Annotated in this window: 109 protein-coding genes and 1 pseudogene (1 of these 110 running past the window's edge); 86 read left to right on the top strand and 24 right to left on the bottom strand. The window is 72.1% G+C overall.

Features of this window, described 5'->3' with window-relative positions:
• The 4 genes from aspS to ACFY2A_RS03205 all read left to right on the top strand — a co-directional run.
• On the top strand, positions 1–1738 hold the 3' portion of the coding sequence (aspS, locus tag ACFY2A_RS03220) for an aspartate--tRNA ligase (RefSeq protein ID WP_387167762.1). The gene continues 86 nt to the left of window position 1, outside the view; the window shows 1738 of its 1824 coding nt (coding positions 87–1824); its start codon lies beyond the left edge, outside the window; its stop codon occupies positions 1736–1738.
• A gap of 128 nt (positions 1739–1866) precedes the next feature.
• Positions 1867–2691, top strand: a complete 825-nt coding sequence (locus ACFY2A_RS03215; RefSeq protein ID WP_387168537.1) for a sugar nucleotide-binding protein — start codon at positions 1867–1869, stop codon at positions 2689–2691.
• 192 nt (positions 2692–2883) lie between these two features.
• On the top strand, positions 2884–3480 hold the full coding sequence (locus ACFY2A_RS03210; protein ID WP_387167759.1) for a helix-turn-helix domain-containing protein: 597 nt from the start codon (positions 2884–2886) through the stop codon (positions 3478–3480).
• A complete protein-coding gene (locus ACFY2A_RS03205) occupies positions 3477–4850 on the top strand; it encodes an MFS transporter (protein WP_387167756.1) in 1374 nt (457 codons plus the stop codon). Before ACFY2A_RS03210 ends, ACFY2A_RS03205 begins: the two co-directional genes overlap by 4 nt.
• Here the strand turns inward: ACFY2A_RS03205 and ACFY2A_RS03200 are convergent.
• A complete protein-coding gene (locus tag ACFY2A_RS03200; RefSeq protein ID WP_387167753.1) occupies positions 4808–5542 on the bottom strand; it encodes a GNAT family N-acetyltransferase in 735 nt (244 codons plus the stop codon). The genes ACFY2A_RS03205 and ACFY2A_RS03200 overlap by 43 nt on opposite strands.
• 182 nt (positions 5543–5724) lie before the next feature.
• Between ACFY2A_RS03200 and ACFY2A_RS03195 the strand changes: the two genes are divergently transcribed.
• The 8 genes from ACFY2A_RS03195 to mltG all read left to right on the top strand — a co-directional run bounded on the left by ACFY2A_RS03195 (position 5725) and on the right by mltG (position 16113).
• Positions 5725–5934, top strand: a complete 210-nt coding sequence (locus ACFY2A_RS03195; RefSeq protein ID WP_093404409.1) for a hypothetical protein — start codon at positions 5725–5727, stop codon at positions 5932–5934.
• Positions 5935–6009: 75 nt separating this feature from the next.
• Positions 6010–7536: a replication-associated recombination protein A gene (locus ACFY2A_RS03190; RefSeq protein ID WP_387167750.1), complete on the top strand. Its 1527-nt coding sequence runs from the start codon at positions 6010–6012 to the stop codon at positions 7534–7536.
• A 2699-nt stretch (positions 7537–10235) separates the two neighbouring features.
• Positions 10236–10778 carry a hypothetical protein gene (locus ACFY2A_RS03185; RefSeq protein ID WP_387168534.1) on the top strand — a complete coding sequence of 181 codons (543 nt, stop codon included), beginning with the start codon at positions 10236–10238 and terminating at the stop codon, positions 10776–10778.
• 138 nt (positions 10779–10916) lie between these two features.
• Positions 10917–11378 (top strand): DUF948 domain-containing protein, encoded by a 462-nt coding sequence (locus tag ACFY2A_RS03180; RefSeq protein WP_099846515.1) that lies wholly within the window; start codon positions 10917–10919, stop codon positions 11376–11378.
• 26 nt (positions 11379–11404) lie between these two features.
• Positions 11405–11710 (top strand): hypothetical protein, encoded by a 306-nt coding sequence (locus tag ACFY2A_RS03175; RefSeq protein ID WP_093404399.1) that lies wholly within the window; start codon positions 11405–11407, stop codon positions 11708–11710.
• Positions 11707–14385 carry an alanine--tRNA ligase gene (alaS, locus tag ACFY2A_RS03170; RefSeq protein WP_387167746.1) on the top strand — a complete coding sequence of 893 codons (2679 nt, stop codon included), beginning with the start codon at positions 11707–11709 and terminating at the stop codon, positions 14383–14385. Before ACFY2A_RS03175 ends, alaS begins: the two co-directional genes overlap by 4 nt.
• Positions 14386–14458: 73 nt before the next feature.
• On the top strand, positions 14459–14920 hold the full coding sequence (ruvX, locus tag ACFY2A_RS03165) for a Holliday junction resolvase RuvX (protein ID WP_387167743.1): 462 nt from the start codon (positions 14459–14461) through the stop codon (positions 14918–14920).
• Positions 14917–16113, top strand: coding sequence for an endolytic transglycosylase MltG (gene mltG, locus ACFY2A_RS03160; protein WP_387167740.1), 1197 nt, complete (start codon positions 14917–14919; stop codon positions 16111–16113). The genes ruvX and mltG overlap by 4 nt, the downstream gene beginning before the upstream one ends.
• A gap of 75 nt (positions 16114–16188) precedes the next feature.
• Here the strand turns inward: mltG and ACFY2A_RS03155 are convergent, their stop codons facing one another.
• On the bottom strand, positions 16189–17454 hold the full coding sequence (locus tag ACFY2A_RS03155; protein WP_387167737.1) for an endo-1,4-beta-xylanase: 1266 nt from the start codon (positions 17452–17454) through the stop codon (positions 16189–16191).
• A gap of 135 nt (positions 17455–17589) precedes the next feature.
• Between ACFY2A_RS03155 and ACFY2A_RS03150 the strand changes: the two genes are divergently transcribed.
• Positions 17590–18411: a shikimate dehydrogenase gene (locus ACFY2A_RS03150; protein WP_387168532.1), complete on the top strand. Its 822-nt coding sequence runs from the start codon at positions 17590–17592 to the stop codon at positions 18409–18411.
• A gap of 204 nt (positions 18412–18615) precedes the next feature.
• Here the strand turns inward: ACFY2A_RS03150 and ACFY2A_RS03145 are convergent, their stop codons facing one another.
• Positions 18616–18786: a hypothetical protein gene (locus tag ACFY2A_RS03145; RefSeq protein WP_387167734.1), complete on the bottom strand. Its 171-nt coding sequence runs from the start codon at positions 18784–18786 to the stop codon at positions 18616–18618.
• Between the two features lie 627 nt (positions 18787–19413).
• On the opposite strand from ACFY2A_RS03145, the gene ACFY2A_RS03140 reads away from it, so the two are divergent.
• The 13 genes and pseudogenes from ACFY2A_RS03140 to ACFY2A_RS03080 all read left to right on the top strand — a co-directional run bounded on the left by ACFY2A_RS03140 (position 19414) and on the right by ACFY2A_RS03080 (position 34648).
• The gene (locus tag ACFY2A_RS03140; protein ID WP_387167731.1) at positions 19414–21126 is read left to right on the top strand and encodes a glycosyl hydrolase; all 1713 of its coding nucleotides are present in this window, start codon (positions 19414–19416) and stop codon (positions 21124–21126) included.
• Between the two features lie 214 nt (positions 21127–21340).
• Positions 21341–23296, top strand: coding sequence for a hypothetical protein (locus ACFY2A_RS03135; RefSeq protein WP_387168529.1), 1956 nt, complete (start codon positions 21341–21343; stop codon positions 23294–23296).
• A 92-nt stretch (positions 23297–23388) separates the two neighbouring features.
• Entirely contained in the window at positions 23389–23931 is a 543-nt protein-coding gene (locus tag ACFY2A_RS03130) for an acyltransferase (RefSeq protein ID WP_363918752.1), read from the top strand.
• On the top strand, positions 23924–25528 hold the full coding sequence (locus ACFY2A_RS03125; RefSeq protein WP_387167728.1) for a lipopolysaccharide biosynthesis protein: 1605 nt from the start codon (positions 23924–23926) through the stop codon (positions 25526–25528). Before ACFY2A_RS03130 ends, ACFY2A_RS03125 begins: the two co-directional genes overlap by 8 nt.
• A gap of 114 nt (positions 25529–25642) precedes the next feature.
• The gene (locus tag ACFY2A_RS03120) at positions 25643–26875 is read left to right on the top strand and encodes an O-antigen ligase family protein (protein WP_387168526.1); all 1233 of its coding nucleotides are present in this window, start codon (positions 25643–25645) and stop codon (positions 26873–26875) included.
• A pseudogene (locus ACFY2A_RS03115) lies at positions 26872–28461 on the top strand (lipopolysaccharide biosynthesis protein); the annotation flags it as partial. The gene ACFY2A_RS03120 and the pseudogene ACFY2A_RS03115, both read left to right, overlap by 4 nt.
• 136 nt (positions 28462–28597) lie before the next feature.
• On the top strand, positions 28598–29500 hold the full coding sequence (locus ACFY2A_RS03110) for a sulfotransferase domain-containing protein (RefSeq protein ID WP_387167725.1): 903 nt from the start codon (positions 28598–28600) through the stop codon (positions 29498–29500).
• Positions 29497–30747 carry a hypothetical protein gene (locus ACFY2A_RS03105; protein WP_387167722.1) on the top strand — a complete coding sequence of 417 codons (1251 nt, stop codon included), beginning with the start codon at positions 29497–29499 and terminating at the stop codon, positions 30745–30747. Before ACFY2A_RS03110 ends, ACFY2A_RS03105 begins: the two co-directional genes overlap by 4 nt.
• A 32-nt stretch (positions 30748–30779) precedes the next feature.
• The gene (locus tag ACFY2A_RS03100; protein ID WP_387167719.1) at positions 30780–31262 is read left to right on the top strand and encodes a UDP-N-acetylglucosamine--LPS N-acetylglucosamine transferase; all 483 of its coding nucleotides are present in this window, start codon (positions 30780–30782) and stop codon (positions 31260–31262) included.
• Positions 31263–31339: 77 nt separating this feature from the next.
• Positions 31340–31957 (top strand): glycosyltransferase, encoded by a 618-nt coding sequence (locus ACFY2A_RS03095; RefSeq protein WP_387168522.1) that lies wholly within the window; start codon positions 31340–31342, stop codon positions 31955–31957.
• Positions 31954–32874: a glycosyltransferase family 2 protein gene (locus ACFY2A_RS03090; protein WP_387167716.1), complete on the top strand. Its 921-nt coding sequence runs from the start codon at positions 31954–31956 to the stop codon at positions 32872–32874. The genes ACFY2A_RS03095 and ACFY2A_RS03090 overlap by 4 nt, the downstream gene beginning before the upstream one ends.
• 83 nt (positions 32875–32957) lie before the next feature.
• On the top strand, positions 32958–34136 hold the full coding sequence (gene aroC / locus ACFY2A_RS03085; RefSeq protein WP_387167713.1) for a chorismate synthase: 1179 nt from the start codon (positions 32958–32960) through the stop codon (positions 34134–34136).
• A complete protein-coding gene (locus ACFY2A_RS03080; RefSeq protein WP_363918738.1) occupies positions 34133–34648 on the top strand; it encodes a shikimate kinase in 516 nt (171 codons plus the stop codon). Before aroC ends, ACFY2A_RS03080 begins: the two co-directional genes overlap by 4 nt.
• A 48-nt stretch (positions 34649–34696) precedes the next feature.
• Here the strand turns inward: ACFY2A_RS03080 and ACFY2A_RS03075 are convergent, their stop codons facing one another.
• Positions 34697–35515 carry a cytochrome c oxidase assembly protein gene (locus ACFY2A_RS03075; protein WP_387167710.1) on the bottom strand — a complete coding sequence of 273 codons (819 nt, stop codon included), beginning with the start codon at positions 35513–35515 and terminating at the stop codon, positions 34697–34699.
• On the bottom strand, positions 35512–36060 hold the full coding sequence (locus tag ACFY2A_RS03070) for a DUF2243 domain-containing protein (RefSeq protein WP_387167707.1): 549 nt from the start codon (positions 36058–36060) through the stop codon (positions 35512–35514). Before ACFY2A_RS03070 ends, ACFY2A_RS03075 begins: the two co-directional genes overlap by 4 nt.
• A gap of 131 nt (positions 36061–36191) precedes the next feature.
• On the opposite strand from ACFY2A_RS03070, the gene aroB reads away from it, so the two are divergent.
• From aroB to nusB, 4 genes are all read left to right on the top strand, one after another.
• Positions 36192–37268: a 3-dehydroquinate synthase gene (aroB, locus tag ACFY2A_RS03065; protein WP_387167705.1), complete on the top strand. Its 1077-nt coding sequence runs from the start codon at positions 36192–36194 to the stop codon at positions 37266–37268.
• A 20-nt stretch (positions 37269–37288) separates the two neighbouring features.
• Positions 37289–37774: a type II 3-dehydroquinate dehydratase gene (gene aroQ, locus ACFY2A_RS03060; protein ID WP_387168519.1), complete on the top strand. Its 486-nt coding sequence runs from the start codon at positions 37289–37291 to the stop codon at positions 37772–37774.
• 432 nt (positions 37775–38206) lie between these two features.
• Positions 38207–38764 (top strand): elongation factor P, encoded by a 558-nt coding sequence (efp, locus tag ACFY2A_RS03055; protein ID WP_093404355.1) that lies wholly within the window; start codon positions 38207–38209, stop codon positions 38762–38764.
• A gap of 23 nt (positions 38765–38787) precedes the next feature.
• Positions 38788–39198, top strand: a complete 411-nt coding sequence (gene nusB / locus ACFY2A_RS03050; RefSeq protein ID WP_170863437.1) for a transcription antitermination factor NusB — start codon at positions 38788–38790, stop codon at positions 39196–39198.
• A gap of 96 nt (positions 39199–39294) precedes the next feature.
• Here nusB and ACFY2A_RS03045 read toward each other — a convergent pair whose 3' ends face one another.
• On the bottom strand, positions 39295–39783 hold the full coding sequence (locus ACFY2A_RS03045; protein ID WP_007458348.1) for a transcriptional regulator: 489 nt from the start codon (positions 39781–39783) through the stop codon (positions 39295–39297).
• Between the two features lie 315 nt (positions 39784–40098).
• On the opposite strand from ACFY2A_RS03045, the gene pyrR reads away from it, so the two are divergent.
• From pyrR to ACFY2A_RS02950, 19 genes are all read left to right on the top strand, one after another.
• Positions 40099–40683 carry a bifunctional pyr operon transcriptional regulator/uracil phosphoribosyltransferase PyrR gene (gene pyrR / locus ACFY2A_RS03040; protein ID WP_387167700.1) on the top strand — a complete coding sequence of 195 codons (585 nt, stop codon included), beginning with the start codon at positions 40099–40101 and terminating at the stop codon, positions 40681–40683.
• A 58-nt stretch (positions 40684–40741) separates the two neighbouring features.
• The gene (locus ACFY2A_RS03035; protein ID WP_363918728.1) at positions 40742–41668 is read left to right on the top strand and encodes an aspartate carbamoyltransferase catalytic subunit; all 927 of its coding nucleotides are present in this window, start codon (positions 40742–40744) and stop codon (positions 41666–41668) included.
• Positions 41665–42996 carry a dihydroorotase gene (locus ACFY2A_RS03030; RefSeq protein ID WP_387167696.1) on the top strand — a complete coding sequence of 444 codons (1332 nt, stop codon included), beginning with the start codon at positions 41665–41667 and terminating at the stop codon, positions 42994–42996. Before ACFY2A_RS03035 ends, ACFY2A_RS03030 begins: the two co-directional genes overlap by 4 nt.
• 55 nt (positions 42997–43051) lie before the next feature.
• The gene (carA, locus tag ACFY2A_RS03025; RefSeq protein WP_387167693.1) at positions 43052–44215 is read left to right on the top strand and encodes a glutamine-hydrolyzing carbamoyl-phosphate synthase small subunit; all 1164 of its coding nucleotides are present in this window, start codon (positions 43052–43054) and stop codon (positions 44213–44215) included.
• Positions 44208–47600, top strand: coding sequence for a carbamoyl-phosphate synthase large subunit (gene carB, locus ACFY2A_RS03020; RefSeq protein WP_387167690.1), 3393 nt, complete (start codon positions 44208–44210; stop codon positions 47598–47600). Before carA ends, carB begins: the two co-directional genes overlap by 8 nt.
• Positions 47601–47745: 145 nt before the next feature.
• Positions 47746–48771 (top strand): quinone-dependent dihydroorotate dehydrogenase, encoded by a 1026-nt coding sequence (locus ACFY2A_RS03015; RefSeq protein ID WP_387167686.1) that lies wholly within the window; start codon positions 47746–47748, stop codon positions 48769–48771.
• Between the two features lie 106 nt (positions 48772–48877).
• Positions 48878–50152 carry an adenosylmethionine--8-amino-7-oxononanoate transaminase gene (locus ACFY2A_RS03010; RefSeq protein ID WP_387167682.1) on the top strand — a complete coding sequence of 425 codons (1275 nt, stop codon included), beginning with the start codon at positions 48878–48880 and terminating at the stop codon, positions 50150–50152.
• Between the two features lie 147 nt (positions 50153–50299).
• Positions 50300–51136: an orotidine-5'-phosphate decarboxylase gene (gene pyrF, locus ACFY2A_RS03005; protein ID WP_387167679.1), complete on the top strand. Its 837-nt coding sequence runs from the start codon at positions 50300–50302 to the stop codon at positions 51134–51136.
• Positions 51137–51307: 171 nt separating this feature from the next.
• Positions 51308–51625 (top strand): integration host factor, actinobacterial type, encoded by a 318-nt coding sequence (mihF, locus tag ACFY2A_RS03000; RefSeq protein WP_007458370.1) that lies wholly within the window; start codon positions 51308–51310, stop codon positions 51623–51625.
• A 25-nt stretch (positions 51626–51650) separates the two neighbouring features.
• The gene (locus ACFY2A_RS02995) at positions 51651–52184 is read left to right on the top strand and encodes a guanylate kinase (protein WP_387167676.1); all 534 of its coding nucleotides are present in this window, start codon (positions 51651–51653) and stop codon (positions 52182–52184) included.
• 53 nt (positions 52185–52237) lie between these two features.
• A complete protein-coding gene (rpoZ, locus tag ACFY2A_RS02990) occupies positions 52238–52501 on the top strand; it encodes a DNA-directed RNA polymerase subunit omega (protein WP_007075826.1) in 264 nt (87 codons plus the stop codon).
• A 14-nt stretch (positions 52502–52515) separates the two neighbouring features.
• Positions 52516–53718: a bifunctional phosphopantothenoylcysteine decarboxylase/phosphopantothenate--cysteine ligase CoaBC gene (coaBC, locus tag ACFY2A_RS02985; protein WP_363918712.1), complete on the top strand. Its 1203-nt coding sequence runs from the start codon at positions 52516–52518 to the stop codon at positions 53716–53718.
• Positions 53719–53816: 98 nt separating this feature from the next.
• Positions 53817–55010: a methionine adenosyltransferase gene (metK, locus tag ACFY2A_RS02980; RefSeq protein WP_363918710.1), complete on the top strand. Its 1194-nt coding sequence runs from the start codon at positions 53817–53819 to the stop codon at positions 55008–55010.
• A 59-nt stretch (positions 55011–55069) separates the two neighbouring features.
• Positions 55070–57187 carry a primosomal protein N' gene (locus tag ACFY2A_RS02975; RefSeq protein WP_387167673.1) on the top strand — a complete coding sequence of 706 codons (2118 nt, stop codon included), beginning with the start codon at positions 55070–55072 and terminating at the stop codon, positions 57185–57187.
• A 289-nt stretch (positions 57188–57476) separates the two neighbouring features.
• Complete coding sequence (locus ACFY2A_RS02970; RefSeq protein ID WP_387167671.1) at positions 57477–58457, top strand: AAA family ATPase; 981 nt, start codon at positions 57477–57479, stop codon at positions 58455–58457.
• A 174-nt stretch (positions 58458–58631) separates the two neighbouring features.
• Positions 58632–59900, top strand: a complete 1269-nt coding sequence (locus ACFY2A_RS02965; RefSeq protein WP_387167668.1) for a cytochrome P450 — start codon at positions 58632–58634, stop codon at positions 59898–59900.
• Positions 59901–59943: 43 nt separating this feature from the next.
• Positions 59944–60504, top strand: a complete 561-nt coding sequence (gene def, locus ACFY2A_RS02960; RefSeq protein ID WP_363918702.1) for a peptide deformylase — start codon at positions 59944–59946, stop codon at positions 60502–60504.
• A 4-nt stretch (positions 60505–60508) separates the two neighbouring features.
• Entirely contained in the window at positions 60509–61435 is a 927-nt protein-coding gene (gene fmt / locus ACFY2A_RS02955; RefSeq protein WP_387167665.1) for a methionyl-tRNA formyltransferase, read from the top strand.
• On the top strand, positions 61390–62847 hold the full coding sequence (locus ACFY2A_RS02950) for an RsmB/NOP family class I SAM-dependent RNA methyltransferase (protein WP_387168515.1): 1458 nt from the start codon (positions 61390–61392) through the stop codon (positions 62845–62847). Before fmt ends, ACFY2A_RS02950 begins: the two co-directional genes overlap by 46 nt.
• Before the next feature lie 77 nt (positions 62848–62924).
• Here the strand turns inward: ACFY2A_RS02950 and ACFY2A_RS02945 are convergent, their stop codons facing one another.
• Both ACFY2A_RS02945 and ACFY2A_RS02940 read right to left on the bottom strand, forming a co-directional pair.
• The gene (locus tag ACFY2A_RS02945) at positions 62925–63182 is read right to left on the bottom strand and encodes a flavin reductase (protein WP_387167662.1); all 258 of its coding nucleotides are present in this window, start codon (positions 63180–63182) and stop codon (positions 62925–62927) included.
• The gene (locus ACFY2A_RS02940) at positions 63179–63478 is read right to left on the bottom strand and encodes a hypothetical protein (protein WP_387167659.1); all 300 of its coding nucleotides are present in this window, start codon (positions 63476–63478) and stop codon (positions 63179–63181) included. Before ACFY2A_RS02940 ends, ACFY2A_RS02945 begins: the two co-directional genes overlap by 4 nt.
• A 236-nt stretch (positions 63479–63714) precedes the next feature.
• Here ACFY2A_RS02940 and ACFY2A_RS02935 point away from each other — a divergent pair, with 236 nt between their 5' ends.
• Both ACFY2A_RS02935 and ACFY2A_RS02930 read left to right on the top strand, forming a co-directional pair.
• Positions 63715–64461, top strand: a complete 747-nt coding sequence (locus tag ACFY2A_RS02935) for a Scr1 family TA system antitoxin-like transcriptional regulator (protein WP_387167656.1) — start codon at positions 63715–63717, stop codon at positions 64459–64461.
• Positions 64449–64643 carry a DUF397 domain-containing protein gene (locus tag ACFY2A_RS02930; protein ID WP_387167653.1) on the top strand — a complete coding sequence of 65 codons (195 nt, stop codon included), beginning with the start codon at positions 64449–64451 and terminating at the stop codon, positions 64641–64643. The genes ACFY2A_RS02935 and ACFY2A_RS02930 overlap by 13 nt, the downstream gene beginning before the upstream one ends.
• A gap of 111 nt (positions 64644–64754) precedes the next feature.
• Here the strand turns inward: ACFY2A_RS02930 and ACFY2A_RS02925 are convergent, their stop codons facing one another.
• Both ACFY2A_RS02925 and ACFY2A_RS02920 read right to left on the bottom strand, forming a co-directional pair.
• Positions 64755–65639 carry a septum formation family protein gene (locus tag ACFY2A_RS02925; RefSeq protein WP_387167650.1) on the bottom strand — a complete coding sequence of 295 codons (885 nt, stop codon included), beginning with the start codon at positions 65637–65639 and terminating at the stop codon, positions 64755–64757.
• Positions 65640–65725: 86 nt separating this feature from the next.
• The gene (locus ACFY2A_RS02920; protein WP_363918678.1) at positions 65726–66613 is read right to left on the bottom strand and encodes a septum formation family protein; all 888 of its coding nucleotides are present in this window, start codon (positions 66611–66613) and stop codon (positions 65726–65728) included.
• A gap of 246 nt (positions 66614–66859) precedes the next feature.
• On the opposite strand from ACFY2A_RS02920, the gene rpe reads away from it, so the two are divergent.
• The 6 genes from rpe to ribH all read left to right on the top strand — a co-directional run bounded on the left by rpe (position 66860) and on the right by ribH (position 72356).
• Positions 66860–67540 carry a ribulose-phosphate 3-epimerase gene (gene rpe, locus ACFY2A_RS02915; protein ID WP_363918676.1) on the top strand — a complete coding sequence of 227 codons (681 nt, stop codon included), beginning with the start codon at positions 66860–66862 and terminating at the stop codon, positions 67538–67540.
• Positions 67521–68525 carry a response regulator gene (locus ACFY2A_RS02910; RefSeq protein WP_363918674.1) on the top strand — a complete coding sequence of 335 codons (1005 nt, stop codon included), beginning with the start codon at positions 67521–67523 and terminating at the stop codon, positions 68523–68525. The genes rpe and ACFY2A_RS02910 overlap by 20 nt, the downstream gene beginning before the upstream one ends.
• A 381-nt stretch (positions 68526–68906) precedes the next feature.
• Positions 68907–69968 (top strand): bifunctional diaminohydroxyphosphoribosylaminopyrimidine deaminase/5-amino-6-(5-phosphoribosylamino)uracil reductase RibD, encoded by a 1062-nt coding sequence (ribD, locus tag ACFY2A_RS02905; protein WP_387167646.1) that lies wholly within the window; start codon positions 68907–68909, stop codon positions 69966–69968.
• A 2-nt stretch (positions 69969–69970) separates the two neighbouring features.
• Positions 69971–70591, top strand: a complete 621-nt coding sequence (locus tag ACFY2A_RS02900; RefSeq protein ID WP_387167644.1) for a riboflavin synthase — start codon at positions 69971–69973, stop codon at positions 70589–70591.
• Positions 70588–71850: a bifunctional 3,4-dihydroxy-2-butanone-4-phosphate synthase/GTP cyclohydrolase II gene (locus ACFY2A_RS02895; protein WP_363918668.1), complete on the top strand. Its 1263-nt coding sequence runs from the start codon at positions 70588–70590 to the stop codon at positions 71848–71850. The genes ACFY2A_RS02900 and ACFY2A_RS02895 overlap by 4 nt, the downstream gene beginning before the upstream one ends.
• A gap of 5 nt (positions 71851–71855) precedes the next feature.
• Positions 71856–72356 carry a 6,7-dimethyl-8-ribityllumazine synthase gene (gene ribH / locus ACFY2A_RS02890; RefSeq protein WP_387167641.1) on the top strand — a complete coding sequence of 167 codons (501 nt, stop codon included), beginning with the start codon at positions 71856–71858 and terminating at the stop codon, positions 72354–72356.
• Here ribH and ACFY2A_RS02885 read toward each other — a convergent pair.
• Both ACFY2A_RS02885 and ACFY2A_RS02880 read right to left on the bottom strand, forming a co-directional pair.
• Positions 72346–72474 (bottom strand): hypothetical protein, encoded by a 129-nt coding sequence (locus tag ACFY2A_RS02885; protein WP_387167638.1) that lies wholly within the window; start codon positions 72472–72474, stop codon positions 72346–72348. The two genes, ribH and ACFY2A_RS02885, sit on opposite strands and share 11 nt — an antisense overlap.
• On the bottom strand, positions 72471–73331 hold the full coding sequence (locus tag ACFY2A_RS02880) for a transporter substrate-binding domain-containing protein (protein WP_387167635.1): 861 nt from the start codon (positions 73329–73331) through the stop codon (positions 72471–72473). Before ACFY2A_RS02880 ends, ACFY2A_RS02885 begins: the two co-directional genes overlap by 4 nt.
• Before the next feature lie 138 nt (positions 73332–73469).
• On the opposite strand from ACFY2A_RS02880, the gene ACFY2A_RS02875 reads away from it, so the two are divergent.
• From ACFY2A_RS02875 to argH, 20 genes are all read left to right on the top strand, one after another.
• A complete protein-coding gene (locus ACFY2A_RS02875) occupies positions 73470–73733 on the top strand; it encodes a phosphoribosyl-ATP diphosphatase (RefSeq protein ID WP_088947482.1) in 264 nt (87 codons plus the stop codon).
• A gap of 44 nt (positions 73734–73777) precedes the next feature.
• Positions 73778–74623, top strand: a complete 846-nt coding sequence (gene hisG / locus ACFY2A_RS02870) for an ATP phosphoribosyltransferase (protein WP_363918662.1) — start codon at positions 73778–73780, stop codon at positions 74621–74623.
• On the top strand, positions 74620–75684 hold the full coding sequence (locus ACFY2A_RS02865; RefSeq protein WP_387167632.1) for a DMT family transporter: 1065 nt from the start codon (positions 74620–74622) through the stop codon (positions 75682–75684). Before hisG ends, ACFY2A_RS02865 begins: the two co-directional genes overlap by 4 nt.
• On the top strand, positions 75681–76208 hold the full coding sequence (locus ACFY2A_RS02860; protein ID WP_363918658.1) for a PH domain-containing protein: 528 nt from the start codon (positions 75681–75683) through the stop codon (positions 76206–76208). Before ACFY2A_RS02865 ends, ACFY2A_RS02860 begins: the two co-directional genes overlap by 4 nt.
• Positions 76209–76536: 328 nt before the next feature.
• The gene (infC, locus tag ACFY2A_RS02855; RefSeq protein WP_363918656.1) at positions 76537–77181 is read left to right on the top strand and encodes a translation initiation factor IF-3; all 645 of its coding nucleotides are present in this window, start codon (positions 76537–76539) and stop codon (positions 77179–77181) included.
• A gap of 20 nt (positions 77182–77201) precedes the next feature.
• The gene (rpmI, locus tag ACFY2A_RS02850; RefSeq protein WP_093404274.1) at positions 77202–77396 is read left to right on the top strand and encodes a 50S ribosomal protein L35; all 195 of its coding nucleotides are present in this window, start codon (positions 77202–77204) and stop codon (positions 77394–77396) included.
• A 32-nt stretch (positions 77397–77428) separates the two neighbouring features.
• A complete protein-coding gene (gene rplT / locus ACFY2A_RS02845) occupies positions 77429–77821 on the top strand; it encodes a 50S ribosomal protein L20 (protein WP_093404272.1) in 393 nt (130 codons plus the stop codon).
• A 64-nt stretch (positions 77822–77885) separates the two neighbouring features.
• Positions 77886–78683 carry a TrmH family RNA methyltransferase gene (locus tag ACFY2A_RS02840; RefSeq protein ID WP_387168512.1) on the top strand — a complete coding sequence of 266 codons (798 nt, stop codon included), beginning with the start codon at positions 77886–77888 and terminating at the stop codon, positions 78681–78683.
• A 213-nt stretch (positions 78684–78896) separates the two neighbouring features.
• A complete protein-coding gene (pheS, locus tag ACFY2A_RS02835; protein WP_387167627.1) occupies positions 78897–79964 on the top strand; it encodes a phenylalanine--tRNA ligase subunit alpha in 1068 nt (355 codons plus the stop codon).
• Positions 79965–80000: 36 nt separating this feature from the next.
• Positions 80001–82577, top strand: coding sequence for a phenylalanine--tRNA ligase subunit beta (pheT, locus tag ACFY2A_RS02830; RefSeq protein ID WP_387167624.1), 2577 nt, complete (start codon positions 80001–80003; stop codon positions 82575–82577).
• A 250-nt stretch (positions 82578–82827) separates the two neighbouring features.
• A complete protein-coding gene (locus tag ACFY2A_RS02825) occupies positions 82828–84030 on the top strand; it encodes a nucleotide sugar dehydrogenase (RefSeq protein ID WP_387167621.1) in 1203 nt (400 codons plus the stop codon).
• Positions 84030–84809 carry a glycosyltransferase family 2 protein gene (locus ACFY2A_RS02820; RefSeq protein WP_363918645.1) on the top strand — a complete coding sequence of 260 codons (780 nt, stop codon included), beginning with the start codon at positions 84030–84032 and terminating at the stop codon, positions 84807–84809. Before ACFY2A_RS02825 ends, ACFY2A_RS02820 begins: the two co-directional genes overlap by 1 nt.
• Before the next feature lie 8 nt (positions 84810–84817).
• The gene (locus ACFY2A_RS02815) at positions 84818–85843 is read left to right on the top strand and encodes an NAD-dependent epimerase/dehydratase family protein (RefSeq protein WP_387167617.1); all 1026 of its coding nucleotides are present in this window, start codon (positions 84818–84820) and stop codon (positions 85841–85843) included.
• Between the two features lie 100 nt (positions 85844–85943).
• Entirely contained in the window at positions 85944–86945 is a 1002-nt protein-coding gene (gene argC, locus ACFY2A_RS02810) for an N-acetyl-gamma-glutamyl-phosphate reductase (RefSeq protein ID WP_387167614.1), read from the top strand.
• A complete protein-coding gene (argJ, locus tag ACFY2A_RS02805) occupies positions 86942–88108 on the top strand; it encodes a bifunctional glutamate N-acetyltransferase/amino-acid acetyltransferase ArgJ (protein ID WP_387167611.1) in 1167 nt (388 codons plus the stop codon). The genes argC and argJ overlap by 4 nt, the downstream gene beginning before the upstream one ends.
• 114 nt (positions 88109–88222) lie before the next feature.
• Positions 88223–89110, top strand: coding sequence for an acetylglutamate kinase (gene argB, locus ACFY2A_RS02800; RefSeq protein WP_363918636.1), 888 nt, complete (start codon positions 88223–88225; stop codon positions 89108–89110).
• A complete protein-coding gene (locus ACFY2A_RS02795; protein ID WP_387167608.1) occupies positions 89107–90432 on the top strand; it encodes an acetylornithine transaminase in 1326 nt (441 codons plus the stop codon). Before argB ends, ACFY2A_RS02795 begins: the two co-directional genes overlap by 4 nt.
• On the top strand, positions 90429–91358 hold the full coding sequence (gene argF / locus ACFY2A_RS02790) for an ornithine carbamoyltransferase (RefSeq protein ID WP_387167605.1): 930 nt from the start codon (positions 90429–90431) through the stop codon (positions 91356–91358). Before ACFY2A_RS02795 ends, argF begins: the two co-directional genes overlap by 4 nt.
• Complete coding sequence (locus ACFY2A_RS02785; RefSeq protein WP_363918630.1) at positions 91355–91870, top strand: arginine repressor; 516 nt, start codon at positions 91355–91357, stop codon at positions 91868–91870. Before argF ends, ACFY2A_RS02785 begins: the two co-directional genes overlap by 4 nt.
• Before the next feature lie 58 nt (positions 91871–91928).
• Positions 91929–93392 carry an argininosuccinate lyase gene (gene argH / locus ACFY2A_RS02780; protein ID WP_363919427.1) on the top strand — a complete coding sequence of 488 codons (1464 nt, stop codon included), beginning with the start codon at positions 91929–91931 and terminating at the stop codon, positions 93390–93392.
• A 120-nt stretch (positions 93393–93512) separates the two neighbouring features.
• Here argH and ACFY2A_RS02775 read toward each other — a convergent pair whose 3' ends face one another.
• Genes ACFY2A_RS02775 through ACFY2A_RS02765 form a run of 3 tightly spaced genes read right to left on the bottom strand, consistent with a single transcriptional unit; the run spans position 93513 to position 95733 of the window.
• Positions 93513–94235 (bottom strand): hypothetical protein, encoded by a 723-nt coding sequence (locus tag ACFY2A_RS02775; RefSeq protein ID WP_387167601.1) that lies wholly within the window; start codon positions 94233–94235, stop codon positions 93513–93515.
• Positions 94232–95017 (bottom strand): hypothetical protein, encoded by a 786-nt coding sequence (locus ACFY2A_RS02770; protein WP_387167597.1) that lies wholly within the window; start codon positions 95015–95017, stop codon positions 94232–94234. Before ACFY2A_RS02770 ends, ACFY2A_RS02775 begins: the two co-directional genes overlap by 4 nt.
• Positions 95014–95733, bottom strand: a complete 720-nt coding sequence (locus tag ACFY2A_RS02765; RefSeq protein ID WP_387167594.1) for an ABC transporter ATP-binding protein — start codon at positions 95731–95733, stop codon at positions 95014–95016. The genes ACFY2A_RS02770 and ACFY2A_RS02765 overlap by 4 nt, the downstream gene beginning before the upstream one ends.
• 125 nt (positions 95734–95858) lie before the next feature.
• Between ACFY2A_RS02765 and ACFY2A_RS02760 the strand changes: the two genes are divergently transcribed.
• The 5 genes from ACFY2A_RS02760 to ACFY2A_RS02740 all read left to right on the top strand — a co-directional run bounded on the left by ACFY2A_RS02760 (position 95859) and on the right by ACFY2A_RS02740 (position 100037).
• Positions 95859–96710: a sensor histidine kinase gene (locus ACFY2A_RS02760; RefSeq protein ID WP_387167591.1), complete on the top strand. Its 852-nt coding sequence runs from the start codon at positions 95859–95861 to the stop codon at positions 96708–96710.
• 5 nt (positions 96711–96715) lie between these two features.
• Positions 96716–97408, top strand: coding sequence for a response regulator (locus tag ACFY2A_RS02755; RefSeq protein ID WP_387167588.1), 693 nt, complete (start codon positions 96716–96718; stop codon positions 97406–97408).
• Between the two features lie 96 nt (positions 97409–97504).
• Positions 97505–98110 (top strand): DNA-3-methyladenine glycosylase, encoded by a 606-nt coding sequence (locus tag ACFY2A_RS02750; RefSeq protein ID WP_387167585.1) that lies wholly within the window; start codon positions 97505–97507, stop codon positions 98108–98110.
• 167 nt (positions 98111–98277) lie between these two features.
• On the top strand, positions 98278–99417 hold the full coding sequence (locus tag ACFY2A_RS02745; RefSeq protein WP_363918616.1) for an LLM class flavin-dependent oxidoreductase: 1140 nt from the start codon (positions 98278–98280) through the stop codon (positions 99415–99417).
• Positions 99414–100037 carry an FMN reductase gene (locus ACFY2A_RS02740; protein WP_363918614.1) on the top strand — a complete coding sequence of 208 codons (624 nt, stop codon included), beginning with the start codon at positions 99414–99416 and terminating at the stop codon, positions 100035–100037. Before ACFY2A_RS02745 ends, ACFY2A_RS02740 begins: the two co-directional genes overlap by 4 nt.
• Positions 100038–100085: 48 nt before the next feature.
• On the opposite strand, the gene ACFY2A_RS02735 is transcribed toward ACFY2A_RS02740, so the two are convergent.
• The 5 genes from ACFY2A_RS02735 to ppdK form a co-directional block, all read right to left on the bottom strand.
• A complete protein-coding gene (locus ACFY2A_RS02735; RefSeq protein WP_387167582.1) occupies positions 100086–100931 on the bottom strand; it encodes a universal stress protein in 846 nt (281 codons plus the stop codon).
• Positions 100932–100997: 66 nt separating this feature from the next.
• On the bottom strand, positions 100998–101894 hold the full coding sequence (locus ACFY2A_RS02730; protein WP_387167579.1) for a universal stress protein: 897 nt from the start codon (positions 101892–101894) through the stop codon (positions 100998–101000).
• 34 nt (positions 101895–101928) lie between these two features.
• Positions 101929–104562 (bottom strand): cation-translocating P-type ATPase, encoded by a 2634-nt coding sequence (locus ACFY2A_RS02725; protein ID WP_387167576.1) that lies wholly within the window; start codon positions 104560–104562, stop codon positions 101929–101931.
• Between the two features lie 245 nt (positions 104563–104807).
• Positions 104808–105248 carry a hypothetical protein gene (locus ACFY2A_RS02720; protein WP_387167573.1) on the bottom strand — a complete coding sequence of 147 codons (441 nt, stop codon included), beginning with the start codon at positions 105246–105248 and terminating at the stop codon, positions 104808–104810.
• Between the two features lie 12 nt (positions 105249–105260).
• The gene (gene ppdK, locus ACFY2A_RS02715; RefSeq protein WP_387167570.1) at positions 105261–107921 is read right to left on the bottom strand and encodes a pyruvate, phosphate dikinase; all 2661 of its coding nucleotides are present in this window, start codon (positions 107919–107921) and stop codon (positions 105261–105263) included.
• Between the two features lie 129 nt (positions 107922–108050).
• Between ppdK and ACFY2A_RS02710 the strand changes: the two genes are divergently transcribed.
• The 3 genes from ACFY2A_RS02710 to ACFY2A_RS02700 all read left to right on the top strand — a co-directional run bounded on the left by ACFY2A_RS02710 (position 108051) and on the right by ACFY2A_RS02700 (position 110792).
• Positions 108051–108530, top strand: coding sequence for a GNAT family N-acetyltransferase (locus ACFY2A_RS02710; RefSeq protein WP_387167568.1), 480 nt, complete (start codon positions 108051–108053; stop codon positions 108528–108530).
• A 70-nt stretch (positions 108531–108600) separates the two neighbouring features.
• Positions 108601–109236: a hypothetical protein gene (locus ACFY2A_RS02705; RefSeq protein WP_363918600.1), complete on the top strand. Its 636-nt coding sequence runs from the start codon at positions 108601–108603 to the stop codon at positions 109234–109236.
• A 158-nt stretch (positions 109237–109394) separates the two neighbouring features.
• Complete coding sequence (locus tag ACFY2A_RS02700) at positions 109395–110792, top strand: hemolysin family protein (RefSeq protein WP_387167565.1); 1398 nt, start codon at positions 109395–109397, stop codon at positions 110790–110792.
• Positions 110793–110864: 72 nt separating this feature from the next.
• Here the strand turns inward: ACFY2A_RS02700 and ACFY2A_RS02695 are convergent, their stop codons facing one another.
• The 4 genes from ACFY2A_RS02695 to ACFY2A_RS02680 form a co-directional block, all read right to left on the bottom strand.
• The gene (locus ACFY2A_RS02695; protein ID WP_387167562.1) at positions 110865–111179 is read right to left on the bottom strand and encodes a PRC-barrel domain-containing protein; all 315 of its coding nucleotides are present in this window, start codon (positions 111177–111179) and stop codon (positions 110865–110867) included.
• Positions 111166–111546: a hypothetical protein gene (locus tag ACFY2A_RS02690; protein WP_363918594.1), complete on the bottom strand. Its 381-nt coding sequence runs from the start codon at positions 111544–111546 to the stop codon at positions 111166–111168. The genes ACFY2A_RS02695 and ACFY2A_RS02690 overlap by 14 nt, the downstream gene beginning before the upstream one ends.
• On the bottom strand, positions 111543–112769 hold the full coding sequence (locus ACFY2A_RS02685) for an NRAMP family divalent metal transporter (protein WP_387167558.1): 1227 nt from the start codon (positions 112767–112769) through the stop codon (positions 111543–111545). Before ACFY2A_RS02685 ends, ACFY2A_RS02690 begins: the two co-directional genes overlap by 4 nt.
• A gap of 161 nt (positions 112770–112930) precedes the next feature.
• Entirely contained in the window at positions 112931–113311 is a 381-nt protein-coding gene (locus ACFY2A_RS02680; protein ID WP_363919425.1) for a PaaI family thioesterase, read from the bottom strand.
• A gap of 107 nt (positions 113312–113418) precedes the next feature.
• Between ACFY2A_RS02680 and tyrS the strand changes: the two genes are divergently transcribed.
• Positions 113419–114711 (top strand): tyrosine--tRNA ligase, encoded by a 1293-nt coding sequence (tyrS, locus tag ACFY2A_RS02675; RefSeq protein ID WP_387167555.1) that lies wholly within the window; start codon positions 113419–113421, stop codon positions 114709–114711.
• Positions 114712–115343: the final 632 nt, after the last annotated feature.

Genomic DNA, 115343 nt, shown 5'->3' with positions numbered 1-115343 from the left:
CGACCACGGCGGTGTCATCTTCGTCGACCTGCGGGACGGCTCGGGCGTGGTGCAGGTGGTCCTCCGCGAGGAGGACGCGCACGCGCTGCGCAACGAGTACTGCGTCAAGGTCGTCGGTGAGGTCACCCGGCGGCCCGAGGGCAACGAGAACCCGGAGCTGCCCACCGGCGAGATCGAGGTGACGGCGGCCGAGCTGGAGGTGCTCTCCGAGGCCGCGCCGCTGCCGCTGCCGGTTGACGACCAGGTGGTGGCCGGGGACGACGTCCGGCTCAAGTACCGCTACCTCGACCTGCGGCGCGGCGGCCCGGCGCGAGCCATGCGGCTGCGGTCACGCGCCAACCAGCTGGCCCGTACGGTGTTGCACGAGCGCGACTTCCTGGAGATCGAGACGCCGACGCTGACCCGGTCCACGCCGGAGGGCGCCCGCGACTTCCTGGTGCCGGTGCGCCTCCAGCCGGGCAGCTGGTACGCGCTGCCGCAGTCGCCGCAGCTGTTCAAGCAGTTGCTGATGGTCGGCGGGATGGAGCGTTACTACCAGATCGCCCGCTGCTACCGCGACGAGGACTTCCGGGCCGACCGGCAGCCGGAGTTCACCCAGCTCGACATCGAAATGTCCTTCGTCACCGAGGACGACGTGATCGACCTCGGTGAGGCGATCGTCGCCGCGCTCTGGTCGGAGTTGGCCGACCACGAGATTCCCCGGCCCATCCCGCGCATCACCTGGCACGACGCCATGGCGCGGTACGGCTCGGACAAGCCCGACCTGCGGTACGGCGTCGAGCTGACCGAGTTGACCGACTACCTGCGCGGCACCCAGTTCCGGGTCTTCGCCACCGCGATCGACGCGGGCGGCTACGTCGGTGCGGTGGTCATGCCCGGCGGTGCCGGCCAGAGCCGTAAGGAACTGGACGGCTGGCAGGACTGGGCCAAGGCGCGTGGCGCCAAGGGACTGGCCTACGTGGTGCTCGACGCCGAGACCGGCGAGGCACGCGGGCCGGTGGCGAAGAACCTGTCGGCCGAGCACCTGGCCGGGCTGGCCGACGCGGTCGGTGCCAAGCCGGGCGACGCGATTTTCTTCGCCGCCAGCGGGGAGACCCGCGAGGCGCAGGAGCTGCTCGGCGCGGCCCGGATCGAGATCGCCAAGCGGGCAGGTCTGGTCGACGAGAGCGCCTGGGCGTTCTGCTGGGTGGTCGACGCGCCGATGTTCGAACGGACGTCGGCCGAGAATGGCGCGGCGGGGGGATGGACGGCTGTGCACCACCCGTTCACCTCGCCGAACTCCGACTGGGTCGACCGGTTCGAGGAGGCGCCGGACCGGGCCCTGGCGTACGCGTACGACATCGTCTGCAACGGCAACGAGATCGGTGGCGGCTCGATCCGTATCCACCGGCGCGACGTGCAGCAGCGGGTGTTCGACCTGCTCGGCATCACTCCCGAGGAGGCGCAGGACAAGTTCGGCTTCCTGCTGGAGGCGTTCAGCTACGGCCCGCCCCCGCACGGTGGCATCGCCTTCGGTTGGGACCGGGTCTGCATGCTGCTCGCCGGGGCCGACTCGATCCGTGAGGTGATCGCCTTCCCCAAGACCCGGGGCGGCTTCGACCCCCTCACCGGCGCCCCCACCCCCATCACCGCCCAGCAGCGCACCGAGGCCGGCATCGACGCCAAGCCCAAGCCCCAGCAGCCGCCGTCTCACCAGGGCACCGCCGGCCCCGCCGCCCCCGTAGCCGACCCCACCTGACCCACCCACCGCTCCCCACGGGCCGGGCCCGAGTCCTCGTCGATCATGAACTTGTTGTCCCGTGAACCGACGTGGCGTGACAACAAGTTCATGATCAACGGTGTGGGTGGCGAGTGCGGGAGGCGACGGTGCGGGCGCTGGTGGTGGGTGGGAGTGGGTTTTTGGGGCGGGAGGTTTGTCGGCAGGGGGTTGGCGCGGGGTGGTCGGTTGTCGGGACGTACCACTCGGGTGAGATCGGGGTGCCGGGCGTCGAGGTGCGTCGACTGGACGTGACCGATCGGGCCGCGGTGCGCGCCCTGGTCGCGCAGGTGCGCCCCGACGCCGTGGTCAGCACCCCCTACCGGTACGGCGACTGGGCGGTCACCGCTGACGGGGCGGCGCACGTGGCGCACGCCGCCGCGCGGGCGGGTGCCCGGCTGGTGCACATCTCCAGCGACGCGTTGCACGCCGGGCGACCCGAGGCGTACGCCGACGACGATCCGCCCACTCCGATTTTCCCGTACGGGGCGGCGAAGGCGGCTGCGGAGACGGCGGTGCGGGCGATCGACCCGGGTGCGGTGCTGGTGCGCACCTCGCTGATCCTGGGCGAGGGGAGCAAACAGGTTCAGCTCTGCCGGGATGCGCTGGCTGGTCGGGCGACCCTGTTCACCGATGAGCTGCGCTGCCCGATCGACGTCGGTGATCTCGCCGCCGCCGTTTTGGAACTGGTGGGCTCCGATGTCGCCGGCCCGCTCAACGTGGCGGGCCCGGACGCGGTCAGCCGGGCGGGGCTGGGCCTGCTGGTGGCCCGCCGGGAAGGCATCGACCCGGCCGGCCTGAAGACCACCACCGGAGCCGGTGCCGGTGTGGCGCGCCCCACCGAGGTACGCCTCGACTGCTCCCGAGCCGTGGGCCTGCTCCGCACCCGGCTGCGCGGCGTCTCGGAACTGCTCGCCGCCATCGCCGGTCGATGAGCACACCGTCGTCCGGCCGCCCATGGCACAGCCGGGCGCGGAGGTAACCGCTCCTCGGCCGCTCGAAGGAGAAGGCTCAGCTCAGAAGGGCAAAGTCAACCCACCCCGCACGCCGACCCACCCCCACCGGCACGCTGACGGCAGAGTGCACAACTATTGTGCACAATAGTTGTGCACAGATATTGTGCATCCATGACCGATGGAGAGCGTCGCCCGCCGCCGCGACAGGTCCGGGTCGATCACCGGCAGGTGCGGGTGCTGGCGCATCCGCTGCGGGCCCGGCTGCTCGGCGCGCTGCGGGTCAAGGGGCCGGCCACAGCCACCACCCTCGCCGGACTGCTCGACAGCAACACCGGCGCGACCAGCTATCACCTGCGCCAGTTGGCCGAGGTCGGGCTGGTCGTCGAGGAACCCGGCCGGGGCACCGGGCGACAGCGTTGGTGGCGGGCCGCCCATGACGTGACCAACTGGGAGAACACCGACTTCGACGACGACCCCGACGCCCGGGCCGCGATGGAGTGGATCCAGGCCGAGCAGGTCCGCCTCTTCGTCGAGCACACCCAACGATGGTTCGCCGTCCGCGACGAGTGGTCACCCGAGTGGCGGGACGCCTTCGGCATGAGCGACGCCTTCCTGACGGTTCCGGCGGCCCGGTTGACCGAACTTCAGAAGGAGCTGTGGCGCACCCTGGAGCGCTACCGGGCCGAGGCTGATCCGGATGAGCCCGGTGCCGAGCAGGTGCAGATCTTCCTCGCCACCTTCCCGCTGCTGCTCGGGAGGAAGCCGTGAGCGAACTGTCCGTACGCCAGATCCGGCGTCGTTTCCTGATCCTGCACGGTCTGCGCTGGCTACCGACCGGCCTGCTGATCCCGGTGGTGATCCTGCTGATGCAGGAGCGCGGCCTGACCCTGACCCAGATCGGTCTGGCCGCTGCCGCCCAGGGGGTGGTGGTGCTCGCCCTGGAGTTGCCGACCGGTGGGTTCGCCGACGCGCTGGGCCGCAAGCCGGTGCTGGTGGCGGCCGGTTCGGTCAGCCTCGTCTCACTGGGTCTGCTGGTGGTGGCGGACTCGTTCGCCCTGCTGGCCATCGTCTGGGCGTTGCAGGGCGTGTTCCGTGCCCTGGACAGTGGCCCGCTGGAGTCCTGGTACGTGGACAGCACCCTGGCCGTCGACCCGGATGCCGCGTACGAGAAGGGGCTCGGTCACGGTGGCACCGTGCTCGGCCTGAGCATCGCGGCCGGTGCCCTGCTCAGCGGCGGACTGGTCGCTCTCGGTCCGCTGGGCCCGGTCAGTGCCCTGACCACGCCGGTGCTGGCCGCCCTCGGTCTGCAAGGGGTTTCGCTGCTGGCGTTGCTGACCCTGCTGGTGGAACGGCGACCGGCGAGCGGGCCCGGTGCGGTGCGGGCCTCGGTCCGGGCCGCGCCACGCATGGTCGGCGAGGCGTTCGGCCTGCTGCGCCGTTCCCGGGTGCTGCTCGCCCTGGTCGCGGTCGAGCTGTTCTGGGGCTTCGGGATGGTCACCTTCGAGAGCCTGCTGCCGATCCGGCTGGCCGAGGTGGTCGGCGACGCCGACCGGGCCGCCGCCCTGCTCGGCCCGGCGAGCACCGTGGCCTGGCTTGCCTCCGCGGCCGGCGCGGCGCTCACCCCGCTGCTCATCCGCTGGCTCGGTGCCGCACCCGGTGCCGCGCTGCTGCGGATCGTGCAGGGCGTCACCGTGGTCGCGATGGCCCTGCTCGCCGGACCGGTCGGCGTGCTGATCGCCTTCTTCGCCTGCCATGCCGTGCACGGCGCATCGAACCCACTGCACATGGGACTGCTGCACCGGCAGGTCGATGGCCCGTACCGAACCAGTGTGATCTCGGTGAATTCGATGGTGGCCCTGCCGGCCGGTGCGCTCGGCGGCGTGCTGCTCGGCTTCATCGGCGACCGGGCCGGGGTGAGCACGGCGATGCTTGTCGGTGCGGTCGCGCTGGCGGTCGCCGCCCCGCTGTATCTGCCCGCCTGGCGGGCGGGCCGGGTCGCCGGCCAGCCGAGGCCGGCCGCTGACCGGGCCGGAAGGATCGCGGACGAACCGGCCGCCGACCGGGCAGGAAGGACCGCCGACGGCCGGACCGACGATCAGGCGAAGCGGACCGAGGTGAGCGGGAACGTGTCGGCGTAGCCGAGTCGCCGATAGAGCCGGATCGCCGGCACGTTGCTCGGGTAGACGCCCAGCGCCACCATGCCGTACCGGGCCAGCAGGGCCCGCGTCATCCCGGTGGTGATCGCAGCACCGAGACCGCGCCCCCGATGCTGCGGCGCCACCGCCAGCCCGGCGAGGAAACCGACCTCGCCCCGGGTCCGGTCGGCGCCGCAGGCGACCAGCCGGTCACCGTCGCGGATGCCGTACCAGCCGCGCACCTGCGGACTGCCCGGGCGGGCGGTACTTGTCGGAAACGCCTCGTCGATCAGCGCCGTCAGCGCCGGGTGGTCTGCCTCGGTCAGTCGTACCACCCGCTCCTCGCCGGGCTGAGTCGGCGGCGCGCTTGTCGTCCAGAGGAAATCCCAGTCCTCGTGCCCGGCCACAGCCGGCCCGATCGGCGCGGGGTCCGCGCGGGGCAGATGAATCCACCGCCCAGCACCGACTGCCCCCGCTGCGGCCAGCGAGTTGACCAGGTCGATTGCCGTCTCCGAAGCGCCGATCACGCCACCGATCGGCCCCTGCTCGACCGCGAGCAGCCAGCACACGGTCCCGGCACGTCGCCATCCACGCGCCGGTTCGTGACACGGCAGCGAGTGCCGGACGAATGGATGGTGACCGGTCGCGGCCAGGACGGCATCCCGCCCGTCGAGGATCTCGTCGGCGACGATCATGCCGCCAGCGTAGGTGGTCGTGCCGGGCCGCAACCCGGGCCCGGTCCGCTCCGGGCGGGCTGTGCGGGCACGCGAGCCCGGTGCGGCGGTGGTGGTAACCGCGATCCACCGTGGAGATTGGCGAGCCGACCGATCGGGTACATCCCGCGCCGACCTACTGGAACCCCCACCGGAGGAACGTCATGCTCGCCATCGCCGCAGCCGTCGTCTTCGGCTTCGCTCTGTTGCTCGACCTGCTGGACACCAAACTCGGCGCACCGGACCTGTTCAACTGGAACACCCTGGTGCTGATCGGTCTGCTGCTGCTCTCGCTCTACCTGGCCGGCGTCGGCCGAGGGCCGGGTGGCGGCGGTGGTCGTTGGTACCGGGGTCGCCGCCCGGGCCGCGGCTGACCGGAAACGATCACCCCTGGCTCGGCCGGCGGCGCGATTCCGGCGTTGTCGGCCGAGCCCGGTACTGTTCTCGTGATGGAGTCCGACGCCCTCTTCACCCTCGGTGAACCCGCCACAGCGCCCGGTGCGCAGACGGGTTCCGGCGGTGTCGGTGGCTTCACCCCGGCCGGGCCGGACGCGCCGCTGCCGGTCCGGATGCGCCCGGCCAGTCTGGACGAGTTGGTCGGCCAGGAACACCTGCTCACCCCCGGTGCGCCGCTGCGGCAACTGGTCGCCGGCAACGCGCCGATGTCGGTCATCCTCTGGGGGCCGCCGGGCAGCGGCAAGACCACGATCGCCCACCTGGTCGCCGCCGCCACGGACCGGCGGTTCGTCGCCATGTCCGCGCTGACCGCCGGGGTGAAGGACGTCCGGGCCGTGATCGACACGGCCCGACGGCAGCGGCGCTCGGGTGGCCCGCCGACGGTGCTCTTCATCGACGAGGTGCACCGGTTCAGCAAGACCCAGCAGGACTCGCTGCTCGCCGCGGTGGAGGACCGGACGGTCACGTTGCTGGCGGCCACCACCGAGAACCCGTACTTCTCGGTCATCTCCCCGCTGCTCTCGCGGTGCGTGTTGCTCACCCTCCGGCCCCTCGACGACGTAGCGGTACGCGGGCTGCTGCACCGCGCGCTTGTCGACGAGCGCGGGCTGGCCGGGGCGCTCACCCTCGCAGCCGAGGCGGAGGAGCACCTGGTCCGGTTGGCCGGCGGGGACGTCCGCAAGGCGCTCACGGCGCTGGAGGCGGCGGCCGCCTCGACGACCGCGCTGGGCAACGACCAGATCGACCTGGCCACCGCCGAACGCGCGGTGGACACCGCGGCCGTCCGCTACGACCGGGCGGGGGACGCCCACTACGACGTGACAAGCGCCTTCATCAAGAGCATGCGCGGTTCCGACGTGGACGCGGCGCTGCACTGGCTGGCCCGGATGCTGGTCGCCGGGGAGGATGCCAGGTTCATCGCGCGGCGGTTGGTCATCTTCGCCAGCGAGGACGTCGGCATGGCCGACCCGGCGGCGCTCGGTGTGGCGACCGCCGCGGCCCACGCGGTGGAGTACGTCGGCCTGCCCGAGGCGCAGCTCAATCTCGCCCAGGCCGTGATCCACCTGGCGACCGCGCCCAAGTCGAACTCGGCGACCACCGCCATCGGGGCGGCGATCGCCGACGTGCGCTCCGGCCGGGGCGGGCCGGTGCCCCGGGGCCTGCGGGACGCCCACTACTCCGGTGCCCGGGGTCTCGGGCACGGCATCGGCTACCGCTACCCGCACGACGACCAGCGGGGCGTGGTCACCCAGCAGTACGTGCCCGACGACCTGGTCGGCACCGACTACTACCGGCCGAGCCAGCACGGCGCGGAGCGATCGGTGGCCGGCCGGCTGCCGTTGCTGCGCCGGATCGTCCGCGGGCTGTCCACCCCTGCCCGCACGGACGAGCCGGCACCGGGCGGTCGGCCGGCCCGGCCGACGTCGTCCGGGGGGGACGATGGCGACGGTCGTACGGCCACGGCAGCCCAAGTGGCCGAAGAGGTCGGCGCGAGCGCCGACGGGAGGGGTCAACAGTGAAATCGTCGGACCGACCGGAGGAGAGCCCGGACGCGCGGCGCGGCAAGAGTCGCCGCTGGGGTCGGGGCAGATCCGAGGCCACCCCGGAGGAAGCGGGGGGCGGCGAGGATTTCGGCTGGATCGACGACCTGCGTTCGGCCAAGCAGCAGCGCGCCGAGCTGGGCCCCGACGGGACCGCCGTCGAGCCGCACGCTGGGCGCAGCGGGCCGGAGCGCCCTGGCCAGCAGCCGCCCTTGCGGTCCGGCCCCGCGCCGGTCAACCACCCGGGGCCGGACGGGCCGGTACCACCACCACCCGGCCGCGGCCCGGCCGAACCTCCACGAGCGCGTCCGGTCGACGGCCCCTGGCCGGGTAACCCTGCCCGGCCGCCCGCCGGCCCGCCCCCCGGACGGCTCCCGGCCGCCCCGCCGTTCGCCACCCCACCGCCGCCCGCCGCCCGTCACGAGCCCGACGCACCGAACACCCCGCCCGCTGGTTGGCCACGGCAGCCCGGAGCCGCCGGGCCACCCGCCCGGCGGCCACATCCCGGTGAGGCGGTTCCGGGCGACGGTCCCAGACCGGTTCCGGAGGCCGGCCCGGTCTCCGGCGTACCGACCTCTCCGGGTCGACCGCCCGGACCGGTGTCGGGTGTGCCCGCAGCACAGGTGTCGGGCCCGCCCGGGCAGCGGCGCCTGCCCGGCGTCCGGCCGAACGCCGCACCGGCCGGCCCTCGCCGCCTGCCCTCGACCGAGCCCACCCAGGCCCCGCCGGAGGCGGTCACCGGCCCGCTTCCGCCGGGCCGTGCCGATCCCAGCCGCGTCCACGACGGACGGGCCGGGCGTTTCGCCGGGCCGGGCCGTCCCCGGGTGGCCGACGCTCCGGTAGGACCACCGGCACCCGGTGCGCCGGACCCGACGCCACCGCGCGGCGGCCGACGTCTCCCACCCGACCAGGTCGCCGACCCGGCCGGCCTGCGGGGTCCCGAGCGGCCTGGACCGGACACCACCCCCGGCTCGGCGGCGCCGGGCATGACGCCCACCGCCGGTCGGCCGGGCGGCGCTCCGGCCGGCGGTCGGCGTGCGGGCCGTCGACGGGCCGCCGAGCCGGCGGAGGAGCGGCCGGTGGTGCCGCTGTCCGGCAACGCGCCACCGATCCCCGGTGTGCCGTCCGGCCAACCGGCTGCTGGGCCCGCGCACACCACACCCGTTCGCCGTGGCGAGTCGGGCGCACCGACCGGCGCCGACCGGGACCGTCGAATCGCACCCGGCCCGGTCGGGCCGGAGGGAGCCGCCGACGCGGCGTCGGGTCGTCGGACGCCACCCGAGCCGCAGCCGCCGTTCGGTCACCGCCCTGCCGACGGGCCGGCCGAGTCACTGCGGGGACGCCGCCCGGCCGACGCGGACGACAGTCCCACCCGGGGCCAGCGCACGGCGGACGACAATCCGACCCGGGGCCGGTGCGCCGCGGCCGAGGAGCCGTCCGGACGGCACGCGGTAGCGGGTGCCGGCACCGAGACGCCACCCGGCGGTGGGCGGCCGGTCGAGGGCCGACCTGGCCGGCCGGAACGGCCGTCCGACTGGCTCCGGCAGGCCGGGCGACCGCACCACACCGACCCGGCGTTGCCCACGATCAGCAAGCGACCCAGCGCACCGTCCGGCCGCGTGATCGGCACGCCCTCCGGCGGTACGCCGACGGTCGGCGATCGCCGTGGCACGGACGTCGGCGGCCCGCCCGGTCGGCCGAACGCCGGCGCCGCGCCGGCCGATGGACGCGGGGTCGAGTCGAGACCGGAACGTCCGGGGGCCGGGCCCGCCCGCCGCGCCGACGGGCCACCGGCCGGGCGTGGCCGCCCCATTCCGCCGGCCGGCCCTGCCCCCGATGGACCTGAGCCAACCGGTCGGGCCGGCACCCTGCCCCGGATCGGTGCGACCGGCCCGGTCGCCCGGACCGACGGCCCGCCCCGTGGTGCGGCGCGTCCGGACGGCCCGCCTGAGCTTCCCCCGCGTGGTGCGGCGCGACCCGACGGGCCACCTGGAGTTCTGCCGCGTGGTGCGGCCCGACCGGACGGACCGCCGGTAGGCCCGCCGCGTGGTGCGGCGCGGCCCGGTGGCGGGCCGGGAGTTCCGCCGCGTGGTGCGGCCCGACCCGAAGGTCCGCCCGTGGGACCGCCGCGTGGTGCGGCCCGGCCCGACGCGACGGCCGGTCGCCCGGGCGTCCCGCCGCCGGGCCCCGCCCGTGGCGCGGTCCGGCCCGACGCCGGCCCGCACCGGCCCGACGCCGGCGCCGTCGGCGGTGGCCCCGCTGACCCCGTCCGGGGTGTCGGCGCGGGTCCGACCGGTTCGCCGGTCGCGGCTCGAGCCGGTGCCCCGGTGCGACCGGAGGACCGGCTCGCCGGCCGGGCCACGCCACCGCACCGGCACCCGGCGCGCCCCGAACCCTCCGGGGTGCCACCGGTGCCCCCCGGGCGGGGTGGTGAGGCTCCGGCGGTGGCCCGCGCCGCGGCTGCCGTGGCACCGGTCGATCCGGCCGGGCATCCCGGCGCGGAGCCGATGGTCCGACGTGCCGAGGTGCCGGAGGTCGCCGACGTCGACCGGCCCGAGGGCGGCCAGGCGGGCGACGGTGAGCCGCGCCGGTCGGCGCCAGGCTCGCCGCGGCTGCGCGCCGCCGTCCTGGTGCTGGCCAGTGTCATCCTGCTCGGTGTTCTCCCCGCGTTCTTCGGGATGCAGACCATGAACCGGGATCCGGTCTTCGCCTCGCTGGACGAACTGGAGGTGCCGTCCTGGGCCTCGGTCGAACCGGTCGATGACGTCAGCGGCAGCCAGTGGTGCCTGCTCGACTGCCGGTTGCGGGAACGCACGGCCACCTCTGATCGGTCAACGCACGAGACGGCTCAGGCGTACGAGGCTGCGCTTACCCGTGACGGTTGGCAGCGGTGGACGCCCAACTACTGCCCGGAGCAGGAGGAGAAGGGCAGCTACACCTGCTGGCGACGGGACGAACTCACGCTCGACCTCTGGGTACGGGATCGGACCTGCGTGCCGCCACCGGTGGACGGTGAACCCGCGGTGGTGCCGGCTCCCGACCCGTCCACCGCGGCGCAGGAGTGCCCCGGTTCGTTGGTGTCGGTGAAGGTGCGTAACGCGATCGACGACGAGCGGACGCGGCCACAGCCGAGCACCGATCCCTCGCTGACCGGTGAGGATCCCTTCCCGACAGTGACCGACGACCCGTTGAGTGACCTGACGCCGTCACCACCGTCCTGAGCCGATCGTCATCACGGACGGTAGGGTCAGGTGCTGGTGGTGACCGGTTGTCGGCCGGGCACTCGACGTTGACGTGGGCGAGACGGTCGTGCGGCTCGGGGCGCTGCGCCCCGACGGCACAGTTTGAGGAGGACTGGCGTGGGCTTTTTGGAGGTCGCGGCGCTGATCGCGGCGATCGCGTTCGCGATGCTGGTGCTGATCCTGACGCTGCCCATCCTGCGGTTGCGGCACACCGTGGACGCCACCACCCGTATGATCAACGACCTCAACGACCGGACGGGGCCCCTGCTCGGTGACGTCAACACCACGGTACGCAACGTCAACGTGACGTTGGAGCAGGTCCAGACCTCGCTCGACGGGGTGAACCTCCAACTGGCCAAGGTCGACACCATGACCAGCCACGCGCAGAACATCAGCGCCAACGTCGCCAACCTGGTCACCGTGGTCTCCGCAGCCGCGGCAAACCCGCTGGTCAAGGTGGCCGCCTTCGGGTACGGCGTGCGCAAGGCCGCCGCCACCCGCCGGCACGCCGAGACCGAACGTGAGGTGCGGGACACCATCAAGGCTCAGCGACGCGCCGCCCGGCGCGGGAACCGCTGACCCCGACGGCACCCGGAGGTACGAGCATGAGGCGCCTTTTCTGGCTGGGTATCGGGCTGGCCGTCGGTGTGGTGGTGGTGCGCAAGGCGACCCGCGCCGCGCACGCGTACACCCCGGCCGGCATCGCCGACAACCTCTCGCAATCCGCTGGCGGACTGGTCGAGGAACTGCGTAGCTTCGTGGCGGACGTACGCGCCGGGATGGCCGAGCGGGAGCACGAGATCCACGAGGCGTTCGCCCAGGGCGAGGCGTTCGACGACCAGTTCGCCGAGCTGCGGGAGGACCCGCGTGTCGGCGACCGAGAGATCTTTCCGGAGGAACACCAGCGATGAAGACGGCGGAGATCAAGCGGCGGTATCTCGCCCACTTCGAGGCGAACGGTCATACCGTGGTGCCGTCCGCTCCGCTGCCCGCCATCAGCGACCCGAACCTGCTGTTCGTCAACGCCGGCATGGTGCAGTTCGTCCCCTACTTCCTGGGCCAGCAGACGCCGCCGTACCGGCGCGCGGTGAGTGTGCAGAAGTGCATCCGTACGCCGGACATCGACGAGGTCGGCAAGACCAGCCGGCACGGCACGTTCTTCCAGATGAACGGGAACTTCTCCTTCGGCGACTACTTCAAGGACGGGGCGATCCCGCTCGCCTGGGACCTGGCCACGAAGTCGGTCGAGGCCGGTGGGTTCGGGCTGGATCCGGAGCGGATCTGGGCGACGGTGTACCTCGACGACGACGAGGCGTACGACATCTGGCGCCGTACCGGGGTGCCCGATGAGCGCATCGTGCGTCGGGGCAAGAAGGACAACTTCTGGTCCATGGGCATTCCCGGTCCGTGCGGCCCGTGTTCCGAGCTGTACTACGACCGGGGTCCGGCCTACGGCGCCGAGGGCGGTCCGGAGGTCGACGAGGACCGGTACCTGGAGTTCTGGAACCTCGTGTTCATGCAGTTCGAGCGGGGTCCGGGCACCGACAAGGAGAACTTCCCGATCCTGGGTGACCTGCCGGCGAAGAACATCGACACCGGCATGGGCCTGGAGCGGATGGCCTCGCTTCTCCAGGGTGTCGACAACCTCTACGAGATCGACGAGGTCCGCCCGATCCTGGACCGGGCGGCCGAGCTGACCGGCAAGCGGTACGGCGCGCACTCGGGTCACGCCGCCAACCAGTCACACCCGGACGACGTGCGGCTGCGGGTGATCGCCGACCACGTGCGTACCGCGTTGATGCTCATCGGTGACGGGGTGACCCCGTCCAACGAGGGCCGGGGCTACGTGCTGCGGCGGATCATGCGCCGGGCGATCCGGTCGGTGCGGCTGCTCGGCTGGCAGGAGCGGGCCCTGCCGGAGCTGCTGCCGGTGGCGCGGGACTCCATGGCCCCGTCGTACCCGGAGTTGGCGGCGGACTTCGACCGGATCTCGGCGTACGCGTACGCCGAGGAGGACGCGTTCCTGGCCACGTTGCGGGCCGGGACGACGATCCTGGACACCGCGATCACCGAGACGAAGTCGGCGGGCCGGCCGGCGCTCTCCGGAGACAAGGCGTTCCAGCTGCACGACACCTACGGCTTCCCGATCGACCTGACCCTGGAGATCGCCGCCGAGCAGGGGCTCACCGTCGACCAGGAGGGCTTCCGTCGGCTGATGGCCGACCAGCGGGCCCGCGCCAAGGCCGACGCGCAGGCGCGCAAGACCGGGCACACCGACCTGTCGGCGTACCGGTCGGTGCTCGACGCCGGTGGGCCGGTCACCTTCACCGGCTACACGGAGGTGGCCCGCGAGTCGACGGTCCGGGCGGTGCTCGGCACCGAGGGTCCGCGCGCGGCGGCCGTCGAGGGCGACACCATCGAGCTGGTGCTCGACACCACCCCGTTCTACGCCGAGGGCGGTGGTCAACAGCCCGACCTCGGCATGATCACGGTGGGCGGCGGCCAGGTCGAGGTCCTCGACGTGCAGCAGCCGGTGCCGGGGCTGATCGTGCACCGGGCCCGGGTGCTGCGGGGCGAGGTGCGTGCCGGGGAGACCGGCTACGCGGAGATCGACACCAGCCGGCGGCGGGCGATCTCCCGGTCGCACACCGCCACCCACCTGGTGCACCAGACCATGCGCAACTTCCTCGGCGAGTCCGCCACCCAGGCCGGTTCACTGAACGCCCCGGGCCGACTGCGCTTCGACTTCAACACCGCCACCGGGGTGGCGCCGAGCGTGCTGCGCGACGTGGAGCAGCAGGTCAACGAGGTGCTCCTGGCCGACCTGGAGGTGCACGCGTTCGTCACCTCGCTGGAGGAGGCGCGGCGCATCGGTGCCATGGCGCTCTTCGGCGAGAAGTACGGCGAGCACGTCCGGGTGGTCGAGGTCGGTGACTACGCCCGCGAGCTGTGCGGCGGTACCCATGTGGCCCGCTCCGGCCAGCTCGGTCTGGTCAAGATCCTCTCCGAATCGTCAATCGGTTCCGGCGTACGTCGGGTCGAGGCGCTCGTCGGGATGGACGCGTTCAACTTCCTGGCCCGCGAGCACCTGCTGGTGTCCCGCCTCGCCGAGCTGTACCGCGTCCCCTCCGAGCAGGTCGCCGACCGGGTCGAGCAGACGGTCACCCAGCTGCGCGACGCGGAGAAGGAGCTGGAGAAGCTGCGCGCGCAGCTGGTGCTCGGTGGCGCGGCGGCGCTCGCCGCCCAGGCCAAGGACGTGCACGGGGTCGCCTACGTGGGCACCGAGGCGCCCGAGGGGGCGGCCGGCAACGACGTCCGCACCCTCGCCCAGGAGATCCGGGGCCGGATCGACGCGTCCCGGCCGGGAGTGGTCGCGGTGGCGGCCCGGGCCAACGGCAAGGCGTCGCTGGTGGTGGCGGTGAACCCGGCCGCCCGCAGTCGGGGCATCGCGGCGAACGAGTTGGTCAAGGCGGCGTTCTCCGGCCGGGGCGGCGGCAGCCCCGAGCTGGCGCAGGGCGGCGGGCTGCCCGAGTCGGAGGTGCCTCGACTGTTGCTCACGGTCGAGCGGGCGCTCGCCGACGCGTGAGTCGTCAGCGCGGATATTCAGGGCGGACCGGGTCGGTCCGCCCTGACGCGTTTGTCGGGGGAGGTGACGCGGCGTGAGCGACTCGCCCCGTGGGGTACGCCTGGGAGTGGACGTCGGGCAGGTCCGGATCGGGGTCGCCCGGTCCGATCCGCACGGAGTCCTGGCCACCCCGCTGGTTACCCTGGCACGGGAGCAGAATCCCAGGTCAGATGCGGTGCCGTCGGATGTCGCCGAACTCGCCGCGCTGGTCGCCGAGCACGAGGCCGTCGAGGTGGTGGTGGGCCTTCCGGTCAACCTCGCCGGCAAACATGGCCCGGCGGCGGAGCACGTGAAGGCGTACGCTCGTCAACTGGCCGGTGTGATAAATCCTGTCCCGGTGACGCTCACCGACGAGAGGATGTCCACGGTCGTGGCGAGCCGTAGGCTTGCCGAGCGCGGTGTCCGAGGAAAGCGACAACGGGCGGTGGTCGACCAGGCCGCCGCGGTGGAAATTCTGCAGAGCTGGCTGGATGCGCAGCGGAGGCGGACGCAATGATGGACGATCTGGACCTCGGGTTCGACGAGCAGGAGCGGGGGGAGAAGGGCAAGCACCGCCGGGGCCGCCGCAAGGGCGGCAAATCCGGTGGCGGGCGGGGCAAGACCGTCCTGGCCCTGCTGCTGGCCGTGGTGCTGCTCGGCACTATCGGCGGGGGTGCCTTCTACGGCTTCGACCGGATCCAGAGCCGCTTCGTCACCCCGGACTATGACGGTGGTGGCACCGAGGAAGTCACCGTCCAGATCCCGCAGGGCGCGTTCCTCGCCGACATGGCCGTGGCGCTCTACGACGCCGGTGTGATCAAGAGCACCAAGGCGTTCATCGAGGCGGCCGACGATAACTCCCGCAGCCGCAACATTCAGCCCGGCACCTACAAGCTGCGCAAGCAGATGAGCGGCGAGCTGGCCCTGACCGCCATGCTCGACCCGAAGAACCGGGTGGTCAACGGGCTCACCATCCCCGAGGGCCGCAGCGCGAAGAACATCTTCAAGCTGCTCAGCAAGCACACCGACATCCCGGTCAAGGAGTTCGAGGACGCCGCGAAGGACCCGGAGAAGCTTGGCGTACCCGACTGGTGGTTCAAGCGGACGGACGGCAAGAAGCCCAAGAAGTCGATCGAGGGTTTCCTCTTCCCGGACACCTACGAGATCCCGCCGGACGCCACCGCCAAGGAGATCCTGGGGCAGATGGTCGACCACTTCCTCACCGTCACTGGTGAGATGGAGTTCGCCGACCGGGTGCAGAAGGAGCGCGGCGGGATCAGCCCGTACGAGGCGCTGGTCGTGGCGTCGCTGGCCCAGGCCGAGGCCGGCACGGCGGAGGATCTCGGCAAGGTCGCCCGGGTCGCCTACAACCGGGTCTACTCACAGACCTTCGACTGCGGCTGCCTGGAGATGGACGTCACGGTCAACTACTACTTCGAGCTGACCGGCCAGGAGGCCAAGACCTCCGGGCAGATGACCCCGGAGGATCTCGACAACCCGAAGAACCCGTACAACCGCAAGCTGCGCGGCATGGTTCCCACCCCGATCAACAATCCGGGCAAGAAGGCCCTGGAGGGGGCGATGGACCCGCCGACCGGCAATTGGCTTTTCTTCGTGGCGATCGACAAGGAAGGCAACTCGGCCTTCACCAACGACTACAACAAGCACCTGGCGAACATCGAGAAGGCCAAGGAGGCCGGCGTCCTCTGACGCCGGCCGCCTGGGCGGGTGGCAGTGGCGCGCCCGCATCGTCTCCGCACGTCGGCGGGTCCGGCGGGACGGTAGTCAGGACAGGTCGACGGTCGCGGTGGTGCCGGCGGCGTCGATGGTGAAGCCCGCGGTGCGGTCGCTGGCGGAGACGGTGTAGTCGCCGAGGAATCCCTCGACGGTGACGGTGCCGTCCGCTCCGGTACGCAGCACCGTCGGCGGCAGCCACCACTCGCCCTTGACGAGCGCTTCCAGCGCGTCGTACGCCGGCTTGCGGCTGCCGTCGGCGCGGACCAGCCCGGCGGGCGCGCCGAGCCAGGCACCCCGGTCGGTGAGCCCCCAGTAGTTGACCGACTGGACCGCGGGGTGGGCGAGCAGTGACCGGTAGTGCCGGACGATCTCCTCGGCCTGCCGCGCCTCGCCCTCGGGCGTGCTGGGCCAGTGCGGAATCTGGTAGTCGTTGAGGTCCTCGATCTCGGGCGGCATGAGGTGCCCGGAGACCAGGGTGGTCTCGGTCAGGTGCAGCGGCAGCCCGTACCGGGCGAACCGGTCGAGCATCTGCTGCATGTACTCCTCGCCCCGGTAACCCTGGTGCATGTGGGTCTGCAAGCCGATCGCGTCGATGCGGACGCCGGCTTCGAGGACCCCTTCGATGAGACATTCGTACGCCGAGCTGAGGTCGAAGTCGTTTAGCACCAGGGTGGCCGCCGGGTTGGCCGCCCGGGCCTCCTCGAACGCCAACCGCACCAGGTGGATGCGCCCGCGCGCCCGAGCCAGCGGGGTGATCGCGTTGTCGCCGTTGTCGAAGACGGGCATGATGACCGCCTCGTTTATCGCGTCCCAGGTGTCGATGAGACCGGCGAACCCACCGGCCAGCCCGCGTACGCGGGCCCGCAGCAGCTGTTCGACCTCGTCAAGGTTCAGATCGAGCAGCCACGACGGCTGCACGGTGTGCCAGATCAGTGGGTGACCCTTGACGGTCACGCCCCGCTCGGCCAGCCACCGTGCGGTGGCGGTGAGACGTTCGGTGTCGGGCGCGCCGCGCCGTGGCTCGTAGCGACCCCAGTAGAACGGCAGGGTCGCGGTGTTGAACAGGTTCAGCCACAGCTCACCCAGCCGGTCCAGGTCCAGGTGGGCGGTCCCGCCGAAGCTCTCGACGTCCGCACCCTCCTGCGGGCCGGGGCCGCCGACCAGGTTGACGAAGTCGAAGCCGATGTTGCCGAAGGCGAAGGCGTGCCGATGTTGGGCGACCGTCACCGCCTGGTCGGCGAGCGGTTGCCGGTCGGCGCCCCGGACGCTGAGGGTGATCTCGCCCTTGCGGTGCCGCAGACTGCTGTCAGACATTGTTGGATGTTAGGCGACAGGTGTACCTGCTGCTGGTGAGGAGCGATGTTGGCTGAGTCAGGGAGCGCGGCGTCAGCACCTGCGGCTTCGGCACCCGGGGCGGCGGCAGATGGGGCGGCGGTGCATCGGGCCGCGGTGCTGGGCAAGCCGATCGCCCATTCGCTCTCCCCGGTGATCCACAATGCGGGTTACGCCGCCGCCGGGTTGACCGGGTGGTCGTACACCCGGATCGAGTGCGCGGCGGCGGAGCTGCCGGCCCTGGTCGCCGGCCTGGGCCCGGAGTGGGCCGGGCTGTCGGTGACCATGCCGGGCAAGGAGGCGGCGCTCGCGGTGGCCGCCGAGGTCTCGCCGGTCGCCGCCGCCGTGGGTGCGGCCAACACGTTGGTACGCCGCCCGGACGGCTCCTGGTACGCCGACAACACCGACGTCAGCGGCATGGTCGAGGTGCTGACCGAGGTGGGCGTACGCCCCGGTGCCACCGTCACCGTGCTCGGTGCGGGCGGTACCGCGCGGGCGGCCCTCGCGGCGGCGGCCCGGCTGCGCGCGGCCGGAGTGACCGTGCTCGCCCGCCGCCCGGCGGCGATCGCCGAACTGGAACCGGTCGCCGCAGCCCTCGGCGTGGCGATGACCAGCGCGCCATGGCCGCCGGCGTCTGCGTGGCCCGAGGCGTCGGGGCTGGCCGGGGTCGATGTGCTGATCTCCACCGTGCCGAAGGGGGCCGCCGACGAACTGGCCGGCAGGGTGCCCTGGCAGGCGGCCACGGTGGTCTTCGACGCTATCTACGATCCGTGGCCGACCCCGTTGGCGGCTGCCGCCGAAGCCGCCGGCTGCCGGATCGTCTCCGGCCTCGACCTGCTGCTGGCCCAGGCGATCGGCCAGTTCGAGCAGTTCACCGGCACACCCGCTCCCCGCCCGGCAATGACCGCCGCCCTCACCGCCGCCCGGTCCGGCACCTGATCCTCCGTCGCCCGACTCCGCACCCCACCGCCAGCCTGGCTCGCCGGGTACTGTTCGCCGAGATCTTGGACAAAATCCGTTAGCGACTAACGGGAACTGTCCAAGATCTCGTGTGATGGCGGCGGGGTTGCTAGGCGGGCCGGCGGCGGGTCCAGGCTATGAAGCGGGTGAAGAGGGTGGTGATCGCACCCGAGCCGCCGGCGGTCACCACCGGCCCCCGTTGGCCCGCCACTGCTGCCCCGGGGCGAGCCAGCCGGGACGCCCCGGACGCGGCATCGGCAACGGCCGGGTCGGCTCCCGCATCCACTCCGGCAGGTGCGTGCCCCGCCGACGCTGCGGAAGGTGCGTCTCGTGCCGACCGTGCGGCAGGTGCATGCCGTGTCGATTGTGCGGCATTTGCGGGCCGGGGCGACCCTGCGGCATATGTGCGCCGCGATGGGGCGGTGGCAGCGGCGAATGCGGCGGTGGTGACGAGTGCTGCGGCAGCACTGTCGCCGGGAACTGATACCAGGAAACACGGCTGGGCACATCGGCCTCCATTCGACGGGGGACGGGGCCGCCCGGAAACGGGGAAGTGCACGGGCGGCCCCGGTGCGGAAACCACCCCGCCCTATCTGGATAGGAGCCGCTTCGCTTTGTGACAGTCTGGTGAGGACGGCGCCGCCGTCGATACGTGCGCACCGTGTTCACGCACGTCGTGAGGACAACCGGGCGGGCTGGCGAATGGTGCCCGAGGAAGCGGGGATCTACCCACCCACCCCACCAACCGCCCCGTTGATCATGAGGTTAACGGCGGATACGGAGATAAACTTTGCCGCTAACCTCATGATCAACGGGGTCGGCGGGGTCGGTGGGGTCGGTGGGGGCGGGGTGGGGCGGTGTGGGCGTAGGGGTGTCTTAGGGAAGTTTTAAGACGCGCTTAGGTCCTGCCGTCATACGCACGCTCCGTTGTGTACGCGGATACGCTGCTCAGCGTTATCGTCGAAGACACGAGGAGTATCCGTGACCAGTCGCGGACTGCACCGCATGATCCCGCATCGCGGCCCCCGGCGTAAGGCCGTGGTGCTCGGCGTCATCGGCACCACTGTGGTGCTGGGGCTGGGCGCGACCATGGTGCCGCTGCTCGCCAACGATGACCTGTCGATTGCGGTGGTGGCCGACACGACCGCCACGGCGGTGCCGCAGGACGGCGACAACAGCGTCAAGACGACGCTTGCGACCTGCCCCGCACCCTGCGACGGCAACCCGCGCGGCGCCCGCGAGGCGGTGCTGACGTTCCTGGTCACCACGCTGCCGGCGAACGCGGTGAACGTACGGGCCACGCTGCGGGTCCACGCCTGGCAGAAGTTCGACGCGGCGGTGAGCGCGCACGAGTCCCGGCTCGACGCCCGCGCGGCCCGTCCGATGCCGACGGCGCTGGGCACGGCGCTGGACACGGTCAGCGGCGTCGCCAAGGGATTCAACGAGTGGGACGTCTCGGGCCTGGTGAACGGAAACGGCATCTGGACCCTGTCGCTGGCGCAGGCCGGGTTGGACAGCCGCATCTACTGGGCTTCCGGCGAGAACCGCAACGCCGATCTGCGTCCCCGCCTTTCGATCAGCTATGACGGCGTGGGTGCCCGGCCGCCGTCGGCCTCGCCCAGCGTCGTGCCGACGCCGACGCCGACGGCCACCGCCAGCCGCCCCCCGGCCTCGCCGACCGCCTCGCCCAGCGTGAGCCCGTCGCCCGCCCGGCCCAGCCCCACCTCACCGCCGCCGCCGGATTCGGGCAAGTGCGGAACCGTCTCGGCGAAGCTGGTCCCCGGCTGTGGTGCCTGGTGGGGGATGTACTCGCCGACGAGTGCTGCCGCCGGATGGAATCACGGCAAGGCGATCACCGATGTGGAGAAGCAGGTCGGGCGGAAGTTCGATATCGTCCACCGTTACCACGACTTCTCGAACACCGGCAGCAACGGCGCCTTCCCCGACGAGTTCCAGCAGCAGCAGATGCGCGACGGGCGGCTCATGTTCTTCGCCTGGGAGAGCCGCGTCTTCTCCTCGGGGACCGTGCTGACCTGGAAGGACGTCTACAGCGGACGGTACGACGCCACAATCGACGCGGTCGCCGGGCGGATCCGGGCGATCGGCCAGCCGGTCTTCATCGGGTTCGACCACGAGCCGGAGGACGAGCCGGCCAAGGGTAGCGACGCGGACTTCGTCCGGGCCTGGCGGTACGTGCACGACCGGTTCGCCGACGCCAAGGCCGACAACGCCGTCTGGGTGTGGACGATGATGGGCTGGTCGGGTCACTACGACCGGTACGCCGGGCTCTATCCCGGTGACCGCTACGTCGACTGGGTGGCCTGGGACCCGTACAACTTCCACGTCTGCAACGGCAGCACGGTCTGGAAGAGCCCCAGCACCACGATCGGCTCCTTCTACCGCTGGCTCGACGAGAACGGCATCGGTGCGGGCAAGCCCCGGATGCTGGCCGAGTTCGGCACCAACATGAACGCCGCCGATCCGAACGCGAAGCGACGCTGGTTCGAGGAATTCCCGGCGGCCCTGAAGGCCCACCCGAAGATCAAGGCGGCGATCTACTTCAACTCGGCGGGCATGACGAAGACCACGAACACCTGCAACATGATGATGAATCAGGATGCGGCGGCGGTGGCCGGATTCGCCGCCGCAGGACGGGACAGCTACCTGCGGCAGCCGACGGGAGGGAGCCGCTGAACCGAGGTGAGCTGAGCCGCGGAAGCGGGCCGCCGCAACGATTGTCGGAAATCCGACCGTCGTCGAGGTTGTCCGCTTCCTGATCCACCGTCCGCCCAATCGGCGGATGCCGCCCTCCAGCGTGGAGCGGGCACGCTACGTGCATTCTCGTCCACTCTGGAGGCGCAGCGTGCCCAGATACTCCTTGTCGTGGCGTTCCACCCGTCGGCCTCGATTGCGGGCCGCGGCCGTCGCGCTGGTGACCGTCGCGGCCGTACTGTCCGTGCCTACCGCGGCAGCCGCGGCCGTGGTACCGGCACCCGAGCCGGCCACCCTGGTCTCGACCAATCCGGCCGACCAGACCCCGCACGCCCGCAACGGTGAGGCTCGCGCCTTCGCCGAGATCGGTGACACGGTCTATGTCGGGGGCAGTTTCACGCAGATCCGCCAGACGGCCAGCTCGGCCTGGATCGCCCGCAGCTATCTCTTCGCGTACGACCGGGCCACCGGGACGATCTCGACGGCTTTCCTGCCGGTGCTCGACGGTGCAGTCAACTCGCTCATCGCCGGCCCCGGTGGCACGCTGATCGTCGGCGGGGCCTTCAAGAACGTCAACGGCGTGTCCCGCAAGAACCTGGTGGCACTCGAACCGTCCACCGGCATGATCATCGACAGCTGGGCCGGTCGGTCCGACGGCGGCACCGTGCGTGACCTGGTGCTGCACGGCAACTGGCTCTACGTGGCCGGGGCCTTCAACTGGCTCAACGGCACCGCGCACTCCGGGCTCGGCCGGTTGGACGCGACGACCGGAGAGATCGATTCGACCTTCGACATCAACACCAGCGTCGGCCGGCACGGCACCAGCATGTACGCCTGGACCATCGACGTCTCCCCGGACGGCGGCACCCTCGTCGTCGGCGGCAACTTCCTCTACGTCAACGAGCTGCCGCGTAACCAGATGGCACTGATCGACCTCACGGGCACGCCGAGCGTCATCGACTGGAGCACCGAGCGGTTCGTGCCGCCGTGCGCCAACCCGACGACGTTCGTGCACTACGTGCAGGACGTTCGCTTCGGTGCCGACGGGACCTGGTTCGTCGCCGGCACCAACGGCGGTTCGGGCTGGCCGAACGCGTACTGCGACGCCCTGGTCCGCTTCGAGACCGCCCACCGGGGGCCCAACCAGGTCGCCACCTGGGTCAACTTCACCGGCAACGACACCATCACCTCGGTCGAGGTGGCCGACAACATCATCTACCTCGGCGGGCACTTCCGCTGGCTGAACAACCCGAACGCCAGCGACCGGGCCGGCAACGGCGCCATCGACCGGCTGGGCATCGGCGCGGTCACTCCGGCCACCGGCATGCCGGTGAACTGGAACCCGCGCCGCAGCGGCGGCTCCGACCTGCCTTCCGGCGCCAGCTCCTGGGGATCGTCGGTGCCGGTGCTGTGGCGGGGCAACGCCGGGCTCTACTTCGGACACAACTCCGATGGCATGGGCAACGAGTACCACGGCCGGCTCGGCGTGTTCCCGATCAGCGGTGGGCGCACGATCATCCCGAAGAACCCGCCCACGGGGAGCAGCGGTCACCTCCACCTGAACGTCGGCCCCGGTGAGGTGGCGAAGGTGCCGTTCGACGGCACCACCCTCGACGCCGCCAACGCCACCGTGGTCAGCCAGCCGAACTACACGGACGCCGGCGCGACCTGGCTGGTCGACGACCGGATCTACTGGTCCCATGTGGTCTCCGGCACACCGACCGGCAGCCGGATCGACGTCTCGCTGTTCAACGGCAACACGATCGGCGGGTCGTGGGAGGCGTCCGGCTACAACGACTGGTACAACCCGGCCCTGCTGACCGGGGCGTTCTATCTCGACGGCCGGCTGTACTACACCCGCAGCGGTGCCAACAACCTCTACTACCGCTACTTCGAGATCGACGGCAACTACCTGGGTGCCACCGAGTTCGTCCTGCCCACCACGGGCGTGACCTGGTCGACGGTACGCGGCATGGCCTGGGTGGACGGGAAGATCGTCTACGGGGCGACCGACGGGTCGCTGCGTAGCGTGCCGTTCGACCCGACCCTGGCGCCCACCGCCGCGGTCGACGGCACCGCCTCGACGCTCATCGCGGCGGCGACGCCGGAGCTGACCTGGTCGACCGCGTCGATGTTCTTTTCAGTTCCGTAGCGTTCACCGTTCGTAACGAATCCTCGGTAGTTTGTTCACCTCGGGTCGGCGCGGGGCAGCCCACGCCGACCCGAGGAAGGTGGGGAGGCTCGTTGTCCGGCATCCGGCATGGACTCGTCGTACGTACCGTCTTCGCGGTCAAGCGTGGCTGGTACCGGCTGCGCTACCCGCGCCTGCGGCTGGGCGCGGGGGTGGAAATCCGGGGCCGGATCCGGCTGCGTCGCGGCGTACGGGTCAGCATCGGTGCGCACACCCGGTTGAACAAGCTGGTCCGTTTCGCCGGGCCCGGTGAGGTACGCGTCGGCGCCGACTGTCTGCTCAACGCGACCTGGATCGGCACCTGGACCTCGGTGACCATCGGCGACCGCTGCCTGCTGTCGGACTGCGAGTTGCTCGACAACGACTTCCACAACCTGGCCCCCGATCGCCGCCACGACCCGCCCACAGCGGCCACCCGAGCGCCGATCACCGTCGAGGACAACGTCTGGATCGGCGCACACGCGCTGGTCATGAAGGGTGTGCGGATCGGCCGGGACAGCGTTGTGGGTGCCGCGACGGTGGTCCGCACCGACGTCCCGCCCGGGGTCGTGGTGATCGGCAATCCACAACAGATAGCGAAGAAGTTCCATGACTGATGCCGCGCCCAGCGCCTGGACCGGCGACGGCCCAGCCGCCGCCACCTCCTCGTCCCGCAGCGTCACCATCACCGACATGGTGCGGGTGCCGCTGCACCGGATCCGGCTGGTCGCGGCGGTGGCCCTCGGTGGACTGCTCGCCGCGGTCGGCTACGTGCTGCTGGCACCGACCACGGTGACGGCGAGTGCGGTGGTGGCGGTCCGGCCGGTGGTCACCGATGCCTTCACGCCCAGTGGCGCCGCCGCCGACCGGGCGGTGAACATGAACGTGGAGAGCGGGATCGCCACCGGCACCGAGGTCGTCGGGAAGCTCGCCGCGAGGTTCGATTCGGACCAGCGCACGGTACGCGACGCCCTCGAGGTCGAGGTGCCCGCCGGTGGCCAGATCCTGCGCTTCATCTACCAGGCCGGCAACGCCGAACGGGCCGTGGACGGCGCCAACCTGGCCGCGCAGAGCTACCTCGACATCCGGCGCGGGATGTACGAGAAGCAGCGCGAGGAAATGCTCAACTCGTACGACGAGAGCATCGAGAAGATCATCGCCCAGCGCAACACCGTGCAGCGCAGGATCAACAACGCCCGGGACGCCGCCGCCGCCGAAGCCGCTGTCGCCGAGCTCGGCGGCATCAACAACCAGCTCACCCAGCTCAGCTCCGCCCGTACGGAGATCGCCGCGGTCGACGTGAACCCGGGCTGGGTCACCCGCAGCGCCGAGCAGGCGCTGGCCACCACTGCCGGCAGCTCGTCGATGCTGCTCGCCGGTGGACTGCTCGGTGGGACCGTGATCGGGCTGGTGCTCGCCTTCCTGTGGGAGTCGGCGGACCGGCGCATCCGCAGCGTGGCCGATGCGCGGGACAGCACCGGCCTGCCGCTGCTCGGCACCGTCCGCCGCGCCCGGCTGCGCGGCCGGGCGGTCGACGCCGACATCCGCTACGTCGCGATGGCCGTGGCCGAGCGGGTACGCCAACCCGCCCGGGTCGCCGTGCTGACCGCCCGGGAGGACGCCACCGCGATCACCGCCGGGCTCGCGGTCGCTCTCGCCGTGGCCGGGCGGGAGGTGTTCGTCGCCGACGACAGCGGCCGGATCGACCGGCTGCGGGCCACGGTGCTCACCGATCGGGGCCGGTTGCCGGCCGCCATCGACCCGACCCGGCCCGCCGTGCCCAAGCCCCGCACCGCCGCCACGGACACCGACGACGGTCCGACCGAGGTCATCACCCGACGTCCCTCCCCGCATCCGGTCGGCGCCCGACCCTCGACCGACCCGGAGGCCACGCTCACCCTGCCCCGCGTCGCCAAGACCGCCAGCCGTAGCGAGAACGGACGGGCCACCGGCGACGAGCAGGTGGTGGTGGGCGCCGGCAGCGTGCGGTTCGGCACCTGGCGGCAGGGCGCCGACCAGCGTCTCGTGCTCTACAACGCCCCGCCCGCCGAGGCCGACGAGCGGGGCGTGGCGGTGGCCCGGCAGGGCACCGCCGTGGTCGTGGTCGAACGCGACCGTACCCGTCAGGCCGACCTGCGCCGGCTCGCCGAGCGGCTGCGGGCGGCCGGGGTCAACCCGCTCGGGTTCGTGCTGTGCCGCAGCGGGCGGAGCTGAGGCGTGCCGGTAACCCGCGCCCCGGCGACCACCGAGCCGCCCCTACCGGCCAGCGCCGCCACCCGACCCCCGCCCGCCGTGCCGCCCCGACTGCCGCTGTGGCCGTTGGCGGCGATGTTCGGGCTGGTCCCACTCTGGTGGGTGGCCGGCGCCTTCTACCTCGGCTGGCCGCTGCTGGGTGCCCTGCTGTTCACGCTGCTGGCCACCCGGGGCCGGGTGCCGCTGCCGTCTGCCACGGGGATCTGGCTGCTGTTCCTGGTCCTCGCGGTGGCCAGCGCGACCCGGCTGGCGTCGCCGACCTCGCTGCCGACCTTCGTGCTGCGGCTGGCGTTCTACCTCACCGCGCTTGTCGTCGCGGTCTACGTCTACACCGTCGCCCGGGAGCGCCCCGACCAGGCCGCCGTGCTGGTGCCGCTGTGCGCGTTCTGGTTCGGACTGGTCGCCCTGGGGTGGCTCGGCGTGCTGGTGCCGCGCCTGGAACTGACCACCCCGGTCGAGGCGCTGCTGCCGCCCGGCGTGTCCGGGGTGCCGTTCATCAGCGACATGGTCCACCTGACCACCGCGGAGTACAGCGCCCGGTCGCTCAACCCGATCTACCGGCCGGCGGCCCCGTACGCGTACACGAACAACTACGGCAGCGCGTACGCGATGACGTTGCCCTGCGTGGTCGCGTACACCATGCTGCGCCGGCACGGCCTGCTGCGCTGGGCGTTGCTGGCGTCGTTGCCGGTGTCACTGGTCCCGGCGTTCCTCACGCTCAACCGGGCGATGTTCCTCAGCCTCGGCGTCGGCCTGGCCGTGCTCGGGGTGCGGGCGGCGCTGCGCGGCAACACCCGGGTGGCCGCCTCCATCGGCGGGATGGTGGTGCTCGGCGGTATCGCCAGCCTGTTCATCCCGGTCGCCGACATGATCGGCAATCGGGTCGAATCCAGCGACACCAACACCGACCGGCTCTCGCTCTACGCCGAGGTGCTGCGCCGGGTGGGTGACTCGCCCTGGCTGGGCTACGGCGCACCGATGGAGGTGGACACCGTCTCCGCCGACGCGCCGATCGGCACCCAGGGGCAGTTGTGGATGGTGTTGTTCAGCCACGGCGTACCGGCCCTGCTGTGCTTCCTGGCCTGGTTCGTCGCCGCCGCGCTGATCTGCGCCCGGGCCACCTCGGCGGCCGGGCAGTGGCTCTCCGTCGTCCCGGTGATCTGCCTGGTGCAGGTGCCGTTCTACGGGATGGCCAACCAGAATCTCGCGGTGGCCTTCTTCGCGGTGGCCTTCGCGCTCGCGCTCTCCGAACGGGAACGCCGTACCCCGGGCGGGATGTCGCTGCGGACGGCGGTGATGCGGGCATGACGGCGACCACCAGCCCACCGACGGGAGAGGGCCCCGGGCGTACGCCGAGCACCCTCGCCCCCGCGGCGGCCGACGCGGCGGCGGTGGACGGCGCGGCCGAGACCCGGCGCAGCACCCGCAGCGGTGTGGCCGGGCTGCTCGGCGCGGCGACAAGCGGTCTGTTCGGCTTTGTGCTCGCGGTGGTCATCACCCGCGGTTACGGCACCACCGGAGCGGGCGCGTTCTTCGCCGCGATCGGCGTGGTGACCGTCGCCGCCGCGATCTGCACCCTCGGCGCGGAGACCGGCCTGATCTGGGCGCTGCCCCGCCGACGGGCCGGCGACGGTGCCCGGGTGCTGCCGGTCGCCCTGGCCCCACCGTTGCTGGTCGCCGTGCTGGTCGCGGTGGGTGGCGCGCTGGTCGCCGGGCCGCTCGCCGGCCGCCTGCTGGGGCCGGCGGGCGGGCCGCTGCTGGTAGTGACCTTCGCGGCGGTCCCCGTGGTGGTCGCGATGAACCTGCTGCTGGCCGTCGTGCGCTGCGTACGCCCGATGCGGTCCTACGTCTCGGTGCAGTTCCTGCTGCTGCCGATCGCCCGTCCGCTGCTGGTCGGCGCGGCGGTGCTCGCCGGTGGCGGACTGCTGGCGGGGATGACCGGGTGGCTGGTGCCCGCCGCCGTGGCGCTGCTGGTGTGCCTGATCCTGGTGGCCGGGCCGCTCGGAATCGGCGCGGGCGCCCGGCTGCGCCCGCAGTCCGGCGACTGGTCCACGTTCTGGCGGTTCGCGCTGCCCCGCGCCGCCTCGGCGGCGATCGACGCGGGCAGCATGTGGATCGGCGTGCTGCTCACCTCGGCCCTGGCCGGCCCGGCCGACGCCGGTGTCTTCGGTGCCGTCGGCCGCTACGTCCTCGCCGGTCAACTCGCCATGCAGGGGCTGCGGGTGGCCGTCGCCCCGCAACTGTCGCGGCTGCTCGGCCGGGGTGAGCGGGCCGCCGCCGCGGCGGTGCACCGGCAGCTGACCGGCTGGGGGCTGGTGCTCTCCTGGCCGGTGTACCTGCTGCTCGCCGTCTTCGCACCGGCGTTCCTGGCGCTGTTCGGCCCGGAGTTCACCACCGGCGCCGCCGCGATGACGGTGCTCGCCGTGGCGATGCTTGTCAACACCGGGGTCGGCAACGTGCAGAGCCTGCTGCTGATGGGCGGGCGCAGCGGCCTGCACCTGGCCGCGGCGCTGGCCGGGCTGCTGGTCACCGTCGGCGGTGGGCTGGCGCTGATTCCCGCCCACGGGGCGACCGGCGCGGCGACGGCCTGGGCCGCCGGCATCGTGACGGAGAACCTCTGCGCGGCCACCTTCGCCCGGCTGGTGGTGCGCCAACCCCTGGTGGACGCCCGGATGCTGGCCGCGGCGGCGGTCACCGTGGCGGGAGTCGGGCTGGCGGCGGTGGCCGGCCTGGCGGTGGCCGGCAGAGGCATCGCCGGACTGGCGCTCGCGGTGGGCACGCTCGCCACCGTCTGCGTCGGCTTGTTGACGTTGCCCCGGGTGCGACGCGGCATCCGGGTGACCATGGTGCAGATCCGTGGGGGGGGGGGGGGGGGGCCCCCCCCCCCCCCCCCGGGGGGGCGGCGGGGGGGGGGGGGGGGGGCCGCGCGGGCCCGGGGGGGCGGGGGGGGGGCCCCCCCGGCGGCCCCGTGGGGGGGGGGGGGGGGGGGGGCCCCCCCCCCACGGACGTCGAAGGGCAGGTGAGTTCGTCGTGTCGTCCATTCGCGACCGGGTGAAGCAGTTGGTGCCGACCCAGGTGACGAACCGGGTACGGGAAAGCCTCGTCGACTACGGGGTACGCACCAGCGACCGCCGGCCGTTGCCGGACTTCCTCATCATCGGCACCAAGCGAGGCGGCACCACCTCGCTGTGGAACTACCTGATCCAGCATCCGCTGGTACCCCGGCTCTTCCCCGCCTGGAACACGAAGTCCTCGCACTACTTCGAGGAGCACTGGAACCGCGGCGAGGCGTGGTACCGCTCGCACTTCCCGACCCTGCGGCAGCGGGAGACGCTGGAGAACCGCCACGGCGGTCCGGTCCGCGTCGGCGAGGCCGCCCCGCTGTACATGTTTCACCCGCTGGCCGCCGAGCGGGTGTCCGCGCTGATGCCTTCGGTGCGGCTGATCGTGCTGCTGCGCGACCCGGTGGAGCGGGCCTACTCGCACTGGAAGGAGCGGCGGACCAACGGCGTGGAGCCGCTCGACTTCGCCGCCGCGCTGGCCGCCGAGGCGGAGCGCACGGCAGGGGAGCGGGAACGGTTGATCGCCGAACCGAACTACTTCAGCGAGCCCTACGACTGGTATACCTACCGGGCGCGGGGCCGGTACCTGGAACACCTGCAACCGTGGCTGGAGCGCTTCGACCGCAGTCAGATCCTCTTCCTGCCCAGCGAGGAGTTGTACCGCGACGCGCGGGCGACCTACCGACGCACCCTGGACTTCCTCGGCCTGCCCCCGTTCGACCTGCCGAACTTCAAGGTCTACAACGACCGGCGGTCCGCGCCGCTGGAGCCGGCGCTGCGCGCCGAACTGACCGCGTACTACCGCCCGCACAACGAGGCGTTGCGGCAGCGGCTGGGGTTGCGGCTCGACTGGCCGGACCGGGTCGCGTGACCGCCTCGGCCACCACCACGGGCGACCCCCGGAGTCGGGACGACGGTCTGGGCTGGGTCACCCGGGCGGTCTTCTCCGACGCCCGGGTCGCGGTGACCGTGGACGCCGAGCCGCCGACCGGACACACCGTCGTGGCCCGGTACGCGGTGGTGCCGTCGGTGGCCCGGGCCCGTTTCCTGCTGCCGTTGGGCTGCCCCCAGGTCGCGGCGGCGGCGTTGCTGTCGTACAACGCCCTGCGTCCGGCGAAGCTGCGAGCGGCGCGGGCGGTGCTCGGCGTGGCGGCTCGGGCCGGTGCGGTGGACCGGGCCCCCTTTCCGGTGCTGACCGTGGCGCTGCCGGCCGGACTCGACCCGGCGGAGGTGCTGCTCGCCGCGCGGATCGGTGCCGAACTCGGCGCGCCGGTACACGCGGCCTGCGGGGTGCGCCCACCGGATCCGAACCACAAGCCGACGCTGCAACTGTTCGACGGTCAAGGCGAGCCGCGCGGGTACGCGAAGATCGGCTGGAACGACGCGACGCGCGCGCTTGTCACCGCCGAGGCCGCGGCGCTACGGGAGGTCGCCGGGCTGGCCGGGACGGCCGGACATCCCGGCACCACCCGCCTGCTCACCGAGTTCGCCTGGGCCGGGCAGGCGGTGGCGGTGGTCGAGCCGCTGCCGGCGCGGATCCGTGGGGTGTCCGTCGACACGCCGCCCGACCTGGCGGCGCTGCTCGCGGTGGCTCGGCGGGGCGGCCCACCGGCGTCGGCCCGGCCACTGGCCGGCTCACCGTTCCTGGACCGGCTGACCACACAGGCGCGGCGCGCCGCCGACACCGTCGGCGACCGTGCGTCGGCGGCGGTCGCCGACCTGGCCCGCCGGCACGGTGACGTCACCGTCGAGTTCGGCCACTGGCACGGCGACTGGGTGCCGTGGAACCTCGGCCGGCACGAGGGGGAACTCATCGCCTGGGACTGGGAGCACAGCGGGCCGGACGTACCCGTCGGCTTCGACCTGGCCCACGACGCGTTCCAGCGCGCGCTCGTGGTGCGGGGTGAACCGGCCGCCGAGGCGGCCCGGCAGGTCGACACCTGGCTGGTCCGGCACGGCGACGCGCTGGGGCTGGACCGGGCCCGGCAGCGGCTGGTGGCCGATGCCTACCTGGTGGAGATGTGGCTGCGGACCTGGCGGCTGGCGGACGCCGGTGCCGGCTGGAACCCGGCGCTGCATCCCGCCCTGCTGGACACCATTCAGAACCGACACAGCTGACTGACACGTCAAGCGGACTTGTGGGGAGTCGCGTGGACAACACAAACAATGGAGCGGACCAGCAGCCGGTGCTGCTGCTGGTCGGGTCGAGCGGAGGGCACCTGGCGCAGTTGCTCGCCCTGCGGCCCTGGTACGAGACCTGGCGACGATGCTGGGTCACCTTCGACACGCCGGAGGCGCTGTCGCTGCTGGCCGGGGAGGACGTCGTTCCGGCGTACCATCCCACCACCCGTCACCTGGGCAACCTGCTGCGCAACACGTGGCTGGCCGTCCGGGTGCTGCGTCGGCGGCGGGTCGCCGCGGTGGTCACCACCGGCGCGGGCGTGGCGGTGCCGTTCGTCGTGTTCGCCCGGCTGCGCCGCATCCCGACCGTCTACATCGAGGTCTACGACCGGATCGACACACCGACGCTTACCGCCCGGCTGTGCCGCCCGTTCCTGTCGGCGATGCTCGTGCAGTGGGAGGAGCAGCGCCGCCAGTACCCGGAGGCCACCGTCGTGGGGACGCTGCTGTGAGCGGCGACGCGCCCGGCGACGGGCAGCGGGCCACGCCGGTGCGGCCCCGCCCGGCCCCCGAGGAGCCGACGGTACGCGTGCCGGAGCCCCGCGAACCGCGCATCGACGGCAGGCCACAGGTGCTGGTTGCCGTCGGCACCGACAAGCATCCGTTCGACCGGCTGGTCGACTGGCTGCGCCAGTGGCAGGACGAGGTTGCCGGGGAGGTTCGGCTGACCGTGCAGCACGGCCACACCCGGGCCGACGACCTGCCCGAGGCGGTGCCGTTCCTTGGCCACGCCGATTTGCAGGCGGCGATGGCCCGGGCCGACCTGGTGGTCTGTCACGGTGGACCGGCCACCATCCTGGAGGCCCGCCGGCACGGGCATCTGCCGATCGTGGTGCCCCGCGACCCGGCCCGTGGCGAGCATGTCGACGACCATCAGTTGCTGTTCGCCCGCCGGCTCGGCGCGGCCGGCCTGGTGGCGCTCTGCGAGTCCCAGCAGGAGCTGCGGGACACGCTGGCCGCTGGTCTCGCCGACCACTCACGGTTCACCGTCGCGGTGGACGCCGGTGCGGCCGACGGGCGGCGTGCCGCGGTGCGGCGGGTGGGAGTGATCGTCGAGGACCTGGTGGCCGCCGCCGCACAGCGGCACCACCGACCCTGGTGGCGGCCGTGGCGCGGACCCGGCCCGAACGGAAGGCGGAAGCCGTGACCTCGTACCCGAGCGTGAGCGCCGTGGTGCCCACCCGCAACCGACCGGAGCTGCTGCGGGCCGCGGTACGGGCCATCGTCGCCCAGGACTACCCGGGGCCGGTCGAGGTGGTCGTCGTGTACGACCAGTCCGAACCGGACCCCACGCTGGCGGACCTGTCCGCCCCGGACCGGCCGGTGCGAATGATCACCAACGCACGCACGCCGGGCCTGGCCGGCGCCCGCAACACGGGTACCCTGGCCGCCACCGGTGAGCTGGTCGCCTTCTGCGACGACGACGACGAGTGGCTGCCCGGCAAGCTGCGCGCCCAGACCGAGGCGCTGGCCAGGGTGCCCGGTGCCGAGTTCGTCAGCTGCGGCATCCGGGTCAGCTACGACGGGCACACCGTTGAGCGGGTGCTGGACCGCGACTCGATCAGCCTGGCCGAGCTGCTGCGCGACCGGATGACCGAGTTGCACCCGTCGACCTTCGTGATCCGGGCGGCGGCGTTGCGGGACGGGTTCGGGCTCGTCGACGAGGAGATCCCGGGCAGCTACGCCGAGGACTACGAGTTCCTGCTCCGGGCCGCCCGCAGCGCACCGCTGGTCAACTTGCGCACCCCGTACGTGGAGGTGCGATGGCACAAGCGGTCGTACTTCGCCCAGCGGTGGGACACCATCTCCGAGGCGCTGCAGTGGCTGCTGGACCGCTATCCCGAGTTCGCCAGCCAACCGGCGGGGCAGGCCCGGGTCACCGGGCAGATCGCCTTCGCCCACGCCGCGTCGGGAGACTCCCGGGGCGCGGTGCGCTGGGCCCGGCGGACCATCCGGCGCAACCCGCGGGAACCCCGCGCCTACCTGGCCCTGGCGGTCGCCGGGCGGGTGGTCCGCGCCGACACGGTGCTGCGTACCCTGCACCGGCGCGGCCGAGGCATCTGATCCGCCCGCCCCGCCGCGTCCGCAGGGCGGGACGCGGCGGGCGGCGCGGGGTGGCGGACACCGGGCGTGACAGACTCATGGCTGTGTTGCGCTGGTTGACCGCAGGGGAATCACACGGACCCGCTCTCGTCGCGTTGCTGGAGGGGGTGCCGGCCGGTGTCGAGGTGACCTCCACCGACATCGCCGGAGACCTGGCCCGCCGCCGGCTCGGCTACGGCCGGGGGGCCCGGATGGCCTTCGAGCAGGACGAGATCGAGATCATCGGCGGTCTGCGGCACGGCGTGACCCTGGGCAGCCCGGTCGCCATCCGGGTCGGCAACTCCGAGTGGCCCAAGTGGCGCACCGTGATGGCCGCCGACCCGGTCGACCCCGACGAGCTGGCCCGGCAGGCCCGCAACGCGCCGCTGACGCGGCCCCGGCCCGGCCACGCCGACCTGGCCGGCATGCAGAAGTACGGCCACACCGACGCCCGGCCGATCCTGGAGCGGGCCAGCGCGCGGGAGACCGCCGCCCGGGTCGCCGTCGGTACGGTGGCCAAGGCACTGGTGCAGCAGGCCCTCGGCATCGAGATCGTCTCGCACGTGGTGGAGTTGGGCCCGGTCGCCGTCAAACCGGGGCTGCGGCCCCGCCCGGAGGACGCCGAGCGCATCGACGCCGACCCGCTGCGCTGCCTCGACCCGGAGGCCAGCGCCCGGATGGTCGCCGAGGTCGACGCCGCGAAGAAGGCCGCCGACACCCTCGGCGGCGTGGTCGAGGTGCTGGCGTACGGCGTGCCGCCCGGTCTGGGCAGCCACGTGCAGTGGGACCGCAAGCTCGACGCCCGGCTGGCCACGGCGCTGATGTCGATCCAGGCGATCAAGGGTGTGGAGATCGGCGACGGCTGGCAGCAGGCCCGGTCCCGGGGCTCCGAGGCGCACGACGAGATCATGCCCACCCCCACCGGCGTACGGCGGGTCACCGACCGGGCCGGCGGCCTGGAGGGCGGCATCACCACAGGTGAGCCGCTGCGGGTGAAGGCGGCGATGAAGCCGATCTCCTCGTTGAACCGTGCGCTGGCCACGGTGGACGTCACCACCGGGGAGCCGGCCACTGCCATCAACCAGCGCTCCGACGTCTGCGCGGTGCCGGCCGCCGCCGTGGTCGCCGAGGCGATGGTGGCGCTGGTGCTGGCAGAGGCGGCGGTGGAGAAGTTCGGCGGTGACTCGGTCGCCGAGATGCGCCGCAACCTGGCCGGTTACCTCGACGCGCTGGTGATCCGGTGACCGGTCCGACCCGACCGGTCTGCGTGCTGGTCGGCGCGCCCGGCTCGGGCAAGACCACCGTCGGGCAGGGTCTGGCGGACGCGCTCGGCGTCGAGTTCCGGGACACCGACGCCGACATCGAGCGCCTGGCGGGCAAGCCGATCCCGGAGATCTTCGTCGACGAGGGGGAGGCGCACTTCCGTACCCTCGAACGGGCGGCGCTGGCCGCGGCGCTGGCCTCCTGCTCCGGGGTGCTCGCCCTCGGCGGGGGCGCGGTGCTGGCCGAGGAGAACCGGGCCGCGCTTGTCGGTCACCGGGTGGTGCACCTCTCCGTCGAGCTGCCGGACGCGGTCAAGCGGGTCGGTCTCGGCGTCGGCCGGCCGCTGCTGGCGATCAACCCCCGGGCCACCCTCAAACACCTGATGGACCAGCGCCGACCGCTGTACGCCGAGGTCGCCACCGCCACCGTGGTCACCGACGGGCGCACCCCTGAGGAGATCGTCGCGGAGATCGTCGCCCTGCTGAAGCCGTAGCGCCGGGTTCCCGAGCGACGCCGGGTGGCGGCGCGAGCCCGGCCCGGATCAGGAGCCGACGGTGACCGCGGTGCCGACCGTTCGGCGACGTCGCGGTCGGGGGCGCCAGGTGGCCAGCAGGGCGAGGGCGAGCAGGATCTCGGCGAGATCGCCGCCGTAGTACATCACCGTCGCGCCGACGCGCAGTTGCTCCGGGGTCGCCGGCACGTCGACCAGCAGACCCGCGTACATCAGCTGGGCGAGGCTGGCGTGCGCCACCACGGCCGCGCCGAGCACCACCAGCCGGACCGGTACCCGGGCCCGGTGCGGGTAGGGATCCGGGCCGGCGATCGACCAGGTGAACAGCAACCCGCTGAGCAGGAAGTGCAGGTTGACCAGACCGTGCAGTGCGGGGTCGGTGAGGGTGGCCCGGTACAGCGGGGTGAGGTAGAGCACCCACAGCCCGCCGGCGGTGAGCAGCAGTCCGATGACCGGGTGGGTCAACGGTCGCAACGCCGGAGAACCCAAGATCCGCAGGGCCGCCCGCCCGGTCCGCCGGTCGACGCAGCGCAGGGCCAGGATGCCGGGGGCGCCGAGCACCAGCCCCAGCGGCGCCAGCATGCCGAGCAGCAGATGCTGCCACATGTGCGCGGCGAAGCCGTCCGCCGGAATGAGCAGGGCGATGGCGAGCAGGGCGCACCCGACGGCGAAGGCCGTCGTACGCCAGTGACTCCAGCCGGCCCGGTCGGGGGCCCGTTGCCGCAGCGCGGCGGCCAGGTAGAGCCAGCCGGCCAGCAGCGGTACGAGCAGTGCCGGACCGACGGTGGTGGCGTGCTCGGTGCCGTGCGCCGCAGCCAGCGCCGGGCTCACCACCAGCGGCGGGCTCACCTCGGTCGGCCCCGGGTGGACGTCCGCCGTTCGTCGGCACCGGCGTCCACGGCGGTGGCGCGGCGCTGCACGAGCCAGCCGACGACGATCAGCACCACGCCCAACGCGAGGAAGCCGAGGTCCCACCAGAGTTGGTGCTCGCCGGCGCGGACGTGGTGGATGCCCAGGATGTGGTGGTCGACGATGCCTTCGATCAGGTTGAACAGACCCCATCCGATCAACGCCCAGCCCCACAGCATGGGCGAGCGCCACAGTCGGCCCCGGGAGCGGGTCACCCGTGAGTAGAGCATCGCGAGCCCGGTCAGCACGGCCACCCAGGTCACCACATGGAACAGGCCGTCCCAGACGGTGTTCATCTCCAGCCCCGCGACGGTGTCCACCGGGTACTCGCGTACCCCGATGTTGTCACTGCCGGTGCTGCTCAGCATGTGGTGCCACTGGAAGACCTGGTGCAGCAGGATGCCGTCGACGAAGCCGCCGAGGCCGAAGCCGAGGATGGTGGCGGGCAGCCGGATGTCGGCACCGTCGATCATCCGCCCGTTCATGTGGACTCCCTCTCGCATGTGGCTCCCGGCTGCCCGTGCCCGTTACGCGGAGCGTTAAACGTTGTTCCACCCCTCGGGCAGCCGGTGGCGGCGCGGGTCGGATCGGCGGTGGGTGGGCTAGGCTCCCGGCGATGGACGAGGTGACCCGGATCCCGGTCGGTGGCGAGCGGCCGTACGACGTGCTGGTCGGGCGCAACCTGCTCGATGCGCTGCCTGGCCTGCTGCCCGACGCCACTCGGGCCGCGGTGCTGCACGCGCCACCCCTGAAGGAGTCGGCCGACGCGGTCGGTGCCGCCCTGGCCGCGGCCGGTGTGACACCCCTGCCGATCGAGGTGCCCGACGCCGAGGCCGGCAAGCATGTCGATGTGGCGGCGCAGTGCTGGGACCGGCTCGGTGAGGCGGGCTTCACCCGTACCGACGCGGTGGTCGGCCTCGGCGGCGGTGCGGTCACCGACCTGGCCGGGTTCGTGGCGGCGTGCTGGCTGCGCGGGGTGCGCTGGGTACCGGTGGCCACCTCGTTGCTCGGCATGGTCGACGCGGCGGTCGGTGGCAAGACCGGGATCAACACCGCCGCCGGCAAGAACCTCGTCGGTGCCTTCCACCCGCCGGTCGGCGTACTGGCCGACCTCGCCTCGCTGGACAGCCTCCCGCCGGCGGACCTGGCCGCCGGTCTGGCCGAGGTGGTCAAGTGCGGGTTCATCGCCGATCCGGTCATCCTCGACCTGGTCGAGGCCGACCCGGCCGCCGCGACCGACCCCGCCGGGCCGGTCGTCCGAGAGTTGATCGAGCGGGCCATCCGGGTCAAGGCCGACGTGGTCGCCGGAGACCTGCGTGAGTCGGGCGTACGGGAGGTGCTCAACTACGGGCACACCCTGGCCCACGCGATCGAGAAGGTCGAGGGTTACCGCTGGCGGCACGGTCACGCGGTGTCCGTCGGCCTGGTGTACGCGGCCGAGCTGGCCCGCCTCGCCGGCCGGTTGGACGCGGCCACGGCGTCGCGGCACCGTGCGGTGCTGACGGCGCTCGACCTGCCGACTGCTTACGACGCCGACACCTGGCCCCGCCTGCTGGCCACCATGCGGGTCGACAAGAAGGCCCGGGGCAGCCGGCTGCGTTTCGTGGTGCTGGACGGGTTGGCCCGACCGGCGATCCTCGACGGCCCGGACGACGACCTGCTGCACACCGCCTACGCTGCGGTGTCCCGGTGAGCGCGAGGAGTGAGCCGGGTTTGCGAGCCCCGCAGTCGCGAGCGGAGGGCGGCTCGGCGTCACCCACCAGGGTGTATGTGCTCAACGGGCCGAATCTGGGCCGGCTGGGCACCCGCCAGGTCGACGTCTACGGCGTGACCAGCTACGCCGACCTGGTGAAACTCTGCGAGACGACCGCTCGTGACCTGGGCCTGGACGTCGACGTGCGGCAGACCGACGCCGAGCACGAGCTGCTCGGCTGGCTACATGCCGCCGCCGACGAGGGTGCCGCCGTGGTGCTCAACCCGGCGGCCTGGTCGCACTACTCGATCGCCGTACGGGACGCCTGCGCGATGCTGCGCGGACCGCTTGTGGAGGTGCACATCTCCAACATCCACGCGCGGGAGGAGTTCCGCCACCACTCGGTCGTCTCCGCAGTGGCGACCGGCGTGATCTGCGGCCTCGGCGTGGACGGCTACCGCCTGGCCCTGCACCACCTGGCCAACCGCCGCGACCAGCCTGCCTGAGCCAGCCCGCTTCGCGTCCGATCCGCCTCGCGTTCGACAACGCGCCATCCGCTGCCGTTACGTTCGGTGTCGCCTACCGTGCGTGAAGGGCCGCCCCCCCGCCCCCACACCTCTTTCCATCCTTTGCTCTGCTTCAATCCACGCACTAGCAGCAGACCAGGGCCTTCGTGATGAGGATGGGCGGCGATGCGCGGCGAATTCGCCACAGAAAGTGACTGATGCGTGGGTTGAAGCAGAGCAAAGGGAGCACATGAGGGTGGGGGACCGGGGCGCAGCGTTACTGACCGTGCCCGGCCCAGCAGGGCCCGGCGTGACAGGCACGCCCGCTCCGACGGCACCGAACCCGGGTGGGCGACCGACGGCGGTCGGCGGGTTGCGGAGCGGCTAGTAGACTTGCCAGGTCTGTCCGCCAAATGATGATCAAGGCAGGAAATGGCCACCACCAACGACCTGAAGAACGGCCTGGTACTCAACCTCGACGGAGAGCTCTGGTCCGTCGTCGAGTTCCAGCACGTCAAGCCCGGTAAGGGTGGTGCGTTTGTGCGTACCACGCTGAAGAACGTGCTCTCCGGCAAGGTGGTCGACAAGACCTTCAACGCGGGCACCAAGGTTGAGACCGCGACCGTCGACAAGCGCACGATGCAGTATCTCTACGCCGACGGCGAGGACTACGTCTTCATGGACATGGAGACGTTCGACCAGATCACGGTGATGGGCGGCACGGTCGGCGAGGCAGCCAACTACCTGCTGCCCGAGGCCGAGGCGATCGTGGCCACCCACGAGGGTGTGCCGCTCTACGTCGAGCTGCCGACCTCGGTCGTGTTGGAGGTCACCTACACCGAGCCGGGCCTGCAGGGCGACCGGTCCACCGGTGGCAACAAGCCGGCGACGGTGGAGACGGGCGCGACCGTTCAGGTGCCGCTCTTCGTCACCACCGGCGAGAAGATCAAGGTCGACACCCGCGACGGCCGTTACCTCGGCCGCGCCTGATGTCCGAGGGTCCGAAGCAGCAGATGCCGGCGCGCCGCAAGGCGCGCAAGCGGGCGTTGGACGTGCTCTTCGAGGCCGACCTGCGTGATCGTCCGCCGGTCGAGGTGCTGGCCGGCTATGTCGAGCGGATCGAGAAGCCGCGCCCCGACCACCTGGGGTACGCGGTCGGCCTGGTCGAGGGGGTGGCCGGGCACCTGGACCGGATCGACGAGCTGATCTCCAGCTACGCCGAGGGCTGGACGCTCGACCGGATGCCGGTGGTCGACCGCAACCTGGCCCGGATCGCGGTCTACGAGCTGTTGTATCTCGACGAGATCGACGACGCGGTGGCGATCAGCGAGGCGGTGGAACTGGCCCGGCAGATGTCGACCGACGACTCGCCCCGCTTCCTCAACGGCCTGCTCGGTCGGATCGCCGAGTACGCCACCCGTTGAGGTGGGCTGACGTCACCGATGAGCGTCGCGCACCAGCGACGAAAGCGACGAAAGGGCCCGTGCCGTCCGGCACGGGCCCTTTCGTGTGGTCGGACTTCAGGAGGCGAAGAACGCCCGCGGGTCGGCGACCAGTACGCCGTGCTCGGTGAGCCGCTCGATCAGGCCGGACGGCGAGGCGTCGTAGACGATCGCGAGGGCGCGCAGGTCGTCGGCGCGGATCGACAGCACCCGGCCGTTGTAGTCACCGCGCTGCTGCTGGATGGCGCGCGCGTACCGGGCCACGTAGGCGAGATCCTCGCTGGCCTCGTCGTAGAGGCGCTCCAGGTCCAGAACGATCTTGCTGGTGGGTTCGTGTCGTACCCCGCTGCCGTCGGGCAGCAACTCCGAGACCGGCACACGGTAGAACTCAGCCAGCTCGGCCAGACGGGACACCGTGACGGCCCGGTCGCCGCGCTCGTACGAGCCGACCACGACCGCCTTCCAACGCCCGTTCGACTTCTCCTCCACCCCCTGCAGGGACAGGCCCTGCTGCTGGCGGATGGAGCGCAGGCGGGCGCCCAGAGACTTGGCGTATTCAGAGGGCATTCGGACACTCCCAGTGCTGCTCGGGTTCTCCCAGCGATTCGCTACGGAGCGTGACGGTACGGGGATTCGTACACGTGGTCAAGTGGTCGCGATCTTCCCGTTGTGTACCCCGGGTGAGTTGTCCCGTTTCGCCTGGCTGACTGGCCAGTCAGCCAACGGCGGCGGGTGACGCCGTCGTAGCTGATGCCCGCGCGTTGAGGCGGCGACGACCACTGGTAACGTTGCCGAAGCCCCTGCGCCGGCCCTTCCCGGCCGGCCGGGAGGATCCGACGTCCTTTAACGACCCGTCCCGTGAGGCGGGGAAGGAGGTCCGCCGTGGCCTACCCATCGGCTGCTCCGTCGTCGCCGCCGCGACAACCCTCGGTGAAGGTGATTTTGACCAGCGCCGACCTGCAACGCGTCGTCGACCGCATCGCTCACCAGATCCTCGAGAAGACCCAGGGCGCCGCCGACACCGTGCTGCTCGGCATCCCCACCCGGGGTGCCCCCCTCGCCAGCCGCCTCGCCGCCCGGATCAGCGCCTTCGAGGGCATTTCCGTGCCGGTCGGCGTGCTCGACATCACTCTCTACCGCGACGACCTGCGCCGAAACGCCACCCGGGCGGTCGGCCCCACCCAACTGCCGGCCGGTGGCATCGACGGCAAGCGGGTGGTCCTCGTCGACGACGTTCTCTTCTCCGGTCGGACTGTCCGGGCCGCTCTCGATGCGCTCGGTGACCTGGGGCGGCCCGCTTCGGTGCAACTCGCCGTGCTTGTCGACCGGGGGCACCGGCAGCTACCGATCCGTGCCGACTATGTCGGCAAGAACATCCCGACCGCCCTGGCCGAGAGTGTCAAGGTGACGCTGGCCGAGACCGACGGCGCGGACGAGGTTCGGCTCTACGGCGAGGAGGCCCGGTGAGCGCGAGGAGCGCGGCGCAGCGGAGCGTCGCGGTCGCGAACGGAAGGCGGCGCTACTCATGATCAGGCACCTGCTCTCCGGCGCCGACCTTGACGCCGACACCGCCACCCAGATCCTGGACACCGCCGCCGAGATGGCCGCGGTGGCCGGGCGTGAGGTCAAGAAGCTGCCCGCGTTGCGGGGCCGGACCGTGGTGAATCTCTTCTACGAGGATTCGACCCGCACCCGGATCTCCTTCGAGGCGGCGGCCAAACGGCTAAGCGCCGACGTGATCAACTTCTCGGCGAAGGGCTCCAGCGTCGCCAAGGGCGAGAGCCTCAAGGACACCGCGCTGACCCTGCAGGCGATGGGGGCCGACGCGGTGGTGGTTCGTCACCCCGCCTCGGGTGCCCCGCACCGCCTCGCCGACTGGGTCGACGGTTCGGTGGTCAACGCCGGCGACGGCACCCACGAGCATCCCACCCAGGCACTGCTCGACGCGTACACGATGCGGTCCCGGCTGGGACGGCTGGCCGGCCTGTCGGTGGCGGTGGTCGGTGACGTGCTGCACTCCCGGGTGGCCCGCTCCAACGTGCTGCTGCTGTCCACCCTCGGCGCCAAGGTGACCCTGGTCGGGCCACCCACGCTCATCCCGGTCGACATCGCCGCCGCCCTCGCGCCGGGCACCGACGTCTGCTACGACCTCGACGCGGTGCTGCCCTCGTCCGACGTGGTGATGATGCTGCGGGTGCAGCGGGAGCGGATGAACGACTCCTACTTCCCCTCCGCCCGCGAGTACGCCCGCCGCTACGGCCTGGACGGTCCGCGCATGAGCCGACTGCCGGAGCACGCCATCGTCATGCATCCCGGTCCGATGAACCGGGGCATGGAGATCACGCCGGAGGTCGCGGACTCGCCCCGCTCCACCATCGTCGAACAGGTCGCCAACGGTGTCTCCGTCCGGATGGCCGTCCTCTACCTGCTGCTCGGGGGGAACAACCGGTGAACTCGTACCTGATCAGGAACGTCAGCGTCCTCGGCGCCGCACCGACCGACCTGCTGATCCGCGACGGCGTCGTCGCCGAGACCGGCACGAGCCTGTCCGAGCCGGACGCCACGGTGATCGACGCCGACGGGCTGGTCGCCCTGCCCGGCCTGGTCGATCTGCATACCCACCTGCGGGAGCCCGGCCGGGAGGACGCCGAGACGGTCGAGACCGGCTCCCGGGCGGCGGCGCTCGGCGGCTACACCGCGGTCTGCGCGATGGCGAACACCTCACCGGTGGCCGACACCGCCGGAGTGGTGGAGCAGGTGTGGCGGCTCGGCCGCGAGGCCGGGCTGGTCGACGTGCAGCCGATCGGTGCGGTCACCGTCGCTCTGGCCGGCGAGCGGCTGGCCGAACTCGGCGCGATGGCCGAGTCGGCGGCCCGGGTGCGGATCTTCTCCGACGACGGGCACTGTGTCGCCGACCCGCGGCTGATGCGCCGCGCGCTGGAGTACGTGAAGGCGTTCGACGGCATCATCGCCCAGCACGCCGAGGAACCCCGGCTCACCGAGGGCGCGCAGATGCACGAGGGTGAGGTCTCCACCCGGCTGGGCCTGACCGGCTGGCCGGCGGTCGCCGAGGAGGCGATCATCGCGCGGGACGTGCTGCTGGCCGAGCACGTCGGCAGCCGGCTGCACATCTGCCACGTCTCCACCGCCGGCAGCGTCGAGGTGCTGCGCCACGCCAAGGCCCGGGGGGTACGCGTCACCGCCGAGGTAACCCCGCACCACCTGCTGCTCACCGACGCACTCGTGAGCGGGAGGAGTGAGCTTGCGAGCCCCGAGCTCGCGAACAACTGGAGCCCAGGCGGAGCGTACGACCCCGTCTTCAAGGTCAACCCTCCGCTGCGTACCGCCACCGACATCGCCGCGCTGCGGGCCGCGCTGGTCGACGGAGTGATCGACATCATCGCCACGGACCACGCCCCGCACGCCGTGGAGGACAAGGAGTGCGAGTGGGCGTACGCCCGGCCGGGCATGCTCGGGCTGGAGACGGCGCTGTCCATCGCGCTCGACGTGCTGGGTCCGCAGTGGGACCTGATCGCCGAGCGGATGTCCCGTACGCCGGCCCGGATCGCCGGGCTGACCGAACACGGCCACGACCCGGCCCCCGGCGCGCCGGCCACCCTCACCCTGGTCGACCCGGCGGTCCGTCGGGTGATCGAGCCGGCGGAGCTGGCCAGCCGTAGCCGCAACACCCCGTACGCCCGGATGACGCTGCCGGGTCGCATCGTGGCGACCTTCCTGCGTGGCGAGGCGACGGTCCTGGACGGAAAGGTAGTCAAGTGATCCGAGCGAGCAGCGCAGCGCAGCGGAGCACCACAGTCCGGATCGGAGGCGCGGCATGAGTCGTAGGCGTCCGGCGATTCTCGTCCTGGAGGACGGGCGCACCTTCCACGGCGAGGCGTACGGCAGTGTCGGGGAGACCTTCGGCGAGGCGGTCTTCAACACCGGGATGACCGGTTACCAGGAGACGCTCACCGACCCGTCGTACCACCGTCAGGTGGTGGTGCAGACCGCTCCGCACATCGGCAACACCGGCATCAACGCCGAGGACGACGAGTCGCGCCGGATCTGGGTGGCCGGTTACGTGGTGCGTGACCCGGCCCGGGTGAGCTCCAGTTGGCGGGCCACCGGCGGGCTGGAGGACCGGCTGGCCACCGAGGGAGTGGTCGGCATCAGCGGCGTGGACACCCGGGCCCTGACCCGCCACCTGCGCGAACGTGGCGCGATGCGGGTGGGCGTCTCCAGTGTCGAGGACGACCCTCGGGCGCTGCTCGAACGGGTCCGCCAGTCGCCGCAGATGCTCGGCGCGGACCTCTCCGCCGAGGTGACCACCGCGACGCCGTACGTGGTCGACGCCGAGGGCGAGCACCGGTTCACGGTGGCCGCACTGGACCTGGGCATCAAGCGCAACGTGCCGCGCCGGCTCGCCGCGCGTGGCGTGACCACCCACGTGCTGCCGGCCCACTCGACCATCGAGGACCTGCTGGCCACCGGAGCCGACGCGGTCTTCTTCTCACCAGGGCCGGGTGACCCGGCGACCGCCGACGCGCCGGTCGCGCTGGCCCGCGAGGTGATGCGCCGCGAGGTGCCGCTGTTCGGCATCTGCTTCGGCAGCCAGATCCTCGGCCGGGCGCTCGGCTTCGGCACCTACAAGCTCGGCTACGGCCATCGGGGCATCAACCAGCCGGTGCTCGACCGGGTCACCGGCAAGGTCGAGGTGACCAGCCACAACCACGGCTTCGCGGTGGAGGTGCCCGGGGTTCGGCCGGGCGCGGTGGTCCCGGACCAGGTGATCGAGACCGAGTTCGGTGGCGTCCAGGTGTCGCACGTCTGCCTCAACGACAACGTGGTCGAGGGGCTGCGGGCGCGCGACGTGCCCGCCTTCACCGTTCAGTACCACCCGGAGGCGGCGGCCGGCCCGCACGACGCGGACTATCTCTTCGACCGCTTCGCCGAGCTGATCGACGGCCGGGCTCTCAGTGGGGGGCGTACCAATGCCTAAGCGGACCGATCTCAAGCACATCCTGGTGATCGGGTCGGGACCGATCGTCATCGGACAGGCCTGCGAGTTCGACTACTCGGGGACTCAGGCGTGCCGGGTGCTGCGCGCCGAGGGGATCCGGGTCAGCCTGGTCAACTCCAACCCGGCCACCATCATGACCGACCCGGAGTTCGCCGACGCCACCTACGTCGAGCCGATCACCCCGGAGTTCGTCGAACTGGTGATCGCCAAGGAGCGTCCGGACGCGGTGCTGCCCACGCTGGGTGGGCAGACCGCCCTGAACACCGCGGTGGCGTTGCACGAGGCCGGGGTGTTGGAGAAGTACGGCGTCGAGCTGATCGGCGCGAACATCGACGCGATCCGGCGCGGCGAGGACCGACAGCTGTTCAAGGAGATCGTGGCGAAGGCCGGCGTACGCCTTGGCGTGGCCGACCCGTCGGCGCTGGTGCCGCGTTCACGGGTCTGCCACTCGATGGACGAGGTCCGCGAGACGGTGACCGAGCTGGGCCTGCCGGTGGTGATCCGGCCGTCGTTCACCATGGGCGGTCTCGGTTCGGGCATGGCGCACACCGACGCCGACCTGGAACGCATCGCGGGTGCCGGGCTGGCCGCCAGTCCGGTGCACGAGGTGCTCATCGAGGAGAGCGTGCTCGGCTGGAAGGAGTACGAACTCGAACTCATGCGGGACCGCCACGACAACGTGGTGGTGGTCTGCTCGATCGAGAACGTCGACCCGATGGGGGTGCACACCGGTGACAGCGTGACCGTGGCGCCGGCCATGACGCTTACCGACCGGGAGTACCAGCACCTGCGGGATCTGGGCATCGCGGTGCTGCGTGAGGTCGGCGTGGACACCGGGGGCTGCAACATCCAGTTCGCGGTGAACCCGGCCGACGGCCGCATCGTGGTCATCGAGATGAACCCGCGGGTGTCCCGCTCGTCGGCGTTGGCGTCGAAGGCGACCGGCTTCCCGATCGCGAAGATCGCCGCGAAGCTGGCCATCGGCTACACCCTCGACGAGATCCCCAACGACATCACCCTCAAGACGCCGGCCGCGTTCGAGCCGACGCTTGACTACGTGGTGGTGAAGATCCCCCGGTTCGCGTTCGAGAAGTTCCCCGGCGCGGACCCGGAGCTGACCACCACGATGAAGTCGGTCGGCGAGGCGATGAGCCTCGGGCGTAACTTCACCGAGGCGCTGAACAAGGCGATGCGTTCGATGGAAACCAAGGCAGCCGGTTTCTGGAGCGTGCCGGACCCGCAGGGCGCGACGAAGGAGAACACCCTCGCCGCGCTGGGCATGCCGCACGACGGGCGGCTCTACACGGTGGAGCGGGCGTTGCGGCTCGGTGCCTCGATCGCCGAGGTCAGTGCCGCCTCCGGCGGCATCGACCCGTGGTTCCTGGACCAGATCGCCGCCCTGGTCGAGTTGCGTGCCGAGATCGTGGCGGCGCCGGTGCTGGACGCGGAGCTGCTGCGTCGGGCGAAGCGGGCCGGCCTGTCCGACCGGCAGCTGGCCGCGCTGCGTCCCGAACTGGCCGCCGAGGACGGGGTGCGTACGCTGCGGCACCGCCTCGGCATCCGGCCGGTCTACAAGACGGTGGACACCTGTGCCGCCGAGTTCGAGGCCACCACCCCGTACCACTACTCCTCCTACGACGAGGAGACCGAGGTGGCCGGCTCGGTGCGGCCTAAGGTGCTGATCCTGGGTTCCGGACCGAACCGGATCGGGCAGGGCATCGAGTTCGACTACTCCTGCGTGCACGCGGTGCAGGCGCTGCGCAGCGCGCCGTCCGGCCCGGCCGCTGCGACAGGTTCCGGCGCCGACGGCGCCGGCTACGAGACCGTCATGGTCAACTGCAACCCGGAGACGGTCTCCACCGACTACGACACTGCCGACCGGCTCTACTTCGAGCCGCTGACCTTCGAGGACGTGCTGGAGGTCTGGCACGCGGAGGACTCCTCCGGCCGGGCGGCCGGCGGGCCGGGCGTGGTCGGCGTGATCGTGCAGCTGGGTGGGCAGACCCCGCTCGGGCTGGCCCAGCGGCTCAAGGACGCCGGCGTGCCGGTGGTGGGTACCTCCCCCGAGTCGATCCACCTGGCCGAGGAGCGCGGCGCCTTCGGGTCGCTGTTGGCCCGGGCCGGCCTGCGCGCGCCGGCCCACGGCACCGCCGTCTCGTACGAGGATGCGAAGGAGATCGCCGACGAGATCGGCTACCCGGTGCTGGTCCGGCCGTCGTACGTGCTCGGCGGGCGCGGCATGGAGATCGTCTACGACGACTCGACGCTGCGCGACTACATCGGCCGGGCCACCGACATCTCGCCGGACCACCCGGTGCTGGTCGACCGGTTCCTCGACGACGCCATCGAGATCGACGTGGACGCGCTCTGCGACGCCGACGGCGAGGTCTATCTCGGCGGGATCATGGAGCACATCGAGGAGGCGGGCATCCACTCCGGTGACTCCTCCTGCGCCCTTCCTCCGATCACCCTGGCCAGTTCGCACGTGGCCCAGGTCCGCCGGTACACCGAGGCCATCGCGCGGGGCGTCGGCGTACGCGGACTGCTCAACGTGCAGTACGCGCTGAAGGACGACGCGCTGTACGTGCTGGAGGCCAACCCGCGCGCCTCGCGTACCGTGCCGTTCGTCTCGAAGGCCACGGCGGTGCCGCTGGCGAAGGCGGCGGCCCGGATCGCGCTCGGCGCGACCCTGGCCGAGTTGCGTGCCGAGGGCATGTTGCCGGCGACCGGGGACGGTGGTTCGCTGCCGCCGGACGCCCCGATCGCGGTGAAGGAGGCGGTGCTGCCGTTCAAGCGGTTCCGTACCCCGGCCGGCAAGGGCGTGGACTCGCTGCTCGGCCCGGAGATGAAGTCGACCGGTGAGGTGATGGGGATCGACACCGCCTTCGGGCACGCCTTCGCCAAGTCGCAGTCGGCGGCGTACGGGTCGCTGCCGACCGAGGGCAGGATCTTCGTCTCGGTGGCCAACCGCGACAAGCGCGGCATGATCTTCCCGATCAAGCGACTGGCCGATCTCGGCTTCGACATCGTCGCGACAAGCGGTACCGCCGAGGTGCTGCGCCGGCACGGCATCGCCTGCGAGCAGGTCCCGAAGCACTACGAGGCCGATTCCGAGGACGACGCGGTGTCGCTGATCCTCGGTGGCCACGTCGCCCTTGTGATCAACACGCCACAGGGTTCCGGTGCCAGTGCCCGCTCGGACGGTTACGAGATCCGCAGCGCGGCGGTCACGGCCGACATCCCCTGCGTCACCACCGTCCCCGGCGCGGCCGCCGCGGTCATGGGCATCGAGGCGAGGATCCGCGGCGACATGCAGGTACGCCCCCTCCAGGCACTCCACGCCACCCTCCGGCCCGCCCAGTGACCCCCATCCACCCCACCCCACCCGCCAGGCTCGCGTTGATCATGAGGTTGGCGGCAGTAGCGAAGATCGACATCGCCGCCAACCTCATGATCAACAAATTGGTGCGGGGGCTTGGGGCCGTGCCGCGTGGTCGGGGAGGGGCGGCGTGATCTTCGAGCGGACGGTTCGGCGGGGGTTGTTCCGGGTCGGGGGTGGGGACGCGGAGGCGGCGCACGAGTTCACCCTTCGGCGGCTGGCTGCGCTGTCCCGGACGCCGGTGGCGTTGGCGGCGTTGCGGGCCCGGTACGCGGTGGCGGCGCCGCGCACGGTGTTCGGGGTGCGCTTTCCCAACCCGGTCGGGCTCGCCGCAGGCATGGACAAGGACGGGGTGGCGCTGCCGGCGTGGCCGGCACTGGGCTTCGGTTTCGTCGAGGTCGGCACGGTGACGGCGCGTCCGCAGCCGGGCAATCCCCGGCCTCGGCTGTTCCGGCTGGTCGACAGCGAGGCCGTGATCAACAGAATGGGCTTCAACAACTCGGGGGCGCAGGCGCTGGCGGACCGGCTGGCGGCGCTGCCGCGACCGCTCGGCGTACCGCTGGGAATCTCGTTGGGCAAGTCGAAGGTGACGGCCCTGGAGGACGCGGTGGAGGACTACCGCGAGTCGTACCGCGCGTTGCGTGACCACGGTGACTACTTCGCGGTCAACGTCTCCTCACCGAACACCCCCGGGCTGCGCGCGTTGCAGGACCGGGGGCACCTGGACGCGCTGCTGGCGGCGTTGGCGGGGGAGAAGCCGGTATTGGTGAAGATCGCACCGGACCTCACCGAGCCGGCCATCGCCGAGTTGCTGGAGGTGTGCCTGGCCCGTGGTGCCGCCGGAGTGATCGCCACGAACACGACCCTCGGCCGGGACGGGTTGGCCCCGGCCGACCGGGGACGCTCCGGCGAGGCCGGTGGGCTGTCCGGCCGTCCCCTGGCCGACCGGGCACGGCAGGTGGTCGCCTTCGTCCACGCCGAGACGGGTGGGCGACTGCCGGTCATCGGCGTCGGCGGCATCGTCGATCCCGATGACGCGGCCCGGATGTTCGACGCCGGTGCCAGCCTGGTGCAGCTCTACACCGGGTTCATCTACCGTGGCCCGGCGCTGCCCCGCGCCGTCGCCCGTGCGACCCGCGCCGCATCGCCCCGATGACACCCACCCCCCTCGCCCGCGATCTTGCGATTTCCGTCGGGGCGGATGGGGTGTATGGGACACAACGGCGACCGAAAGTGCAAGATCGCGGGGAGGTGGGGGAGGGGTGACCCCGGAGGAGGTTCTCGCGGCCGACGCGGCGCATGTGTGGCATCCGTACGCCGCGCTGCCGCCGGCGGTGGCGCCTTATCTGGTGGAGAGTGCGGCGGGGGTGCGGCTGCGGCTGGCCGACGGCCGTGAGCTGGTCGACGGGATGTCCTCCTGGTGGGCGGCGATCCACGGCTACCGGCATCCGGTGCTGGACGCGGCGGTCGTCGACCAGCTGGGCCGGATGAGTCACGTCATGTTCGGCGGGCTGACCCACGCGCCGGCCGTGGAGCTGGCCCGCACCCTGGTCGAGGTGACGCCCGACGGGCTGGAGCACGTGTTCCTGGCCGACTCGGGTTCGGTAAGTGTCGAGGTCGCGGTGAAGATGTGCCTGCAGTACCAGCGGGCCACCGGCCGACCGCAGCGGCACCGGCTGGGCACCTGGCGGGGCGGGTACCACGGCGACACGTTCCATCCGATGAGCGTCTGCGACCCCGAGGGCGGCATGCACCACCTCTGGGGGGACGTGCTGCCGCGACAGGTCTTCGCCCCGATGCCGCCCGGTGGCTTCGACAGCCCGCCTGATCCGGCGTACGAGGCGGCGCTGACCGATTCCGTGGAGCGGCACGCCCACGAGCTGGCCGCAGTGATCGTGGAGCCGGTGGTGCAGGGCGCGGGCGGGATGCGTTTCCACCATCCGCACTATCTGCGGGTACTGCGTGAGGTGACCCGCGCGCACGGGGTGCTGCTGATCTTCGACGAGATCGCGACCGGCTTCGGCCGTACCGGGACGATGTTCGCCGCCGAGCACGCCGGGGTCACCCCGGACGTGCTCTGCGTCGGCAAGGCGCTCACCGGCGGCTACCTCACCCTGGCCGCGGCCCTGTGCACAGCGGAGGTCGCGCGGGGCATCCGGGCCGGCGGTGTCCTCGCGCACGGCCCGACGTTCATGGGCAACCCGCTCGCCTGCGCGGTCGCTAACGCGTCGCTGGGCCTGCTGCGGGCCGGGGACTGGGCCGGGCAGGTGGCGCGGCTCCAGCGGGGGCTGCAGTCCGGGCTGGAGCCGCTGCGCGGCGCGCCGGGTGTGGCGGACGTGCGGGTGCTCGGCGGAATCGGCGTGGTCCAGCTGGACCACGAGGTGGATCTCGGCGCGGCCACGGCCGCCGCCGTGGCGCAGGGGGTGTGGCTGCGCCCGTTCCGGGATCTGGTCTACACGATGCCGCCGTACGTCACCACGGACGCCGAACTGGCGGTGGTGATGACGGGTATCGCGGCAGCGGTCGCGGCGGGCTGAGTAGGCAGGCCTCGACGCTCGCCTCGATTTGAGTAGGCGTGCTCGGCAGGCGTCGCGAATTGGAGTAGCCCGGCGGCGTCTCCGCCCGAGCCTGCTGAGTAGGCGCGGGCGGTGGAAACCCGGGGACGAGAGGAAGGTACTGGCGACATGGAGAGTTTCGGCGCCCGGCTGCACCGGGCCATGGACGAGCGCGGACCGCTCTGCGTAGGGATCGACCCGCACCCGGCGTTGCTGGCCCGCTGGGGCCTTGACGACGACGTGGCCGGCCTCGACCGCTTCGCCCGGACCGTCGTGGACGCGCTCGGTGACCGGGTTGCGGTGGTCAAGCCTCAGTCGGCGTTCTTCGAGCGATTCGGGTCTCAAGGGGTGGCGGTCCTTGAGTCAACTATCCGACAGTTACGAAATCTCGGCTCGCTCGTTCTCCTCGACGCCAAGCGCGGCGACATCGGCTCGACGGTTCGCGCGTACGCGTCGGCCTACCTTGATCCATCCAGCCCCATGTATGTCGATGCGGTGACCGCGAGCCCCTTCCTGGGGGTCGGCTCGCTGGCCCCGATGTTCGAGCTGGCTGCCCAGCACGGCGGTGGCGTATTCGTCCTGGCGCTCACCTCCAACCCCGAGGGCGCCTCGGTGCAACGCGCCCGCGGCGCCGACGGACGCAGCGTCGCGCAGACCGTTCTCGACGAGATTTCCCAGCTCAACGCGGGTGCGGAGCCGATCGGGAGCATCGGTGCCGTGATTGGCGCGACGGTCGGGGAGACGGGCTGTGACCTGTCGGCGGTGAACGGCCCGCTGCTCGCCCCCGGGCTCGGAGCGCAGGGTGCCACGGCAGCGGATCTGCGGGTCGTCTTCGGCTCCGCGTTGCCTTCCGTGCTGCCCGCGTACTCCCGTGAGGTGCTGGGAGCCGGGCCCGATCCGGAGGCGTTGCGGGCCGCCGCGGACCGCGTCGTGGCCGAGTGTCGGGCGGTTCTGGCGATGTCATGACTGACTGATGGCTCGGTCACTTTGTGGTGATCATTGCGCGCCCACGTTGCCGAAAGCTCCGTTGACCGCTAGTTTTCCCCGCGCTGGGAACCCCTTGGTTCACAGCGACACCACGTTTCACAGATGCGGCGGTGCGTCCCGCCCGTCGCGATAGGGACCTGAGGAGAACTGGTGCCGCTCCCGTCACTGACCCCCGAGCAGCGCGCAGCCGCGCTGGAGAAGGCTGCGGAGATCCGCAAAGCCCGTGCCGAGCTGAAGGAGCAGCTCAAGCAGGGCAAGACCACCCTCGGCGCCGTTCTTGAGCGGGCCGAGTCCGACGATGTCGTCGGTAAGCTCAAGGTGTCGGCCGTGCTGCAGGCCATGCCGGGCATCGGCAAGATCCGGGCTACTCAAATCATGGAGAAGCTCAAGATCGCCGACAGCCGCCGCCTGCGTGGCCTCGGCGAGCAGCAGCGCAAGGCCCTGCTTGGGGAGTTCGCCGCCAACTGAGCACGACTGCGGGTAGAAACAAGCAGTGAGCTTGGATGACGAGGCGCGCCCGGCGGCTCGGCTCACTGTCCTGGCTGGCCCATCCGGTGCCGGCAGGGAGAGTGTCGTCGAGCTGATCCGGGCGCGTTCTCCGTCAGTGTGGACGCCGGTCGCAGTCACCACCCGGCCTCGCCGGGGCAACGAACTGGACGGCGTCCACCGACACTTCGTCACGTCGGAGGAGTTCGACCGCCGGCTCGCCGCCGGCGAACTGCTGGAGTGGAGTCGGCTCGGCGCCCACCGACGCGGCACGGAGATCACCCCGCTGCGCCGCCGGCTCGCCGCCGGACAGCCGGTGCTGCTCGCGCTGGACCTCGACGGGGCGTTGCTGGTCCGGGCGGGGTGGCCGGGGGCGAGACTCGTCCTGCTCCATCCGCCCGGTCGACTGCCGGCCCCACCCACCGTGGCGGCCTTCGACCTCAGCGTGTCGCACGACCGCATCGAGCGCGTCGTGGACCAACTGGTAGGATTCATCGGTTCTTCCTTCCTGGCTCCGGCCCGGCCGCGTCCGCGCGGTTGAGCGCCGGCGCCGCGCTCAGGCGCGGTCCGTGCGAAAGACGCAGAGGTTTATCCGTGGGATCCATCGCCAACCCCGAAGGCATCACCAACCCGCCGATCGACGAGCTCCTGGAGAAGACGACGTCGAAGTACGCGCTGGTCATCTTCGCGGCCAAGCGCGCCCGCCAGGTCAACGCCTACTACAGCCAGCTCGGTGAGGGCCTGCTGGAGTACGTCGGCCCGCTGGTCGAGACCACTCCCCAGGAGAAGCCACTCTCCATCGCGATGCGCGAGATCAACGCGGGCCTGCTCACCGCTGAGCCGACCGACCAGCCGTAACCCCCCGCGAGTCGATGAGCGCCCGGATCATCCTCGGCGTCGGCGGCGGGATCGCCGCCTACAAGGCGTGCGAGTTGCTGCGCCTGTTCACCGAGTCGGGCCACCAGGTGCGGGTGGTGCCAACCGCCGCCGCGCTGCGTTTCGTCGGCGCACCGACCTGGGCGGCGCTCTCCGGGCAGCCGGTCGCCGAGGACGTCTGGTCCGACGTGCACGAGGTGCCGCACGTACGGCTCGGCCAGCAGGCCGACCTGGTGGTGGTCGCGCCCACCACCGCCGACCTGCTGGCCCGTGCCGCCCACGGCCTCGCCGACGACCTACTCAGCAACACCCTGCTCACCGCTCGCTGCCCGGTGCTGTTGGCGCCGGCCATGCACACCGAGATGTGGGAGCACCCGGCCACCGTCGCCAACGTCGCGACGCTGCGGGACCGGGGCGTCCGGGTCATCGAGCCGGCGGTGGGGCGACTCACCGGGGTCGACACCGGCAAGGGCCGGCTGCCGGAGCCGACCGAGATCTTCGGCGTGGCCCGCCGCATCCTGGCCCGCGGAGTCGACGCGCCGGCCGACCTGACCGGCCGTCGGGTGGTGGTCACCGCCGGTGGCACCCGGGAACCGCTCGACCCGGTGCGCTTCCTGGGCAACCGGTCCTCCGGCAAGCAGGGCTACGCGTTCGCCCGTGCCGCCCTCGCCCGGGGCGCCCGGGTCACGCTGATCGCGGCCAACGTCTCACTGCCCGATCCGGCCGGTGCCGACCTGATCCGGGTGGGCACCACCGGGGAGCTGCGCGAAGCCACGCTGAAGGCGGCGGTGGACGCCGACGCGGTGGTGATGGCGGCGGCTCCGGCCGATTTCCGACCCGCGACGTACGCGCCTGGCAAAATCAAGAAGTCGGACGACGGCACGGCACCCATCATCGAACTCGTGACCAACCCGGACATCGCCGCCGAGCTGGGTAAGCGTCGTCGTCCGGAGCAGGTGCTGGTGGTGTTCGCCGCCGAGACCGGCGACGCCGAGGCCAACGGACGGGCCAAGCTGGCCCGTAAGCGGGCCGACCTCATCGTCATCAACGAGGTCGGGCCGGACAAGGTCTTCGGGGCCGAGACCAACGCGGCCACGGTCATCAGCGTGGACGGCTCGGTCACCCGGATACCCGAGCGGTCCAAGGAGGATCTCGCCGACGGAGTGTGGGACCTGGTGGTCGCCCGATTGGCCGGATAACTCCTCCTGAAGGTTGGACGCAAGACGCCCGTGGACGATGCTGTCGACGGTTAGTGACTACACTGCCGCGGAACGACGTCCAAGAACTTAGGAGTGCCGTGACACGCCGCCTTTTCACGTCCGAATCGGTCACGGAAGGCCACCCGGACAAGATCGCCGACCAGATCAGTGACGGCATCCTCGATGCCCTGTTGACGCAGGATCCACACAGCCGAGTGGCCGTGGAAACCCTGATCACCACCGGTCAGGTGCACGTCGCCGGTGAGGTGACGACCAAGGCGTACGCCGACATCCCGACGATCGTGCGCGAGACGATCCTGGGCATCGGTTACGACTCGTCGAAGAAGGGGTTCGACGGGGCGTCATGCGGGGTCAGTGTCTCGATCGGCTCCCAGTCGCCGGACATCGCGCAGGGCGTGGACAACGCGTTCGAGCTGCGTACCGGGACGTCGGAGAGCGCGTTGGACGCGCAGGGCGCCGGTGACCAGGGCATGATGTTCGGCTTCGCCTGCTCGGAGACGCCCGAGCTGATGCCGCTGCCGATCGCGTTGGCGCACCGGCTGGCCCGCCGGCTCTCCGCGGTACGCAAGGACGGCACGGTGCCCTACCTGCGCCCCGACGGCAAGACCCAGGTCACCATCGAGTACGACGGACTGCGTCCGGTACGCCTGAACACGGTGGTGGTGTCCAGCCAGCACGCCGCGGACATCTCGCTGGAGTCGCTGCTCACCCCGGACGTGCGTGACCACGTCATCGCCCCGGAGCTGGAGAGCCTGGGTCTGGACACCGAGGGCTACCGGCTGCTGGTCAATCCGACCGGCCGGTTCGAGATCGGTGGCCCGATGGGCGATGCGGGCCTGACCGGCCGGAAGATCATCGTGGACACCTACGGCGGCTACGCCCGCCACGGTGGTGGGGCCTTCTCCGGCAAGGACCCGTCGAAGGTCGACCGGTCGGCCGCGTACGCGATGCGCTGGGTGGCCAAGAACGTGGTCGCCGCCGGCCTCGCCGAGCGGTGCGAGGTACAGGTGGCGTACGCGATCGGCAAGGCGCACCCGGTGAGCCTGTTCATCGAGACGTTCGGCACCGAGACGGTGCCGGTGGCCTCGATCGAGAAGGCGGTCACTGAAATCTTCGACCTGCGTCCGGCTGCCATCATCCGGGATCTGCACCTGCTGCGGCCGATCTACGCCCAGACCGCCGCCTACGGCCACTTCGGCCGCGAGCTGCCCGACCTGACCTGGGAGTCCACCGACCGCGCCGCCGACCTCAAGTCGGCCGCGGGAGCCTGACAACCACCCGGCGTGACGACCGGCGGCCCGCTGACGGGTCGCCGGTCGCTCGTGTCTGCGTGGATGTGCCGCTGGCCCACCTGGACCGTCCCTTCGACTACCTGGTTCCGCAGGCCCTCTCCGCCGAGGCCGTGCCGGGCGTACGGGTGAAGGTGCGCTTCGCCGGCCAACTGGTCGACGGTTGGCTACTGGAGCGGGCCGAACGATCCGACCACCCCCGGCTCGCGTACCTCGACAAAGTGGTCTCCCCGGTGCCGGTGCTCGCCCCGGAGGTGGCTCGGCTGGCCCGGGTCGTCGCCGACCGGTACGCCGGCAGCCTCGCCGACGTGCTGCGGCTGGCGGTTCCACCACGGCACGCCCGGGTGGAGAAGGAAGCGATCGCCCAGGCCCCGCCAGCCGACCCGGCACTGGCTTACCCGGCACCGGCCGACCCGGCACCGGCCGACCCGGCACCGGCCGACCCGGCACCGGCCGACCCGGTGCCGGCCGGCCCAGCGCCACCCGACCCGGCGCCGGCCGGCCCAGCGCCACCCGACCCGGCGCCGGCCGGCCCAGCACTGGCTGACCCGGTGACATCGGGGGCTCGGGCCGATCCAGCGGCGGCCGTGGCTGCTCCGCCGGTGCCGGAGCCGGAAGGATGGCGCGACTACCCGGCCGGGCTGGCGCTGCTGCGGGCGCTGGCCGACGGGCGCTCTCCCCGGGCCGTGTGGTCGGCGCTGCCGGGGGAGGACTGGGCGGCCCGCTACGCCACCGCCGTCGCCGCCACGGTGGCCGCTGGCCGGGGCGCGCTGGTGGTGGTGGCCGACGGACGTGACCTGGATCGGCTCGACGCCGCACTGACCGCGAGGCTCGGTGCGGGCCGGCACGTCTGCCTGTCGGCCGCCCTCGGTCCGGCGCGGCGCTACCGCGCGTTCCTGACCGCCCGCCGCGGCGACGTCCCGGTGGTGATCGGCACCCGGGCGGCCATGTTCGCCCCGGTCGACCGGCTGGGACTGGTGGCCATCTGGGACGACGGTGACGATCTGCACGCCGAGCCGCGAGCCCCCTACCCGCACGCCCGTGAGGTGCTGCTCACCCGGGCCCAGTTGGCGGAGGCGGGCGTGCTGGTCGGCGGCTTCGCCCGTACCGCCGAGGCGCAGTTGCTGGTGGAGACCGGCTGGGCCCGCGAGGTGATCGCCGACCGGGCGGTGCTGCGGGCGCGTACCCCCGCGATCGTGCCGACCGGCGACGACCCGCAGCTGGCCCGCGACCCCGGTGCGGCGACCGCCCGGCTGCCCAGCCTGGCCTGGACCGCCGCCCGGGAGGCGCTGCGCGCGGACGCTCCGGTCCTGGTCCAGGTGCCTCGGCGCGGCTACCTGCCTTCGGTGGCCTGCGCCGACTGCCGTACCCCGGCCCGCTGTCCGCACTGCGCCGGCCCGCTCGCGTTGCCGTCGGCCGGCGGGTCGCCGGCCTGCCGCTGGTGCGCCCGGATCGCCGCCGCGTACGCCTGTCCCCAGTGCGGCGGGCGGCGACTGCGGGCCTCGGTCACGGGTGCCCGGCGGACCGCCGAGGAGCTGGGTCGGGCCTTCCCGGGGGTGCCGGTGCGCACCTCCGGTCGGGAGGAGGTGCTGGCCGACGTCCCCGGCGGTGCTGGCCTGGTGATCGCGACCCCGGGTGCCGAGCCGGTGGCGGCCGGCGGCTTCGGTGCGGTGCTGCTGCTGGACACCTGGGCGATGCTGACCCGCGCCGACCTGCGGGCCGGGGAGGAGGCGTTGCGTCGCTGGACGGCCGCCGCGGCACTGGCCCGGCCGGCCTCCGACGGGGGTCGGGTGGTGGTGGTCGCCGATGGCGCGCTCGCACCGGTGCAGGCGTTGCTGCGCTGGGACGCCGGCTGGTTCGCGGCCCGGGAACTGGCCGAGCGGCGGGAGCTGGGCTTTCCGCCGGCGATGCGGATGGCCAGCGTGACGGGCCTGCCGGCGGCGGTCGCCGACCTGTTGGCGCAGGCGCGCCTGCCCGACGGGGCCGAGCTGCTCGGTCCGGTGCCGGCCGACGGCGAGCGGGAGCGGATGCTGGTGCGGGTGCCGAGGGCTCGTGCCGCCGCCATGGCCGGTGCGCTGCACGAGGCGGCCGGGGTGCGCAGCGCTCGCAAGGCGACCGAGCCGGTACGCCTCCAGGTCGATCCGCTCGCGCTGTTCTGACCCGCACGGGCTGTGCTGACCGCAGCGGTGACGCTGGGTGCCGGGCCGGTGTCCCAATCGGTGCGATATGTTACCTGATCATGACTGTGTGTATCTACTTGCCAGCTCAGGGTCGCGTCCCGGAGTCAGGCCCGCGCGAGGTGGTAGCATCGCCCGTCATGCCGGTGCGTACGGCGACTCCAGGTCGAGCTGGAGGTGTCCGAGGGCGGCGCGACGACGGCGGAACCGCGTCGGCCCGGCGCGGGAAATCGATGATCTCAACCGGCCGGTGATCAGGGGTGGACAAGTCGTGACCGTTCGTCAGTCGATCGTCTTCAACGGTGACCTGGGCAGCGGCAAGAGCACGGTCTCCGTCGAGATCGCCAAGCGGCTCGGCCTGCGCCGGGTCAGCGTCGGTGACCTCTACCGGCAGATGGCGCAGGAGCGGCAGATGACCGCGCTCCAGCTGAACCTGCACGCCGAGCTGGACCAGGCCGTCGACGGCTACGTCGACCAGCTTCAGCGCGACATCGCCGCCTCCGGTGAGAGCCTGGTCATGGACTCCCGGCTGGCCTGGCACTTCTTCACCGACGCCCTCAAGGTGCACATGATCACCGAGCCGGGGGAGGCCGCCCGCCGCGTCCTGCTGCGCCCCTCCGGGCCGGCCGAGAGCTACACCTCACTTGACGAGGCGAAGGCCAAGCTCAGGGAGCGCAGCGAGAGCGAGCGCGGCCGGTTCCTGATCCGCTACGGCGTGGACAAGGCCAGGCTGCGTAACTACGACCTGATCTGCGACACCACCCGGGCACCCGCCGACGAGGTGATCGAGCGAATCGTCGACGCGTACGAGGGACGACTCGCGCCGGAGGTGCTGCGCGGCACCCCGCCGCTGCTGCTGCTCGACCCCGGTCGGGTCTACCCGACCGAGGACATCGCCGGACTACGCGGAATGTGGGACTCGACCTTCGCCGGCGAGGTCGCCGCCGCCGGTGAGACCGGTCTGGAGCCACTGGAGATCGGTTACACCGGCGAGTACTTCTTCGTGGTCAACGGGCACCGCCGACTCAGCGCCGCACTGCGCAACGGTTTCCGGCTGGTGCCGGGCCGGCTGGTCGCCGAGGTCGAGGAGCCGGTGGTCGGCGGGGTGAGCGCGATGGACTACTTCGCCGCGCAGGCCCGCCCCAGCCTCATCCACGACTGGGAGGCGGCCCACGACATCCACCTGCCGCTGCCTGAGCACGCCCTGCTCGCCGGCGACGCGGTGCTGGCCGGCGAGAGCCCCGCCGGCTGAGCCTGCCCCGCAGGCTGAACCCGTCGGGCCGCTGACTGAGCGGCGCCGGGTGCCGGCTGAGCCCGTCGGGCCGTCAGTTTGATCCGCGCCTGGCCGCTGGCTGGGCCGTCGGGTGTCGGCCGCGATGGCACGGCCCGGGCATGATGGAGCCTCCGGGACGACCGAGGAGGCCGGATGGAACCTGCCGAGGCGCTCGCATCGCTGATGTCGCCCGAGGGGCGGGTCGACCCGTATCCGGCGTACGAGCGGTTGCGTGCCCACGGGCCGATCGTGGCGGCCGGTCCGGGCCTGTACGCGGTCACCGGCCACGCCGAGGCCGACGAACTGCTCCGGGACGCCCGGATCCGGGTGCTCGACGACCATCTGCGCGACAACTTCCTGCCCACCTGGCGGGAGAGCCCTGCCGTGTCGTCGATCGCCCGGTCGATGCTGCGGACCAATCCGCCCGACCACAGCCGGATGCGCCGGCTGGCCGCCGGAGCCTTCACCCCACGCCGGATCGGCACCATGCGTGAGGTGGTCGCGGCGCAGACCGACGAGCTGATCGACGCGATGGCGACGGCCGGCCGGGGCGGTGCTCCGGTGGACTTCATGGCCGAGTTCGCCTATCCGCTACCGGTCGCGGTGATCTGCGAACTGCTCGGCGTGCCCGTGGCCGACCGCCCGCTGTTCCGGCGTTGGGCAGCCGACCTGACCGGCGTCCTGGAGCCCGAGATCACTGCGGCTGAGCTGGCCGTGGCCGATGCCGGTGCCGCCGAGCTGCGGGACTACTTCGCCGAGCTGGTGGCCGCCCGTCGCCGACGGCCGGCCGACGACCTGACCACCGCCCTGGTGCAGGCGCACGACGCCGGTGACCGGCTCTCCGGCGAGGAACTGCTGGCGAACCTGGTGATCCTGCTCGTCGCGGGCTTCGAGACCACCACGAACCTGCTCGGCAACGGGCTGGCGGTGCTGCTGGCCCACCCTCGAGCCGCTGACGTGCTGCGTCAGCACCCGCAGCACGCCCCGGCGTACGTGGACGAACTGCTCCGCTTCGACTCACCGGTGCAGCTGACCACCCGCACCAGCGGCGAAACGGTTCGGCTCGACGGGGTCGAGGTGCCGGCCGGCAGTTGGATCCTGCTGCTGCTCGGCGCGGCCAACCGCGACCCTCGGCGGTACCCGCGGCCGGAGCGGTTCGACCCGTGGCGGGCGCAACTGAACCCGCTCTCCTTCGGTGCCGGGCCGCACTACTGCCTGGGAGCGGGGCTGGCCCGGTTGGAGGCGCAGGTCGCCTTCCCGGCGCTGCTGCGCCGGCTGCCCGGGCTGGCGCCGGCCGGGCAGCCCCGGCGTCGGATCCGGCTGACCCTGCGCGGGTACGACCACCTGCCGGTCACCGGGGGTGAACCGCTACCGGCCGGGGATGGTGGTGCGCCGGCCGGCACGGCCACCGGCAGTCCGTAGACTGGTACGGCACTCCCGTCCCGCCGTGAAGGAGCCAACCCGCGTGACCGTCCAGCCCATCCGTCTGTTCGGGGATCCGGTGCTGCGCACGCCGGCCGATCCGGTGGTCGACTTCGACGTCGAGCTGCGCAAGCTCGTCGAGGACCTGACCGACACCATGCGTGAGCAGGGCGGTGCCGGTCTCGCTGCGCCCCAACTGGGCGTGGGCCTGCGGGTGTTCACCTTCGACGTCGACGACGTGCTCGGCCACCTGGTTAACCCGGTGCTGGAGTTTCCCGACGAGGAGGAACAGGACGGCCCGGAGGGGTGCCTGTCCATCCCCGGGCTCTACTTCGACACCAAACGCCGGCAGAACGTCATCGCCAAGGGCTTCAACGGGTACGGCGACCCGATGCAGATCGTCGGCACCGGGTTGATGTCACGCTGCGTGCAGCACGAGACCGACCACCTCGACGGGGTGCTCTTCCTCGACCGGCTGGACCCGGCCGGCCGCAAGGAGGCGATGAAGGCGATCCGCCAGGCCGAGTGGTACGACGCCGCCGCCCCGCCCACCGTCAAGGTCAGCCCGCACGTCGCCGGCAGCCCCTTCGGTCTGGGGCGGTGACCGGGTGCGTGTGATCTTCGCCGGTACGCCGGCCGTCGCCGTTCCGGCCCTGGCCGCCGTGGCCGCCTCCCGGCACGAGCTGATCGCCGTGGTCACCCGCCCGGACGCGCCCGCCGGACGCGGCCGGGGCCTGGTCCGCTCCCCGGTCGGCGCCTGGGCCGACGAGCGGGGGATCGAGGTGCTGACTCCGGCGCGTCCGCGTGAGCCGGAGTTCCTGGACCGGCTGCGCGAGTTGGCTCCGGACTGCGTGCCGGTGGTCGCCTACGGCGCGCTGGTGCCGCCGGTCGCGCTGGAGATTCCCCGGCACGGCTGGGTGAACCTGCACTTCTCGTTGCTGCCGGCGTGGCGGGGTGCCGCACCCGTGCAGCACGCCGTGCTGCACGGCGACGAGCTGACCGGGGCCAGCGTCTTCCAACTGGAGGAGGGGCTGGACACCGGCCCGGTCTACGGCACCCTCACCGACGAGATCCGGCCCGCGGACACTTCCGGCGACCTGCTGGAGCGGTTGGCGCACACCGGCGCCGGGTTGCTGGTGGCGGTGTTGGACGCGGTGGAGGACGGCACCGCCCGGGCCGAGCCGCAGCCCGCCGACGGCGTCTCGCTGGCCCCGAAGTTGACTGTCGAAGACGCCCGGGTGCGCTGGAGCGACCCCGCTTTCGCGGTGGACCGGCGCATCCGTGCCTGCACCCCGGCTCCTGGCCCGTGGACGACCTTCCGGGACGAGCGGGTGAAGCTCGGGCCGGTCACCCCGGCACCGGACGCGCCCGACCTCAAGCCCGGTGAGCTGTTTGTGGAAAAGGCGCGGGTGCTGGCCGGCACGGCGACCGTGCCGGTCCGTCTCGGCGAGGTACGCGCGGCCGGCAAGCGGGCCATGCCGGCGACCGACTGGGCGCGCGGCGTCCGGGTCGGCGCCGGGGAGGAGTTCGCGTGAGGGAGACCGCTGCCCGGGGCGGCGCGGAACGTCGCGGGTCCCGTCCCGGACGACCGATGGTCGACCGGCCCCGTTACGCGGCGTACGAGGCGGTCGCGGCGGTGCACCGCGATGACGCGTACGCCAATCTGGTGCTGCCGGCGATCCTGACCGATGCCGGACTGTTCGGCCGGGACGCTGCCTTCGCCACCGAACTCACCTACGGCACCCTGCGCCACCTCGGCACCCTCGACGCGATCCTGACCGCTGCGGCCGGGCGGGACGTGCAGCGGATCGACCCGCCGGTCCGCGATGCGCTGCGCATCGGCGCGTACCAGTTGCTGCACACCCGGGTCCCGGCGCACGCGGCGGTCTCCTCCACCGTCGACCTGGTCCGGATGGTCGGCCAGGGTGCCACCGGCTTCGCCAACGCGGTGCTGCGCGAGGTCGCCGCCCGCGATGTCGACGAGTGGGTGTCCCGACTCGCGCCGCCGATCGACAGCGACCCGGTCGGCCATCTCGCGCTGGCCTACAGTCATCCACAGTGGATCGTGCGGGCCTTCAACGAGGCGCTCGGTGGTGACTTCGGCGAGACCACCCGCCTGCTGATCGAGGACAATGAGCGCCCTCCGGTGCACCTGTGTGCCCGGCCCGGCCTGATCGACCCGGTCGACCTCGCCGACGAGGTGGGCGGGGCGCCCGGTGCCTTCTCGCCGTACGCGGTCTACCTGGCCGGTGGCGCACCGGGCGAGTTGGCGGCGGTGGCCGACGGTCGGGCCCACGTCCAGGACGAGGGCTCCCAGTTGGTGGCGAACGCGCTCGCGATGGCACCGGTCGACGGCCCGGACGGTCGGTGGCTCGACCTGTGTGCCGGGCCGGGCGGCAAGTCGGGCCTGCTCGGGGCCCTCGCCGCGCAGCGGGACGCGCGGCTGACCGCCGTGGAGGTGGCCGAGCATCGGGCCCGGCTGGTCGCGGGTGCCACTCAGGGGCTGCCGGTGACCGTGCTGCACACCGACGGTCGGCTGGTGGGTACCGAGTCGAAACTGCCGGAGGAACACTTCGACCGGGTGCTTGTCGACGCGCCGTGCACCGGGCTCGGTTCGCTGCGTCGTCGCCCGGAGTCGCGTTGGCGGCGTCAGCCGTCCGACCTGTCGGCCCTGACCCGGTTGCAGCGCGAGTTGCTCGCCGCCGGGCTGCGGGCGGTCCGCCCGGGCGGGGTGGTGGCCTACGTGACCTGTTCGCCGCACACGGTGGAGACGCACGTGACGGTGACCGAGGCTGCCCGCCGTAGCGGCGTGCCGGTGGACTTCGTCGACGCCCGTACGGTGTTGCCGGCCGGGATGCCGGGGCTGGGCGACGGACCGACGGTGCAGTTGTGGCCGCACCGGCACGGCACCGACGCCATGTTCCTCGCCCTGCTCCGCCGCACCTGACTCCCGAACCCGTCGTCACCCGGACCCGCCCCGGGCGCGGCGGTCGGGGGAAGAGCCGCAGCGACCGGGGCGGGTGGCTATTCGGCGGACCGGACGGGAACCCAGTCCGTGAACCGTCGGTGCAGATCCGGGAGGGGTCCGCCGGGCGCTAGCCCGGCAAGCTGCTCGGCGGCCTCTTTGCGCAACTCCACCAGGTGCACCATGAGCGCCGGCTTGTCCTCCCGGTACACAGCGAGCAGGTTCAGCTTCGCCGGAGAACAGGGCCAGGCGGCCCCGCACGCCTGGCACCGCCACGTCGGGCGGGACGGGACGTGCGCCTCGATCCGGCCGTTCATCCGGTCACGCTCGCGACGCCGGAGCGGGGCCGGGAGCGACGCTGGGCGTACGGGACGGGCGGGACGTTGACCGGACGCATCCCCGCCGGTCGCAGGAACAGCGCTCGCCGCTGCGTGGCGTCCCCGTGCCGATCGAGCTGGTAGGTGTCGACCCAGGCCCACCCGTCGTACGTCGTGCGTTCCAGGTGCCGGATCACCCGGACCAGGATCGGTTCGTGGAACTGCGGGGATGCTTCCCGGGTCAGCAGGTACACGCCGGGGCGGACCCGGGGTGTTCCGCCCTCCCGCCCGGTCACCGGCCACGCGCCGTCTCGTGCACGGACATGGGTGCCTCCTCCGTCCCTCCGTCGCGGTTGGAGGGGGTCGCCCCGGTTTGCTCGCCCAGGGGCGACCCCCGGCGACCCGGCGAGCGGGATTGCCGTCCCAAGGCCCGCACGCGCCGCCCATGGAAACCATCGCGTGGTGAATGTGGACGACTACAGGGCGTAGGCATAGGTTCTTTAGACGTCAAGGACGTCATGTGGGAGGCGGCATGAATCAGGCGCTGAGGGCAGCCATGGTGGACGCGGGAGAGACCGCCGAGAGTCTCGCCGAACAGGTCGGCGTGGATCCCAAGACTGTCGCGCGGTGGGTTGCCCCGGGGCGGGTGCCGCATCCCCGACACCGCGCGGCGGCGGCTGTGGCACTAGGGCGTGACATCGAGGACATCTGGCCGGACGTTTTGAAGCGCCGCGAGCCGTCCTGGCTCCGGCCCTGGGTGGAGACGGAACTCCAGGCCACCGCGCTGCGGTCCTTTGAGGTGGCCGTCATCCCGGGCCTGTTGCAGACCCCCGAGTACGCCTCGGCAGTGCTCAGCAGCGGGCTGCTCGCCCCGGACGAGGTGGCCGGTTACGTCGAGACCCGGATGCGCCGGCAGTCGTCGGTCCTGGAACGGCGCAAGCCGCCGCTCTTCGTCGCGGTCATCGACGAGTTCGCGCTTCGTCGCGGAGCCCCGGACATCATGCACCCGCAGCTGGATCACCTGGTGCGGCTGGCGCAGCGGCCCAACATCCTACTGCACGTCCTGCCGCTCGACGCCGGCCTGCACCCCGGGCAGGCGGGGCCGTTCGTCATCGCCACGACGGAGGACGGCGACGTCGCTTACCTGGACGACCAGGCCGCCGGCCGGCTGACCAACGACACCGTCGCGCTCTGGTCCATTTGGGATACGCTGCGCTCGGTGGCGCTGCCGCGCCGCCAGACCATCGACTTCCTTGAGGCACGATCATGGCTGACCTGACCGGCGCCGTGTGGCGCACAAGCACCCGGAGCAGCTCGAACGGTGGGAACTGTGTCGAGGTCGCCGACAACCTTCCCGGCGTCGTCGGTGTCCGCGACTCGAAGGACCGGACCGGTCCGGTGTTGGTCTTCGCCCCGGCGGCCTGGCAGGCGTTCGTCGCCCGGACCGCCGGCCGGTCCTGACCCGCTCGGCGCGCAGGCGCCCGTCCCCTCACGGGCACGGGCGCTTCGCCGTGGCCGTCGCGGCGGCCACGGCGGCAGTGATGGCTCCGCGGCCATTGCTGGGGCTGGGGCTCAGTTGATCGGTAGCAAACCCGTGCCGGCGCCCTTCATCGACCGGGTGAGGGTGCGATCGCTGATCCAGAGGAAGCACTGCACCGACCGGTTGCCGCTGCGCCACTCGCCTTCCGACGGGTGGTAGAAGATGGTGCCGACCCGGTACTGGAGGTTGCCGTCGTCCGGCACCTTGGCGTAGCGGGCGACGGCGCTGCGACAACCACGGTGGCTCCGTGTGGGGTTCTCCAGGAACTCCGACCAGCTGCTCTTCGGTGCCTGCCACAGGCCCACGAACTCCGCCCGGTGTTTTGCGGTGCACTTGACGGCGACCATCTCGGTCACCTCGTCGCCCTCGGTGCGGGCGTTGAAGCAGCCGTGCCGCAGCGGGGACGACCCGTCCAACGCGCCGGCCAGGCTGTCCGTGCGGCGCACCGGTACCGGGGTGTCGAGCGCGCGCAGCTCGTGGACGTCGCAGCGGAACCACCGGGCGCCGCCGGTCCACGCCTGCGGTGAGGGTAGGACGACGGTGAGCCCGATCCGGGCGGCCCGCCAGTCGCCGCCCAACGTCCTGCGGGCCTCGCGGTCGCACTCGCCGAACGCGGCGCGCATCCCCTTGCTGCCGACCGCCGGCGGTCGGGCCCCGGTCGCCTCGGTGAGGGCACCGACGTGCAGGGTCTCGGCCCGGTGCGGCTGCGCGCAGTCCACAGGCGCGTACGCGCTGAGGTAGCCGACCTCCTGCGGCTGCCCGTGGCAGGTGCCGGAGCCGGGCGTGAAGATCGCCGGTGCGGCCATCGACGCCCAGTCGTCGACCAGGTCACCATCGGTGCCGGCCGGTCTGGTGCAGCCGGTCGCCGCCAGCGCCACCACGGCGCCCAGTGCGACTCCGGTCAACCATCGCCGCATCCCCGTCGCCCTCCCGCTCCCGCCCGTCGAAGCGGCAGCATACGGCACCGGACTCAGCCGGTGTCGGGGGCGTTTGCGCACCGTGTTCAGGTGACGGGCAGTCCCTGCGGGCCGACGCCGCGCATCGAGCCGGTGAGCTTGCGGTCGTCGCTCCACAGGATGCACCGCACCCCCCGGTCGCCCTCCTCCCACTCCCGCTGCGACGGCGGGTAGAAGATGGAACCGGCGCGGTAGGGCAGGTCGGCGTTGTTGGGCACGTCCGCGAAGGCGGCGATCAGCTCCATGCACCGCTTGTGTGCCTGGCCGGCCGAACCGACGAACTGCTCCCAGCTCATGTCCTGCTCGACGTAGACGCCGACGAACTCGGCGCCGTGCGGCTCGGTGCACAGCACCGGGGCCATGTAGTTCAGGCTGTCGCCGATGAGCTTCGGGTCGAAGCAGCGGTGCACCAGCGGTGAGTCGCCGATCAGTGCGCCGCGCAGGCTGCCGGTGCGGTTGACCGGCCGGGTGTTGTCGATGCTGTCGGTCTCGCTCAGGTCGCAGCGGAACCAGCGGGCGCCGCCGTTCCAGGCGGGCACCGACGGCAGCGAGATGTTGAGGGTCAACCGGGCGGTGTGCCAGTCACCACCGAGCACCAGGCGGGCCCGCTGGTCGCACTCCGCACGGGCGGTACGGAGCGCCGCCGACCCTGGTTCCGGGCGTTCGCCCTCGGCGGCGGCGTCGGTGAACGTGCCGACGTGGACCGTCTCGGCGAGATGGTTGCGGGCGCAGTCCACCGTCTCGTAGGTGCTCGCCTGGACGACCGCGGTGATCCGGGGTAGGCAGGCGTCGGTGGCCGGCACGAACATGGTCGGTGCCCGCAGTGTCTGCCAGTCGTCGGTGAGATCGCCGTCGGTTCCGCCCGGCCGCACGCAGCCGCTGAGCACCATCGCAGCCACACTGGCCAGCGCCAGTGCCGCGAGCCACCGTCGCATCGTCCGCCCTTTCCGGGAGCTGCCGCCCGGCTGCCGGCTCCCGCGCCCACCGGCCTGCACGATACCGTCACCGTCCCCGATGGAGTGTTGCCGCGAATCGGTCGTCTGGCCAGTGGAAGCTGAGCTTCATTCCGTTTCATCGGTTCGAAGGGGGTCATTCTGCACCATTGGTCACCTCCGGGTCACGGGGTGTCCCGGTTGCTGGCACGCTGCCGTGGCTGCTGGCCGCGTTCGTACACTGGCCCTGTGACCGTACCGCCGCCGATCATCGCGCCCAGCATCCTCGCCGCCGATTTCTCCCGCCTCGCCGAGGAGGTCCGTGCCGTCGAGGACGCCGCGGACTGGTTGCACGTCGACGTCATGGACAACCACTTCGTACCGAACCTGACCATCGGGCTGCCCGTGGTGCAGAGCCTGCGGGCCGCCACCAAGCTGCCCTTCGACGTACATTTGATGATCACCGACCCGCAGCGTTGGGCGCCCGGCTACGCCGATGCGGGGGCGTACAACGTCACCTTCCACGCCGAGGCCTGCGACGACCCGGTGGCGTTGGCCCGGGACCTGCGGGCGGCCGGTGCCAAGGCGGGGCTGGCGATCGACCGGGACACCCCGATCGAGCCGTACCTCGACCTGCTGCCGAGCTTCGACACGCTGCTGGTCATGACCATCAAGGCCGGGTTCGGCGGGCAGCGGTTCCTCCCGCAACTGCTGGACAAGGTCCGCACCGCGCGTCGCCACGTCGACGCCGGTCACCTGGAGCTACGCATCGAGGTCGACGGTGGGATCGCCGCCGACACCATCGAGCAGGCGGCCGCGGCGGGCGCCGACGCCTTCGTGGCCGGCACCGCCGTCTACGGCGCTGACGACCCGGCCGAGGCGGTACGCCGGCTGCGCGGGCTGGCCGAGCGTGCGGCGGCCGGGGCCTGACGTGGACACCCCCGACGACGATCGCAAGGACGTGATCCTCGTCGTCGACGACGACGAGGACATCGCCCGCTTCGTCGAGTTCAACCTGCGCCTCCAGGGCTTCGACGTGATCCTCGCCGCGGACGGCCAGGAGGCGTTGGAGCTGATCGAACGCCAGCGGCCCGACCTGGCCGTGGTCGACCTGATGATGCCGCGGGTGGACGGCCTGGAACTGACCCGGCGACTGCGCGCCGACCCGATGACCGCGGCCCTGCCGGTGATCATGCTGACGGCCAAGGGGATGACCCAGGACAAGGTCCACGGGCTCAACGCCGGTGCCGACGACTACCTGGTCAAGCCCTTCGACAACGCCGAGCTGGTCGCCCGGGTCAGCTCCACGCTGCGGCGCAACAAGGAGTTCCGGGAGGTCTCCCCGCTGACCGGGCTGCCGGGCAACAGCCGGATCCGCCGGGAGATCGCCGACCGGGTCCGCGGCGGCGCGGACTATGCCGTCGGCTACATCGACATCGACCGGTTCAAGAGCGTCAACGACCGGTACGGGTTTGTCCGGGGCGACGGCTTCATCTCCGCGCTGGCCCGCAGCCTGCACCGGGCGGTCGTCGCGGTGGCCCTGCCGCCGGCCTTCCTCGGCCACGTCGGCGGTGACGACTTCGTCTTCGTGTGCACACCCGAGCAGGTACGGCCGCTCACCCTGCGGGTGTCGTCGGACTTCGAGAAGGCCGCAGACGCCCTCTACGATCCCACCGACCGGGAACGCGGCTACGTGGAGTTGAAGGACCGACGGGGCAACATCCGCCGGGCGGCGCTGGTCACCCTCTCCATCGGGGTCGCGATCTCCGACGCCGACAAACGCATCACCAACCCGCTGGAGGCGATGACGGTCGCCTCCGAGATGAAGACCGTGGCGAAGAGCCAACCCGGCTCGTACGTGGCGGTGGATCGCCGTCGCGGCGTCGCGGACCCCGGTCATCGTCATGTGAAGTAGCTCGCCCGGGTGGCCCGGCGCCCCGCCGGGCGTGTAAGACTTTGCTCAGTACCCACCACGCGCTGGCGGGACTCGGTGTAATTCCGAACCGGCGGTGATCCACGGTCCGACCGTGGTAAGCCCGCGACCCGGGAGCGGTTCGTCCGCCCGGTGGACCTGGTGAGAATCCGGGGCCGACGGTTGGGGGCGGTTCGTCCGCGCCCAGACAGTCCGGATGGGAGACAGCGCGCGGGACGGAAGGGGGCCGTGTGGCTCGCCGGGCTCCGGCGCGCGCGCGTCCCGTCCGGGGCGGCTGTGCCGTACCCGGGTTCCGCTGCCTGCCCGTGGCCACCCGGCCGACCTCCCTGCCCGCGCGTACGAGCGAGAGGGCAACGGCAGGCGATGGCGAGCGTCTCCGTGGACGAGGCGATGCGTCGCGCGATCGAACTCGCGGCGCGCGGGCTCGGCACCACCAGTCCCAATCCGGTCGTCGGCTGCGTGCTGCTCGACGCCGACGGCGAGGTGGTCGGCGAGGGCTTCCACGCGTACGCCGGGGGACCGCACGCCGAGATCGTCGCGCTGGCCCAGGCCGGCCAGCGGGCCAAGGGCGGCACGGCGGTGGTCACCCTGGAACCCTGCGACCACGTCGGTCGCACCAGCCCCTGTAGCACCGCGCTGGTCCAGGCGGGGGTGGCCCGGGTCGTCATCGCGGTACCGGACCCCAACCCGGTCGCCACCGGCGGCGCGGCCACGTTGCGCGACGCCGGGGTCCGCGTCGACCTGGGGGTACGCGGGGCCGAGGCGGAGAGCGGCAACGTGGCCTGGTTGACCGCCATGCGCCGGGGCTGGCCGTACGTGATCTGGAAGTACGCGGCGACCCTGGACGGCCGCTCCGCGGCGGCCGACGGCACCAGCATGTGGATCACGTCCGAGGCGGCCCGGATGGACGTGCACGCGCTGCGCGCCACCGTCGACGCGGTGGTCGTGGGCGTCGGCACCGTTCTCGCCGACGATCCCCGCCTCACCGTGCGCAACCTGCGCGACGGCAGCCTGGCCATCCGGCAGCCGCTGCGCGTGGTGGTCGACTCGGCCGGGCGTACCCCGGACGACGCCCGGGTCCGCGACGGCGCCGCCCGCACCTGGGTGGCCACCGCCGCCGAGGTGGGCATCGGCCCGGACGGCGGCGTCGACCTGCCGGCGCTGCTCGCCGCCCTGCACACCCGTGGGGTACGGGCCGTGCTGCTGGAGGGTGGCCCCCGGCTCGCCGGGGCGTTCCTCGCCGCCGGCCTGGTCGACCGGGTGGTCGGCTACCTGGCGCCCCGGCTGCTCGGGGCCGGGCCCGCCGCACTTGTCGACGCGGGTGTGACCACCATCGCCGAGGCCATCGATCTGGAACTCACCGACGTTACGCAGGTCGGTCCCGACCTGCGGATCACCGCGCTGCCCCGAAAGAGGGAGGGCTAGGCATGTTCACCGGCATCGTCGAGGAACTGGGCGAGGTCGTCGGGGTGACCCCGACGGCGGAGGACTCGACCCTGGTAGCGGTCCGTGGCCCACTGGTCACCTCCGACGCACGACACGGCGACTCGATCGCGGTCAACGGGGTCTGCCTGACCGTGGTCGACGTCGACGGCGGGGTGTTCACCGCCGACGTGATGGGCGAGACGCTGCGCCGCTCGGCGCTGGGCGCACTGGGCGCCGGCGACCGGGTCAACCTGGAACGCGCCGCCGCGCTGGGCAGCCGTCTCGGCGGTCACCTGGTGCAGGGGCACGTCGACGGCGTGGGTGAGGTGCTCGCCCGCGAGCCGGCGTCGCGGTGGGAGACGGTCCGGTTCCGGTTGCCTGCCGCGCTGTCCCGGTACGTGGTGGAGAAGGGCTCGATCACCGTCGACGGCGTCTCGCTGACCGTGGCCGAGGTGGGCGACGACTGGTTCGCCGTCGGTCTGATCCCCACCACCCTGTCGGCGACCACGCTCGGCACCAGGTCGGTTGGTGACCGGGTCAACCTGGAGATGGATGTGCTGGCCAAGTACGTCGAGCGGCTGCTGGGTGGCCGTCCGGTCGACGGGGCGGAGGTGCCGGCATGACCTTCGCCGACATCGAGCAGGCCCTGGTCGAGATCGCCGCCGGCCGTCCGGTCGTGGTGGTCGACGACGCCGACCGGGAGAACGAGGGCGACCTGATCTTCGCGGCCGAGCTGGCCACCCCGGAACTGCTGGCCTTCACGGTGCGGCACACCTCGGGCTTCATCTGCGCACCGCTCACCGAGAGCGAGTGCGATCGGCTCGACCTGCCGCCCATGCACCACACCAACCAGGACCGGCGGCAGACCGCGTACACGGTGACCGTCGACGCCCGGGAAGGGGTGACCACCGGCATCTCGGCGGCCGACCGGGCGCACACCATCCGGCTGCTCGCCGACCCGGCCACCGGCCCGACGGACCTGGCCCGCCCGGGGCACGTGGTGCCGCTGCGGGCCCGCGCGGGTGGGGTGCTGCGACGTCCCGGGCACACCGAGGCGGCCGTGGACCTGACCCGGCTGGCCGGTCTGCGTCCGGCCGGGGTGCTCTGCGAGCTGGTAAACGACGACGGCACCATGATGCGGCTGCCGGACCTGGAGAAGTTCTGCGCCGAGCACTCGCTGACCCTGGTCACCATCGCGGATCTGATCGCGTACCGGCGGCGCACCGAGAAGCAGGTCGAGCTGGTCGCCGACGCCCGGATGCCCACCGAGCACGGGGTGTTCCGGGCGTTGGGCTACCGCAGCGAGTACGACTCGGCCGAGCACGTCGCGCTGGTGATGGGCGACATCGGCGACGGCCGTGACGTGCTGGTGCGGGTGCACTCGGAGTGCCTGACCGGCGACGTCTTCTCGTCGGTGCGCTGCGACTGCGGGCCGCAGCTCAACGCCGCCCTGGACCGGGTGGCCCGCGAGGGGCGGGGCGTGGTCCTCTACGTGCGCGGTCACGAGGGGCGCGGCATCGGGCTGCTGCACAAGCTCCAGGCGTACCAGTTGCAGGACCAGGGCCGCGACACGGTGGACGCGAACCTCGACCTCGGCCTGCCGGCCGACGCACGCGACTACGGCACCGGCGCGCAGATCCTCTACGACCTCGGGGTGCGGTCGATGCGGCTGTTGACCAACAACCCGGCCAAGCGGGCGGGGCTGGAGGGCTACGGCCTGACCATCACCGGCCGCGAGGGGCTGCCGGTGCGCCCGCACCCGGAGAACGTACGTTACCTGCGGACCAAGCGGGACCGGATGGGTCACCTGCTCGAACAGCTTGACGAGGTGGCCGAGGCGCCGATGGGGCGTACGGTGCCCGGCAGAGAGATCGGAGCGTAGGAGAGATGGCGGGTTTCGGGGAGCCGGGTTCGGCTCCGGTCGACGCGGCCGGGATGACCGTCGGTGTGGTCGCCGCGCGCTGGCACGGTGACCTGACCGACCACATGCTCGACCGGGCGGTGGCCGCCGCGCAGGCGTGCGGTGCGCGGGCGGTGGTGGCCCGGGTGGCCGGCTCGGTGGAGCTGCCCGTGGTGGCGCAGGCCCTGGCGCGGCGCTGCGACGTGGTGGTCGCCCTCGGCGTGGTGGTACGCGGTGCCACCGCCCACTTCGACTACGTCTGCCGCTCGGTGACCGACGGGCTGACCCGGGTCGCCCTGGACGAGGGCAAGCCGGTCGCGCACGGCGTACTCACCGTGGACACCCTCGAGCAGGCCCGCGACCGCGCCGGCCTGCCCGACTCCGCCGAGGACAAGGGCTGGTCGTCGACGGTGGCCGCCCTGGACGCCGCCCTCGCCATCCGCCAGGCCGCCACCGCCGGCAACTACCCTGTCGGCTTCACCGGCTGACCCACCCCCACCCCACCCTTTCGGCGATCATGAAGTTGTTGTCCCGGAGAGCGTTTACCCGGGACAACAACTTCATGATCAACCGGGCGGGCGGGGCGGCGGGCGGGGCGGTGCTCATGTGAGTTCGGGTGCTCCCGCGGCCTGGGTGAGCCACTGGTGCTCCAGCTGGGTGAGTACGCCCTCGCTGGCGAGCTGCCCGACCGCCGCGCTGACGCAGCCGGTGAGCGGTGAGTCCTTCTCCAGCAGCAGGCCGAACGCCTGCGGGCTGCCCACCTGGGGTAGCTGCCCGACGATGACCGCGTCGTCGGTCTCCGCCTCGGTGAGCAGGAACGCGGTGGGCAGATCCACCACCAGGCCGTCGATCCGCCCGTTCCGCAGGGCCTTCGTGGCCTCGTCGTGGGATTTGTAGGTCCGCGGTTCGGCCTTCGGTCGCACCAGGTCGGTGATGGCCTGGTGTCCGGTCGTGCCGGCCTGGGCGCCGAGCCGGGCGTCACGCAGCTCGGCCAGCGCGGTCTTGCCGGCGATCTTGGAGGACTTCAGTGCGATCACCGTCTGCCGGACGAGGTGGTACGGCGCGGAGAAGTCGACCGCCTGCTTGCGCTCCTCACTGATCGAGAACTGGTCGATGCCGAAGTCGAAGTCCTTCGGCCCCGGCGCGATGGCGGAGTCGGACCCCACCCTTGTCCAGGTGACGTCGTCGCGGGCGTAGCCGAGCTGCTCCGCCACCGCGTACGCCACGGCGGACTCGAAGCCCTGACCGTTGGCCGGTTTGCCGTCGACGAACCACGGCGGGCGGGCCGGCTCGTCGGTGGCGATGGTGAGCTTGCCCGCAGTCTCGGTGGGCAGGCTGTCCTTGGTGCATCCCATCGACACGGTCGGCATGGGCGCGGGCTGGGCCTGGGACGTGCAGGCGCTGACTGCCAGCAGAACGGCCGCTGCGGTGGCGAACGCGAGGGTACGCGGGGTGGTGACCATGGCGGACAGCGTACGACCAACATAGGCGGGGATCGAAGGACTGTCCCACTGTGCCGGTAGGGAATGCCGGTCCCGTCCACCGGTCAGCACCGACCCGGTGCTCGGGTGGACCGAGGGCGACTGCGAGAATCCGTCTTCGTGAAGACGTTCGAGGAGTTGTTCGCGGAGTTGCAGGCCAAGGCAGCGGCCGGCACCCCCGGCTCGGGCACGGTCGCCGCACTGGAGAAGGGCGTGCACTTCATCGGCAAGAAGGTCGTCGAGGAGGCGGCCGAGTCGTGGATGGCCGCCGAGCACGAGGGGCCGGAGCGCACCGCCGAGGAGATCTCCCAGCTGCTCTACCAGGTGCAGGTGCTGATGCTCGCCAGCGGTCTCGACCTGAAGGACGTCTACCGACATCTGTGAGTGCCCCACCGTCGACCCGGAACCGATCGAAGGAGCACTCCGTCATGCTGCGTGTCGCCGTACCCAACAAGGGCGCCCTGGCCGATTCGGCCGCCCAGATGCTGCGCGAGGCGGGTTACCGCCAGCGCACCGACACCAAGGACCTGGTCTGCCGCGACCAGGCCAACGACATCGAATTCTTCTACCTGCGGCCGAAGGACATCGCCACCTACGTCGGCTCCGGTGACCTGGATGTCGGCATCACCGGCCGGGATCTGCTGATCGACTCCGGCGCGCCGGCCGAGGAGGTCGTCGACCTGAACTTCGGCCGGGCCACCTTCCGGTTCGCCGCCCGGCCGGACGACGTCGACGACGTACGGGAACTGGGCGGGCACCGGATCGCCACCGCGTACCCCGGCCTGGTCGAGCGGCACCTCACCGAGCTGGGCGTCAAGGCCGACGTGATCCGCCTCGACGGTGCGGTGGAGAACGCCATCCGGCTGGGTGTCGCCGACGTGGTCGCCGACGTGGTGGAGACCGGGGCGACGCTTCGCCAGGCCGGTCTGGTGGTCTTCGGTGAGCCCCTGCTGCAGTCCTCGGCGGTGCTGGTCCGTCGCACCGGCGCGGCTTCCCACCCGCAGGCCGAGCAGCTGTTGCGCCGGCTGCACGGGGTGCTGGTGGCCCGCCGCTACGTGATGCTCGCCTACGACGTGCCGGCCGGGCTGCTGGATCGGGCCAGCTCGCTCACCCCGGGCATCGAGTCGCCGACGGTCTCCCCGTTGCACCGGGAGGGCTGGGTGGCGGTGCAGGCCATGGTGCTCCGCGACGACGTGCACCGGATCATGGACGAACTCTACGAACTGGGCGCCCGGGCGATCCTGGTCACCAACATCCACGCCTGTCGGCTGTGAGCCGGCCGCCGGTAGCCGTCGCACTCACGCTTGTCGCCCTCGGCGGAACCGCCTCGGCGGCCCAGGGCGCGGTGAACGCGGAACTGGGGCAGCGGGTCGGCAACGCCTCCCTGGGCGCGGTCGTCAACAACCTCGGTGGCTGCCTGCTGGTCCTGGTCGGGCTGCTGGCTCTGCCGTCGATGCGGACCGGGCTGGCCGCCCTGCGACGGTCCCGCCTGCCCTGGTGGACGTACCTGGGTGGGCTGGGTGGGGCGGCCATCGTGGTATTCGCCGCGTACGCCGTTCCGGTGCTCGGGGTCGCGGTGTTCACCATCGCCCAGGTCGCCGGTGGCAGCCTCGGCGGGCTGGCCTCGGACCGGGCCGGCCTGGCCCCGGTGGGCCGGCTGCCGCTCACCGTGCCCCGGCTCGCCGGGGCGTTGCTCGGGGTGGCCGCGGTGGCCCTGGCGCAGACCGGCCAACCCGTCGGTGACCTGGCCGTCGGCCTGCTGCTGCTCGCGGTTGCCGGCGGCGTCGCCGTGGCGTTGCAGGCCGCGCTCAACGGCCGGATCTCCGCGGCCGGGTCGGCCGCCGCCGGGGTCGCCGTCAACTTCGTCGTCAGTACGCCTGTGGTGCTGCTCGTCGCGGCGTTGGCCGGCGCGTTCACCGGTCCGTCGATCCGCTGGCCGGACGGCTGGCACCTCTACACCGGTGGGCTGCTCGGGGTCGGCATCGTGGCCAGCCTGGTCGTGGGGGTACGCGCGGCGGGAGTGCTGCGTACCGGTCTGGCCCTGGTCGGCGGCCAACTCGCCGGTGCCCTGCTGTTGGACGTGCTGCTGCCGCAGGGGCCGGGCGCCCGGTTGCCGGTACTGGCCGGCGCGCTGCTCACCCTGCTCGCGGTGCTGGTCGCCGGGCGCTCCCCACGCGCCACCGGCGGCCCCGCCTCGGCCACCGGCGGGCCGCCCGTGACCGGTCCGCCGCCCACCGCGGCGTCGGGTCCGGCCGCTGGGTCGGGCTCACCCGAGGTTGACATCAGTGTGGCGGCGGACGGCCCGCCGGAACCGGATGGCAGACTTGTGCCATGAGCGAGCGGCGGGACGCGACGCAGCCCAGTGCCGGCCCGGGCGAGCGCGAGCGGGCGACCGGCACCGAGTCGATCCGGCTGCGGCCGCGACGGATCCGGCTGGTCTGCTGGGTGTCGGCCATCCTGCTGGTCGTGGTCTTCGCGCTGATCGCCACCACGCTGACCGGCCCGACCGGTAACGGCTACGGAACCTTCCAGCGCGGTGACCAGTTCGCCATGATCGGGCTCGGGTTCGTGTTCGCCCTGGGCACGCTGCTGTTCACCCGACCTCGGGTCGAGGCGGACACGCGGGGTGTCCGGGTCCGCAACATCATCGGCTCGTACGAACTGCCCTGGGAGGTCGTCCGGGGGATCCGGTTCGACCGGGGTGCGCCGTGGGCGGCCCTGGAGTTGTACGACGACGACCTGCTCCCGGTGGTCGCCCTCCAGGCAGCCGACAAGCAACTCGCCGTCGACGGCGTCCGAGCGCTGCGCCGCCTGCACCAGGCGCACCTGACTGCCGTCACCGAGCGCGCGGCTCGCTGATCCGGCCCGCCGGGCGGGTCGGTTTGAGGTGCCCGTTACCGAGGGTGTAGTGTTGTCGAGTCGACCAGGCTGTCCGCTCCGGCGGGCGGCCGTGAAAGCGGAGCGCCTGCTCCCACCCGCGTCGCCGCCTGTGGCGTCCGGGTCCGGTCACCGGTTCCGGGCACGTCCCGGTCCCGGATGCGCGATCCTGTGATCGTGCCGACCGGTCGAGCGGGCCCTGGCATACGCCGGGGCCTTCTACTTTCCGGGCCGGTTCCCACCGGGAGCCACCGGGTCGGCCACGCATGAAGATCCGACTCGAGGAGGCCCCATCAGCGTCGAACCACGCGTGAACGAGCAGATCCGGGCACGTGAGGTCCGACTGGTCGGCCCCGAGGGTGAGCAGGTGGGCATCGTCCCGCTGGAGCGCGCCCTTCAGCTGGCCGCGGACGTCGATCTGGACCTGGTCGAGGTTGCGCCGATGGCGCGCCCGCCGGTGTGCAAGCTCATGGACTTCGGCAAGTTCAAGTACGAGAGCGCACTGAAGGCGCGCGAAGCGCGGCGGAACCAGCAGCAGACCGTCATCAAGGAAATGAAGCTCCGGCCGAAGATCGATCCGCACGACTACGAGACCAAGAAGGGTCACGTGGTGCGGTTCCTCAAGGCCGGCGACAAGGTCAAGGTGACGATCATGTTCCGCGGTCGCGAGCAGAGTCGCCCGGAGCTGGGCTACCGGCTCCTGCGTCGGCTCGAGTCCGAGATCACGGAACTGGGATACGTGGAGTCCGCTCCGAAGCAGGACGGCCGAAACATGATCATGGTTCTCGCTCCGCACCGGGCCGTGAAGGCCTCCGCGGTCGCCGCCACGGCGTCCCGTGGTGGGCCTCGGGAGCGGACCGCGGAGGAGCCCGCCGCGGCCGCCGAACCTGCGGTGACCAGTGAGAGCGCAGCAGCCGGTGAGACCGGCACGACCGCTGACACCAGCGGTCAGTAACAGGGGAGAAGACGTTCCACATGCCGAAGATGAAGAGCCACACGGGGATGGGCAAGCGGGTCCGCGTGACCGGCAAAGGCAAGATCACGAAGCAGCAGGCCGGTCTGCGTCACAACCTGGAGAAGAAGCCCTCCACCCGCACCCGCCGGCTGACGGGCGTGGTCGAGGTGGCCAAGGCTGACGTCAAGCGCATCAAGAAGCTGCTCGGCCGCTGACGCGCGCCACCTGAATCCAAGAAGGAGTTGAGATGGCACGCGTCAAGCGGGCTGTTAACGCCCAGAAGAAGCGCCGTACCCTGCTGGAGACCGCGAGCGGATACCGCGGTCAGCGCTCCCGGCTGTACCGCAAGGCCAAGGAGCAGGTGCTGCACTCGATGCAGTACGCCTACCGGGACCGCCGCGACCGCAAGGGCGACTTCCGGCAGCTGTGGATCCAGCGGATCAACGCGGGTGCCCGCGCCAACGGGATGACCTACAACCGGCTGATCCAGGGCCTGCGCCTGGCCGGCATCGAGGTCGACCGCAAGATCCTGGCCGACCTGGCTGTCAACGACGCCGCCGCGTTCGCGGCGATCGTCGAGCTGGCCCGGGCCGCCGTGCAGGCCGAGGGCACCGGCGGCGCGCCCGCCCAGGCCGCCTGAGTCCCACACAGCGCAGCGAGGCGTCCCTCGGCGACGGGGACGCCTCGCGCGTGTGGCTGAGACCATGCCCTTCACACCGCGTACCCCCAGGGTGGTGGCCGCGCGCCGACTTCAGCGTCGCCGCGAACGCGACGCCGCGGGTCGGTTCCTCGCCGAGGGACCGCAGGCGGTCCGGGAGGCCCTGAGCCAGCCGCGCACCGTCCTTGAGCTGTTCGGCACACCCGCCGCCCTCGACCGGTACGCCGACCTCGCGGCGACCGCCGCCAGCGACGACGTGCCCGTCTCCGAGGTGACCGACGAGGCGCTGGCCGCGCTCGCCGAGACCGTCGCCCCGCAGGGGCTGGTCGCCGTCTGCCGGCACCTCGACGTGTCCCTGGCCGTCGCGTTGTCCCGCAGCCCCCGACTGGTGGCCGTGCTCGCCGGCATCCGGGACCCGGGCAACGCCGGCACGGTGCTGCGTACCGCCGACGCGGCCGGCGCCACCGCGGTGATCTTCGCGGGTGACGCCGTCGACCCGTACAACGGCAAGTGCGTCAGGTCGTCTGCGGGCAGCCTGTTCCACGTCGACGTGGTCCGGGAACGCGACCCGCTCGCGACGCTCACCGCGGCGCGGGCCGCCGGGCTGACCGTGTTCGCCGCGACCGGCTACGGCGACGCGGATCTCGACGACCTGGTCGACGCCGGCAGGTTGGCCGCACCGACCGCCTGGCTGTTCGGCTCCGAGGCGCACGGCCTGCCCACCGAGCTGGCCGAGGCCGCCGACGCCCGGGTCCGGGTGCCGCTGCACGGGCGGGCCGAGAGCCTCAACCTGGCTGCGGCGGCTGCCGTCTGCCTGTACGCTTCAGCCAGAGCACAGCGCTGACCCCGGGTCATGCGCGCATGACGGAGGAGATGCGGCCCCGATGGTGAACGCACCACGGCGTTCGTTTAGCCAGCCCGCCGGTGTCGGCGGGCGGCGGGCCTGACCTGCTCTCCACGCGACTCCCACCGGCGGGCTGCGGCACAGCCGCGCGTCCGTAGACTCGCCTAGCCGCCCGTGAGGGCCGGCGCCGTCGTGAGGGAGTGCCCGTACGCCATGACTTACCGCAACGATCCGTACGACCCGAAGCAGGTTGCCCTGCTCGACCCGGCCGCGCTGGCCGAGGCCGTGACCGGGGCCGAGAAGGCGTTCGCCGCCGCCGGTGACCCCGACGCGCTGGCCGCGGTGCGCCCGGCGCACCTGGGGGACCGCGCCCCGATCTCGCTGGCCCGCCGCGAGATCGGCGCGCTGCCGCCGGCCGCCAAGGCCGACGCCGGCAAGCGGGTCAACGAGGCCCGCCGCACCATCGAGCAGGCGTACGCCGCCCGTTCCGAGGTGCTGGAGCGCGAGCAGGCCGAGCGGGTCCTGGTCGCCGAACGAGTCGACGTGACGCTGCCGTACGACCGGCACCCGCGTGGCTCCCGGCACCCGATCACGCTACTGATGGAGCAGATCAGCGACCTGTTCATCGGGATGGGCTACGAGGTGGCCGAGGGGCCCGAGGTCGAGCTGGAGTGGACCAACTTCGACGCGCTCAACATCCCCGCCGACCACCCCGCCCGCGGGCTGATGGACACCTTCCACATCGCACCGGAGGGTTCCGGACTGGTGCTGCGTACCCACACCTCGCCGGTGCAGGCGCGCACCATGCTCACCCACAAACCGCCGATCTACGTGGTCGTGCCCGGCCGGGTCTACCGCACCGACGAGTTGGACGCCACCCACTCCCCGGTCTTCTACCAGGTCGAGGGCCTGGTGGTGGACAAGGGCATCACGATGGCGCACCTGCGCGGCACGCTCGACCACTTCGCCCGGGCGATGTTCGGCGCGGGGGCGAAGACCCGGTTCCGGCCGCACTACTTCCCGTTCACCGAGCCGTCGGCCGAGTTCGACGTGTGGTTCCCGGAGCACCGCAAGGGCCCACAGTGGGTCGAGTGGGGTGGCTGCGGCATGGTCAACCCGCGGGTGTTGCGGGCGTGCGGCATCGACCCGGAGGTCTACTCCGGCTTCGCCTTCGGCATGGGCATCGACCGGACCGTGATGTTCCGGCACGGGGTGGGCGACATGCGGGACCTGGTCGAGGGCGACGTCCGGTTCACCCGGGCGTTCGGCCACGGGGCTTAGTGCGGGCGCGAGTTACGGAGACGGTGGTTACAAGTCATGCGAGTTTCTCTCAGTTGGCTGGGTGAGTACGTCGACCTTCCCGACTTGTCCGTTGGCGAGCTGGAACGGGCCCTGGTCGACCTCGGCATCGAGGTGGAGTCCATCGTGGACCTGGCCGGCACGGTGACCGGGCAACTGGTGGTCGGCGAGGTCCTGGAGATCGAGGAGCTGACCGGCTTCAAGAAGCCGATCCGGTTCTGCCTGGTGAACGTGGGCACCGCCAACGGCACCGGCGAGCCGCAGGAGATCGTCTGCGGTGCCCGCAACTTCGCCCCGGGTGACCGGGTCGTGGTCATCCTGCCCGGCGGGGTGCTGCCGGGTAATTTCGCCGTCGGTGCCCGCCGGACGTACGGGCGCAACTCCAACGGCATGATCTGCTCGGCCAGGGAACTGGGCCTGGGCGACGACCACTCCGGCATCCTGGTGCTGCCCGAGCACGTGGTGGCCGAGCCCGGCGACGACGCACGTCCGGTGGTCGGCCTCAACGACATCATCGTCGAGGTGGAGATCACCCCGGACCGGGGCTACCAGATGTCACTGCGCGGGCTCGCCCGCGAACTGGCGCACGCTCTCGGCCTCGACTACTCCGACCGGGGCCGGATGCCCGCGACGCCCGGCACGGCCGAGCCGGCGTACCCGGTCGAGGTGCGCGACCCGGTCGGCTGCGACCGGTTCGCGGCCCGGATGGTGCGCGGCGTCGACCCGGCGGCGCAGACCCCGGACTGGATGCGGCAGCGGCTCACCATCGCCGGTATCCGCAGCATCTCGTTGCCGGTCGACATCACCAACTACGTGATGCTCGAACTCGGCCAGCCGATGCACGCCTTCGACGCCGACCGGATCGCCGGCAAGTTGGTGGTGCGCCGGGCGGTACCGGGGGAGAAACTGACCACGCTCGACGGGGTGACCCGCGCCCTCGCCCCCGAGGACATGGTCATCTGCGATGCCGGGCTGCCGAACCCGCTCGGCGCCGAGGGCGACGGCACGCCGATCTCGCTCGCCGCCGTGATGGGCGGTGAGACCACAGAGGTGCTGCCGGGCACCGTCAACGTGCTCTTCGAGGCCGCGCACTGGGACCCGGCGATGGTCGGTCGCACCGCCCGTCGGCACAAGCTGTTCAGCGAGGCGGCGAAGCGCTGGGAGCGGGGGGTGGATCCGGCGCTGCCGCTTGTCGCCCTGGACCGGGCGGTCGGGCTGCTCACCTCGTACGCGGGCGGCACCGCCAGCGAGGAGGTGCTGGACATCAACCACGTCCGGCCGCGTACCGCGGTCACCCTGCCGGCCGACCTGCCCAGCCGGCGGGTCGGCGTGGACTACCCGCCGGCCCGGGTGGCCGCCCTGCTGGAGCAGGTCGGCTGCACCGTGGCGCGCGGCACCGACCGGCTGGCCGAGGACCCGGGAGAGGTGGCGGTGGCTGCCGGTGGCGGCGAGACGCTCAGCGTCACCCCGCCCACCTGGCGGCCCGACCTGACCGACCCGGCGGACCTGGTCGAGGAGGTGGTCCGCCTCGACGGGTACGACAAGGTGCCGTCGGTGCTGCCGACCGCGCCGCCCGGTCGGGGCCTGACCGGGCAGCAGCGACGCCACCGAGCGGTGTCCCGCTCACTGGCCGAGCGCGGTTACGTCGAGGTCCTGGCGCACCCGTTCGTCGCCACCGAGTTGGCCGACCAGCTCGGCCTGCCCGCCGACGACCCGCGCCGCCGGGCGGTGCGGCTGGCCAATCCGCTGTCGGAGGAGGAGCCGCTGCTGCGCACCACGCTGCTCGGCCCGCTGCTCGGTATCGTCCGGCGCAACCTCGGCCGGGGCCTGCGGGACCTGTCCCTCTACGAGATCGGCACGGTCTTCCACCCCCGGCCGGACGCCGGCAGCCCGCCGGCGATGGGCGTCGACCGACGTCCCACCGACGCGGAGTTCGCCGCCGCCGACGCGGTGGTTCCGCGCCAACCCCGGCACGTCGCCGTCGTGCTTACCGGCGACATCGAGCCAACCGGCTGGTGGGGCGGCGGGCGGGCGGCAGGCTGGGCGGATGCCGTCGAGGCGGGCCGCGCCGTGCTCGCCGCCGCCGGGGTACCTGACGGGCAGGTCGAGGTGCGGTCGGCCGAGTGCGCCCCCTGGCATCCGGGCCGCTGCGCGGAACTGCTGGTCGACGGCACGGTGGTCGGCCACGCCGGTGAGCTGCATCCGCAGGTCGTGGCGACGCTGGAGCTGCCGAGGCGTACCTGCGCCATGGAACTGGACCTGGACGCACTGCCGTCGGCCCCGCCAGTCGGCGCGCCGACGGTGTCGACGTTCCCGCCGGCCCTGATCGACGTGGCGCTTGTGGTGGACGAGTCGGTGCCGGCGGCACAGGTGCGCCGGGCGCTCGTCGAGGGGGCCGGTGAGCTGCTGGAGTCGGTCAGCCTGTTCGACGTGTACGCCTCGGAGCAGCTCGGCGCCGGCCGCAAGTCGCTTGCCTACAAGCTCGCCTTCCGGGCACCGGACCGCACCCTGACCGTCGAGGAGGCGGTGGCCGCCCGCGATGCCGCCGTCGCCCGCGCCGCCGAACGCTGCGGCGCCACCCTCCGCGGCGCCTGACCGGCAAGGACGGGGCCCCTCCTCGACGCATCGAGTAGCGGAGGGGCCCTTTCCGGACGCCGAAGGCGCGGGGGGCGGCACCGGCGGTGTGTGCGATCGGTGACGGCGGCGAGACGCTCGGTGCGGGATCGACCGAAAGGTCAACACCGATGGCTGTTTGGTTACCCGCGAGTTACCTCCGAGCGGTTAGCCTGCTTGGATTCCGAGTGCCGCCACCCGCATCACCCCGCCACCCCACGGGAGCCCCCTCATGTCCGATGATCCGCCCGCCTCGGTCGACGTCTGCATAGTCGGTGGTTGTGGCCGGGTGGGCCTGCCACTGGGCATCGCCTTCGCCGCCCGCGGGTTGTCCGTCGTGCTGTACGACATCAACGCCGAGGCGGTCGCGGGCGTCAACGCGGCCACGCTGCCCTTCGCCGAGCCCGGCGCGGCCGCTCCGCTGGTCGAGGCGGTGGCCGCCGGGCGGCTGCGCGCCACCACCGACCCCGCCGCCGTCGGGGCCTCGGAACATCTGGTCGTCGTGGTCGGCACGCCTGTCGACGAGCATCTCAACCCGGATCTCGGTGCCGTGCCCCGCGCGCTGGAACGCTGCGCCGAGCACCTGCGCGACGGTCAGCTGATCGTGCTGCGCAGCACCGTCTACCCCGGGGTCACCGCGCTTACCGAGAAACTGCTGGCCGGCAAGGGCCTGCGCGCGGACGTCGCGTTCTGCCCGGAGCGGATCGCCGAGGGTCGGGCGATGACCGAGCTGTTCACGCTGCCGCAGATCGTCGCCGCGCGGACCCCGGAGGCGCTGACCCGGGCGGAGAAGTTGTTCCGGCACCTGACCGACCAGATCGTCCCGCTCGAACCCGAGGAGGCCGAGCTGGCGAAGCTGTTCACCAACACCTGGCGGTACATCAAGTTCGCCACCGCGAACCAGTTCTGGATGATGGCCAACGACTTCGGGCTGGACTTCGCCCGGATCCGGCACGCGGTGGCGTACGACTACCCCCGCGCGGCCGATCTGCCGATGCCCGGGTTCGCCGCCGGACCGTGCCTGTTCAAGGACACCATGCAACTGGCCGCATTCAACCGGAACAACTTCGTCCTCGGCCACTCGGCGATGCTGATCAACGAGGGGTTGCCGCTGTACCTGGTGTCCCGTCTGGAGGACCGGTTCGACCTGTCCACCTCGACGGTGGGCATCCTCGGCATGGCCTTCAAGGGCGGTAGCGACGACCCGCGGGAGAGCCTGGCGTACAAGCTACGCAAGATCCTGGCGTTGAAGACACGGGAGACGCTCTGCACCGACCCGTACGTCGCCGACGAGCGCTTCGTCGACCTCGACGAGGTGTTGCGCCGGGCCGACCTGCTGGTCATCGCCGCGCCGCACGAGCAGTACGCCCGCCTGGACACCGACAAACCGGTGATCGACATGTGGGGTATGACCGGGCAGGGGGTACGGGTGTGATGAACCCCCGGGTCTCGGTGATCGTGCCGGTCTACAACGAGGGCGAGGCGATCGTCCGCTGCCTGGAGCGGATGCTGCGCGAGCTGCTGCTGCCCGCCGAGGTGCTGATCGTGCACGACATGCCCGAGGACACCACGGTCCCGTACGTCGAGCGGATCGCGCGTACCGACCCGAGGGTCCGGGCGGTGCTCAACACCTACGGTCGGGGCCCGGCCAACGCGATCCGGTTCGGCATCGACGCGGCCCTGGCACCGGTCGCGGTGGTGACGATGGCCGACGGGTGTGACGATCCCCGCCAGATCGACGAGCTGGCCCGGTTGGTCGACCGGGGCGTGGTGGTCGCCGCGGCCTCCCGGTACATGCCCGGCGGCCAGCAGGTCGGCGGGCCGAGGCTGAAGCGGATGATGTCCCGCTGGGCGGGGCGCAGCCTCTACACCTTCGCGCGGGTGGGCACCCGCGACGCCACCAACAGCTTCAAGGCGTACGACACGTCGTTCGTCCGCGAGGTCGGCATCGAGTCGCGGACCGGCTTCGAGATCGGGCTGGAACTGACCGCGAAGGCCACCCGGCTGCGCCTGCCGGTGGCCGAGATCCCGACCATCTGGTTGGACCGTCCGCTCGGCGAGTCCCACTTCGACCTGGGCCGCTTCCTCCCCGGCTACCTGCGTTGGTACCTGTTCGCCTACGGTCGACGGCTGAGCCGGGAGAAGCTGACCGCCCGGGTGCGGACGGCGGCCGTGCCGAGTCCGCGTGGCACCGAGTACGAGAAGACGGCATAGGAGCGTACGTGGCGAAGGTCCTGGTAACTGGTTCGGCCGGCTTCATCGGCGGCTATCTCGTCGCGGAGCTGCTCGACCGTGGCCACGAGGTGGTCGGTGTCGACAACTTCTCGAAGTACGGCCCGGTCGCCCAGAGCCACGAGGGGCACCCCCGGTTCCGGTTCGTGGAAGGGGACGCCCGCGACACCGATCTGCTGACCGGGCTGCTCGACGGCTGCGACCATCTGGTCGCCGGTGCCGCGATGATCGGCGGGATCTCCTACTTCCACGCGTACGCCTATGACCTGCTCGCCACCAACGAGCGGATCATGGCGGCGACCTGTGACGCGGCGCTCCAGGCGCACCGCGCCGGCCGCCTGTCCAAGGTCACCTACCTCTCCTCCTCGATGGTGTTCGAGTCCACCGAGCACTGGCCCAGCCGGGAGGGCGACGAGCGGCGCATCCCGCCGCCGCTGTCGTCGTACGGGTTCCAGAAGCTGGCTGTGGAGTACTACGCCCGGGCGGCCTGGGACCAGTACCAACTGCCCTACACGATCGTGCGGCCGTTCAACTGCGTCGGCGTGGGGGAGGGACGGGCGTTGGGCCAGGCCGAGGTGCTCTCCGGCAACGTCAAGCTGGCCATGTCGCACGTGGTACCCGACCTGGTGCAGAAGATTGTCAAGGGGCAGGATCCGCTGCACATCCTCGGCGAGGGCGACCAGGTGCGGCACTACACCTACGGCGGCGACCTGGCCCGGGGGATCGCGCTCGCCATCGAGCACCCGGCGGCGCACAACGAGGACTTCAACCTCTCCACCGCCGAGTCGACAACCGTCCTGGAGTTGGCCGAGCTGATCTGGCGCAAGATCAAGGGGTCTGACGTGCCGTTCCGGCACGTCAGCGACGAACCCTTCCAGTACGACGTACAAAAACGCGTACCGGACACCACGAAGGCCCGCGAGGTGCTCGGCTTCACCGCCACCACGACCCTGGACGAGATGCTCGACGAGGTCATCCCCTGGGTCACCCACGCTGTCGCCGAGGGCCGCCTCTAGCCCCCGACCGATAGCTCATCGCTATACGGCTGACTGTATGAACTTGCAGATCGAGGTGCACTCCTGTTAGCCTTCGATGCATATTCATGCGGAGGTAGGTATGGGGATTCGGGCTGCGGTCGCGGGGGCGAGTGGGTACGCCGGTGGTGAACTGCTCCGCCTGCTCGCCGGGCACCCCGAGTTCGACCTGGTCGCCGCCACCGCGCACAGCCAGGCCGGGCAACGGCTCGACGCCGTCCACCCGCAGCTGACCGGGCTGGACGTGACGCTCGGTGCGACCACGCCGGAGGTGCTGGCCGAGGCCGACCTCGTCTTCCTCGCCCTGCCGCACGGCGAGTCCGCCGCCCTCGCGGCGCAACTGCCCGCCGGCGTGCGGATCGTCGACCTCGGGGCCGACCACCGGCTCGTGGACGCCGACGCCTGGGCCCGTTACTACGGCGGCCCGCATGCGGGGGCGTGGACCTACGGCCTGCCCGAACTGCCCGGTCAGCGGAAGCGGATCGCCGCCGCCGAACGGGTGGCCAGCACCGGCTGCTACGCGGCGACGATCACCCTGGCGTTGGCCCCGCTGATCGCCGCCGGTGCCGCCCGACCCGACGACGTGGTGGTCGTCGCCGCGTCGGGCACCTCGGGCGCGGGCCGAGCCGCCAAGGCGCACCTGCTCGCCAGCGAGGTGATGGGCGACCTGTCGCCCTACAAGGTGGGCGCGCATCAGCACGTACCCGAGATCAAGCAGGCCACCGGGGCGACCGGGCTGTCGTTCACCCCGGTGCTGGCGCCGATGCCGCGCGGCATCCTGGCCACGGTCACCGCGTTGCCGACCGGCGAGGCCAATCCGCGCGCGGTGCTGGCGCAGGCGTACGCGTCCGAACCGTTCGTGCACCTGCTGCCCGAGGGACGGTGGCCGCACACCGCCGCCACGCTGGGCGGCAGCTCCTGTCATCTGCAAGCCACCGTCGATGTCGACTCCGGCCGGTTGATCGTGGTCGCCGCGCTGGACAACCTCGGCAAGGGTGCCGCGGGGCAGGCGGTGCAGAACGCCAATCTGATGTTCGGTCTGCCCGAAACCACGGGCCTGTCCGGGTGGGGGACCGCGCCATGACCGTGACCACACCCAGGGGATTCCGGGCGGCCGGGGTGGCCGCCGGCCTGAAGACCGGCGGCGCACCGGATGTGGCGCTGGTGGTCAACGACGGCCCCGACGCCAGTGTCGCCGCTGTCTTCACCGCCAACCGGGTCAAGGCCGCGCCGGTGCTCTGGACCCAGCAGGTCGTCCGGGGCAGCATCGTGCGGGCGGTGGTGCTCAACTCCGGTGGCGCGAACGCCTGCACCGGCCCGGCCGGCTTCCAGGACACCCACACCACCGCCGAGCACACCGCCGCCACGTTGACCTCGGCCGACGTGCATCAGATCGGCGCGGGCGAGGTAGCGGTCTGCTCCACCGGCCTGATCGGCGAGCGGCTGCCCATGGACCGGCTCCTGCCGGGAATCGCCGCCGCCGTCGGGAGCCTGGGCGACAACGGCGCCATCGCCGCCGAAGCGATCATGACGACGGACACCCGGCCGAAGACCACAGTCGTCTCCGGTGCCGGTTGGACCATCGGCGGCATGGCCAAGGGCGCCGGCATGCTGGCCCCGGCGATGGCCACCATGCTCTGCGTCCTCACCACCGACGCGGTGGCCGGGCCGGAGGCACTCGACGCCGCGCTGCGGGCGGCCACCCGGGTCACCTTCGACCGGGTCGACTCCGACGGCTGCATGTCGACGAACGACACGGTGCTGCTGCTGGCCAGCGGGGCCTCGGGTGTCGCGCCGAGCGAGGCGGAGCTGGCCGCGGCGGTCACCGCCGCCTGTCACGACCTGGCCCAGCAACTGCTCGCCGACGCGGAGGGTGCCACCAAGCAGGTCGCCATCGAGGTCGTCGGCAGCGCCGACGAGGACGACGCGGTCGAGGTGGGCCGGGCGGTGGCCCGCAACAACCTGGTCAAGACCGCACTGTTCGGCAACGACCCGAACTGGGGTCGGATCCTCGCCGCCGTCGGCACCACCGCCGCCGCGTTCGAGCCGGACGCCGTGGACGTGGCGGTCAACGGCATCTGGGTCTGCCGGGGTGGCGCGGCGGCCGAGGACCGCTCGAAGGTCGACCTCTCCGGCCGGGACGTCACCATCCGGATCGACCTGCACGCCGGCAGGGCCGAGGCGACGGTGTGGACCAACGACCTTTCGCACGCCTACGTGCACGAGAACTCGGCCTACTCAACGTGAGCGCGAGGAATGCAGCGCAGCGGAGTCCCGCAGTCGTGAACGGAAGGTGGGCTCGGTGAGCGCGAGGAATGCAGCGCAGCGGAGTCCCGCAGTCGTGAACGGAAGGTTGGTCCGGTGACGCTGAGCTCTGATCTGAGCCGCGCCCAGGCGAAGGCCGCTACGTTGATCGAGGCGCTGCCGTGGCTGGCCCGCTTCTCCGGTTCCACAGTTGTGATCAAGTACGGCGGCAACGCCATGGTCGACCCGGAGTTGCAGCGGGCCTTCGCCGCGGACATGGTGTTTCTGCGCTACGTCGGGCTCAAGCCGGTGGTGGTGCACGGCGGCGGACCGCAGATCTCGGCCATGCTCGCCCGATTGGGCATCGACAGCGAGTTCCGGGGCGGCCTTCGGGTGACCACCCCGGAGGCGATGGACGTGGTCCGGATGGTGCTTGTCGGCCAGGTGGGCCGGGAACTGGTCGGGTTGATCAACGCGTACGGGCCGTTCGCGGTCGGTCTCTCCGGCGAGGACGCCGGGTTGTTCACGGCGGTGCGGCGGCCCGCGTACGTCGACGGGCAGCCGGTCGACGTCGGCCAGGTCGGCGACGTGGAGTCGGTGGACGTCTCGGCGGTGGACGACCTGATCGCCGCCGGCCGGATTCCGGTGATCTCCACGGTGGCGCCGGACGCGGACGGGGTGTTGCACAACCTGAATGCCGACACCGCCGCCGCCGCGCTCGCGGTCGCCCTGCGGGCGCGCAAGCTGGTGGTGCTCACCGACGTGCCCGGTTTGTACGCCGACTGGCCCGACAAGTCCAGCCTGGTCAGCGAGATCAGCACCGACGGGCTGGCGAAGCTGCTGCCGTCGCTGGAGTCGGGCATGGTCCCGAAGATGGAGGCGTGCCTGCGGGCCGTCAACGGGGGAGTGCCGGCCGCGCACGTGGTGGACGGTCGGGTCGCCCATTCCACCCTGCTGGAAGTGTTCACCTCGGAAGGCTTCGGAACGATGGTGATTCCCTCATGAGTGCTCTGGTCAGCCGTTGGCGGCAGGCGATGATGGACAACTACGGCACGCCGCCGCTGGCGCTGGTGGCGGGCTCCGGCGCCGTCGTGGTCGACGAGGCCGGCCGGGAGTACGTCGATCTGCTCGGCGGCATCGCGGTCAATTCTCTCGGCCACGCCCACCCGGCGGTGGTGGCGGCCGTGTCGAAGCAGGTCGCCACGCTCGGCCACGTCTCCAATCTGTACATCTCCGAGCCGCCGGTGGCCCTGGCCGAGCTGCTGCTGGCGCTCGCCGGTCGGCCGGGGCGGGTGTTCTTCGCGAACTCCGGAGCGGAGGCCAACGAGGCGGCGTTCAAGCTTTCCCGGTGCACCGGCCGTACTCAGGTGGTGGCCACCGTCGGCGGCTTCCACGGCCGCACCATGGGGGCTCTCGCGTTGACCGGCCAACCGGCCAAGGCCGACCCGTTCCGTCCGCTGCCGGGCGAGGTCACCCATGTCCGGTACGGCGATGTCGACGCCCTGGCCGCGGCGGTGTCCGATGCCACGGCGATGGTGATCCTGGAACCGATTCAGGGCGAGAACGGTGTGGTGGTCCCGCCCGCCGGATACCTCGCCGAGGCCCGGCGGATCACCGCCCGGCACGGCGCCCTGCTGGTGCTCGACGAGGTGCAGACGGGCATCGGCCGGACCGGGCACTGGTTCGCCCATCAGGCCGACGGCGTCGAGCCGGACGTGGTGACCCTGGCCAAGGGGCTCGGTGGCGGGCTGCCCATCGGCGCGACCCTGGCCTTCGGCCCGGCTGCCGACCTGCTCGGCCCTGGTTCGCACGGCAGTACCTTCGGCGGCAACCCGGTCAGTTGTGCCGCCGCCCTGGCGGTGATCTCCACCATCGCCAGTGAGGGGCTGCTCGACCACGTCAAGCGGATCGGTGAGCGGCTGCGTCGAGGGATCGAAGCCCTCGATCATCCGCTGGTGGGCGGCGTACGCGGTGCGGGGCTGCTGCTCGGCGTCACCCTGACCGCACCGGTGTCGGCCGCCCTCGCCGGGGCGCTGCGCGAGGCCGGCTTCCTGGTCAACCCGATCCAGCCCGACGTGATCCGCCTGGCCCCGCCGCTGATCCTCACCACCGCCCAGGCCGACGCCTTCCTGGCGGCAGTGTCAGCCGCCCTGACCGCGTCGACGGCCACACCGGATCGGGTTGTCCGGGAGGCGCCGTCCCACAGCCCGATCCCGACCGGCGCTTCGGCGGTCGCCGCGGATGCTGTTACGGAGAAGCCCTCGCAGGGGCGCTCTCGCACCGAGATCTCGACCGACACGGTGACGCCGACGGAGGCTTCCGCATGACCCGGCACTTCCTGCGCGACGACGACCTGTCTCCGGCTGAGCAGTCCGCGGTGCTCGACCTGGCCGGCCGGATGAAGGCCGACCGCTTCGCGTTCACGCCGTTGGCCGGGCCGCGCTCGGTGGCGGTGCTCTTCGACAAGCAGAGCCTGCGTACCCGGATCTCCTTCGACGCCGGAATCGCGGAACTGGGCGGTCACCCCCTGGTGGTGGACACCCAGGTCACCCACTTCGGCCGGGGTGAGGCGCTCGCGGACGCCGGCCGGGTACTGTCCCGCTACGTGGCCGCGATCGTGTTGCGTACCCACGGCGACGAACGGATCGCGGAGGTGGCCGCCGGTGCCACCGTGCCGGTGGTCAACGCGCTGACCGACGGGTTCCACCCGTGCCAGTTGCTCGCGGACCTGCTCACCATCCGGGAGTGGTGTGGCGGTACCGAGGGGCGGACGCTGGCCTACGTCGGGGACGCGGCGAACAACATGTCCCACTCGTACCTGCTGGCCGGCGCGACCGCCGGGATGCACGTGCGGGTCACCGGTCCGGCCGGCTTCTATCCGGACGCGGAGGTGGTGGCCCGCGCGGAGGCGATCGCCGCCGGCACCGGCGGTTCGGTCCGAGTCCTCACCGACCCGGTCGCCGCCGTCCGGAACGCCGACGTGGTGGCCACCGACACCTGGACCTCGATGGGACAGGAGGGTGACGGGTTGGACCGTAACACCCCCTTCCTGCCGTACCAGGTCAACAAGGCGTTGCTCGGGCACGCCGCGCCGGAGGCCATCGTGCTGCACTGCCTGCCGGCGCACCGCGGCGAGGAGATCACCGACGAGGTGCTCGACGGCCCGCGCAGTGCCGTCTTCGACCAGGCGGAGAATCGGCTGCACGTCCAGAAGGCGCTGCTGACCTTCCTTCTCCAAAGGGAAACGACATGACCGCACCACTGACCCGTGGCGCCCGGCACGCCCGCATCGTCGAGCTGATCCGCGACAAGCCGATCCGGTCGCAGACCGAACTGGCCGAGCTGCTCGGCGACGAGGGCGTGCAGGTCACCCAGGCCACCCTCTCCCGCGACCTGAAGGAACTCGGCGCGGTCACCGCCCGGGGTGGTGACGGCCGAGCCGTCTACGTCATCCCCGAGGACGGCCATCGCCCGCTGCGTGACGCCGAGGCGGCACCGGCCCGCCTGGTGCGGCTGCTGCGCGAACTGCTCAACGAGGTCGACTCGAGCGGCAACATCGCGGTCCTGCGTACCCCACCGGGAGCCGCCCACTACCTGGCCAGCGCGTTGGATCGGGCGGGCCTGTCGGAGGTCGTCGGCACCATCGCCGGCGACGACACCATCTTCGTCGTGGCGCGCGCCGCTGACGGCGGCGCCGCGCTCGGTGAACGGCTCGCCGGCTGGGCCCGCCGGGACGACAGCGCGGAAGGGAGCGGTACGCAGTGATCGAGGTTGTGTCGGACGTGGGTGCCCGGTGGGGAGGCTGCTGATCGTGGGGACCACAATTGACCGGGTGGATGACAAGAGCCTGACCGAGAACAGCGCAGCGGCCAACCGGACGAGCCTGTGGGGCGGGCGCTTCGCCGGTGGCCCGTCGGAGGCCCTGGCCCGCCTGTCGGTGAGCGTGCAGTTCGACTGGCGGCTGGCCCCGTACGACATCGCCGGTTCCCGGGCGCACGCCCGGGTGCTGGCTGGCGCTGGCCTGCTCGACCCGGAGGAACTGGGTCGCATCCTCGCCGCCCTCGACGACCTGGAGGCCGCCTGCGCCTCGGGCACGTTCCGTCCCACCGTCGACGACGAGGACGTGCACACCGCCCTGGAGCGCGGGCTGCTGGAGCGGCTCGGCAGCCTCGGCGGCAAGCTGCGGGCCGGCCGGTCCCGTAACGACCAGGTCGCCACCGACCTGCGGCTCTACCTGCGCGACCACGCGCGGGGCGTGGCCGCGCGGCTGGTGGAGCTGGCCGAGGCGCTGGTCGAGCAGGCCGGTCGGCACGTGGACACTGCCGCACCGGGCATGACGCACCTGCAACATGCCCAGCCGGTCACCTTCGGCCACTGGCTGCTCGCCCACGTGCAGCCGCTGCTGCGGGACCTGGAGCGGCTGCGCGACTGGGACCACCGGGCCGCGGTCAGTCCGCTCGGCGCGGGGGCGCTGGCCGGTTCGGGGCTGCCGCTGGATCCGGTGGCGGTCTCGAAGGAGCTGGGTTTCCGGACGTCCTTCGCCAACTCGATGGACGCGGTCGCCGACCGGGACTTCGTCGCCGAGTTCCTCTTCGTCACCGCGATGATCGGGGTGCATCTGTCCCGGCTCGGCGAGGAGGTGGTGCTCTGGACGTCGCAGGAGTTCGGCTGGGTCGAGCTGGACGACGCCTTCGCCACCGGCTCGTCGATCATGCCGCAGAAGAAGAACGCGGACATCGCCGAGCTGGCCCGGGGCAAGTCCGGTCGGCTCGTCGGCGGGCTGGTCGCGGTGCTGACCATGCTCAAGGGCCTGCCGATGACGTACGACCGGGACATGCAGGAGGACAAGGAGCCGGCCTTCGACGCGGTCGACACCCTGGAACTGCTGCTGCCGGCGCTCGCCGGGATGATCTCCACGATGACGGTACGCGTCGACCGCCTGGTCGCCGCCGCGCCGGTGGGCTTCTCCCTGGCCACCGAGGTGGCCGACTGGCTGGTCCGCAAGGGCGTGCCGTTCCGCGACGCTCACGAGATCACCGGCAAGCTGGTGGCGCTCTGCGCGGCCCGGGACTGCGCCCTCGACGAGGTCTCCGACGCCGACCTGGCCACCGTCAGCGAGCACCTCGACCCGGGCGTACGCGACGTGCTCTCGGTCCGTTCCGCCCTCGCCGCCCGGATCACCCCCGGCTCCACGGGCCCGGGCCCGGTAGCCGACCAACTGGCCACCGCCGCCGACCAACTGACCACCTGGCGCGACTGGACCAACGAGGCAGTGGTCCCCCGCTGACCCGCACCCCTCGCGCCGATCCGCCACAAGATCCGCACAACTTCGGGGAAACTGCTGTCTGGACGTGGTCACGTGGTCCGGTTGCAGCAGTTTCCCCGAAGTTGCTGCTTGGCGGCGGACTCAGGCGTCCCGGCGTTGGAAGGCAGCCACCGCCCCACTCCCGATGACAACGACCCAACCGAGCAGAACGAGCAGGCCGGTGGCGGGCGTCAGGACCGGTGCCGGGTCGGGAAGGTAGAGCAGGCCACCAGCCCGGTCCGGCAGGTAACGAGCGTGCGGGGTGACGGCGTCCAGCACCGGCGAGGCGACCAGAACCAGGCTGAGCGTGACGACGAGAGCGGAAACGACGGCTCGCAGGAGGGCGGCCAGAGCCAGCCCGAGCAACCCGATGAGCGCGAGGTAGGCCGCCGCGCCGACGACTTTCCACGGGAAACCGTCGGTGACCACCGGGACGTCCCGCGTGGCCAGCGCGATTCGGGCCGTGAGCAGCCCGACGGCGAGCGCCGCGACGGCGGTTACGGCAGCCCAGGCCAGGTAGGCGAGGGTCTTGGCAGCCGGCACGGCCAGGCGGTTCGGCACGCACAGCAGGGTTCTGTGGATCTGCCCATCGGCGTACTCGGTCCCGGCCGCGAGGACGCCGAGCGAGATGGTGCCGGCCTGGAGGTACGGCACCGCCTGGAGGACGACTGCGACCGGCTCGTTCGCCCCGACCGGCGAGGCGGCCAACGCCCCGATGATGGCGACGGCTGCGCCGATCGTGCCGAAGACCGCAGCCACCACCGCAGGCAGGCCGAACAGCTTGGCCAGCTCTGCGGCGGTGGCCTGGGCGCAGGAGCGGATCATGCGTCCCGCCGCAGGAAAACCGCACTGGCCAACGCGAGCAGCCCTGCCGTCCAGGTGGCCATGACCAGGCCGCCGGTGACCGGGGCGAGCGCGTCGTCGAACGCCAACAGGCCACCGGCGAACATGCTCATACCCGCGAGGTCGGGTAGGAACCTGGCGAGCGGGGTGAGGTGGGACAGCAGCACGGAGACCGAGACGAGCGAGCTGTTCACCACGAGCACGATGATCGGGACGATCCCGTTGCGGGTGAAGACCGTGACCGCGAGGGCGATGAGCGCCGTGAGCATCCAGTAGATCCCGGCGCCGACGGAGCGGGACAGCACCCCTTCCGGGGTCGGAGGGGTGTCCGTGCCGACTATCCCGCTGGCCAGAGCCAACGAGGCGGGAATCACCACCAGAGCCGCGACCGCCACCAGCAGGACGACGCTGGCCGCCTTGGCGGCCAGCACGCCGAGGCGGCTGGGGGTGGCGGTGAGGGTGGTGGTGATCTGCCGTCCGCCGCCGATCCTGGCACTGTTCGCGGTGTACTCGCCGCTGACGGCGACGACGCCGAGGATCACCGCGCCGACCGTGCCGAGCGGAACCGCGGAGAAGACCGCCTCGACCGGCGAGGTGTAGGCCGTCAGCTCGGGTCGTCCGCTGCGCAGCGCGGCGCGGACGCCGACGGCGTTGATCAGAGTGATCGCGACCGGACCGAGCACGGTGACAGCCAGCGCGACAATGGTCGCCGGCAGCGTCGCCGTCTTTCGAATCTCGGCGGCGAGCGTGTCGAAGAAGGTCATCGCCCACCTGCCGTCGGCCCGGTGAGGGCGAAGAAGGCGTCCTCCAGGGTCGGGTAGCCGGCCGTGACCTCGCGGATCGGGCCGGCGGCGACGACCTGGCCGTGGGCGAGGACGACCAGGTCGTCGGCGATCTCGCCCACTTCGCTCATCAGGTGGCTGGAGAGCAGCACGGTGCCGCCGGCGTCCGCGTGTCCGCGCAGCAGAACGCGGATCCAGCGAATGCCCTCCGGATCGAGCCCGTTCACCGGCTCGTCGAGCACAAGTGCACGGGGTTCGCCGAGCAGCGCGGCGGCCAGCCCGAGCCGCTGGCACATGCCGAGCGAGAACCGGCCGACCCTGGTACCTCCGGCGGCACCGAGCCCGACCTGGTCGAGCACCTCGGCCACCCGTCGGGTCGGGATGCCGTTGCTGCGCGCCATCCAGGTGAGGTGGTTGCGCGCGGTACGGGAGCGGTGTGCGCCGGAGCCTTCCAGCATCGACCCGACGGTGCGTAACGGCTGGCGCAGGCGCCGGTACGGCTGGCCGTCGACCAGGGCCGTGCCGGCATCCGCCCGGTCCAGGCCCAACAGGATGCGCAGGGTGGATGACTTGCCCGCACCGTTCGGCCCCAGCAGACCTGTCACCCGGCCGGGTGCGGCCCGGAAGGTGACGTCGGTGAGGATCTCGCGGGAGCCGCGCCGCTTGACCAGACGCTCGACTGACAGCATGGGCACCATGTCAGCCCATGGTGCTGGTCCGCGTCATCGGACCAGAGCCGGGACTTCCGCCATTCACCCCCACCCCAGGTCGCTCCGACCCAGGTCCGATGTCACGTCACGGCCCGGGTTCCTAGACTCGCGAGATGGCACCTGACGGGCGACCGACAAGGCGTCCCTGGCTGTCCGCCGTCGCCGTCGCGGTGCCGGTGGCCTTGCTCCTCTGCCTGACAACGGCGGGCACCGTGGGGACGGCCGGGACGCTCCTGCTGACGGTGATCACCGCGACCGCTGCCGCGGTGTTGCTCTGGGCGTTGATCCGCGCTCGACAGGAACGCCGGGTGTACGAGGACCGGCTGACCGCATGGGCCGCTGAGCGGGCCGCAGCGGCGGAACGGTTGCGCATCGCCCGTGAGCTTCATGATCTCGTCTCGCACGGCCTCGGCCTGGTCACTATTCGTGCCGCCACCGCCGCTCGGGTTACCGGGCCAACCGGTGCGGCCGAACGGGCGACCGCCCTGTCCGACATCGAACAGGTCGGGCGGGAGACCACGGCTGAACTGCGGCGAATGCTCGACGTGCTCCGCGCACCGGGCGGCGAGCCCGCCTCCTTGCGGCCGCCCGACACGCTCGACGCCCTACCGGAGATCGTGCGGTCCGCGACCGCCACCGGGATCGCCGCCACCGTCGACGTGCGGAAGGTCGGCGAGGTGCCACCCGGCGTGCAGCTCACCGTGTGCGCGATCGTCCGTGAGGGCCTGAGCAACACGGCCCGGCACGCCGGGCCGACCTGCGTGCACGTCACCGTGGATCGCGACGGCGACGCAATCGTGGTGAATGTACGCGACGATGGTCCCCGCCCCGGCTGGCGGCCCCGCCCCGGCGCCGGCCACGGCCTGGACGGTCTGCGCGAGCGGGTGAGCATGCTCGACGGTGTCTTGCGCGCCGGCCCGGCCGGGCCGGGCTTCCAGCTCACGGCACGCCTGCCGGCCCGGTGAGCCGGATGACCACTGAATCAGCGGGCCGATCCACAAGCATCCGGGTGCTCGTCGCGGACGACCAGCCGCTCCTGCGGCACAGCCTCGCCCTCCTCATCGACGGCACTGCGGGCCTCACCGTCGTCGGTCAGGCCGCCACCGGACACGAGGCCGTGTCGCTCACCCGTGAACGCCGCCCCGACGTCGTCCTGATGGACATCCGGATGCCCGACGGCGACGGCATCGAAGCGACCGGACGCATCGCCGCCGCCACCGACCTGAGCGGTACCAGGGTCCTCGTGCTCAGCATGTTCGCACTCGACGAGTATGTGGCCGCCGCGCTGCGCGCCGGGGCGCACGGCTTCCTGCTCAAGGACGCCCACCCGGACCAACTCGTCGACGCCATCCGACGGACCCACGCGGGCGAGTCCCTCTTCGCTCCCAGCATCCTCACCCGCTTCGTCGCGCACTACCTCGACCGGCCCGGCCCGCCCGAGGTCGGTAAAATCGACAGGCTCACCGGCCGCGAGACCGAGGTGCTGTCTCTCGTGGCCCGCGGCCTGTCCAACGACGAGATCGCTCGGACACTCAACATCTCGATCAAGACTGTCAAGACTCACGTCGGCAACCTGCTCACCAAGCTCGACGCCCGTGATCGAGCCCAGCTCGTCATCGCCGCCTACGAGAACGATCTCGTCGCACCTCGATCCTCTGCGTGATCTTCGCTTCCTGCCTGCCGGATGTCGCGGCCGTGGCCCTGGATCAGCATGGGAGCGCGGCTTGCCGGTTGGACCCCGGCCGGGTTACCTGGAGGCGTGGACCATCCCTGGTTGAGTGCCCCGGCCGCCGACGTCGCGCAGACGGCCCGGAATCTGCTGGGCTGGGAGGTGTCAGCCAACGGGGTCCGGATCAGGCTGACCGAGGTCGAGGCGTACGCCGGCACCGGTGTGGATCCCGCTTCGCACGCGCATCGCGGGCCCACGCCCCGGACGACTGTCATGTTCGGTCCGGCGGGCTACGCCTACACGTACTTCGTCTTCGGCATGCACTGGTGCCTGAACGTCGTCTGCGGGGGCGAGGGGGAGGCGGCGGCGGTCCTGCTGCGCGCCGGCGAGGTGGTCGACGGTGTGGACCTGGCCCGCAAGCGGCGCGGCGAGGTGCCCGACCGGGATCTCGCCCGTGGGCCGGCCCGGTTGGTGGTCGCGCTCGGCGTCGATGCGGCGGCGAACGGCACCTGCATGCTCGACGGGACCGGGCCGTTGCTGCTGACGCCACCGACCCGCCCGGTCGCGCCGTCGGCCGTCTCCGCCGGCCCGCGCGTCGGCGTGGCCGCCGCACACGACGTGCCCTGGCGCTTCTGGATCACCGGTAACCCGACCGTCAGCCCGTACCGCCGGCATGTGCCACGACGACGGAGCTGACCCCGTTGTCCCCTTCGCTGGCGCTGTTGCCGGTCGCGGGCGGGGGATGGGGAGGGCGTGACGGGGGACACTGGTGCGAGGCGGGCTCGCGGAATAGTTGACTCGTCAAATATGTTGTCGGGGGCGTCGGGCACCACCGCCCGGTCGGACGACACGAGGGAGCGGTCATGCAGTTCGGAGTCTTCACCGTCGGCGACGTCACGGTCGACCCGACAAACGGCCGGGAGCCCACCGAAGCCGAACGGATCAAGGCGATGGTCACCATCGCGCTGAAGGCCGAGGAGGTAGGTCTCGACGTCTTCGCCACCGGTGAGCACCACAACCCGCCGTTCGTGCCCTCGTCGCCCACCACCATGCTGGGCTGGATCGCCGCCCGCACCGAGCGGCTGCTGCTCTCCACCGCGACCACGCTGATCACCACCAACGACCCGGTGAAGATCGCCGAGGACTACGCGATGCTGCAACACCTCGCCGACGGCCGGGTCGACCTGATGATGGGCCGGGGCAACACCGGGCCGGTCTACCCGTGGTTCGGCCAGGACATCCGCAACGGTATCCCCCTCGCCATCGAGAACTACGACCTGCTGCGCCGGTTGTGGCGCGAGGACGTGGTCGACTGGAAGGGCAAGTTCCGCACCCCGTTGCAGTCGTTCACCTCGACGCCGCGCCCGCTCGACGGCGTACCCCCGTTCGTGTGGCACGGCTCCATCCGCAGCCCGGAGATCGCCGAGCAGGCCGCCTACTACGGCGACGGGTTCTTCGCCAACCACATCTTCTGGCCCGCCGAGCACACCCGGCGGATGGTCGGCCTGTACCGTCAGCGCTTCGAACACTACGGTCACGGCTCCGCCGACCAGGCGATCGTGGGTCTCGGCGGCCAGGTGTTCATGCGGCGCAACTCCCAGGACGCGGTGCGTGAGTTCCGCCCCTACTTCGACAATGCGCCGGTCTACGGTCACGGCCCCTCACTGGAGGAGTTCACCGCGCAGACCCCGCTGACCGTGGGCAGCCCGCAGCAGGTCATCGACCGTACGCTCGGCTTCCGCGACTACGTGGGTGACTACCAGCGGCAGCTGTTCCTCGTCGACCACGCCGGGCTGCCGTTGAAGACCGTCCTGGAGCAGCTCGATCTGCTCGGCGAGGAGGTCGTGCCGGTGCTGCGCAAGGAGTTCGAGTCGCTGCGACCGGCGCACGTGCCGCTGGCACCGACCCACGCCTCGCTGCTGGCCGCCGCCGGAGGTGGCAGCGACAGCACCGTCCACGCCGTCGACGACGTCACCGGCCGGGCACCGGAGGCCGCCCGATGACCGTGCGTACTCTCGCCGTGGTCTCGGCCGGCCTCAGCCAGCCCTCGTCGACCCGGCTGCTCGCCGACCAGCTCGCCGCGGCCACCCGCGACGAGCTGGTCCGGCACGGCGAGCAGGTCGAACTGCGCCCGGTAGAGCTGCGCGAACACGCCCACGACATCGTCAATCACCTGCTCACCGGCTTTCCGTCGGAGCCGCTGCGGCAGGTACTGGACGAGGTCACCGGCGCCGATGCGGTGATCGCCGTCAGTCCGATCTTCAACGCCTCGTACAACGGGCTGTTCAAGTCGTTCTTCGACCTGGTCGACGCCGACGCGCTCGGTGGCCGGGCGGTGCTGATCGGTGCGACCGGCGGCACCGCACGGCACTCCCTGGCGCTGGAGCACGCGCTCCGTCCGATGTTCACCTACCTGCGGGCGGTGGTCGCGCCGACCGCGGTATTCGCCGCGCCGGAGGACTGGTCCGGCGGAGCCGTCGACGGTGCGTTGCGCGCCCGGATCGAGCGCGCCGGTCGGGAACTTGCCGAGCTGGTACGACGCAGCGCACCGTCCAGCGGGCCCGCCGACCCGTTCGCCCTCACCACCAGCTTCGACCAACTGCTCCACGGGCGCGACGGCTGATCCCGCCGACCGGGCTGCCTACAGGACGGCGGCCCGGTCGGGCGGTGCTCACTGCTCCGGCTGGTACGGGTGAGCGATGAGCACCGGGCAGCGGGCGTGGTGCACAAGCGTCTGGCTGACCGAGCCGAGCAGCAGCCCGGCGAAGCCACCCCGGCCGCGCGATCCGGCCACCACGAGCGCGGCGTCCCCGGTCGCCTCGATCAGCGCCTGGTCCGGCTTGGGCGCGACGATCACCCGTTCCTCCACGGTCAGCCCCGGGTGGCTGCCCCGCGCCGCCGCACCGGCGGTGGCGAGCAGAGCCGCCGCTGCCCTGTCGTCGTCGCCTTCGTCGGCGACGTGCACCAGCACCAGCTTCCCACCGCGCCGACCGGCCTCCTCGGCGCCGTAGCCGACGGCGAGTTCGGCCGACTCCGAACCGTCCACACCGACCAGCACCGGACCCTCGGTGGGCAACGGACGGTCCGGCGGACGGATCACCAGCACCGGGCAGTGGCCGTGCGCGGCGACCTGGGTGCCGACCGAGCCGAGCAGCAGCCCGGCGAAGCCGCCCAGACCCCGGCTGCCCACCACCACCAACTCCGCCCGCCGGGACTCCTCGACAAGCGTCGCACCTGGCCCGCCGGCCACCTGACGCACCTCGACCGTCAGCCCCGGCCACCGGTCGACCAGTTCGGCGGCGGTCTGTTCGAGCATCTTGCGACCGTCCTCCGACGCTGCCGGCACGCCCACCTCGTACGGGTTGATCGGTACGCCGTAGCCGAGCGGGTGCAGGTAGCCGTGTACCAGGTGCAGCGGGCGGGAGCGCCACACCGCCGCCTGGGCCGCGTGCTCCGCGGCCACCAGGCTCGGCGGCGATCCGTCCACCCCCACCACGACAGGTCGGTTCATCGTCACTCCATGGGTCGGTCAGGGTTCATTGTCGACGCGTCCCGCCGTCGGGACGCGTCGACACACCACCGGTCAGTTTTCCTCGACCGTACGCAGCTTCCGGACGATCGCCAGCGGGGAGTGGGCGTGGTGCAGCACGGCGTGGCTGACCGAGCCGAGCAGCAGCCCGCCCAGCGCGCCGCGTCCGCGCGCGCCCACCACCACCAGCTGGGCGGTACGGGACTCCTCCACCAGCGCCCGACCCGGGGAACCGCGCACCAGCCGCCGCCGCACCGGCACCTCCGGATAGCGCTCGGACCAGCCGGCCACCGCCTCGGCGAGGATGCGCTCCTCCTCGTCCCGGAAGGCGTCCAGGTCGTAGACCAGGGGCAGGATGTCACCGGGACCGGCCGGGGTCGGATAGAGCCAGGCGTGCACCGCGACCAGTTCGGTGCCGCGCCACGCCGCCTCCTCGAAGGCGAACCGGACGGCCTCCTGGGACAGCTCCGAGCCGTCGATGCCGACCACCACCGGCCCGTCCGCCCGCGATTCGCTGCGAACCACCAGCACCGGGCAGTCCGCGTGGGCGCTGACCTGCACGGCCACCGAGCCGAGCAGCAGCCCGGCGAAGCCGCCCAGGCCCCGGTTGCCGAGTACGACCAGAGCCGCGTCCCGGGCCTCGGCGAGCAGGACGGTGCTGGCCGCCCCGTCGACCACCGCACCGGTCACCGACACCTCCGGGGCCACCTTGCCGGCCTCGGCGACGGCGTCGGCGACACACCGCTCGGCCTGGTTGCGCAGCCCGCCGTCGGCGGGCGCACCGGGTGCGGGGCCCAACGGCACCTTCATCAGCGGCCAGATGAACGCGTGCACGATCCGCAGCGGACGGTGCCGGTACGCCGCCTCCCGCGCGGCGGCGCGCACCGCGTGCAGGGCGATCTCGGAACCGTCCACGCCCACCACGATGGGGGCGCCGGTGTTGCTGGCCATCACATCTCCTCCTCAACTCCGCAGTCAGCCCGGCTCACCTGACGGCGTCAGGGTAGACAGGTCGGTTCCCGTCGTACGACGGGTCGGCCGCAGCACCCGTGCGGCGCCGGGTCAGCCGCAGCACCAGACCGGGCAGGACGCTCACCGCGCCGCAGGCCAGCAGCTCGGTGACGCCGAGGACCTCGGTGCCGAGCAGCTCCCGCAGCGGCGGCAGCAGCACCCCGGCCACCTGGAGCAGCGCGGAGGCGGCGACCGCGACCGGCAGCGCCAGGTTGCCCCGCCGCTGTCCGGCCGGTCGTGGCGCGCGGACCGCCAGGGCCACCCCGAGCTGGGCCAGGCCGAGCACGATGAAGATCACCGACTGCCAGGGCCGGTCCCAGTGGGCGGCGGCCACGCCCGCGCCCAGGGTCACCGCCGCGATCAGCGCGCCGCCGACCAGGATCTGCCGGCCCAGCCCCGCACCGAGCACCGACTCGTGCGGCGAGCGCGGCACCCGGCGCAGGGTGCCGGGTTCGGCCGGTTCGGCGCCCAACGCGACCCCGGGTACCCCGTGGGTGAGCAGGTTGATCCAGAGGATCTGGGCCGGCAGCAGCGGCACGGGCAGACCGAACAGCGGCCCGAGCAGCATCACCGCGATCTCGGCCACCCCACCGGAGAGGGCGTAGCGCAGGAACCGGCGGATGTTGTCGTAGATCCGGCGGCCCTCACCGATCGCGGTGGCCACCGTGGACAGATCGTCGTCGACCAGCACCAGGTCGGCCGCCTGCCGGGCCACCTCGGTGCCGCCACCCATCGCCACCCCGATGTCGGCCCGGCGCAGCGCCGGCGCGTCGTTGACGCCGTCACCGGTCATCGCCACCACATGCCCCCGCGACTGCAACCCGGCGATGATGTCGAGCTTCTGCTCCGGCTGGGTACGCGCGAACACCCGCGTCGCCGGTGGCGCTTCGGCCGGATCGCCGTCGTCGCCGCGTACCAGCGGGTCGCCCTCGGCCCACAGGCCCAACTGGCCGGCGATGGCCGCCGCGGTCGCCGGATGGTCCCCGGTTACCAGCACGAGCCGGACGCCCGCGTCGGCGAAGCCGTCGGCGATGTCCGGCGCTCCGGCGCGCAGCGGGTCGCCGACGGCGACCAGACCCACCGGGCGCAGCCCCTCGGGGTGGGCGGGGTCGGCCGGTGGGGTGTCCACCAGGGCGGCGGCCAGCGCCAGCACCCGCAGCCCGTCGCCGGCCATCCGGTGCGCGGCGGCGGTCAGGGCGGCCACCTCGTCGGCGTCGGCGTCGAGCAGCGGCGCGGTGAGCACGTTCTCCGGGGCACCCTTGCACACCACCAGGTAGCGGCGGTCGCAGGAGCGGTGCACCGTGGTCATCCGACGCAACTGCTGGTCGAAGGGGTGTTCCGCGACCCGGGGCCAGGCGTTGCGAGTGGTCTGCGGATCCAGGCCGCAGCGGGCCGCGAAGGTCACCAGGGCCGCCTCCAGCGGATCGCCCACAGCGCCCCAGCGGGGTCGCTCCTCGGTCGGCGGAGCGAGGGTCGCGTCGTTGCAGAGCAGCCCGGCCCGAGCCAGCCGACGCAACTCGTCCGGCACCGCCACCGGCGCGCCGTCGCGGTGCACGGTGCCGTGCGGGGCGTACCCGCTGCCGGTGACACCGAACCGTGCGCCGTCGCCGGTGACCGCCTGCTGCACGGCCATCCGCCCCTCGGTCAAGGTGCCGGTCTTGTCCGACGCGATCACGGTGACCGAGCCGAGCGTCTCCACCGCGTGCAGCCGGCGGGGGATCGCCCGGGCCGCCGCCATCCGGCGGGCACCCAGCGCCAGGGCCAGCGTCACCACCGCGGGCAGCGACTCCGGTACCGCGGCGACCACCAGGCTCACCGCGGTGACCGCCATGTCCACCAGGGGTCGACCGCTGAGTACGCCGACGGCGAAGACCAGCCCGGACAGCGCGACGGCGGCGAGGCCGAGGATCCGGCCGAGCGAGGCGAGCCGGCGTTGCAGCGGGGTGGCCGCCGGCCGGGTGGTGGCCGCCAGGGTGGCGATCCGGCCCAGGGCGCTCGCCGCGCCGGTGCGCACCACCGTGCCGGCGGCCCGACCGGTCGTCACCACCGTGCCGGCGCTGGCCTCCTCGTCCGCCGCCCTGGACACCGGCACTGACTCGCCGGTCAACGCCGACTCGTCCAGGTGCAGCCGGCTCGCCTCGTGCAGCAGCAGGTCGGCCGGAACGACGTCGCCGGCCTCGATCCGCACCAGGTCACCCCGGACGAGTTCGGTTGCGGGCAGCACCGCGTCCCGACCGTCGCGGACCACCCGGGCGGTCGGTGCGGCGAGCTGATCGAGTGCGGCGATGGCCCGGTCGGCGCGTACCTCCTGCACCACTCCGATCGCCGTGTTGACCGCGACCACGAGCAGGATCACCGCGGTGTCGGGGTAGTCCCGCAGCACCGTGGTGACCACGGCGGCGGCGAGCAGCAGGGCGACCAGGGGATCGGAGAGCTGATGCACGATCCGGGTCGCCAGGTGCCGGCGGGGCGGTGCCGCGGCGGCGTTCGGTCCGTCGACCCGTAGCCGCCGGGCGGCCTCGGTCGAGCTGAGCCCGGCGTCGGGTGCCGCCGCGACGATGCTCTCCCTGCGTACGTCCCCGTCCGCGACCTGGACCTGTCCGGCCACCGCCCGCTCCGCCCTGTGCGCCGGGCGTGCCCCGGCGGCACGCCCCTTCGACACCAGCGTCGCCGAGGTCGACGCCGCCCGGCAGGGGCGATCCGCCCGCGCGCCCCGGGACCAACGGCCCTGCCGCATGGTCCCCGTCGGGGTGGTCATGACCCGAGCAACATCGGTGGTGTTGCTGCTCCGTCCGGTCCGGGGCAGCAACATCACCGAACGTGCTCGCCGGGGCGCGATGGACGGCGTCGCGCTCAGCGTTCGGGGACCAGGCGGCGGGCCCGTAGCAGGCGGGCCCACCAGGGACGGGCAGCCCGGGGCGGTGGAGTGCGTACCCCGCGGAAGCTGACCCAGCCGCCCGGTCCCATGCTCAGCCGGCCGACGGCGGGTGGTCGCCGCCGAACCAGCGCCGTGGCACCGGCGGTGACCAGTCCGACGGCCAACACCCCGGCGGTGGCGACCAGCAGCCGGTCCGGGTCGGGCAGCGGCCGGTACCGGACGTGTCCGCCGGTGGCGACGAACACGCCGACCGGACGTCCGTCGCGGTTCACCGGCACCAGGGCGGCCGGCGGCGTGCCGGGCAGCTCCAGCACGGGCCCGACCGACAGCGGCGCTGCCGGCTGCTGCGCCGTTTCCGGGGCCGGTCGGGGCGGGACCAGCGGTACCGGCCCGGTGGCGTTGAAGATCGCAGTCATCTCGGGTACCTCCTATCGGGCGTCGGAGCCGGCGCAGTCGCGAGCCACCGCGGCCCGACCGGCGGCCAACCGGGCGATCGGCACCCGGTACGGCGAGCAGGAGACGTAGTCCAGTCCGGCCTCGGCGAAGAACTCCACCGACTCCGGGTCACCGCCGTGCTCGCCGCAGACACCGACGGTCAGCCCGGGTCGCGCGGCCCGGCCCTCGGCCACCGCCAGGCGGACCAGCCGGCCCACCCCGGCGACGTCGACGGTCTCGAACGGCGACGCCTCGACGATGCCCCGCTCCAGGTAGTCACCGAGGAACGAGCCCTCCCCGTCGTCGCGGGAGAACGCCCAGGTGGTCTGGGTCAGGTCGTTGGTGCCGAGGGAGAAGAACTCCGCCTCGCCCGCGATCGCCCCGGCGGTCAGTGCCGCCCGTGGCGTCTCGACCATCGTGCCGACCGGGATCGGCGGTGCACCCGGCACGGTGGCCAGCACGTCGGCCACCTCGGCCCGCACCGCGGCCAGCTCATGCACGTCGACGACCAGCGGCACCATGATCTCCGGGCGCGGGTCGCCGCCCTCGGCCAACCGCCGCGCCGCCGCCTCGGCCACGGCTCGGACCTGCATCGCGAACAGGCCCGGCACCACCAGACCCAAGCGAACCCCGCGCAGGCCCAGCATCGGGTTGCTCTCCTGCATCCGGCGGACGGCGGCCAGCAGCACCGCGTCGTGGCCCGGGTCCTGCCCGAGCGCCTCCGCCCGGGCCACCCGCGCGGCCAGCTCGGGCAACGGAGGGAGGAACTCGTGCAGCGGCGGGTCGAGCAGCCGGATGGTCACCGGCAGGCCGTCCATCGCCGCGAGAATCGCGACGAAGTCCTCCCGCTGCAACGGCAGCAGCTCCGCCAGCGCGGCGTGCACCTCGTTCAGCCCGTCGGCCAGGATCAACCGCTCCACCAGGGCCCGGCGGGCACCGAGGAACATGTGCTCGGTACGGCACAGCCCGACGCCGTCGGCGCCGAGTTTCCGCGCCCGCGACGTGTCGGCGGGGGTGTCAGCGTTGGCGCGTACGCCGAGCCGCCGCACCGAGTCGGCGTGCCGCAGCAGCCGATCCACCGCCGAGACCAGCCGGTCGGACTCCGGCGCCAGCTCACCGGCGAGGTAGCGGGTCACCGGGGACGGACGCACCGGCACCTCGCCGAGGTAGATCCGGCCGGTGGTGCCGTCGATGGAGATAAGGTCTCCGGCCCGGACCGTCCGGTCGTCGACGCGGAACTCGCCGCGCTCCGGGTCGATCTCCAGTGCCTCCGCCCCGCAGACGCAGGTGCGTCCCATGCCCCGGGCGACCACCGCGGCGTGCGAGGTCTTGCCTCCCCGTGCGGTCAGGATTCCGGCGGCGGCGATCATGCCGGGCAGGTCGTCCGGGTTGGTCTCCCGGCGGACCAGGATCACCGGTCCGTCCGCCCCGGTGGCGGCGGCGTTGTCGAAGACCACCCGGCCGGCGGCGGCCCCGGGCGAGGCGCCGACGCCGGTGGCCAACGGCTCCGGCGTGGCTTCCGGGTCGAAGGTGGGGAACATCAGCTGAGCGAGTTGCGCACCGCTGACCCGGGTCAACGCCTCGTCCCAGCTGATCAGACCCTCGTCGGCCAACTGCGCGGCGATCACGAACGCGGCCGCCGGGGTTCGCTTGCCGACCCGGGTCTGCAACATCCACAGTCGGCCCCGTTCGATGGTGAACTCCACGTCGCACAGGTCCCGGTAGTGCCGCTCCAGCGTCGTCATGATCCCGGTCAGCCGGCGGTAGCTGGCCGGGTCGAGCCGAGACAGTTCGTCCAGCCCCACCGTGTTGCGGACCCCGGCCACCACGTCCTCGCCCTGGGCGTCGGACAGGTAGTCGCCGTATACGCCGGGGGCGCCGGTGGCCGGATCACGGGTGAACGCCACCCCGGTACCCGAGTCCGGGCCCAGGTTTCCGAAGACCATCGCCATCACGTTGACCGCGGTGCCCAGGTCGTCGGGAATGTGTTCGCGGCGTCGGTAGAGCACCGCCCGGGAGGCGTTCCACGACTCGAAGACCGCCCGGATCGCCAGGTAGAGCTGCTCGTGCGGGGCCTGCGGGAAGTCGTGACCGACCCGGTCGGCGAACACCTTCTTGTACGTCTCGACCAGCCCGTGCAGCTGCTCCGCCGTCGGGCCGTCCGACCCGGCGGTGGCCCGCAACGCGTCCAGTTCCCGCTCGAATTCCTCGGCCGGCACGCCGTGCACCGTCCGACCGAACATCTGGATCAACCGTCGGTACGAGTCCCAGGCGAACCGCTCGTCGCCGCTGATCCGGGCCAGCCCGGTCACGGTGGCGTCGTTGAGCCCGATGTCCAGGATCGTCTCCATCATCCCGGGCATCGAGTAGCGTCCGCCGGACCGGACGGCCAGCAGCAGCGGCTCAGCCGGGTCGCCGAGCCGCCGGCCCAGCCGCACCTCGATCTCCCGCAGGTGGGCGTTCACCTCGTCGAACAGTCCTTCGGGAACCGCCCGGTCGACGAGGTACGCCCGGCACGCATCGGTGCTGACGGTGAAACCCGGCGGCACCGGTAGTCCGAGCCGGGTCATCTCGGCGAGGTTGGCGCCCTTGCCGCCGAGCAGGTCGGCCATGCCTCGACCGCCCTCGATGAAGTCGTACACGTACCTGGTCATGACCCGGCCTCCACTTCGCCGTCGATGCCTCTGCCTCGTTGGTAGCAACGCCGCCGCCGGTGAGGGCAGGGCCGAAAGCCGATCCGAACAGGGTCGCTGGTCCTCAACCTGGCCGCGTATGGTCGGCCGGTGACCGATGACCTGCGGCTGCGCCCGGTGCGCGAGGACGACCTGGTGGAGTTCTTCGTGCACCAGCTCGACCCGGAGGCCAGCCGGGTGGCCGCCTTCGGCGCCGAGGACCCGACGGACCGGCGGGCGTTCGCCGCGCACTGGGTCCGCATCCTCACCGGCCCGGAGAACCTGGCCCGCACGGTGACCGTCGACGGCACGGTGGTCGGTCACGTGCTGGCCTTCCCGGTCGCCGACGCGTTCGAGGTCAGCTACTGGATCGACCGGGCGCACTGGGGTCGTGGGTACGCCACCCGCGCCCTGGCCGCGCTGCTGCGGGAGGTCACGCGCCGGCCGCTGTTCGCGCGGACGGCCACCGACAACGCCGCGTCGCTGACGGTGCTGCGCCGCTGCGGGTTCGTGGTGCGCGGCACCGACCGGGCGTACGCCCCGGGCCGCGGCCACGAGATCGACGAGTACGTCCTGGAACTGCCGGCCTGACCCGGCATCGATCCGGTGTGAAGAGCCCCCTGACACCGGGACTGACCAGGGCGGCGACTACCCTCGCGGGGTGAACTGGCTGGAACTGGTCGGCTGGGCCGGCTCCGCGTTGCTGGTCTGGTCGCTGCTGCAGACGCGCATCCTCCGGCTGCGCGCCCTCAACCTGGTCGGCTGTGCCGTCCTGATCGGCTACAACGCCACGATCCCGGTCTGGCCCATGGTCGGGCTGAACGTGGTGCTTGCCGTGATCAACATCTGGTACCTGCGGCGGCTGCTCACCACCCGCCACGACGAGCAGACCTACCAGGTGGTCGAGGTGGGTGCCGACGACGCGTTCCTGGCCCACACGCTGCGGGTGCACGCCGCCGACATCGCCCGGTTCAACCCGGGTTTCCGCCCGGACCGGCTGGCCGGCCGTTCGGCCTTCCTCGTCGTACGCGCCGACGAGGTCGTCGGCGTGGTACTGGTGCGCGACGTCGGCGACGGGGTGGCCCAGGTCGACCTGGACTACGTCACCCCGCCGTTTCGTGACTTCACCCCCGGCGAGTTCGTCTACCGGCGCAGCAGCCTGTTCACCGACCGCGGGTTCCGTCAGGTGGTCAGCCCGCCGGGCATGATCGCCCCGTACTACCACCGCCTCGGGTTCCGCCGCGCGGGAGAGTCGTACGTCCTGGACCTGCCGGCACCGGCGCTGCCGCAGGGCTGAGCGGGTCGACGGCTCGGACCGCCCTCGGCGGGGCGATGATTCCCGCCCTCGGCAGGGCGATGATTCGCCGCCGGAGCGAGTGGGCATAGGCACCGCTACGCCGGCGGGGCCGCCACCGGCGGCGCCACGGGGCGCGGTCCAGCGAGGGAGAACCAGGCGTGCAGAGCTACTGGAGCCAGCTGGCCCTGGTCGCAGTCCTGATCGTGGTGAATGCGATCTTCGCCGGCAGTGAACTGGCGCTGGTGTCGCTGCGCGACAGCCAGGTCCAACGGCTGGAACGCACCGGGCGCACGGGCCGGGTACTCGCCCGGCTGGCCCGCGACCCCAACCGTTTTCTGGCCACCATCCAGATCGGCATCACGCTGGCCGGGTTCCTCGCCTCGGCCGCCGCCGCGGTGTCGCTGGCCCAGCCGCTGGTTCCGCTGCTGGACGGCGTCTTCGGTCGGGCGGCCGGCCCGATGTCCGTGGTGCTGGTCACGTTGGTGCTGACCTTCGTCACCCTGGTCTTCGGTGAGCTGGCTCCGAAACGGATCGCCATGCAGGTCCCGGAGCGGTGGGCGCTGCTCGTCGCCCGCCCGCTCGATCTGCTCGCCGCCCTCACCCGGCCGGTCGTCTGGGTACTCGGGGCCACCAGCGACCTGGTGGTACGGCTGTTCGGCCTGGACCCGAAGCCCGAGCGGGACGAGATCAGCCCGGACGAGCTGCGGGACATCGTGGCCGGCCACCACGGCTTCACCAAGGAGCAGCAGACCATCATCGCCGGTGCCGTGGAGATCGCCGAGCGGAGGCTGCGGGCGGTGCTGGTACCGAGGTTGCAGGTCTTCTGCCTGGACAGCGGCACCACGGCAGAGGCCGCCCGACTCGTGCTGGCCGCCTCCGGGCACTCCCGCGCGCCGGTGGTACGCCACGGCGGCCTGGACGATTCGGTGGGCGTCATCCACCTGCGCGACCTGGTCGGCGTCGGTGACGATCAGCCGGTCGACGAGTGCGCTCGCCCGCCGCTGCTGTTGCCGGACTCCGTACCGGTGGTGGACGCGTTGCGTCGGTTCAAGGCCGAACGCCAGCACATGGCCCTGGTCGTCGACGAACGCGGTGCCGTCGAGGGCATCGTCACCCTGGAGGACATCCTCGAGGAAATCGTCGGGGAGATCTACGACGAGACCGACCGGGATGTCGGTGCGGTACGCACCGACGCCGACGGGGCACTGCTGCTGCCGGGCACGTTTCCCGTCCACGACCTGCCCGACATCGGCGTCGAGCTGCCCGGGCGTCCGGACGGCGACTACACCACCGTGGCCGGGCTGCTCCTGGCCGGTCTCGGCCGGATCCCCGGCGCCGGGGAGCAGCTCAGCGTCGACGGCTGGCGGCTGGAGGTGACCCTCGCCGACGACCGGGCGGTCTCCGGTGTCCGGCTGCGTCGCACGGCAGCGGCATCCGCAGACCTGGACGCCCCCGAGACCGCCGTGTTGGCGACCGACGAGCCGGCAGCGCAGCCGGACGACGCCGCTGACACGCCGGACGACGCCCCGTCGGTGCTGGACGGCACCCGGCGCTGAGAGCTGGTCGGGCAGGCTCGTCCGTAGCGCGCCCAGCGCGGCCGGGCATGGCCTGCCCGGCCACGCTCCGAGTCAGCTCCGTGCTGCCTGACCCGGACCGGGCGGATCGGGCAGCGGCGGGTTCAGCCGTACCCGGTGCATCGGCACCTGCCAGGTGCTCCGACCGAGCAGCCGGGCCAGCGCCCGGATCGCCCAGGGGCCCGACGGATGCCGCTGCGGACCGATCAGCCGCCCACTCAACCGCCCGTACCAGTGCCGGGTGACGACCAGGTCGGTCAGCCGCAGCGGGCCGTCAGCGGGGCCGCGCAACACGAGGTCCACCACCCGACCCAGGCGGCGGCCCTGATGGTCGTACGCGGTCCGACCCAGCAGCTCACCCGCCCGCACGGTCGGCCCCCGGAATCCGATCGATCAGGTGTCGGCGCAACCACTCCTCCACCGGCGAGGTGGGCAGCTCGTCGGCCCGCACCCGCAGCCACACCGCACTGTCCACCCGTCCGACCAGCGCGTACGGGATGCGCAGCGGTGCCATCGGTCGATCCGTGACGAATCGCTCGGCGGTCAGCACCAGCATCCGGCCCAGCCGACCGCCGACCCGCTGCCCGAGTGCACCCGGCCCGCTGAGCAACGACCGCAGGTACGGCACCCCGTCCGCGTCGAGCGCGAACTCCACGTCGTCGACCTTGCCGACCAGCCGCCCGTCGCGGTCGACGAGTTGGCGATCGAGCAGCTCCTGGCTGATCTGGATCCTCACTGGCCCATCCTCGTACCGATCGCCAGCGGTACGGCGACGATCGAGGCGGCCAGGATGACCAGCAGCAGCACCGCGCCCAGCAGATTGAGTGCCCGGCCGTTGACCCGGTCGCCCAGGTAGGTGCGGTCGTTGGCGACCACCAGGATCGGCAGGTAGGTCAGCGGCAACGCCACCGCACTGATGATCAGCATGTATTCGGTGAGCGTCACCGGGTCGACCGTGGTGAGCAGCACGAGCACCCCGAGCAGCACGCTGACCAGCAGCACCGTGTGGAATCGGGCCGCCTCGCGCGGGCTGACCCGTTTGCCCCACTGCCAGCCGAAGTACTGCGCGGCGGCGTACGCGGCGGACAGACCGGTCTCCAGCGCGGCGCCGAAGGTGACCGCGAAGAACGCCAGTGCCGCCACCGCCAGGCCGGCCGCGCCGAAGGCCAGCACCACCGGATGCGCGACCTGGTCGAGACTGTCCACCGACAGGCCGGCGGGGTGCAGCACCACCGTCGCCGTGGCGATCAGCGACAGGGCGAGAAAGCCGCCGATCGGAAAGCCGACAAGCACGCCGAAGCGGGCATCGGCCAGGTCGTTCGCGCTCCAGCGTTCCTCGACCCCGCCGGAGGAGAAGAAGAAGACCTCGTACGGGCTCACCGTCGAGGCGAACAGGGCCACCGCGACAAACCAGTACGCCCCCCACCCCTGACCGGAGGCGTCGGGTGCCAGCGCGCCGCGACCGAGCGCCGCCCAATCGGTCGGCAGCCAGAACAGGGCGACGGCGAAGACCACCAGCGCGAGCCCGGCCAGCCCGAAGACCCGTTCCATCACCGGGAACCGCATCCGCCACAGCACCAGCCAGACCGCGATCCCGGCGACGGGCACCCAGAGCAGGTAGGGCACGCCGGTGGCCAGCCGCAACGCCAGCGCCACCCCGCCCAGTTCGGCGGCGAGGGTGATCACCGTGACCAGGTACGACGCCACCAGGTTGATCAGCGCCATCCGCGCGCCGAGCCGCTCCCGGACCAGGTCGAACACCGCCCGGCCGGTCACCGCCGCGATCCGTCCGGCCATTTCCGCGTACGCGCAGATGGCGACGACCCCGAGCAGCAGCACCCAGGTGTGCGCCATGCCGAAGCGGGCACCGGCCTGGCCGGCGGCGACCAGGTCGCCGATGTCGACGAAGCCGCCGACCGCGGAGAGGATGCCGAGCGTGGCGGCGAGGAGCTTCCTCACGTCGGCGGTGCGGGCTCGGTCATCGACGCGACGATAACGCCACCAAAGCCGCTATCTACGCTAAACCGCCCTCAGCCCTGTTCGTGATGGGCGCGACGACGAGGGCGGTCCTGCCGAGCCCAGCTTCGACCTGACGGTGTGCTGTCGCTGGCCGTGCCTTGTCAGTCGGCGTCCGGGTAGAGGTTCTGGAGGCGGACCTGGCCACGGGCGACCAGTCGCCCGTCCGCATCCGTGATCTCCACCTGCCACAGCTGCTGGCTCCGACCCCGGTGCACCGGGGTGCCGACCGCGACCAGCTCACCCTCGCCCACGGCGCGCAGGAAGTCGGTCTGGTTGGACACCCCGACCACCCGCCCGCGCTCACCCAGCCAGACACCGGCGCCCAGGCTCGCCGCCGTCTCCACCACCGAGCAGTGGACCCCGCCGTGCAGGATGCCGTACGGCTGATGCAGCTCCGGGCGGACCCGCCAGCGAATCGTGACCCGGTCCCCGCTGATCTCGTCCAACTCCAGCCCGAGCAGGGCGAAGAAGCCACCCGACATCTTCGACACGTCCACGGTCACCTCCATGATCTTGGACTCGCCAGCCTAGTGCCGGTGCCCTCCGCAGGAACCCGGTAGGGCGGCACAGGGCTGATGGGGGAGAATCGGTGACCGTGACCGACAGCACCCTCCCGCCGGCCCGGCGGGACTCCCTGACCGATGACCTGCGCTGGCGGGGTCTGCTCCAGGACTCCACCGACCCGGACGAGCTGCGCGCGCTGCTCGACGGCCCGGGAGCCTCCTTCTACGTTGGCTTCGATCCGACCGCGCCGAGCCTGCACGTCGGCCACCTGATGCAGGTCACCACCGCCCGTCGCCTCCAACTCGCCGGGCACCGGCCGCTGCTGCTGGTCGGGGGCGCCACCGGGCAGATCGGCGATCCGAAGGAGAGCGCGGAACGGACCCTCAACCCGCCGGAGGTCGTGGCGAGCTGGGTGCAGCGGATCCGTGACCAGCTCGCACCCTTCGTGTCGTACACCGGGGACCACGCCGCCCGCCTGGTCAACAACCTGGAGTGGACCGGCGAAATGTCGGTGGTGGAGTTCCTGCGCGACGTGGGCAAGCACTTCCCGGTCAACCGGATGCTGGCTCGTGAGGTGGTCCGGGCCCGGCTGGAGAGCGGGATCAGCTTCACCGAGTTCAGCTACCAGCTGCTCCAGGCCAACGACTTCTTCGAGCTGCACCGGCGGCACTGCTGCCAGCTTCAGTTCGGTGGCTCGGACCAGTGGGGCAACATCACCGCCGGTGTCGACTACGTCCGGCGACGCGGGCTCGGGCCGGTCCAGGCGTTCACCACCCCGCTGGTCACCAAGTCGGACGGCTCGAAGTTCGGCAAGACCGAGGGCGGCGCGATCTGGCTCGATCCCGAGATGACCAGCCCGTACGCCTTCTACCAGTTCTGGATCAACGTCGATGATCGGGACGTGGGCCGCTACCTGCGCTACTTCAGCTTCCGCTCCAGGGAGGAACTGGAGGCGCTGGAGAAGGAGACCGCGGAGCGGCCGGCGTCCCGGGCCGCTCAGCGCGCTCTCGCCGAGGAACTGACCACCCTCGTGCACGGTGAGCGGGAGATGGCTCAGGTGGTCGCCGCCAGTCAGGCCCTGTTCGGCCGGGGATCGCTTGACGACCTGTCCGCGGTGACGCTGCGTGCCGCGCTCACCGAGGCCGGGCTGGTACGCCTCGACGAGCTCCCGGAGGTGGCCGCCCTGTTCAAGGAGTCCGGCCTGGTGCCGAGCATGAAGGAGGCCCGACGGGTGATCGCCGAGGGCGGCGCCTACGTCAACAATGTCCGCATCGGCGCGGCGGACGCCGTGGTCTCGCCGGCGGACCTGCTGCACGGCAGATACCTGGTGCTGCGTAGGGGAAAGCGTTCCTTCGCCGGGGTGGAGGTCGAGGCCTGACCGCCGTCCGGCAGGTGTGACGCGGGACGCGCCCGGTGGATTTGACGATCAATCCGCCGGGCGCGTAGCTTTCTCTCTGCCAGCGCGGAACGGACGAAACAGGTCGAAGCCTCAGGCCGGAGCGCAGGTAGACCTTTCGGTGCAGGTGGCAGACGTCCACCGCGTCCGAACCGGGTGGTGCCCCAGATTCGTCGGGAGGCGGATTTGGAGGGGCGAAACCGACCGGGTATGGTTGACGATCGGCAGGGCCCCAGGCGCGCTCGCGGGAGACCGCAGCGGCTGGCCTGCCACAACCACGACGGGAACGGCGAAAGCCGGCCTGATCGTGGTGCCCGGAGAATTGGGTTGAAGCGTGACAGAGCGGCGCAAGCCGGTTTGACAGGGCAGAAACCACCGGGTAACGTAGTAAAAGCGCCCGGCGCGGTTGTGGCGGGTGTGGTGCCCCGGATGGCGGCCCTTTGGTGGGTTGTTTGATGGTGTGTGGTTGTTCTTTGAGAACTCAACAGGGTGCTTGATAAGCCAGTGCCAAATTGTTTGATTCCCGGGCTGGCCAGTTTTTCTGGTTGGTTTGGATTCCTTTGGCAACATTTTTGTTGTCGGGATGGATTTTCCTTCAGGTTTTTGTTGGAGAG

The sequence above is a fragment of the Micromonospora sp. NPDC000442 genome (genome assembly GCF_042898635.1).
GTDB lineage: Bacteria > Actinomycetota > Actinomycetes > Mycobacteriales > Micromonosporaceae > Micromonospora.
The sequence above is the reverse complement of the archived record's forward strand: the minus strand, read 5'-3'. Positions and strand labels throughout refer to the sequence as shown.

Bases quoted from the DNA above. Each gene is read 5' to 3' on its own strand.
- ACFY2A_RS02770 (WP_387167597.1), bottom strand. From the start codon at position 95,017: ATGACCTTCTTCGACACGCTCGCCGCCGAGATTCGAAAGACGGCGACG.
- ACFY2A_RS02930 (WP_387167653.1), top strand. From the start codon at position 64,449: ATGGCTGACCTGACCGGCGCCGTGTGGCGCACAAGCACCCGGAGCAGC.
- ACFY2A_RS02945 (WP_387167662.1), bottom strand. From the start codon at position 63,182: ATGAACGGCCGGATCGAGGCGCACGTCCCGTCCCGCCCGACGTGGCGG.
- mltG (WP_387167740.1), top strand. From the start codon at position 14,917: ATGATGGACGATCTGGACCTCGGGTTCGACGAGCAGGAGCGGGGGGAG.
- ACFY2A_RS02885 (WP_387167638.1), bottom strand. From the start codon at position 72,474: ATGAGCACCGCCCCGCCCGCCGCCCCGCCCGCCCGGTTGATCATGAAG.
- ACFY2A_RS02740 (WP_363918614.1), top strand. From the start codon at position 99,414: ATGACCGTGCGTACTCTCGCCGTGGTCTCGGCCGGCCTCAGCCAGCCC.
- ACFY2A_RS03035 (WP_363918728.1), top strand. From the start codon at position 40,742: ATGATCAGGCACCTGCTCTCCGGCGCCGACCTTGACGCCGACACCGCC.
- ACFY2A_RS02795 (WP_387167608.1), top strand. From the start codon at position 89,107: ATGAGTGCTCTGGTCAGCCGTTGGCGGCAGGCGATGATGGACAACTAC.
- ACFY2A_RS03210 (WP_387167759.1), top strand. From the start codon at position 2,884: ATGACCGATGGAGAGCGTCGCCCGCCGCCGCGACAGGTCCGGGTCGAT.
- argF (WP_387167605.1), top strand. From the start codon at position 90,429: ATGACCCGGCACTTCCTGCGCGACGACGACCTGTCTCCGGCTGAGCAG.
- ACFY2A_RS03045 (WP_007458348.1), bottom strand. From the start codon at position 39,783: ATGCCCTCTGAATACGCCAAGTCTCTGGGCGCCCGCCTGCGCTCCATC.
- ACFY2A_RS03070 (WP_387167707.1), bottom strand. From the start codon at position 36,060: ATGAACGGGCGGATGATCGACGGTGCCGACATCCGGCTGCCCGCCACC.
- ACFY2A_RS03195 (WP_093404409.1), top strand. From the start codon at position 5,725: ATGCTCGCCATCGCCGCAGCCGTCGTCTTCGGCTTCGCTCTGTTGCTC.
- ACFY2A_RS02900 (WP_387167644.1), top strand. From the start codon at position 69,971: ATGTTCACCGGCATCGTCGAGGAACTGGGCGAGGTCGTCGGGGTGACC.
- ribH (WP_387167641.1), top strand. From the start codon at position 71,856: ATGGCGGGTTTCGGGGAGCCGGGTTCGGCTCCGGTCGACGCGGCCGGG.
- ACFY2A_RS02825 (WP_387167621.1), top strand. From the start codon at position 82,828: ATGTCCGATGATCCGCCCGCCTCGGTCGACGTCTGCATAGTCGGTGGT.
- ACFY2A_RS03120 (WP_387168526.1), top strand. From the start codon at position 25,643: ATGTTCGGGCTGGTCCCACTCTGGTGGGTGGCCGGCGCCTTCTACCTC.
- ACFY2A_RS03125 (WP_387167728.1), top strand. From the start codon at position 23,924: ATGACTGATGCCGCGCCCAGCGCCTGGACCGGCGACGGCCCAGCCGCC.
- aroB (WP_387167705.1), top strand. From the start codon at position 36,192: ATGGACGAGGTGACCCGGATCCCGGTCGGTGGCGAGCGGCCGTACGAC.
- ACFY2A_RS02925 (WP_387167650.1), bottom strand. From the start codon at position 65,639: ATGCGGCGATGGTTGACCGGAGTCGCACTGGGCGCCGTGGTGGCGCTG.
- ACFY2A_RS02895 (WP_363918668.1), top strand. From the start codon at position 70,588: ATGACCTTCGCCGACATCGAGCAGGCCCTGGTCGAGATCGCCGCCGGC.
- ACFY2A_RS02880 (WP_387167635.1), bottom strand. From the start codon at position 73,331: ATGGTCACCACCCCGCGTACCCTCGCGTTCGCCACCGCAGCGGCCGTT.
- ACFY2A_RS02745 (WP_363918616.1), top strand. From the start codon at position 98,278: ATGCAGTTCGGAGTCTTCACCGTCGGCGACGTCACGGTCGACCCGACA.
- carB (WP_387167690.1), top strand. From the start codon at position 44,208: ATGCCTAAGCGGACCGATCTCAAGCACATCCTGGTGATCGGGTCGGGA.
- argJ (WP_387167611.1), top strand. From the start codon at position 86,942: ATGACCGTGACCACACCCAGGGGATTCCGGGCGGCCGGGGTGGCCGCC.
- pheS (WP_387167627.1), top strand. From the start codon at position 78,897: ATGACTTACCGCAACGATCCGTACGACCCGAAGCAGGTTGCCCTGCTC.
- ACFY2A_RS03200 (WP_387167753.1), bottom strand. From the start codon at position 5,542: ATGATCGTCGCCGACGAGATCCTCGACGGGCGGGATGCCGTCCTGGCC.
- coaBC (WP_363918712.1), top strand. From the start codon at position 52,516: ATGAGCGCCCGGATCATCCTCGGCGTCGGCGGCGGGATCGCCGCCTAC.
- ACFY2A_RS03145 (WP_387167734.1), bottom strand. From the start codon at position 18,786: ATGCACCTGCCGCACGGTCGGCACGAGACGCACCTTCCGCAGCGTCGG.
- efp (WP_093404355.1), top strand. From the start codon at position 38,207: ATGGCCACCACCAACGACCTGAAGAACGGCCTGGTACTCAACCTCGAC.
- ACFY2A_RS02785 (WP_363918630.1), top strand. From the start codon at position 91,355: ATGACCGCACCACTGACCCGTGGCGCCCGGCACGCCCGCATCGTCGAG.
- pyrF (WP_387167679.1), top strand. From the start codon at position 50,300: ATGGAGAGTTTCGGCGCCCGGCTGCACCGGGCCATGGACGAGCGCGGA.
- nusB (WP_170863437.1), top strand. From the start codon at position 38,788: ATGCCGGCGCGCCGCAAGGCGCGCAAGCGGGCGTTGGACGTGCTCTTC.
- ACFY2A_RS02820 (WP_363918645.1), top strand. From the start codon at position 84,030: ATGAACCCCCGGGTCTCGGTGATCGTGCCGGTCTACAACGAGGGCGAG.
- ACFY2A_RS03155 (WP_387167737.1), bottom strand. From the start codon at position 17,454: ATGTCTGACAGCAGTCTGCGGCACCGCAAGGGCGAGATCACCCTCAGC.
- ACFY2A_RS02775 (WP_387167601.1), bottom strand. From the start codon at position 94,235: ATGATCCGCTCCTGCGCCCAGGCCACCGCCGCAGAGCTGGCCAAGCTG.
- ACFY2A_RS02765 (WP_387167594.1), bottom strand. From the start codon at position 95,733: ATGGTGCCCATGCTGTCAGTCGAGCGTCTGGTCAAGCGGCGCGGCTCC.
- ACFY2A_RS02860 (WP_363918658.1), top strand. From the start codon at position 75,681: ATGAGCGAGCGGCGGGACGCGACGCAGCCCAGTGCCGGCCCGGGCGAG.
- ACFY2A_RS02965 (WP_387167668.1), top strand. From the start codon at position 58,632: ATGGAACCTGCCGAGGCGCTCGCATCGCTGATGTCGCCCGAGGGGCGG.
- ACFY2A_RS02760 (WP_387167591.1), top strand. From the start codon at position 95,859: ATGGCACCTGACGGGCGACCGACAAGGCGTCCCTGGCTGTCCGCCGTC.
- ACFY2A_RS02840 (WP_387168512.1), top strand. From the start codon at position 77,886: ATGCCCTTCACACCGCGTACCCCCAGGGTGGTGGCCGCGCGCCGACTT.
- ACFY2A_RS02920 (WP_363918678.1), bottom strand. From the start codon at position 66,613: ATGCGACGGTGGCTCGCGGCACTGGCGCTGGCCAGTGTGGCTGCGATG.
- alaS (WP_387167746.1), top strand. From the start codon at position 11,707: ATGAAGACGGCGGAGATCAAGCGGCGGTATCTCGCCCACTTCGAGGCG.
- rpmI (WP_093404274.1), top strand. From the start codon at position 77,202: ATGCCGAAGATGAAGAGCCACACGGGGATGGGCAAGCGGGTCCGCGTG.
- ACFY2A_RS03175 (WP_093404399.1), top strand. From the start codon at position 11,405: ATGAGGCGCCTTTTCTGGCTGGGTATCGGGCTGGCCGTCGGTGTGGTG.
- ACFY2A_RS03185 (WP_387168534.1), top strand. From the start codon at position 10,236: ATGCAGACCATGAACCGGGATCCGGTCTTCGCCTCGCTGGACGAACTG.
- ppdK (WP_387167570.1), bottom strand. From the start codon at position 107,921: ATGACCAGGTACGTGTACGACTTCATCGAGGGCGGTCGAGGCATGGCC.
- ACFY2A_RS02720 (WP_387167573.1), bottom strand. From the start codon at position 105,248: ATGACTGCGATCTTCAACGCCACCGGGCCGGTACCGCTGGTCCCGCCC.
- argC (WP_387167614.1), top strand. From the start codon at position 85,944: ATGGGGATTCGGGCTGCGGTCGCGGGGGCGAGTGGGTACGCCGGTGGT.
- rplT (WP_093404272.1), top strand. From the start codon at position 77,429: ATGGCACGCGTCAAGCGGGCTGTTAACGCCCAGAAGAAGCGCCGTACC.
- ribD (WP_387167646.1), top strand. From the start codon at position 68,907: ATGGCGAGCGTCTCCGTGGACGAGGCGATGCGTCGCGCGATCGAACTC.
- ACFY2A_RS02730 (WP_387167579.1), bottom strand. From the start codon at position 101,894: ATGGCCAGCAACACCGGCGCCCCCATCGTGGTGGGCGTGGACGGTTCC.
- carA (WP_387167693.1), top strand. From the start codon at position 43,052: ATGAGTCGTAGGCGTCCGGCGATTCTCGTCCTGGAGGACGGGCGCACC.
- ACFY2A_RS02935 (WP_387167656.1), top strand. From the start codon at position 63,715: ATGAATCAGGCGCTGAGGGCAGCCATGGTGGACGCGGGAGAGACCGCC.
- ACFY2A_RS03190 (WP_387167750.1), top strand. From the start codon at position 6,010: ATGGAGTCCGACGCCCTCTTCACCCTCGGTGAACCCGCCACAGCGCCC.
- hisG (WP_363918662.1), top strand. From the start codon at position 73,778: ATGCTGCGTGTCGCCGTACCCAACAAGGGCGCCCTGGCCGATTCGGCC.
- ACFY2A_RS02755 (WP_387167588.1), top strand. From the start codon at position 96,716: ATGACCACTGAATCAGCGGGCCGATCCACAAGCATCCGGGTGCTCGTC.
- pheT (WP_387167624.1), top strand. From the start codon at position 80,001: ATGCGAGTTTCTCTCAGTTGGCTGGGTGAGTACGTCGACCTTCCCGAC.
- ACFY2A_RS02680 (WP_363919425.1), bottom strand. From the start codon at position 113,311: ATGTCGGGTGGCTTCTTCGCCCTGCTCGGGCTGGAGTTGGACGAGATC.